Here is a 115,343-nt window from a genome sequence, read left to right on the forward strand (position 1 = left end):
CACGGCCGAGCAAACCTGCCCAGGAATCAAAGATTTGAACGATATCAGCGCCCGCGGCGACCTGACCACGCAAATAGGCGATCGTAGCGACGGTAATACGCTCCAGCAAAGCATGCGCAAACACGGGGTCGCGGTAAACCAAACCACGCGGCACTGTAAAACCTTTGGAGCCTCCCCCTTCGGTCATGTAGCAAAAAATCGTCCACGGCGCGCCTGCAAAACCAATCACGGGCACACGACCGGCCAATTCCGCTTTCAGCAGGCGAATCGCATCAAAAGTATGCTTCAAATTGCCGTCCATATCCGCCGCGTGGAGCTTTTTGAGCCCTTCCGTGCTGCGAATGGTTTCCGGGAAATGTGGACCTTCTCCTTTTGCCATCTCGTAATCCAATCCAATGGCTTCCGGAATCACAAGAATGTCACTGAAAATGATCGCCGCATCCACGCCAACCAAATCCACAGGCTGAATCGACACTTCAGCAGCAAATTCCGGATTGGCTATCATGGCTTTGAAGCTTCCGGCTTTTTCGCGGACAGCTCGGTATTCGGAGAGGAACCTTCCAGCCTGCCGCATCAACCAAACGGGTGGCCTTTCTACACTTTCGCCCCGCGCTACCCGCAGAAGCAGATCATTTTTCAGCATCATCCGGCAAAGTTAGCGGTTTTCAATCCAGCGCAAAAGCTGCATTTTTTGCTACTGAACATCGATCCATCGGAACGCCCGATTTCGGCGCATCCTAACCGCAATTCCCCTTTTAAAAAGTATAAATGATGTGTCAAACAACTAAAAACCTCCACCAATACTCGATTTGAACAGCCAAATCCGCATTTGTGGGAAATTCGACGCGAGATTCCCGATTGAGATCAAGATTCTTCCATTTTTTTACTACCTTAGAAACCGATTGTCTAATTCGCCAAATTGTCATCTATGTACGCCCCACGCCAACACCGTCAGGAGAAGAAAAAGCCGTATTCCAACTTTCTCGCCCTAGAGCAGGCCGAGCACGAAGGACCGATCATGGCGCCGCCTGTTTATTCGGCAACCGGCCAAAACGCCGAATCGGAAGAGAAAGAGGCCGAAAAAGATGAAAAGAAGGACGCCAAACCCGAAGCCAAAGAGGCGACGGAACAAAACGCGGTCCAAAACAATCGACAGCAGCAGGAGACGGAAGGTGCCGAATCCGAAGCCGATTCTTCCTCGGCAGAATCAAAGACAGTTCAGAAAAAACAGCTCGGAAGGTCAGAAAACCCTCCTCAGTTCAAACTGAAGGCAGGTGCTCCGTTCCAATTCAAGTTTGCGAATGCTCCGGTTCAGATGAAGGCGGGCAGCGGCGGTGGAGGCAGTGAAAGCTCAGGGCCAAGTGGGATTCCTGATGAGGTCATGGGCAAGATGGAATCGACTTTCAATACCGATTTCAGCAATGTCAATATCGTTCAAAACAGCAGCAAAGCTTCAGAAGCAGGAGCTTTGGCTTATGCCCAGGGAAATGATGTACACTTTGCTCCCGGCCAATTCAGCCCGGAAACTCCTGGTGGCCAGCAACTTCTAGGGCACGAACTTTCACACGTCGTCCAACAACGTCAAGGTAGAGTTCAGGCAAATTCAGCAGTCAACGGCATGGCGGTCAACAACGATCATGCCCTCGAAGCAGAAGCCGATGCCATGGGCGCCAAAGCTGCCCAGATGAAAGTCGACGCTTCGCCGGCTGCCAAAACACCCAGCACCGCAGCGGCTCCCGTATCAGCCCCCACGCAGCTCAAGGCAGATCCCAATGCAAAAACGGAGGGTAAATCAGCCAAGGAAAAGATGAAAAGGAAGATGGCCTTGGCCAGGTTGTCAACTATGATCCCACACTCGCCTTGGACGGATTTACCGACCATGAGGATAAAAACGAAGAGCAAGCAGGCGAAGAAAATGCCAAGAGCATCGGCGAAGTGCAGTCCGTCGATGAGGCCAATAAAGGCGGAGCCGAAGAAAACCAGCAAGAATCTTCCCAGTTGCCCGCAAATGTAACCGAGGCAACGCCGGTTGGGGACCAATCTGCGTCCGAGGACCTGCTTGAAGAGGAGTCGCCTGAAGCGGAAACAGAAGAAAAGCAATCCGAACCGGAGAGTGAAGAGGGCACAAAAGAGGGCGAGAATACGCCAACCGACGGTGTCGACGGCGCTACAAACGGCCAAGGTGCAAAAAAGGAAGGCGGAAAAGAAGGCGGAAAAGAGCAAAAGCAGTCGCTTGGCAAAGAAGGCGGAAACGATGCGGGCAAAGAACGTAATGCCAGCGGCGGAGCCAATGCGGAACCTGTGGCCCCGATCGAATCGGTGCCCGCGGTAATGGGCGACTTCGGTGCCTCCGAACCCAATCCACAATTGGCGGTGATGCCGATGGAATTGGCCAAAGGGCTTGGTGCAGACCAAATCGTGCAAGAAAATGGGGATGGCAGCGTCATCGTGAAGGGCGTCGATACCGAGGATGCGGAAACGGAAACAGAATCGATCGGCAGCGATACACCTATCCAAATGGCGCCCGATCCTGACCACCCGAAAAACAAGAAGAAGAAAAACGCGACCAAACCCGTTCAGAAGGTTCCGGAAGAGGTTACCAACCAGATTTTTGACAAAAAGCAAGCAGATGCACATGTGCTTGTGGATGCTTTTAAATCTGAAAACGAAGCGAAAGTCCAAACCCTCAAAAACCTTGCAGCGACCATTTCGCCTGCCATCGAGGCCAAGGCTACAGAATCAAAAGCCGTTGTAGAAGCCTCGGTCAACACCAATCGGCAAGCAATTGCCGATGACATCCTGGTCAAGCAGGAAGCTGCGCGCACGGAAGCAACAAGGATGGAAGGGGTCATCAAAGGCCAATACGATGCGACCCTCATCAAAATCAAGGCCTCAACGACCACCGAGAAGGGGCTACTCAAAGATGCCGCCGACAAGAGTGAGAAGGCGATTGCCAAGCTGGAAACCGATGCGATCAAGTCGGCAACCGATGCATTCAATGGCGCCGAGAAGGATGCCCGCGCAGCCGGAAAAACAGAATGCGATGCAGTGGACTCGAGAATTGCGGCACTGATCAGCGGCTATTCTGATCCCGAGGAGAAGGTCGTCACCGCTATGAAAAACGCGGCGACAGACGTCGGCAAAGCATTCAAAGAGAAGCTTGTCGAGGCAGCAAACGGAGTCGCAAATGAAATTCCAAAAGGCAAGGAAGCCTACCTCAAAGGCATTGCCGATAAGATCAAAGAGGCACGCGACAAGAATAAGGCCTTCTATGACGGTGGCATCCAACAGATTGAGGCCAGTGAAAAGGGTTCGATTGAGGCCGCAGATGCCAATCTGAAAGGCCAGAAGGATGCTGTCAAAGCGCTGCTCGAGGGGACCATCAAAAGCTTGGACGACTTGCAAACAAGTCAAGTCAAGGCGGTGGAAGACGCAGGCATTGCCTCGACCGACAACATTGACAAGATTGCCAAGGATTCGATCAAGGGCCTGACGGAGCAACTCAACAAGGCCGTCACGGACATCGAGAATCAGATCGCCGATACCGTCACCAAGGCTAGCGCCCAGAAAAATCCCGATGAGGCCGCCTTGAAGCAATTGCTCAAAGGTGTCAGTGCCAACATCACGAAGTCGATCGACGAGACCACCAAGAAAATCAATACGGGTGTCATCGATTCCGGCAAATCCATCAATGAGTCTGGCCTGGATACGGACGCTACGTTGATCGAAATGGCTGCCGATGCAGCGATCTTGTCGCAAGAACAGGTCGACGGCCAAGTAAAAACCCATGAAGAAGTCGAAAAAGGCTCGCAAAAAGCCTTTGACGACACCGCCAAACGCCATGATGAAGCAGCCAAAAAGGCTGTATCCGACATGGGCAAGGAAATGGACAAGGTCTGCAAAGAAACCGGAGACGGTTTCAAAAAGGCAGACGAGGGCTTGGCAGCCCAGTTCAAAACCAAAATTGCCGATCTCACAAAGGACTTGAAGGCGATCACCAAGGATCTTGATTCCGAGGTGAAGAAAAATGTAGACGAGGCAGCCGCAAAGGCGCGCGAACCTTGGTGGAAAACTGCCCTCAAGTGGATCGTGACCATTGTCGTGATGATTGTCGTCACGGCCTTGATCATTGCCTTCTGCCCGCTGACGCTCGGCGGATTGTTGTTGGCCTTTGCCATCGGATTCGCCGGGGCAGTCATCGCACTTTTCCTCAAAGATCTCATCGACGGCACCTTCCACTCCCTCTATGAATACTTCGTCGAGGGGGTAGCTGGCGGTATAGGGGGGATTTTCACACTTCTGGGTGGCAAACTCGGAGAAATGGCCGCCGGCGCAGCCGCCAAGTGGGTTACCAATGTCGCTGCAAAAGTCGTTGTCAAATTTGCTGCCGACGTCATTGTGGGAACGATCTGCGACACCATCGGCAGCGGTGTGCTTGAAATTGCCAAAAATCTTGCCCTCGGCAAAGAAGTCAGCTGGAACGTGTTCTTCACTGCGATGAAGGACAACCTCGTAAGCAACTTCCTCGGCAACTTCGGAGGCTCGTTGCTCGGTGCTTGGATCGGAAAAACCAAGATCGGCCAAACCATCGCCAAATGGATGGGCAAGGGTACGGGCGAAGTCGTCGAAAGTGCTGTTGAGGCCGAGGCAAAGGCACTCGCCGAGGCGGAAGCCAAGGCACTTGCGGAAGCGGAAGCCAAAACCCTAGCGGAGGCAGAAGCCAAAAAGATCGCCGAGGCAGAAGCGAAGCAGGTGGCGGAAGCAGAAGCCAAACGACTGGCCGAAGAAGAAGCCAAAAAAGTGGCTGAGGCCGAAGCCAAGCGCCTTGCTGAAGAGCAAGCCAAACAAGCGGCAGAGGCCGAATCCAAACGCATCGCAGAAGAAGAATCCAAGCGCATCGCTGAGGAACAGGCCAAGAAATTGGCGGAGAACGAAGCAAAACAGGCTGCGGAAGCGGAAGCCAAGCGCATCGCCGATGAGGAGGCCCGACGCCTCGCAGAAGAAGAAACCAGAAGGCTTGCCGAGCAGGAAGCCAAGGACCTTGCTGAACGTGAAGCCAAGGAAGCCGCTGAAAAAGCAGCCAAGAAAACCGGCGCTGAATTGGCCGAGGACCTCGGATACCCCAAAGCTCCAGACGGCTACCATTGGACGCGCAATGGCGATTCGCCAACCCCGGGACTCCAACGCAACCCCGGTGCAGCTGCGACCCTGCCGCCCGTCAAGTTTGACCCGACCACCAAGAAGTTCATCCCCGAAGTCGATCCTCCAACCGGATTCAACTGGCAGTGGAGAGATGGAAAACTCGTCTTGGCACGTAATCCGGGCATGAAAAATGCCCTGCCAAAACTCGAGTATGACCCCACAAGTCCAAGCGGATTCAAGAATTTGGACACGGGTAAGCCTTATATCAGCCACCTCGACGTGCGTGATGCCATCAAGGCCAAGATCGACGGTCACCCGTCCGCGAAGCTGACCTTGGATGACGATCAGATCAAGGCTTTGATCGACAAAGGGCAATCCCTCGGCTTTAGTAAGGCTGATATTGATGCCTTTATGGCACTCGCCGCACGCAAGCACTGGGTCACGCCCGCGACCTTGCATGAAGTCATGGATATGATCGCCGCAAAAGCAGCTGGCAATACAATTCCATTCAAACCCGGATGGGACTTTATGCAAGCCTGGAGGGTCGGTCAGGATCGCCTTTTGGCTGGCGGCAAGTTGGCACCGGAAGAATACCTTGATCCGACCTACATTGCCAACCACATGGCGCAGTTCAATGGCAAGGCCAGTTACGTGGTGACGGAACAGGTCTATCGGGACTGGATCGAAGGCAGGGCAATGGTCGGCAGGCCAGACGGCCATTTCCTCTCGACAGCTGCCGACATTGACGACGCCTTTGCAAGAGCAGGCGGCGACCCCAGAAAGCTTGAGCAGATTCTAGGTTTCTCCTCAGGGCATTTTGGATCTACAGGTGTTTGGAGAATTGATGTTCTCCATCCGGAGGCATTAAATATGCGTCTGCCATCTGGTGTGGAAGCAGGAGCCAACGAATTCTGGATTCCAGGGGGCAAAACTTCTGGCGGAGCCATGGAGGTCGTCAGTGACCAGATTCCGCAGGCAAACATTGACCCAAAGAAATTGATTCCATAAGTCTTCATCAAAGATGTCTAATCCAATGATTACCAATGCCCTTATCATGGGCGATCTTCACGAACTTTTGACAGGGCAAAACGGGTATGCCCTCGTGAACCCATACCGCGATACACCGACCGACCCGAGTCAAGTCGTGGAGTCGATCCTGAAGGCTTTTCCCAACAATGAACACACGATGCAGGAAACGCTTGACGGTATAATCGCGGTCACTCGGGATCCCATTTACAGTTGGTTTGCCATCTACTACGTGAACTTGGTGCTGAGGTATCGGGAAAATTTCGGAAAAAAAGCCGACTTGCAGGCATTCGTCAACACGGCGATTGCCAACATCAGGAAACAGGAGACTTCGCTCCGTGCCCTGAAGCAATGGGAAGGTGCAACCGAAGCGGAAGGCTGTTGGGGGGTTGTCACACATATGATTGGCCAAATGAAGAAGTATGAACAGAGGGACGGCATCGTTATTCCTTCACTGGATTGAAAAAATAGGTGGTGATTTCTGGCCAAGTGCCTACCTTGTGACGCTCACAACCCTTGTCAAGGACATCAAAAGGCCAAGGGTCAAGTTATCGCACATTATTCGAATGGAGCCAATTCACACATTCGTACCCCAAACATGAGAAGAGCAGTCTTTTTTGTCCCGGACGAGGACGTTTTTGTTCAAGAACGCATTCGTTTAAGCCAAGCCACGCAACCGGGGTCTTGGGAACACTTGCAGGCCACCCTCTTCGAATGGATTTCACAGTATTCACGTGGCGATGATCCGCAGGAGTTGCGCATTGGATTTTTTGAACGGGTCATTCCTGCCTTGCAGCATTTTCACGCTGCGTCTCATGCCGAGGTCAAAGCCCTCGACATCGTCGAAAACTATCAAACAGCGCTTGCGCTCCTGAGCAACGCGATCTTGTGGGATGCTGGCGAAAGTACGATCGCGGTCATTCGCGCAGTTTTTCAAGCGGATGGAAAGGATGCCCTGATTGACCGACTTTGCAAACCATTCGTGCCGCAGTTGGAAGTGACGCCAACCCTGCTCCATCCTATCCCCTACCGCGATCTTCTGCAGGCCTTGGACGAAACCCAGCCACTTCAGCAACGCAACGCCATCCTACGGTACCTCCGACGATATTACGAAGGCATTCGCAGCGTTTCTTGGTACGATACCCACCTTCAGCAAGATGGGGGATTCTTTGGCTATTGGGCCTTTGAACTCGCAGCCGCCGTCAAATTGTTTGGATGCGATGATCGCCCATTTGCTGACAATATGTTTTATCCCAGAGACCTTGTACATGAGCGAATGTACCGCACATGGCTCCACACGGGATACGGTGACAGTCAGCGCAATGCCGTCGCAAAATTGCAAAAAGCCTGGCAAAAAGAAGCGGATGCGCAATTGGGAAAGATCGAATCTGAACTCGAAAAAGCGCAAAACAGCATTCGAAGTTTTATCGAAGAAGCCCTCAAATTCTCCCAAAGCGATTCCTCAGCCAAATCATCCTCCAAAAATTTTCAACGCTCCGTCGAGAGCCTGAAATTTTTATCCGAGCTCAGCGGATTGGATACCAAAGAGTTGGACCAAAATCCGGAAATGGCCAAATCCTTGATCGTCGGCATGCTTCAATCCATGTCAGCTACAGCACGCAAAGCGAGCCAAGGAAATACCGAGGATTTTGAAGGTCTCAAGCATGTCTTGGGAGAGGCCACCGCAAAACTCACCGAGGCAGAAGGCGTGGACCTCCAAGCCTTGGAAGACGCGATGCCACCCGAATTGCGGCAAAGGCTCGCCGACCTCAACCAAGGAGATGGCAAGGTTGCCTACGAAGCCAAAATGAACAATTTCTCCAAAGCTGTCGATCAGCTCATGGAAGACGAAAAGGTCGAAGGCGAGGAACTCGTGATGGCTTTGGAAAAACTCGCGATCGAATATGGATTTGCACAGCCGGAGACTTCCATACAAGAGAAGGTCAAAGGCAAGCTCGATCAAAAATGGAACGATCTCCGCAAAGACAAGCAGATGATCGACTTCACATTTGAGGACCTCTTTCAGGGAAAAAAGCCCAAACAAAAATAAATGAAGAAGGCCGTTAGATATACGATTGTCGGACTCTTCATTGCAGCCATTCCGGCAGCGGTCATCGGATACAACATCTATGCGCTTGTGGAATTTCTCGGCATTCGAGATTTGGAACAGAATGGCATTGCCAAGGAGGCCAAGGTCGTCGCAAAGGAAGTCTCGGGAACAACCCGCAACAACACATTCCGGGTCACCCTGCGGTATCCCTCTGGCGTCGGAATAGACAGCATCACCACTGAAGAAGTAATTGACGATCAGCTCTATGGAATTCTTCACGTGGACGGCAGTGCCCCTATTCGCCAAGCGATTGACGACCCTAGCGATATCTATGTCGTTGGCAACAATGCCTACATCAAAACCTTGATCTTTGCGGGAGCAGGCGACCTACTTCTCATTTTCCTGTGCATCGGTGTTTACCGCATCTACCGCAAATCAAAACTGCCCCACGGACCTCCCCAACAGGCTCAGAATCCACAAAAAAGATAGTTTTCCACAATTTCAGCCACAGACTTACAGTCCATTGGCAGATTCACGCATTCGCCACGGTTTTCGTCTTCCAATTCTGCAGAATAATTCCTAGTTTGGGAACCGATTGTCTAATTCGCCAAATTGTCATCTATGTACGCCCCTCGCCAACACCGTCAGGAGAAGAAAAAGCCGTATTCCAACTTCTTGGCACTGGAAAATCCAGAACACGAAGGACCGATCATGGCCCCCCCCATGTATTCTGCCACAGGCATGAATGCGGAGTCGGAAGAAAAGGAAGAACAGAAAGACGACAAAAAGAAAGCGGCACCTGCCGTCAAAGAGGCGACAGAACAAACCGCCGTCCAAAACAACAAACAAAAACAGGAGGCTGAAGGCGGAGAATCCGAGTCGGAAACAGCTTCTGAATCCAAATCCGTCCAGAAAAAGCCGCTCGGCAGATCTGAAAATCCTCCGCAATTCAAACTGAAGGCCGGCGAACCTTTCCAGTTTAAGTTTGCGGATGCGCCGGTTCAGATGAAAACGGGCGATGGTCCCGGCAGCGGAGGAAGCAGTTCGGCATCCGGTGGTGGCTTGCCGGAAAATGTGCGGGCACAAATGGAAGGCTCCTTTGGCACGAGCTTCGACGATGTCAAAGTCACCGCCAACAGCAATACAGCAAAAAGTGCGGGCGCTTTGGCATTCGCCCAAGGCAACAACATCCACTTCGCGCCCGGCCAATACAACCCGGAATCCAAAGGCGGACAGGAACTCCTCGGCCACGAACTCGCCCACGTGGTGCAGCAGCGCCAAGGCCGTGTCCAAGCCAATGCCGAAGTCGGCGGAATGTCCGTCAACAACGATCATTCGCTTGAAGCTGAGGCCGATAGCATGGGTGCCAAGGCCGCACAGTTCAAGGCGGAATCCAGTGCACCGGTTCAGAAAATGTCGGCAGCCGGCAATGGTGGTGGCGCAGTCCAGATGAAAAAGGACCCCAATGCCGCACCCAACGCCGAAAAATCGCAGGAAGCCAAGGTCGCAGAAGAGGAATCCAAGGAGCAAGACAGCCAAGAGGCCGATCAAACCTACGGCGACCTCAACGACGACCTCGCACTCGGTGGATTTACCAAGGAAGCCGAAGAAGAGACCAAGGAAGGTGAAGGCGAGGAAGGCCATGAAGAAACCGTCGCAAAAGGCGACAAACCAGAAAACGGCGAAGTAGAATCCGCCGAGGACGAAAAAGACGCAGATTCCGAAGGTGCAGCGAATGCCCAAACCGAAGAATCTGAAACCGAGGAAAAAGAAGGCGAGGAAACCCAGGAAGGTCCAGAGGACGCTGCCAAGGATACCGCAGAAAATGAGGAGCCTGAAAGCGAAGAGGCAGAGGAGGCCAAGGAAGAAGCCCAAGGCAAGGAAGGCGAAAATCAAGAATCCAAATCTGAAGCCCCGAGCGAAGGCGATGCGGGCGCAGGCGCAGGTGGTGTTGAAGGTGCAGGCGGCGGAGCGGGCGCAGGTGCAGGCGGTGGCGGAGATGCCGGTTCAGGTGGCGGCGGCGGAGGCGAATCCGGTGGCGGTGCCGTTTCCGGCGGTGGCGGTGAGCCGATCACGGTTTTGCAACCCGAACGCGGCAACTTCGGCGAAGGCGAGGAGCCCGATCTCATGGTCGTCAACGAGGAAGCCGTCGGCGAATTCGATTCCAAACGCATCATCAAAGACAATGGCGATGGCACATATATAGTAGTGTCGGGCAATCCTCCCGTGAGCGACATGGGTTCCTCGGATTTGCCGGTACAAATGTTCGGTGACCCGACCAAAACCAAACCCATCAAGAAAAAACTCTCCAAGTCGCAAAGCAAGGAGATGTTTGGCAGCAACCGCGAGAAGACCAAAAGCTACCTCGCCGAATTTGAATCCGCTGCAAAATCCAAGATTGCCACCCTCGAAAGCGCCAAAAGCGGCATCGCAGGGCAGATCAATACCGGCGCCTCCGCAGCCAAAGCAGCCATCCTCGCCGCTGCCGCAGCCGAGAAATCCCGCGTCGAAGGTGCATTCGAAGCCCACAAGGCTGCCCTCCTCGCAGATGCCGAAAGGATCAAAGGCGAGGTCCGCACACAGATGCAGACTTCCGTCGGCTTGGTGCAAACCGCTGCCCAAACCGCAAAGGCCAATGTCGAGGCCGAATTCACCGCACAAGATGCGGCATTCGTAGCCCTCGAACCCGTCCAAAAGGAAAAATTCACCGCAGCTTTTGACAAGGGTCGTGAAGACATGATCAAAGCTGCCGAGGAATTGGGCAAAATCGCCATCGAAAAAGGCGAAGCCAAGGCCCAGGAATACGACGCCATTCCTACCCCGGAAATGAGCTGGGACGAGGAATTGCTCAACGGTGGCGACTACGAAAAAGACCGCCACAACGCCCGCGTCAAGGCGGCCCGCGAAGTCGGCAAGAGCTACTCCGACCAGTTTATGGAAAAAGCCAAGGCCGAGGGCGAAAAGCTCAAAGGCTCCGGCGAGGCCGAACTCCATAAATATGTGACCGACTCCGTCACGGCAAGCCGCGAAGGCATCGCACAGCGCAAACAAGCTGCATTCGACCAGATTACAGCCCAAGAAACGGGTGCCATCCAAACCCTGCAAGCCAATTGCGACGCCACCATCGCGGGCATTGACGCAGGTGCCACCGGAGGCGTTGCCGCCTTGGACCAGCAAAAAGCACAGGCATTGGGTCAAATCGAGACCACTGCCCAAGGCAAGATGCAGGCCGTCGATACGGTCGCCCAAGAAAAAGTCACCAACCTGGAAACCCAGGTCCAAAGTTCGATCGACGCGCTCACCAATCAGGTGAACATGACGATCACGGGCGTCTCTTCCCGCAAAAATCCGAATGCCAATGCCGTCAACAACCAGTTGAAAGGCGCTTTGCAGGGCATTGAAGGCGGTGTGCAGTCCTCCATGACCACCATTGACGGTGGCATCCTCGCCTCCATCGACGGTCTCAACAGCACGGCTACCGAAACCGCAACGGAAATGAATACGGCAGCGACCGCATTCATCGACGGCGGCGCGGAAATGAAGACCACCCTGGTCACCAATCTGGAAACGCAGCGCGACGGATTCACCACCGCCTCGACCACGATTGCCGAAGGCGCATCCACCAGCATGACCCAAAGCGCCGAATCGGCCGCCAAGGACATGCAGGATCAGTACAAAGCGGTCACGGCCGACTTTGACAAGGCGCAGGCTGGCTTGGACGCCAAGATGACGGAAAACTCATCCGCCTTCAAAGCCAATATCCAGGAGCAGCTCAACGGCATCGACGCCAAAATCAAGGAAGAAGCCGACAAAGCCTACGACGCGGTACAACCACGTTGGGTCAGCTGGCTCTTGACCGCGATCGACATTCTGGTGATGATCATCATCACCGCGGTGGTCCTCATCGCCGTCGCATCCGGTGTGGGTATCCTCGGATTGCTCCTGATCGGGGCCGTCGCAGGCGCCATCGGCGGGGCCATCAAATACGGGGCGCGGGTCGGACTTACCAGTGAAGAAGCAAGTTGGGCAGGACTCGGCACCGAGATGCTCAACGGTGCGGTCGACGGCTTGAACATCGCCGTGGGCATGATCCCGGGTCTTGGACCGGTCGCAAGCGCCCTTTCGCAAATCGGCATGGGCGCCCTTGGCGGGGCCATCAAATACGGCGGCGATTGCCTCATCAACGGCAAGGAATTCAGCTGGAGCGCATTGGGTGGCAAAGTCTTCCTCGGCGGATTGGAAGGTGCTATGGGCATGATCGGTGGCAAAGCGGGTGATGGTGTGAGCAACTACCTCACCAAGAAGATTGGCACCGAGGCCATGGAAAGACTGGGCAACAAGATCATCGTTGATGTTGCCAAAACCGGCACCGAAGCCATGTTTGATACCGTCAATGGCGGTCTCCAAAACATGTTTGAGAGCTACTTCGAAACCGGAACCCTCGACTTCGGCAAATTCACGGAGAAGATTACCATTGGCGAATTCCTCACGAATGCGGCGACCAGCAAGGTCACAGACGTAGGTGCTGGAAAAATCAGCGATGGTGCGATCAGCCACTTCAACATCACACCCAAAACCGACGGTGGCAGCAGCAATGACCCCACCAACGGTTCGCAATCTGAAACCGTCGGCGGAGACAATACCACGACGAATAAGTCAGAGAATGTCGGCGGTGACAATACCCCTGTCAACACCGATCAGACCAACAACGTCGGCGGTGACAATACCCCGCCAGTCAATGAAACGCCGATCACCAATGACCAGACCAACAACGTTGGCGACGGCAACAATTCGACACCGGAAACGCAAAACAATACGCTGAGTGGCGACGGCAAAAACAAGGATTCGAATACGGATCCGGCCAATCAAGGTGGAGATACGCCCGTCCTTGTGCCGCCTGTCAACCAAAACCCGACCACGGATACCAATCCGACGCCCGACCCGAGCAAGACCAATGGTCAGAAGCAGGCCGAGGCAAAAGGCTATCCGGAGGCTCCAAAAGGCTTCGAATGGGTCGCCAAATCGGATGGCACACCTTATTTGAAGCGGCAGTCAGGCCGCAAAGCCGACTTGCCCGAGGTGAAATTTGACGCCAATACCGGTCAATTCACCCCTGTAAAAACAGCTCCCGACGGCTATCACTGGAACTACGAAAACGGCACGTTCACCGTACGCCCCAACGGGAATTCGGGTGATTTGCCGGCCATGCAGTACGATCCGGTCACGCAGGGCTTCATGACCGCCGATGGCAAGCCCTACAACGGCGACATCACCACCTTGCCCGTGCGTGGGCAGGACTTCGACGGCTTCACCAAATCGGTTCGCGATCCCAAGTTTGATCCCGATACCGCCAAGCAGGCCTACGAACTCTACGCCAAAAAAGACTGGGCTGCCCTCGAGAAGCTCTTCAACGAGAAGGGCCTCAACGATGGATGGCCACCGAACCGCGGCTTCATCGACATGAAACCCGGCGTGCTGAAGGCGGGCGACAGCTTCGACCGTTTTGGCGGCAAGATCGGTGACGATGGTAAATTCGTCGATACGGGCCGCTTTGTGGCACCGTTTGGCGCTGACTTCGGCGGACGTGCATTGCCGCAGACCCACCTCGACGGCGACCCCGTCACCGGTGAAAAACCCGAATTCAAAGGCTACAAAATCCTCAAAGACATCCCGGTCACCGAAGGCGACGCCATTCCATGGTTTGGCCAACCCGGAGGCGGCAAACAATACGAACTCCCCAAAGGCGGCATCGAAAAGCTCATCGCCGACGGCTACATCGTGGAGATCACAGCTCCCAACTTGCACGGCAAGACGGAGGGTGGCGATGGGACGACGAATAACAGCAACAATGTGGATGGTGGGGGAATGAAGGGTAAGGATGTGTACACACCGGCTGTTAACGATGCCGATAGGATTTCCACTTTGACAAATGCTGAAATACAAACAAATATTCTTGATGCTGTAGGTGGAGCAGGAACCTTGCATGGTGGGGCAACAGTTCATTTTGATACGGAATCTGGGTCTTTTCAGATGAATGTGGGTGGAAATCAATTCACTGTTAATATCGATACCAACTTTAATGCCTCAACTGCAACAACTGCCCATGGAGGTGACCAAGGCGCAGCCATCAATAAAATAACCGTTGTCGATGGGCAAGTTGTGGTAACAATTGGGTTCAGTGGTGAGCATAGCAGGTCTGACATGGATAAAATGGCCATTCATGAATTTAATGAAGTGGCAGACATTGTTGGTCAAATCGAAAGCCTAAAATCCAAAGAGGGTAAAAATGTCTCAGATTCAGATATTGAGGCACTAATTTCTCAGCAGCAAGAAGCATCTGTTTTTAGACCGGATGCGGATCCTAGTAAAATGTCAGAGTCAAATATGACAGCTCATGATCGTGCTGCACTTCAGGAAATGAAGGCCCTTGCCAGTGAAATCGCAAACTTTGTGGATCCTTCTGGTCGTCAAAGGGATCCAAAGGCAGAAATGCAAAGATTATTGAGCTCTATGGGTATTTCAGATATATCTGATCCTCGAGTTAAGTTGATCTCTGACCTCACTGGAGTAAACATATCTGATTATGTCTCGAAGAGTGCAAGCAGCGCCGCTGAAGCTAGTCGCTTAAATGAGCACCTGAAAACAACTGAAGCAGCAAATTCATTGATAAATTCGCTTCGAACAACTGGCGGATTGCCATCTAATTTTGTCACCAAAGCGGAAGCAATTGCTGCCGGGTGGGAAGCAGGGAGAGTGTTAAATAATTTTATCCCTGGGGCACAAATTGGAGGCGATGTCTTTGCGAATTCCAATGATAGGCTACCAACTGCACCAGGTAGAGTTTGGTACGAAGCAGATATTGGAGGGGACAATACGAAAAAGCGGAAAAATTCTCCGGGCACGAGACTTCTATATTCAAGTGATGGCTTATTGTTTATTACTTCGGATCATTACGCTACCTTTGATCCGATTGGAAATTATTAATTTTCTGATGAAAGAGTATATCATACATGGTTCAAGAATTAAGACAATCAACGATTTTCTGAAATTGGCGGAAAATGTGTTTAGTTATACATTTCTTGAAGATAGCGATTTGGAGGATTTTGCGGTATTTGCAAAGGCAAACCTTGAAGTTCCAAGCATCATTATTTGGAAGGATTCTGGAAATTCCCATCGTGCGTTAGGGTATGATTACGGAAAAATTATTGACTCGTTTCCATTTCATATCGCAAAATCTCGGAGCGGGGAAATTATAGCCGAAAAAAGCATTTTTGTAAGCTTACGATAATTAACGTTGAGAAAAAACATAATTAGAAAATGACTCAATACATCATAGACGGCACAAAATTTTATTCTGTCTCTGGCTTTCATGAAGTAGTACGTGAAATTTTTGATTTTGGTCAGTATTATGGCGCTAATCCAGACGCCTTACGAGATTTCCTTTCGACAGAGCTTGAAAGGCCATTGGAAATTGTTTGGAAATACTGTGAACGATCAAGAGAAAGTCTGGGGGAGAGAGAATTTCAAAAGTTGGTCGGGATTTTTGAATATTTCGTAGAAAACGAAAAGGATCGTCCAAAGAAATTCTTTTTTCGGATGGAGGACTAAATATTATTTACACAATCCTGTGATTCAATTACCTTAATTTTAAAATGCAAAATAAATGATCTCAAAGGCAGAAGCAATTGAAGTATTGAAATCTAACTTGGCTCAAAGAGGGGAGAAATACAATTCAATGTTCTCTATAGAATGCGTTTCATTCAAGAAGAGATGGAAACTTGCAGACCCTGATACTCAAAAAAAAGCAACGGACATTTACCTTGCCTAGTACACGGTTTCGTGGTCATTTGAGGGTGAAATGATCAAATGATCACCGCTGATATTTCTAATGAAACTGGTGAGATATTTTTGCGAATTGGGCAACCAAGCTATACTGGGTAATCCCCCATCGGCAGGAATTGGGCAGCATGTTGGAGCTAGCTGGAGGTCGTTCTTTCCCAAAATCCTAACCCAGTTTCGCATTTTCCATTTCAATTGCTCCCTTTATAGTTCACCAAATTCCTAAATTCAAGCCATGTTGTTGCGATTCGTCTCCATTTGGCTTTGCATTGTTCCATTGATGCTAAGCAGTGGAAATGGTTTGCCATCACAGCAAATCACACCGAACCGCGGCTTCATCGACATGAAACCCGGCACGCTCAAGGCGGGCGACAGCTTCGACCGCTTTGGTGGCAAGATTGATCCGGTTACAGGTAAATTCGTCGATACGGGCCGCTTTGTGGCACCGTTTGGCGCTGACTTCGGCGGACGTGCATTGCCGCAGACCCACCTCGACGGCGACCCCGTCACCGGTGAAAAACCCGAATTCAAAGGCTACAAAATCCTCAAAGACATCCCGGTCACTGAAGGCGACGCCATTCCATGGTTTGGCCAACCCGGCGGTGGCAAACAATACGAACTCCCCAAAGGCGGCATCGAAAAGCTCATCGCCGACGGCTACATCGTCGAGATCACAGCTCCCAACTTGCACGGCAAGACGGAGGGTGGCGACGGCAATACGAACGACACCAACAATGTGGATGGTGGCGACGTAACCACGAATGACACCAACAATACGGATGGCGGAGGGATGAGGGGCCCCGAGGTCTATCCGACCGCGCCGGTAGGTGAGCGGGTGATGGATATGACGCCTGCGGAAATTGCCCAAGCCGTTCAGGATGCCGCAGGCCGCAAAGGAAGGCTGCCCGAGGGTGCAAAGGTCACGCCAACGACTACCCCTGGAACGTTCACGATGTCTTTCCCCGATCCGGCCAATCCGAAGAAAACCAAATCGATTGAACTCGTTGTCAACACCGACTTTGACCCCAAAAAGGCCAACACGGGACATGGTAAGGACCAAGGGGCTGCGATGAATACCATCACCGTCAAGGATGGCAAAATCACCGCCACCGTCGAACTCGGCAGCAACCACAGCAAGGCGGATGCGGACAAGATGATGGTGCATGAACTGGGCGAGATTGCCGACATCGTGGCGCAGATCGAAACCCGCAAAGCCGAGGACGCCAAAAATGGTACGACAACTTCCGATGCGGACCTGCAAAAGCTCATTTCGGAGCAACAGCAGGCCTCCGTTTTCAAGGATGGTGGCAGTGCCAATGAGGCCGATATGACTGCCCACGACCGCGCCGTGATCGCCGAGATCAATGCGCTTGCCGAAAATGCCAGGAATGCCACCGATGCAGCCGAGGCCAAAGCGGCTAACGACAAATTGCGCAAACTTTCGGAGTCCATGGGCATCCAAGGCCTCAATGATCCAAGGATTGCCCTGATCGAAAAAACCACAGGAAGGCTGAATGGCGAGCAGTTGGCGGCACTTGCAGGAATGCGGGAAACGCCTCCTGGATATCGCTGGGTCAGGAATTCGGACGGGACATTGACCGTGGAAAACTTGCCTGGGAATGATGGGGGAGTTATGGAGTACGATTCGATAAAAGGCGAATTCATACCCAAGCCCGGAACCAAGCCGATCACGCATCCGGCAAAGAAGACTGCGGATCCATTTGGCTTTGGTGATCAGAGCTCTAATATGAACACGCGTAAAGGCTATCAAGAGGCTTCTATCCCAAGGAGTCAGGTAGTGGATACGCCAGTGAAACTTGATCCTAAACGCCAAGCCGCCTTTGAACGGATCAAGAAGCGTCTAGCCGATGCGGAAATTCCTATCAATTTGAAAACGGATGAAGGGCCACACAAAGCTGGTGATGTACTTACACAATTGGAGGCAGCACGCAAACTGGCACAGGCTGAGAGGGATAAGCACGCGGAAGGTACTGATGAATACAAGAATGCGCAGCAAGCGGTAGTCGAAATAAGTGAGCAGATTGGAGAAGTATCTTCGATGGCTATAGTTGAGGGAAAAATTGAAGGCGCAGAGGAGCTTCATTCTTCGATCCCTGGCAACGGCAAATCAGGACAGTTTGACCTAGTCTACCGCGGTCCCGATGGCACGATTTATATTATTGAAGCTAAAGGTGGTGACGCAGGATTGGGCACCAAGACGGTGATTGACCCTGCCACTGGTGAAGAAATGGTTTTGCAGCAGGGTAGCCCCGAGTATAGGGATGCCATTCTTAAAATCATGGAAAAGCAAGCGGAAGCCACTGGAGATGAAAAGCTATTGGAGACTGTTGAAGCAATTCGTGCAGCGGCAAATAGTGACAAACTTCAATATTTGCTTGGATCCCAAAAAGTAGGTGACGACGGGCAAATTTCTTCAGATTTCACATTGAACAAGTTCAACAACAAAAGATGAGATGGTAATTGAGCGACATGAGGTAGGAAAGATTCATTTTATCGAACGTACAAGGCGCAAGTTTTGGGAAGGTATTGAGGCTGGCGTGCCTGTGATTGAGAAGAATCCTGAAGAATTGATGGGACTAGCTGACCAAGCAATACGCAATGCCTGCCGATCAGTTTTTCTTGGGCTTGACAAGGGGGAGGTGCGCAAAGACCTCGAAATTGCATTACACCTTGGGTTGACAAGATTTCAGGTCGCGGCTCAAAAATCGAGGGATTTTGCAATAGAGCTTGGGGGAAGAACGTATACCCTAAGCGATAACGGCTCCACCTCCTATTTGCGTAAAGTAGATTGGCTGCAATTGATATGTGTAGCTATCATTCTGAAAAAAACGGATGCCGCTAAACGTTTGATCCAATTTGCAAATTCAGTTTTCGGCGCGGAAGTCCACGATGACGGTACAAACATCGGTAGGATTGTGACAGGATTCATTTCGTTGGTTGAGGGCACGAACGTTGTTCTCCCAGAATTACCTATCCAAAGTCCTAGACCAGTCCAACTGCTTCAAGAACCGGTACTATCTTGTATGCACGAGATTGCACAAGCAGACGTTGTAGGCTTGCAACAGGTATTGATTGGAGCTTTGGAGAAGCACAAATTATTCTTCGATAATGACGAAAACCGCACGGAACCACTTGGATGGGTTTCCTTGATGCTAAGTGCTATCGCTTCCATATCGCAGGATCGTGGCTTTGATTTGAAAGTGAAAAGCGACTATCTGTTTGCGATCTGATTAAGTTCTGAGTGAACTATCGCAGTGTTTCTGGCCATTCTCCTAAGTCTCATTTGATTCTCATAGAAATTGATATTCAGAAAGAGCGCAAAAGGCTGGAAAAACAACGCAGAAAGCGCCTCGCAGCCCAGGAAACAAAAAAGCGTACCACAGACGACGACGTCAAGAGTCAGGCCCATGCTGACATGATCAAAGCGAGCTCCAATCTCGGCACGATGGCGACAGACATGGCGATTCGTCAAATCCTCCCCAATGCAGAGCAACTTCCAAGCGACATTCCCGGCAAAGGAAAGTCAGGACAATTTGACCGCGTGTACATCGACGGCGATCAGATTTATGTCGTCGAGTCCAAAGGCGGCAGCTCAGATTTGGGTTCGCGGAAGGATCTCGATGGCCAACAGTCCCAACAAGGGACTCCACAATATATCGCATCAGTGATCGCGAATATGGATCAAAAGGTCAAGGATGGTTATGAAGATCCCCGCTATGGAACGGATCCAGAATTCACAGCACAGATCGACAAGTTGAGCGACACGCTTGACATACTGATTCCAGCCCAGCGCGAGGGACGGATCACTTCTTTGCAGATTTCCCAAAGGGTGGATTCAAATGGAAATTTGGTTTCTTCGGTGGAAGTCAAGAAATTTGAAAATTATTCCAAAAAGGCACCCACGGCTCCTAACCAAGGAAGCGGAAATTGAACATGAAAAACGTCGAAAGGCATAAAATTTCGTCTGCCCCGATTATTGAAAAATACATTGGGAAAATTGCCTCAAGAATTCCCGGCACAGTGCAGTTATTGAAAAACAATCCTAGCTATACACTTGGGGTAATTCTAGCCGATGGCTTGGAGGCCGTCATCTATGCAGAGTGTGCAGGCCGGCCTCATGCAGAGACAATTCAAAGTTTCCGCGACTACAAAGCGATGGCACTTTCAAACTTTCGTTTTGGTGCTGGCAATGTACCATTTTCTGAAAAATTCTACGGCGAAGAAGTCGATTTCACGCCCCAACGAAAGACGGCCTTCATGTCCGTCGATTTTTGGGAGCAGGCATACGATGCTTGCATGCTTCTGCGCGACATGGATGGATTGAAATTCTTGGCCTCAGTACCAGAGGAGGTTTTTGTGCAATCGGATAGCGGCGCCTCGACTTCGGACCTGAGCTACTACCGTTTCCTCGCACACTTCTTCAACGGCGGAAAAGACACCGGCAAGCTGCTGATCAACGCCTTCGAAGAGGCCATGAAGCCCCAATCCAATCCCGTCCGCACGAAATTTGTTGAGCTTGTACGCATTCCCATCCTCGATCTGATGCAGGCAATTGTGGAGGGAGACAATGCCAAGTTCAACGACTACCTTGTCGAAGCGCTCGAAGGCCATAAAAAATACTACGGCACCAAAGAAAACGCGATGGCCACCCCCGGTTGGCTGTCCATGCGCATCCTCGCCACCTGCGTCATGGCCGTGGACGCCAAAGGCTTTGCCATCGAGGTTGAGAGCGACTACATCCCTCGGTGGTTGTACATGGGCGAAGGAATCAAGTGATGAAATAGCACTGCGATTCGCGGATGTGATTCAAAAATCCTAGCTTCACGATATGAGGCTAGGATTTTTCTTGTTTCTTGCTGTGTGCTGGATGGCCGTTCCGTTGAGGGCGAGCTGCGTGGACATGACCATAATCGCGAGCCTCAGCGAGCAAATCGGTGAAGTCGCCTCCATGGCGGCAGTTGAAGGATTGATTCCCAATGCAAATCAAATTCACGCTGCTATTCCCGGAAAAGGAAAAACCGGCCAATTTGACAAAGTATACGTCGATGGCGATACCGTTTACATCGTGGAATCGAAGGGTGCAAGTTCAGATTTGGGAACAAGGAAAGATTTGAATGGTGAACATTCGCAGCAAGGGACGCCGGAGTATATGGACTCTGTGATTTCCAATATGAAAGAAAAAATTCGTGATGGGAAAAAGGACCCGAGATATTCCACCGATACCAAATTCAAGGATCAAATTGATAGTCTGTCTAGGACATTAACTGCGATCAACAAAGCAAAGGCAACACCTGGAAAACTTGTCTATTTAAAAGCTAGTCAGCGCGTTGACGCTAATGGGAAACTCATGCCAGAGGTAGAGCTGGTCAAATTTGAAAACTCCTCAAGAAAGTCAAATCAGCCAAAATGAGAACTATCAAGCGTCACGAAATTTCCGATATTGAAGATATTCAGATAGAATTGGACGAAAATCTTGATTTGCTATCAACCTACATTGAATCGATTCAGAGTTCGCCTGGGGAAATGTTAGGAAAAGCAATATCTCCAAGATTCGAAGCATTCATCTTGGCGGTTGCCGCTGAGGTTGAAAGAAGCAAAATCATTGAACATTTGGATATTTTCAAGTCGGTAATCCTCTCCAATTTCCGATTCGGAGCTGGCGATGAACCCTTTTCAGCCAACTTTGACGATACCACGATCAATTTCACGCCGCAACCGAAAACGGACTTCATGTCGGTAGACTATTGGCAGCTGGCATATGATGCCTGCATGATCGCACGCGACAAGGAGGGAATGCGGTTCCTCTCCACGATCGATGAGCTGGTTTTTGTAAACTCCAACAACGGAGCAAGACCCTTTGACCTCGCCTATTATCGATTTCTAGCACATTTCTTTAGCGGAGGCAAAAACACGGGCGCGCTGCTGATTGCCGCCATGGAGGAAGCCCAGAAGCCGCAACCCAATGCTACCCGCACGAAATTCGTGGAGGAAGTGCGCTACCCGGAATTGCGCCTGCTGCAGGATTATGTCATGAACGATCCTGAGGCGTTCAACGAACATCTCTACGAAGCATTGGTCGACCATAAGAAATACTATGGAACCAAGGACAATGCGTTCGCGACTCCCGGATGGATCTCCCTCCCCCTCCTATCAGTCTGCGTCCTGGCCCACGACACCAAAAAATTCCCCATCGAAGTTGAGTCGGAGTACATCCCCCGCTGGCTGATTTTGGGTGAAGGGATCACTTCCTGACCCAAGAGCGTAACCCGATTTCCTACGAAATCCTTAGCTTCACGCAGTGAACCTGCGAGTGCTTTTGCTGTTGACCTTGCACTGGACTTTGGTTCAGAGGGTATCCCTTTCTAAAATCACCGCCACCGTCGAACTCGGCAGCAACCACAGCAAGGCGGATGCAGGCAAGATGATGGTGCTGGCATGGTCAAAGCCCTTTCAGGAATATACGAGACCTCGATCAAGGCAACTTTACCATCTGGCCCAGACCCCAATTTTCAATTTTCGTTTGTCACGCCGGGAGGTGTCGTTGTTGAGGGTTACGTCGACATCGACCCATTAAGGACTCCCACCCACATTTTAAGATCAATTTATGTTAATGCAGCCTCATTCTGAAAAGCCATTCTTCGAAGTCGATGGATATAGGCTAAAGAATCGTTCCAGCGATGGGGCTATCATTTTGGAGTTTCAAGGAGAATTTGCCGCGCAACTGCAAATTTTCATTTCAGAAATTCTTCGACCAGACGGCAAAGGAAATGAAAATCGAAATAAAATTACCGCGGGCATCGGAAAACCGGGCCCTGGAATAGCCTACGAGCGGTACGATTTTGGATCACCATTTCTGCAATCCATGGAATTTGATAGTTTTCAATTGTGGTGGGAACACACGAATCATTCTCCTTTAGAAGGGCCGATTTGGACTGCAATGGTAGAATGGAAACCAGGAATCGAGGCATTCATTCCCCATGGTACTTTGATGCAAATATTTGATTTGGTTTATGCTTTGAAGGGTAAATAGAAGTGTGGCTAGGAGCATGGATATTCATTTAAATTGATCTCAAGGACACAAGGAACGGTGCAAAACGCAAAAAAGATACTGCACTGGACAAAGATGCCGAATGCGCTGCCCACGGCGAATTGCTCGACGCAAGCGAAGCTCTGGGCGATGCGGCGACGGACATCGTGATGTCTAAATTGCTCCCCAACGCTGAGCAGCTTCCAAGCGACATTCCCGGTAAAGGAAAGTCCGGACAATTTGACCGCGTGTACATTGACGGCGACGTGATCTATGTCGTCGAGTCCAAAGGCGGCAGCTCGGATTTGGGTTCGAGGAAGGATCTAAACAATCAGCAATCACAACAAGGAACTCCTGAGTATATTGCTTCGGTGATACAGAATATGTCCGACAAAGTAGATGCAGGCCTTGTTGATCCACGCTACGGGGTCGATGAGGAATTCACGAATCAAATTGACGGATTGGAAACAACTGTTACGAAGCTTAGGATAGCACAGTCATCCACTCCACCTAAGATCACCTCACTACAGATCTCGCAACGTGTAGATTCAAACGGGGATCTCCCACCCTCAATTGAGGCGAAGAAGTTTGAAAACTTTTCCGTGAAAGCTGTTGGGGCAGCGAACACCAATCCCTAATTTTGGTAATCATGAAATCAGTAGAAAGGCATCCAATCTCGCCAACGATAGTCAATGAGAGAAGAATTAAGAGCTCGATAGAAGAGGTGATACCTACGATCAAGGCCTCGTTGCTGTTAGCGTCTGAACATGTCTTAGGTACCTCGCTCGATGTTCTGCGGGAGGTAGCAATTAGGGAGATTTGTTCAGGCTACCCCAATGATACGGTGATTAGAGACCTACGTTTCTATCAAACGATAGCGCTTTCCAACTTTCGTCATGGTGCAGGAATAGAGCAATTTTCGATTGCGCTTGAAGGAAAATCGATCAACTTCACCCCCCAACGCAAAACCGCCTTCATGTCGGTCGACCATTGGGAAGATGCCTACGACGCCTGCATGCTCATGCGCGACATGGCCGGCCTGAAGTTTTTGGCGACCGTTGACGAAAGTGTATTTGCGGAATCCAACAACGGGACGACGCCGCACGACCTCAGCTACTACCGCTTCCTCGCACATTTCTTCAACGGCGGCAAGGATACTGGCAAGCTTCTCATTGATGCATTCGAAGAAGCCATGAAGCCCCAATCCAATCCCGGCCGCACCAAATTTGTTGAATTGGTTCGCATCCCCATCCTCGACTTGATGCAGGCAATTGTGGAAGGAGACAATGCCAAGTTCAACGACTATCTGGTGGCAGCCCTCGAAGGCCACAAGAAATACTTCGGCACCAAAGACAATGCATTCGCCACGCCCGGTTGGCTGTCGATGCGCATCCTCGCCACATGCACGATGGCCGTGGACGCCAACGGCTTTGCCATCGAGGTTGAGAGTGAGTACATCCCTCGGTGGTTGTATATGGGCGAAGGGATCAAGTGATGGTCTGGACGCCAACGGAATCTTTTCAATCTCTCTGCTACTCCGCGCAATTGAAGCCCGGGGCGATGCGGCAACGTACATGGCCATGTCTAAATTGCTCCCCAACCAAGAGCAGCTCCCAAGCGATATGCCTTACGACGGAAAGTCAGAAAAACCTGACTTGGTTTAGCGTTGTCCACAATGGTATTACTGTGATGGGACAAATTCAATCACTATCACCTTTGAAGCCAAAGAGTATCTACGTCGATGGAACCACCAATTTCTGATCATTTTGACATGATGCTTGGTGTCTTGCCCATTAGGGTAGAATGCTCACGAAATCATTGGCGAATTGGGATCAAACCTAGTTCAGAATCGGCTGACGAGGAGGATGCCCTGCAAAATGCATGGTGTTTATTCGATGCATTCTATCTAAATAGCCATAAAGCCACATACCGGAAACTATTCTTTGAAAGACAACCGATCAATACGCAGGATTGGGCCATTATCCCAATGGAGGACAACCAGAATGACGTGAGAACACAATGTCGATGGAAGGTTGGTACTGGTTCTCATGAGTTCGTCCTTTTGGAAGATGAGAACATTCGAGCAGTCATCAAGTTGATCGAGGACTTCGAAGCAGATCCATCAGCACTTTTTACTAGGCTGTATAAATCAAACTAATTTAGTCTTACTCTCATCTCAAGTAGTATATTGACCCATCATTTTTTCTTATTGCAATGGAATTCAAGGTTTACGCTGACAGGAGAAACATCGCATGTGGAGTAAGCATCGAGTTACCGGAGCCGTTTTTGGTTCTGGAGTGTTTCCTTTTTGAGGCAAGACCCGCTCGTTACCTTGATTTTCTGAAATCGATTACAATTGGCAAAGGTTGCAACACTGAAAAATCTGGTGTTAGATTCCAATCAGAGCTTGATTGGGAAGATGAAGAGAATGGGATTTTTTTGAATGAGCATCAGGTTTACCTTTTCAATCACGAATTTGGAGACCTTGTAATGGAAATTTCTGATTTCAAAGAGATTGTGATTGCCTTTTTCCGGACATACCTAGAGGCTCAGAAGACCAATACCACCTTGGACCCTAACCATCTTGCCGCAATTGCGGATCAGTTGGCAAAGCTCGAATAAAATTCGAGTACACTTTCTGAGCGATTTCAAAGATTCTGTTGTAGTTTTCACGAAGGATTTACAGTTGTGAATACATGTGGAAATCGTGCAATATGCAATTCATCTAAACTGAAACCGCCTCAAGTGCATCAATGGCCACGAATCTTTAAACATTAGAATATCGTGTAGATGGATATTTACCGGCTAGAAGGACTCAAGATCAACAGCTTGGCCGATTTTCATGAGGAGGCAAGGCGGGTATTCGATTTTGGCGAATACTATGGTGCAAATATCTATGCACTTCGTGATTTCCTGTCCACCGAGCTTCCGCGCCCCCTTCAAGTTATCTGGAGCAATGCCCGACACTCAAAGGCTGTCTTAGGTGAAGACTATGACCGCCTAGTCAGCATTTTTCAAGATTTTGCACTGAAGGAATCGGGTAGACAAAAGGGGTTCTTCTTCACCATCATGCCTGATGGTTAATTCTTCAATATTTTCCATTCCATTAGCAAGATGGCACTGCGAATCTGGATTTGGACCTTGTGGGTGATGTTGCTGGGCTCAGGAATGGGCTTTTCGCAGCATCAGGGCTTCATGACCGCCGATGGCAAGCCCTACAACGGCGACATCACCACCTTGCCCGTGCGTGGGCAGGACTTCGACGGCTTCACCAAATCGGTCCGCGATCCCAAGTTTGATCCCGACACCGCCAAGCAGGCCTACGAACTTTACGCCAAGTTAGACTTGGCCGCCTTGCATTCCAATACCCTACTTCCGGTCAAACGTCGCCCCGATTTGTTGAAACAACTTCAGGTTCTCCGCAAAATGCCCCTTGGTTTTTGCCTCGAACAAATAGTAACCTTCCACTGAAAACAGCCACAATTGATAGACGTTTGCCGAGTCTCCCTGAATGCCGTCTACGCCTTCGATGATGACCGGGAAGGCTTGAAGACTGTCCACTTCGATGGCTGGCAAGGAAGTAATCTCCATGCCTTGGAATTCAATCGCTTGATTTTCATCCATCACAAAATCCTGTCGTTTTTTCATTGGAACCTGGAATCGGAATGCGGTGATTTCAAGGGTGCTGCTGTCTTGGACATCCTCTTCCGTGATCGCTTCTTCAACATAATGCAAGCTTCGGGGAAAGGTGCGCTGAAGGTAAAACGAAGTGTTGTCGAGCGTAATTTCAAAAGGCATGGCTTCCTCCATGTCCAAATCGCCTTGCGGGTCATACACCACCGTTTGGAGGGCAGTTTTCAAGGCTTCTGCCAAACTTTCCGAACAAGGAGGATCGCAGGTGGCGCTTAAGATGATGGTCGAATATTCGTCTCCAAAATAGAGGGCATACTGTACGGCTTTTCCTTCCCGGCTGTCCTCCACGGAAGATTCCGTCCAATACCCATCCAAGCCATTTACCGTGACTTTCTCCTTGCCAACGGGATCCAGGTACTTGTTGATATAGTTTTCGTCGATGCCGATGCTGTCCCAAAAAGCAAAGGGACCGTCCCAAAATTCAACCTTGATGGCCGATTTCGAGGTATCATGTGCGAAGCCCACAAACGAACGGGAAAGCCAGAATCCAACCGGCGGGATGATGCTAATGCGCGTACCCGGAATTTTCCGGTGCGACTCCGTCGGCACATTGTCAAACACAGTATGATCCTTGCAACCCAGAGAAACCAAGGCCCACAGGCAAATACAGCCGATAAGAAGGTGCTTCATGGGGGTTAACCCAAATCTGGTATTGTCGCTTTTCATATCTCCTGTTGATTTCTCATAACGCAAACTTAGGCAAGCTCTTGGCCAAATGCACGGTGCTTTATTGAACGTCATTCACCGGCAACAACAAATCCAAAATGGAGCGTTGAATCCTGACCGTGTCGGTGGCAGTGGTTGAGGGTTTTGGTTGCCGGCAACTAAAGTAACCGGTAATTGAGAATTTTGTGGTTGTAAGATCACGCTGGTTGTGAAATTGAGTCAGCTTAGTCGAAAAAGGTTGGACGTTTCGTTTTCTTTGCTCGCCCAGAATGGGCCGTCTATCGGTAGCCGGAGGTGTGAGCCTCCGGTCGCGGGGGTCCTCCCCGAATTTCCGCGCCTTGGCGCGGGGGCATGATTGGGCGGCTTGCCGCCACCACCCTACAACCGAAAATAATAATCCCGAATCTTTGCCGCCATGAGCTTGCGTCTTTGTTCCAAGAAGGCTTCGTAGTTTTCTACGGTGCCTTCCATTCCGATTGGGGGGAGGCAATTCATTTCCAGGTTGGTGAGCAGGTCGGCCGTCGTCAGGATGCCCCCGAAGTCGCGGGATTGTTGGTCGATTTGGCGGTGCAAGACTTCGAAGTAATCCTTGGGTGGCTTGTTGCCCAGCTTGATGTTGATCTCCTGCTGCATGATCACGTAGTTGGCGATCTGATTGTATTTGCCTTTTGTCAAACCAAATTTCATCAGGTAACCCTTGGGGAAGAAATGGTGGATGTCGCCGCGTTGCTGTATGAGGTCGCCCACCGTGATGTCCGCACTGAGGAAGCCCTTGTCCATGGCCTTGGCCTGCGCTGCAAGGTACACCTGAAAGTACGGACCCGCAAGCCCATTCGATTCCAGACTTTGCACCAGGGCCACATCCCAGAATGCATCCGACAAGACTGCCGATTCGGTCTCTGCGAGGAAGTCACCAAAGTCCTTTTCTGTCAATTGCTGAATGTCTGAATTGAACTGCGACTCAAAGGAACCCGAGGACCTACCCGTGAGCAACATCATCACAAACCAGCGCCGCACATACTTTTCAATCAATGCCGGATTTTCTCCTTTGCGCCGCAAGATCAGATAGAGCATGTAGGCAAAGTTCATGGCATTTTTGCTGCGCACCATCTTGCCATCTACAAATCCCGCCGAGCGAATGATCATCGTGAACCGCTTGAATTCGATTTCATTCATGAAGGTCATCACCCCTTGACGCAGGCTGGCAAATGAACGCTCGGCAATCTCGTCTTCAAACGTCCGGGTTTCAAAATTCCTTCCCGAGAGCAGGCTCACGAGGTCGGATAGCTTTGCACGGCCAAACTCCAGTCCAAAGGCCACCCGCAGCACGTCCACGTAGTCGGGGTCATAGAGGTCGTCGTTTTCGTTGCGCAGCCAAGTCATCTTCTTGAAATAGTCTGTCTTCGCAAACTCGGAGTCGTTGTCTTGCATCACTTGGAAAAACTCCGGGGCGACGGCCAAATGACAGAAGTAGTCGATGGCCTTGCGCAGGTCTTGGCCGCCGTATTCCTTGTTGGCTGCGATCTTGGACATGGCAAAATCCGCTTGGCTGAGCACGACCCCCTGCGAATTGATGCGAATAAAAATCTCCGTCACCGTCTCGATGTCGAGGTCTGCCGCCAACTCGATAAGGCCGATTTGTTTCTTGGCGAATGCAAAGAGGTTTTCCAAAGCCTTGACCACCCGCTCCTGATTGACCTCGGGATTGGCTGCGAGGTAGGCACTTGTGAAGGAAAATGCCGTCGCACGCCCAGCCAAAACCTCCGAAATGTCAGGGATCCACTCCTTGTTTTTCAGGATTGCCGGATTGGCCACCTCAAACTTCTCATGCACGGGGTTGAATGCAATCTTGATCTTGACCCGTTGATAGTCCTTGTTCACCACATATTCGCCGAGGATCGCCGCGCGCAGGGCCGTGACCCGCTGCTGCCCGTCGATCAGGATCTTTTTGCCTGCCGACGTGCTCCCATCCTTGAGCCGAATGTTCGGATTGCGCCAAGCAACAAGGTAACCCACCGGAAAACCTTGGTACAGCGAATCCATCAGGTCACGCACCTTGGTGGTGTTCCAAACAAAAGGCCGCTGAATCTCAGGGATGGCAATCTCACCGGATTGCACCCAGGCAAGCACGGTTTCGATCAGCTGTTGGTTGACGGAGTATTTTTGGAGTTCCATGGATCAGGGTATTAGCTTTTGGTAAAGATCAAATCTCAATTTCCCGAGAGAAAATTTTCCAATCTCGGATTCATTCGCTGGAATGCGATGTCGTCTTCTAATTTCAGACAAGTCATGGTCTGTAATGATCGAATTTTTGATGCCAGGTAGAATCGGGTCCTTTCGTGATCTGCTTTGGGCCATTTGCGCAAATTCTTCATGAACCTGCTCTGCTTCATGGATATAATATTGATAGAGCTCTTCGAGACGATATAGACGAATCGTTTTCTTTGTGCGTTCCAAGTGAGCCTCCGTAATACAGAGGAGGTCAATCCTTTCAACCTGCGGCAGAAATAACCTTGAATCTGGGACTGTGTCAAACTCTGCCAACTGGTGAAAACTATCGGCATAAGGATGCAGGTGCGTGGAATATCCAACATTTGCATTACCCTTGAGACGTTGGTTGCAGACGAGGCAACTTGGGACAAGGTTGAAAAACGACATCGAAAACCATGGATGGGTACTTTTTTTATAGAAGTGGTCAATCTCAAAGAGGATAAGCTTCGTTGTTGAGGATGTTTTATTGGATACCTCTGCAAAAAGGTTGATGTTGCAATATGGGCACGTTTTGAAGTCTAGTTCATCCAAGAACCACTTCCTCCCAATTATTTGGTTGAAAGATTTATAGCCGAAGATGGTCTCTAATGCTTTCTTCCACCTCTTGGAGGCATCACTCTTTCCATCAAGTTGTTGTACATTGAGGGAAGCGGCGATCATTAATATTTCCTGATGCTTTGAATCAAATTGGTCTGGCCGGAGGGTAATCAACTGATCAAGGTTCGCAAAGTCATTTTCCACGAAATAGGATAGAAAATTCTTTTCCTTGTCGCTGAGACCCGATGGCATGGCCAAAAGCTCTGGGATAAGGTTATAGGGTGTTTTCTTAGAGGATGAATTCCGTAGCTTCTGTTGGAATTCCTTGGCAATTTTGGAATAGGACTTGCCATCCTTTCCTTTATCGAACTTAATCATTCTACCTGCCGTTTTTCATCGATCAACTGTAAAAGCTTGTACCGGACCGCCTCATCACCTACCATCCTTGCAAACTTCCGCATTTTGTCTTCCTCTTCTGTGGAGAAGGCTCGTCCTTCAATGATTGGGGCAAAGAATTCCTCCATCTTCTCTCTGGCGAATCCACTGAAATAAGTGTCCTGGATCCCAAAGGCTTTGCGATAGAGGGTAAATGGATCGCCTCCAAAGGTGTTGAAATCTTGAGTTGGCGTCAATACTGAAATTTCATCTTCTGCGGAGATTTTAAGAATTTGGACATGCTCCATGGGTAGGTCTGCCACTGTAAGGGGACTATGTGTCGAGAAGATAATCTGGGACTTTGTCCCGCTGATGATTTGGGGAACGAGCTCTACCAAGTTTTTCACAAGATCCGCTGCCACTCGGGATGAAAATGCAAACACGGCTCATCCAACAGGATGATTGGAAAGGGTGGTGCTACCTTCTCTTCTGCACTCTCTTCTTCAAGATCATCATTGGATAGGATATTACCGTAAATGGCTTGCGGATATGCAGCAAAAATTCGGGAAAGGATATTTAAAAGGGCCCATTCTCCACCACTTAGGCCCCAAGTAATTTCAAACATTACGTTACCTTTGAGCGCCTCAATGTAATACGGAAGAAATTTCGAAAATACTTCCAAGGCGATTTGGCATTGAAATACATCTCTTGCGTTCAGGAAGTCAGATGCTAAATTTCGGTTACCTAGGCGCTCATACCAGCCGATGGCTTGGTTCTCTTCAACGGCATCAATCAATTCGATAAATTTTAAATACGGTAATTGATCATACTTGATGTATTCTTCACCGACCCTGATTTCGTCTCTCAACGACTTTATAGCCGTCCTATATGCATCAATCATTGACAAATTGGGATCAGGTGCTTTCCACCTTCCTCCAAGCGGGTGGACACCTATATGAATCAAATGTCGAAATACTCTAGCTGCCATAGCCTCTTTCCATTCGGTCATGTCACCTGAAATACGCCATTTAGTTTCCGTTTTGCCCTCGGAGATGCATCTTTCCATGCGTTTTGTACACCAAATCAATGGATTCTCCTTCCCATCTTCTTGATCGAATTCTTTTCTCGAAGCAAACGGATTGAAATGCAAGCCGATCATTGCCATAGCCTTGGGCTGAAATGGCAATCGAACGTTATTGGTACGGGCCCAATCAAGAAAATCTATCTGTCGACGCAGATCACCGTACTGATGAGCCTTTAATTGATCGATTAGTGGGCTTTTGGAATACAATCGATGATCTTGCCGCAAGAGGCTTCGGGTTGAGAAATCAAGTCGACCGTGGTTGCTTGATGCACGCAAATCACGTTGGTAGACTGTGTTTGATATGAAAGCAATTCGCCTCTGATCATTCCAAATCGCATGGAATGACTTGTCATTAGCCATATCTATACGGGAAAATCTTTCATTCGAGACGCCACTTAACCCGGACACCGATAAGTCACCATATCCGCGCTGTAGAATATGGTTGCCAGATACAAGGACCATGTTCTCGTTGACATTCCCTATCCACTCCAGAATGAAGTTAAGCAAGGTCGTCTTCCCGACTCGGTTATCTCCAATGATTGCATTGATATTTGCAATACCCTCCCCAAAGAGATTTTCAATGTCGTACCATTCTTGATCTTCAACCGTTAGTCGTGATTCTAGCCAATCAAATGTAAACCGTTTTCCTGGAAGGAAGTTGAGTTGCAGGTTCTTCAACCCGCGAAAGTCGTGTATGTATAAATAGTCAAGTGTCATACCTTAATGTTTATCTCCCCTTCACAACCAAAATCTCCTCCGCCGTCAAGCCAAACAACCCATACACCAACACGTCGATCTCGGATTCAAGAGCCCGCGGGTCGGCAGGAGAGACTGCGGCCTTCATGGCAATCTCATCGGATTGCACCCACGCAGGCAAGGGTTCAATGAGTTGTTGATTGGCGAAGTATTTTTGGAGTTCCATTTGGGTGAAAAGTTATTGAATGGGTTTTCTACCTTGGCGGACGACGTAAACCCGATGTTGACATTCCATTTGTAATTTACTCAAGTTTCGCACCACTTCCTGAATCACGATTTTGAGGTACAGCCCTTGAAATTTGGATTTGAGCGATGATTTCAAGGTTCCAGAAAAAATCGTCAGGCCACCTTATCGTATATTGTGTTTTCCCAGTTGTCGGGATGGTCGTCGCAGGTCAGTGCGGACAGGATGGTTGTCAGCCTGCTGTTGAACCGGTCGTCGCTGAGTAGCCTTTCCATGGTTTCGTCGAGGTCGATGCTGAAGACCTGCTCGATTTCCTGCAGAAGCTGCCTCATGAGCCCCAGGATGCGTTGGTTCAGTAGCGCCTTGGTGGCCCGTTGTGCGCACTCCCTGAAGAGTCCTCCGATGGTATGATAGCTCCCGATGCGTTTTTGGTGGGCCAGGGTCAGGTACTGCATCATGCAGATGGTCACAGCGGCGATTTGCGCGTCGAAGTCCCTGGACTGGCAGTTCCCCAAGCCCAGAAGCTGCTTTGACTCCTTGAAGTAAACTTCTATCGTCCATCTGATTGCATAGATATCGAAGGCCTTGGTGAAGGACAGGCTTTGGTCCGTGGTCAGCAGCAGGCGCTCGCTCGTGTTGCCGTGGCGGCGGGTGAAGAAGAGCCTCAACGGGGTGCCCTTGTAGGCCACGTCCACTTGGATGTACTGCATCTTGAGTGTGCGGCACCGTGTCCATTTGGCCCCAAGGAGCTTCTTCAACGCTGCTCCCGAGTATTCCAGTCCCTTGTACAAGTACTTGCGCTTGTCGTTCTTGCACTGCCCCACAAGGTGCCCGACCATTTTGGACTGCGCCACGAACTTGACCAGCTCATCGCACACGAACCAGCTGTCGACTAGCAGGTAATCCGCAACGATACCGTGTTTGCCCGCCCGCTTGATCATCTTTATTGTTGCGGAGATCTTGTCAGTGTCCAGTTCTGCGATGCGGGACTTGCCAGGGGACCAGTCGGGCCGGGTCTTGGCAAACTGCCTCCTGAAGTCCTTCAAGCGCAGCCCGAACGGCCTTTTCTTGTCCTTGCCACGTTCCCTGTGCACCGAGAAGTCAACGGGAATGAAACTCGTTCCGTCCCAAAACCCCACCACAAGGTACTTGAAGCCGAGCACGTAACGGTGGATCACATGGTCAAATAGCATGCCCACACCCTCGATCCGGCGACCAGTCTTCTCTCCGATCGTGTCATCCACCACCCAACATCTAGGACTAGAAGGCGAAGCAGATCCTAATGCCTGCGAACCGGAGAGGAAATGCTTGACGAAGCCGAAGTAGAGCTTGCGCCAATCGACCAGCGGGTTGTTGAGCAGGCGGTAAAACGTGTCCTTCTTGGCCAGACTCAGAGAGGCGAATGAGGACTCAAGGAAGGAATGGATATTGAAGATCCCGAGCAAAGGCATCAAAATCAGCAACTTGAGTACGCCGGCTGCCTCGAATCCCTGAGATTTGAGCGCACTGAGGGGCTTCAAGGTAGATTTGACCCTTTTGCCATCCATGAATCCGATGATGCCCGCCACAGGCGCCTGTGCATCCTTGGTCAGGGATTTGATTTCTGAGATGTTGAGTGTATCTTTGATAAGTGGTGTTTTTGGACTGATTTGGACTTTAAGTTGTAAGAGCCTCAAAGTTAATCAATTAGCCTATAAAACACCACTTTTTTATTATGCACAATCAGTCCTCAAATGGCATAATTTGAGGGTGCGAAACTTGAGTAATTTAGATTTACCTTACCAAATTTTCTGCACTTTCTTTGAGGTCAATGGGCAATTGATTGACAGGGGGCTCATAGTGCATTCACAAATTTATCACCATTCCAAAGAAATTTACGCTCCATTTCTGCTTCGCCCTGTGCAAAGAAAATAAATTTACCGTCAACAATTTCAGCAGGAGCGTACCCTTCCAACTTATTGATGACTTCCCAGTTCTCAGCCCTTTTCCAGCCATCTATCATGGCCGGCGGATGGTATTGAATTACCAATAGTTTGATCCAATTTCGCTCTTCAAATTTGGTCCTGAAGGCCAGTACAATTTGTTCCGCCCTCCCCTGCTTCAAAGGCGAACTGACCAATTTGAACAAAAGACTTGTCTTGTTTGTATTTTCAGGCTGCACCCAGACAGGGAATTTCTTTCACGATCGGCATTTCAATCAGCCCATTTTTGAAAATAAGCATGAATTGAATGCGGTCTTGTTCTTCGTTAAAACGAACGGAAATACCAGTAGGACAGATTAATTTGAGGTTCCCCAAACTAGCTCGGTAGTTGATGGACTGCCGGGGCGAGGAAAATTAAGCAAAGTACTTTGATGAAGACCTTTAACAAAAGTCCCTTTACGCTCAATACCTGTTGGTATTTCATGTGTCTCCCCCTCCTTTGCGGCTGCGGGTGCTCCGTCTACTTTTTTCCTGAAAGCTCTAATAGTTCCTTCACTCTGGTTAAAAACTGGTCCTTTTTTTTGTTCCAACGACCAACATGTACATTTTCCTCTATATTCAAGGCTTTGCAAGCGTCCACCCGCAATTGGTCAAGATTTCCAGCATGATCGATTCGCATTGACTGATTTGGATTCAATAGTACTGTGCTTTTGCCAGGTTCTAACGGTGGAATGATCACAGGGAGTACGGTGATATCTGGCAATGCCCATGCGGCACCAAGCTCAACAAGGCACATTTCACTGGCTAAATAGTTTGGGCTGATCAACGCAAAAACTACTTTGCAGCCCTTTAGCGCATCAAGAATACTGTGCCTCCACTCGTCACCAGTGATGATTTTCATCCCTTCCAGTGTACTGCAAAAAATGTCTTTGTGCGTCACCTCTAAACCTAAGCAAAGAAATGAATCTACAAAATGGTCAACGATGGCCTCATCCTTAGATGCGTGGCTAATGAAAATTGGTTTCGTGCTCATAGCTTTTAAATCATTTGACTCTTGGGTTGCTGCTCTCTGGGCATCTGCCTCGAGTTGAAGCTTTTTGATTTCGGAAAAGGTGTTGTGGTGTAAAACGGGCTTTAGGTGATAGAATGGCCCAGGTAAACTATTTGTAGGTGACGCTTCATTGCAGAAGTAGGGTAAGACCTCCGCAGCTAAACTATCCAAATAGCCATGTAATTCTGAAGGGATTTCTTCTTGTGTCATTGGCAAGGCAAAGAACATGGATGCGGGTCCTGCAAATCGCAACATTTTAATCCGCAACTTATCGAGCAGCTCCAACTGCCAATCATCGTATCCAGTAAGGTCAATTGCTTCAGTTACCATGTGCAAATTATTTAAGAAAGATACCTATCAAGATGGTCATGCAAAACAGCATCACCAGGATTGTTCAAATAGTCATTAAGAAGTAGTACAGGACTTATCTCCTTGGGTATTTGACTAAGGTCAACATTTTTAATGAGTTGGTATTTGGTAATGTAGCCCTTTGTCCACCAATCTTTACCAGCAGTGCCAAGACTGTTGTAGTAAAACATCCGCTGCTCCTCGTCAGTTAGTTGAGCTCTAAAAATCTTGGCAAATCGTTTTTTTTCCTCATCGCCAAACGCTGGAGAAATGAATGAATCCAACTCTCCGATCATTTGATAGGCGTGTCTAAAGTATTTACTGAGCTGACTAGAATACCCGCCAAGTACTCGCGGAATGTTGTAGGCACCTGGTATTTTGTTATAAATCTCTTCAAACTCTTTTAGAAATTTATTTCCGACACTTGGCTGGAATTGTCGATTCACAATATCCAGTAAACAGTCATTGTAATTGTATTCTTCCTTCGGATTCATCAGACCCTCAATTGGAGAGGAAAGTGCCTCCTTTGCCTGTCGTATTTCGAGCGCAGCTCCCATAAAGACCTTGTCAGAAGCTTCTCCAGCAATTTCAAATGGTAGGTCAATTAGAATAATTTTCTTGTCAGATAAAAGTTGGTGAAGTTTGAAGATTAGCTCAAATTCGGTGGTGTACAACTTGACGATTTCGTTCTGGGTAAACTCTTTCTCAACCCCCCAATTTGGAATATGTTGGTTTGATGAATATTCAAATGGCTTTGCTTTCGTTTTCAAGGTGCCAGCATTCTCCCTATGAATTCTAAGCATGTCCCAAAAACGCTGCTCAAATCGGTCTATTCGCTGCCGTTCCTTTTGCTCCTCAAGGTCCTTTTCCTGCTTATCCAGCCGAGCATTTTGGGAGACATTGGTTTGGTACTGGATATAAAAACGCAGCAAACGTCAGAAAAGCCCCAATCAAGCCGATAAACGGTGCCATGATGCCCCCAAAATAATCGCCTACAGGTCCAAAGTTGCCGAAACCCGTTCCCTCGCCGGATTCAGACTCGCCTATGATGATCAAGCCAAATAGCCATCCAACTGCTACGAAGCACAGGCCAATTGCAAGAATGCGGAGGACAACACCAAACCATCGTTTTGGCTTCCATTCTCCCATGTCATCTAGGAATGCAAGCCAGTCGCCGCCATCGCAAAGAACCCCAGATAGATAATTGTATAACTTTCTCATTGCTGGCCTCCCCCCTCCACAACCAAAATCTCCTCCGCAGTCAAGCCATACAACTCCAACACCAACGACTCCCTCAGTGAGTCGAGGTCCTCCGAGAAGGAAATCTCGTTGAGAGTATGCCGGATGATACGTTTCTTCATGTGCTTGAAATAAAGAATTTACAGAATCACACTACATGGTGAATTCCTGCTAAGTTATAGCAGATTTCTTGGAATTCGTGCGGGAAATTTTGCGGCGTCGTCGGCGCTACCCAGCATGCGGTGTGAGCGCCGACGACGCTAATGGTCGGTCGCGGTTGAAGGTTTTTGGGGGCCGGCAGCTCCGCTGCTCCCTCCCGTGCTCACGAAAATCCAAACTTCAAGCGCCGCCATCCAATCGTCAAAGCCCCCAAAACTTCGCTCCAAAAAGCTTCAAAAACAGCGTTTCCGGCGATTGGAGACCATTTTCGCCTACTTTGCATCACGCAAGAGGTTCCTTCCTTGGATTTTACATGTTGCCGAACATGAATTCTCATGTTGTCGACCATGGATTCTCATGTTGTCGACCATCGACGCCCAGGTTGTCAAACGTGGACGCACTGGTTGTCGACCATGGACGCTCAGGTTGTCAAACGTGGACGCCCTGGTTGTCAAACGTGGACGCACTGGTTGTCGAACGTGGACGCACTGGTTGTCAAACGTGGACGCACTGGTTGTCGAACGTGGACGCACTGGTTGTCAAACGTGGACGCACTGGTTGTCAAACGTGGACGCATTGGTTGTCAAACGTGGACGCACTGATTGTCAAACGTGGACGCACTGGTTGTCAAACGTGGACGCACTGGTTGTCGAACGTGGACGTTCGGGTTGTTGCGTTTCGGCGGGGAACTTCACACGCATTTGCGGGGATCTGTTGTGCATCAGCATGGTAGTTTGCGGGTCGAATTCGGGTTTTCAGGATATTTGTGGGTGGATGGAGGATTCCGAAGGGTGCAGATGAAGCGTTTTTTTGCGCGCAGGTGGGGAAAAATGCCTGTCGGTAAGATTAGCAGTAACCGATCAATTGATTCCCGTCCCGGAATAGCGCATTTTCTGGTGGCCGACATACGATCGTGTTGCCCAAAGGTCCCGATAAGCATATTTTGTTTTGCGGGATTCGGGAGCGGAAGTAGGCTCCTCCATTGCTGCTTGGGACTGGACGGTGATTGGTTCGGTTCAATGAATGCGTTTCCGTCGCTTTCGGTGGAAAGCTGAATTGGTCCCCATCAACGCTGCGAGCGGCAGGAAACCTGAATGCTCCAATGCTCGCCTTCGCGCGAAAAAGCCTTTCATCCACCACAAAACCTTAACTTCCCGCAAAATTGCATTTCAATCGAAGAGGGAATAAGACGCAACACGATGGAGGCGAATCAAATCGAAATTTCAGGGTGGAAGTTTGCCAAAACGGCCATCGGCGAGCGATTTGGAATGTGGGTGGATGCTGCAGATTGCTGCGCCTTGCAAGTGTACCTGGATTGCAGATTCCGCAACCTCACTGAAGCATGGGTGCATCAGAAGCTTGCCTCACTTGCGATCGGTGTCAATACGCAGGCCCTCAATTATTCTGTAATGGCGTATTCAGAAGCCCACTTGACGCCCACCGAAGACGATCCAAGCATCGCAGCCTATCTTTCCCGACCGCAGCAACCGTATCGCGGGCCATTTTATGTATTTTCTTTTCTGACCTGCGAAGAATTGACCATTGTGCCCCATCCCGTCTGGAAAGCAATTACCGAGATCGCTGTCAAACACCACCTTGAATCTCAGGATCCTCCGCTTTCGGCAGTCGAAACAAGCCTGACTCCCGAAGAATTGCGTCAATGTTTTCGCGAATTGGGCCTTCCCCTGCAATTCCGGCAATTTCAAGATATCCGATGCGGGATCATTGAAAGCGGCGTCGTGCGCTATACGCGGATCATCGACCCCGCTTTGGAAGCCCTGAATTGGCTGTACTTGTACATGGAACAAATGATTCCGCCCTACAACCTGACGATGGAATGCATTCGAAAAGGACAAGGATTCGGAGGAAAAGGGATTGAATGTCAGCCCAATGCCCATGAACCAAGCGAAGATGCAGCCGACACAAGATCTTGGACAATCTCGGTGGATTGGGTAAAGGAACCCGTCGTCATGACGCAGGCTAAATTGCTGCAACTCCTGGACTTTCTGATGTTTGTAGATTAGGTCGGGGAAGCGTGATCCTACGCGCAACACATCATTGATCACGAAAAAGCTTCGATGTAAACCGTTTAGCCCTATCTTCACCTCTCCATGTACCTCCAAGAAAACACAGATGCCGCCAAGGCGATGCGCAGAAACATTGCCCGATTGTTACGCTCAGACAGCGGTGCCAATCGAGACCTGGCATTTGAGATGATCAAGGCCGGCGGTATGCCGCTTGAGGTCTTGATAGATGTTTACCACCTTTACCTTCAAACTTGGGGTCAATCGAGCTCGCTTTCCAACGAACGCGCAGGGAGTTTGCCGACAACTTGCTCAGCCAAGCACTCCCTGACCGCATCTTCCAAACCATCAAACGGTATTTGGCGGGACTTGATTTACCCTATGGACGAAGGCATTTTATCTTTCGTGGAAATGACTTTTTTGACATGCTGATCGCCGACGGAATTGCGGACCTGAATCGCCTCGTCGAATGTTGGCAGGCATCCGATACTTGGTTGGAGTTTACCGACTTGACGCTGTTTCTGCTGCAACATGTGGACGCCATCGACAAAAACATTTTCATCGATTCAAGGCTTCCAAAGCATCAATTGCACCATCGCGCGATGCGGGTTTTGCTGGAATCCGAAGACGTTGGATTCAACAAAAAGGCATTTGTAGCGCAATATATCAAAGACAATATCCTCGATTTGTCCCATACCGGTTTGGAGGAATTGCCGCCGATTTGCTTGGATTTTCCGGAAGTGGATACCCTTGTGTTGGATGGAACGAACATTCGGCAGTTGCCGGAGACGCTGTTGATTCGACTCAAGGAAATACGCTGCAGCCACAAAAGGCGACGTGGCTTTGAACGGCAAATTGCAGCCATGCCCTCACAGGATTTTTTCAATGCGACCCAGCTGACGCTCAAAAAGGCCGAATTGGATTTCGCTGGCAAAAATTATGCAGGGACCATTCAGAAACTCCAATCCATCGAAGACCGCGTCCAACTGCCGTTGTTCTCCGTTGAAATCATCTCTAAATTTTGGGAAACCTATTTTAATGCGGCACTCGATTCAGGGAGGAAAGAATTGGCAAAGGAGATCTTGAAAAAAGGTTTTGAGCGAATTCCCGATAAGTTCGGACCCTTGCGTTGGAAAAATTGGGCTGACCGTATGCTACAATTTGTATTGGAAGGCAGCATTGAGGAATGGAAATCGGTTATGGCGCCTTATCAGCTGACAACGCATCCATTTCCGCAGTTTCTCAACCTGGAAAACCACCACTTTTGGGTCCATGCCTTCCGCACCACCGTCTCTCAAAAAAGATTCGACGATGCACGTCGGCTTTTGCCATTGGCCATTGCTCACGCAGGCGACGGCTTCCTGCACCGCTTTCCTTGGTACCTGTATTTGAAGCACTTGCATGAAATTGGCGATACCGACGAGATATTGGCAACGTTGGCGCAATATCCCAAACAATTTTGACAAATGCACAAATTTTGGAGTCAATCAGAATCCCGAATTGGTGAAATCAATACCATATTGATCACAGCGTTTTTGAAAAAGGGAAACCTTGCGGAGGCAGAAATATTATGTTCATCGATGATTACCCACTTCCATCAAATTCCAGCGGCACAAAGGGACAGGCTGATGTACCATTTCAATTGTGCACAGCGCAATGCAGTGGCTGCCTATCGTTTTCTTGCAGAAATTTACGCAGAAGATCGCCCAGAATGCGCGCAATATTTCCAGGAAATGGCGGCAAAATATCACCGCCCAAGGCCAAGGTACCTGCCGCTGCTCGAACAGGTGTTGGCAGACGTGAATCACGAATACGCTCCCGAGGTTTGGGCGGAGTGTGGAGCGGCCCAAAGTATTTGGAAAACTGAAGGCGCTCATTCCGCAGGATTGGAAAAAATTGGAAGTGCGATGGGCTGATTTGGAGGTCTTTGGAAAGCGGCACCTCGCAGATTTACTCCGAAGCTTGAAGCATGTCCACAGCAAAAAGCTGCTCGTCCAAATGCTTACCGACGCGGATGCATCCGTCGGAGCCGCCGCCGCGATCGCGATGCTCGAATTGGATTTCCGATGGAATCCCAAGAAGGCGATTGTGGCCGAAATACAGCGCCACCATGCCAACAATTCCGGCTTCGAGCAGGAACAAATTGGAAGGTTGTTGTCTAAACTCAAGCAATAACAGGCAGCCCTTCCGTTTTCTTTGGATGTTGTCCATTCCTTCCATTAAAATTCCCAATTTGCACCTACGGTTTGTCCGATATGTTGGCAATCACCGCATGAAACGATGAAAAGAGCGATTCCACAGTTTTTCCTCCTTTGCCTTCTCCTGCTCCTCGCCCCCGCATGTGGCCGCGAACTCACTGACGCTGAGCTGCTCGCACGCGACCGCGCCGAACTCGTGGACCACCTCAACAGCCACAAGGTGCTCTCCTACAAGTTTTGCAAGTTGATTTTGCGTTCGGCGAGTATGCCGGGTTCCGAGGATCCCAAGACCCGCGAATTTTTGGCGGTGGCTTCGCCTTTGTATGCGCGCCTGCTCAAGGCCGACCGCGTGGGCTATGCCGAACTTGGCGTATCCGACTACATTGGGCTCTACACCGACTACCTGAATTTCAGGGACTTCGTATTCGAAACTGACGAAGATGTTTTCCCGACGGTGACCGAAGCCTTGATTCTCAGCTACCATGCAGGCCCGGAGGAAGCAGCCTTTCGGCTGAACAAAGACGAAAAATTGCTCTACCAAAATGTCGAACATGCAGCTTTAAGCGGCTTGGTGATGCTGAGCAAGGACTTGGGCCGTTCGATTGCCCTCTACGAATGCGCGGAGACCGAACCGCAATTCCTGCCCGACGGCGAAGCCAAAACCCTGCTGCAATTTTACCGTGGTTTCATCTTTTTCCAGGCCGGTTTTTATTACATTTCGCAGGAGGCACTTTCGACGAATATTGAATGGCTGACTGCTCATGCAAAATTGCCGCTGCCATTTATGCAGGAGACCTTCGACCTCGACAAACTCTCGACCGTCAAGGCCCATATTGCGTTCCGCGGATTCAATTATCTGATGCGGGGTTTTGACCGCACGATGATGGAACGCGAGATCGACGAGGAACGTGCCTTGGACGATTTCGAGCATTTTATTGCGGATGCCAAGGAGGTGGGACTCGACAACGAATTGGTTTGGGTGGTCGAAGCCTATCTCTACATGAAACGCGAAGAACATGAGAAGGCCATCGTCGCGCTGAAAAAGCTCAGGGCCAGCCCCTTGCTCTCCGAAGACGAACGCGAATCCATCACCGAAACCATCAGCTACCTTGACGACCGCGAAGCCGGAAAGGCCCTCAACAAGGTCTATGACAACGTGTTTATGGGCAAGATTGTGGTCACCTATATGTTGGCAAAACTCAAGGACGTCGATTGGCAAGCGCTGATGAAGGAGCACAATGTCCCGCATACGGATGAAATATTCAGCACCGTCGACAATTTGAAAACCACGATCCAAAACATTGACCGCTACACCGACAGCGACACCCTCACCAAAGTCGGTTTGGAAGTCGGCACAGAAGTCGTAGAAGGCGTCGAAGAAGAAAGCAAAAGCCTCTGGCAAAAGGCCAAAGATTGGTGGAATGATTAGGGAGGAAATTCAATTCAAAACCTAACGCGATATGGAAAATGCAACGACACATTTCTGGGCAGGAACATTTGACAACAAGGAATTGTTTGACGCATTCTACGCCGAAAAATACCGGGCATCCACGACGCAACCCGTGTCAAAATTCGCTGCGAGTCAATCGCTGACTTGGCTCAACCACGACTTGGTAGAGGCAGGATTCGAAGCCGAAGGCGCGACCATTCGAGAAAAATTCGAGCGCTAGTCCTGGGCCAAACTCTGGATGGATGAATTCGAAAAGCGAATCCAGGCCCAAGGCATCACGGAGGTCAATACACTGATCATGGCATTTATGGACAAGGAATATGACCCGATCCGCACCCCCAAAGCGATCCAACAGCCCGGGATCAACATGGCCTACCTCGGGAAAATAATCTTTTGATGCGTTCCTTCGAAGGGGTTCCAAGGAACCGAAATCGATGCACAATTCCACCTTGGCCCGGAGGGCAACACAAAACGAATCCCCCCGCCGCTGCGGGGGTGAAGTATGGTAGAAACGTCAGGGATGAGCGTTCGCCAGCGGCCCGGGCCGAGCTGACGGACGAATGAAATGGTTACATTTCGCTGATCTACCATACTTTCTCAGCTGGCCCATCTGAAAACATTGATTATCAATTAGCTTCATTGTTCATTTGTCAATTCTCATTTCTCATTTCTCATTTCTCATTTCTCATTTCTAATTCCTCATTTCCCAATTGACTTCAACATCGCCAAACTATTCGCCTCCAAAACAGCCCCATTTTGCAAACGAATTTCCACCTTTCCCATACGCTCCGGAAAATGTTTTCCGATCATCGCGACGACGCTACTCACTGCCCAATCGTAATCAATGGCACTGCCGCCGACGATTTCAAGGACATCAATTTCTGCGCGAATTGCGGTTTTGTTTTTGTCGTCCCAGATGTTGAAGGCATATTCTCCCGCTTCCGTCCTTGCCTGTGTGGAGCCGCCAATTTGCCCGACTGCACGTTGCACCTCGCCAAAAAGGGTCGATGCCTCCCCGCAAACTTTGCAGGTCAGCCACCACCAACCGCTTTGGGCCTGTGCAAGCGGGCGGCTTTTGCAGCGGGGGCAATAGACGGCCGGGAACATCCGTTTGTGCGGCATTTGGGGGAGCAAAAGCAAGTCGATTTGTTCTTCCAAGCTAGCCAAAGTCTTGCCGTCCATCATGTGTTTGTCGTGCGCCTTGGAATAAACAGGACGTTGGAATTGGCGATAGGTCGTCAACAATTGCGGCAGTCCTTTCAGATTATTCCCGAATTTCCGCGAATGCATGGCCTCACATTCTTCGAGCGCACCTTGGACAGCCTTCCGAACGGCTTCATTTTCACTTTCTGCGAGCCGATGTAGCTCGGCAACAGCGGATTCGGATCCGATTCGCCCCAAATATTTTGCTGCAATCACCTGGAATTCGACATTGTCTTCTGCGGCAAAGGCAGCCAATGCAGAAACGGCGGCTTCGTGATCGACCATGCGACTGATGCGCGCCGCGGCGATCCTTGCGAGTTCGATGGCAAGCGGTTCGAAATAGTTTTCGGATTCAATACGGAAAAACAAGATGATCAGCCCTATCCCCAGGATCAGACTGGGTACGGCAAAAAATGTCCATCCCGCATTGGCAAACGTCAAAATGATAATTGCAGGCAACAAAATCAAGCCGATCCCAACCTCGAGGCGCCATCTCAACATGGGCAGAAAAAATTGCAAACCAAAGGGCACACGGTCCCATCTGCGGACCCCTGCCCTGCCCAAAATGCGATAGCTCGCGCTCTGCGCATCCCTGAACAGCCATTCGAACAAGAACATCTGCAGCATCATGCTCAAGCCAAATCCCATGATGATGGGCACGACAATGCTGGTTGGGTCTTCCATTTCCGAGTTTTCAAAGGCCAATTTACATGCAAACCACGACTTCCGAATGCCCAAGCAACAGATTCCAAGGCTTGTCCTTCCTGACTTTGCAGTTGAGTTCACCGCGGTGTTCTTTTGGTCGCTACTCCCACAGTATTTGCCTACTGATCCGTGGTAAATTGCTGATAGATTGCTGATGTTTCCCATCCCCATCCGTTCCAAAACCCCTCTAATTCCCCAAATAATCCCCTCTTGACCTAAACTCTTGGGAACGGATCAAGCGGTTAACAGAACCACCCTGCCCCAGCGGGGCGACACCGAAACGCAAAAATGATTCCCCAGCACCCAAGTTAGATTCCTTCCTCACCCGCCCAGACCAAAAATCCCTACCTTCGCAACATTGTTTTTCCATTTTCCATTAGCTTCGCTGAACCCTTCGGGTTTCTCCATTCTCAATTCAATGTCGTTAAGTTAAGGCATTAGTTGAAAAATCTGGGGATAAGCCGACAAAATTGGCGTCTGGGATCTCGCTATTTTTAAGGGGTATATAGGGGCTGTCGTTGGGCGGACTCTGTCTCAAGAAAAGCGAGTAGATTCATTTGACAAAATAAAAGGAAAACTTGATGAAAAAGCGTTTAAAGCCCGTTACAAAGACGGTTTTTCGGGGGTTGCCTCCCGAGATAGATTGCTGACATTCAAGAATTTAGTTCTATTCATCATTATGGCGACCAAACGGGCCATCCAACGTGAGCTGGACGAGTTCTATCGAGCAATCTCCAGCGGCGACTTCTCCATCCGGGCAGTGAGTAAGTCGGCGTTCTCCCAGGCGAGGAAGAGCCTCGACCCTGAGGTTTTCACAGAGCTGAGCCAGACGCTGCACGACTCGTTTTATGGCGAGCAGGCTTATCTCACCTTCGACAACATGCGCATGCTGGCCATCGACGGCTCACGATTGAACTTGCCTCGGCATAAAAGCACGTTGGAAGCTTTCGGCGAAGTGGGCTACGGGCCAAATGCAGACGCACAACGCATCCAGGCGCAATGCTCTTTCCTATATGACGTGCTCAACCTTACTGTGCTTGACGCGCAGATCGAACCGCTGAGTGTCGGAGAGAAGACATTGGCTTACAAGCACCTGGAGAACGTGAAGCAGGGAGACTTTCTCCTGATGGACAGGGGCTACCCAAGCATAAGGCTGTTTTTCGAACTCGTGTCTAAGGGCGTGCAATTCTGCGTACGCATGAATGAGCACTGGTGGCGCACGGTCAAGGAATTCGAAGCCACTGGCCAGCAGGAGGGCATCGTTCGTTACAAGCTGGGCGGCAAAGCGCGGCAGGCATTGAGGCACCTCGGCGAAATCGTGGACAAGGAGCTGGTTTTCAGAATCGTGTGCGTGACTTTGGACAACGGGCAAAAGGAGTACCTATGTACAACGCTGGCCGATGCCCAACGATACCCACACGAGATGTTCGCCGAACTCTATCACTGCAGGTGGGGTGTAGAGGAGGCTTTCAAGTTGCTCAAGGAAAGAATCGGGATCGAAGCGTTCACAGGTAAGACTGCGATCGCGGTGCGACAGGACTTTCACGCCAAGGTCTTCGCAATGAACATGTTTGCAGTCGTGGCATTCCCCATCGAAGAGCAACTGCGCAACGAAGAGGAAAAGGAGCGCAAGCATCCACGCAAGCTCAACAGGAGCTCCAATATGGGCTCATTCCTCACTTCGGTGACAGCGATTTTCATAAAAGGGCTCGTAAAGGAAGCAATTGAAGCCTTTGACCGGATCGCCTTGAAGACCACAGAGATCGTAAGAAAGGGTAGAAAAAACCCAAGAAAACACAAAATAAAGCAGCCTCCGGCTCAAGCTTACAAGGTAATGTAGCTTAACTTAACGACATTGATTCTCAATTCTCAATTCTCCATTCTCAATTCTCCATTCCCCTCCTCTTGACTCGAAAACAAAACATCATCGCCACGATCCAAGCACTGCTCCAGCAAAATCTGGCGGAGGCGCAGCTTGCCCTCAGCACGACGCAGGCATCCTTGGGCAATGAAACCAAAAGCACCGCGGGCGACAAGTACGAAACCGGCCGCGCGATGGTGCAAATCGAACTCCAGAAGATGGCCGATCAGCGCGACAAGATCGACCTGCAATTGCAGACCTTGGCCCGCGTCGATCTGCATCACACGGCAGATGCCGTCGAATTTGGTAGCCTTGTCACAACGGACAAAGAATCCTATTTCGTCGCCATCGGCCTGGGCAAGGTTCCCTTCGAAGGGCAAATTTGTTATGCCATTTCCCTCGATTCGCCCATCGGCAAAGCCCTCAAAGGCAAAAAATCCGGCGACAAACTCCAATTCCAGGGCCGCGAAATCGTCATTCGCACCAACGAATGAAACGCTATACTCGAAGCATGCAAAAACATCTCTCCCATCAAATTGGTGCCCCTCCCCCAAAATTTTGCCACGAAGGCACGAAGACACCAAGCCAAGCTCATTCTTCTTTGTGCCTTTGTGCCTTCGTGGCCTGAATTCAAAATGGAAGTAGATGGCGGCGTGTAGTTTAGCAGTTAGAAAGTAGCACATAGCAGTTTTGAACAGTTAGCAGTTTTGAACAGTTAGCAGTTAGAAAGTAGCAGTTAGCAGTTTTGAACAGTTAGCAGTTAGAAAGTAGCAGTTAGCAGTTTTGGGCTTGCTAAGGCGACGTCGTGAATGGTTGCAAAACCCAAACCTCCGCGCCCGCTGACCTTAGCGCCCTTTGCGTTGAATTCGGCCAATCTAAATGCAAGGGCGCAAGGATTCGCAAAAGATGCAATGCACCAACTCACTCAACCACAAACTTCCCAACTCAAACTGCTAACTGCTAACTGCTCATTGCTAACTTCCCCCCCTTCCCCTGATGAATTTTCATTAACTTGCTCCTTGTTTAAAGGCATCAAGAAAGTGACTTCACCCGATTCCCTCAAATACCTCGACGGCCGCGCCGCTTCCATGTTGGCCTTGCTCAAAAAGCAAGACATTGAGTCGCTTGCCACGAGTTCGGCCAAACGCCGTTTCTTCCGCATCGAATTGGAAACCAGTGGCATCGATCCTGATCGTGTGACGACCGCGCATGTCGAGGCGGCCAAGGCTGCCGGCTGCACGTCCCTCGCCACATGGCTCGACAGCCTGCGCAAGCTCTGCGAATATGCGGGTTCCGAGGCCCGTCGCAAATGGAATCCTGCCGCAACCGCATCCGACCGCGCCTCCCAGGTTCCTATTGCCAGCGATTGGTTCCTGCAATCCACCTACCTCCCCGAATGGGATGAAATGGACTTTCTGAGCCGCTGCGAATCGATTTGGACCGGAAATGGCTTCACCGGCGAAGGCATGATGTTCACCCGCATCTTCAACTACCGCGTGAAAATGCTCACCGGCTACGAAGACGGGCTGCGCCTTGTTTTGCTTCTCACCGAGGTCGGCACGTATGTACCCCCACTCGATTTACTCAACCGTGAACCCGCCAAAGTGGAACCCATCGACCTTGTTCGCCGCAGCAATGCCTTCGACGGAAGGGAACCCAACGACTATTCCATGCTCATCCAAGTGCCGATGGGCAAACCCGAATGGGCATTTTCGTTCTCGGAGATCATTCCGCAGCCGTTTGAGAAGCTGATCGGCATTCTTGGGAAGGAAGCTTTTCATCAGATCATGGAAAAGATGGGTTATGCCTATCCGGTAACCGAATTTGACACCTATGTCGGCGACGATGATTTGATGCTCTATTTCTATTGGCGTAAGGACGAAGTCCCCGGCGCGCGCAAATTGATTTTGGTCGGCATGGGCGAATTTCAGCCGGGACGCTACATTGCGAACATTGAAGGCTTCTGGCGCGTGTTTGGCGCTGACAATTAATTCATTATCAAGAAAAGAATCTATGAGTACGACAACAGAAACCAAAACCTGGAGCAAAGGCAAACGAATGCTCGTCCTGGGTGGCATCGGCCTCGCGGCTGTGCTGCTGCTCGTTTACTGGAACTACACCACGTTTTTTGGCGGATTGATGAGCGCCGATCCCAAAAGTCTGGATTGCGTCCCAACGATGGGCATTGTGACCGACATCCACGCAGCAGGTGGCGGATCCAAAAAGTCGCGTGAGACCTACCACATGACCTACGAATACAAGGTTGGTGACAATACCTTCAAGGAAAAGAGGAAGTCACGTATTCGATTTACAGCCGGTCGCGCCTCGGCGCCGAGGTGGAAATCTGTTATATGAAAGACAAGCCAAGCCGTTCGGCCGTGATCGGCAACGACGTGCGCGGGCAAAGTTATTTCATCGTGGTTTTGGCGGATCTTGCCATTCTGATTGCGCTTGTTTTGGTCATTCGGGCCGGCATCAAACGCAGAAAAAAGGCCGCCACGGCAGCGGTTTAAGCGGAAAGGGGCAGCAATTCGCTAATTTTGTCTCGTCCAATCGGGAAGGAAAATGGTCAAAAGAGAAGTCTTTTTTGTGGAATCAGGGGATGCCGCAGTGGCATTCCGGGAGGCTAGGATTGCCAATTTGGGTGCTGCTTCAGCAATCGCAAAGTACCAAGCGCAGCTTTTCCTGGCCATCGCGGGCTACGGGCGCGGGGATGCACTCGCGGATGTGCGTGCTGCAGTGCGCAAGGCGGTATTACATCTGGAATCTGATTCGGCGACGACAACAGTACCCTTTGACTTCCAAGATCATGCCAATTTTATGCGGCGATGTGGGGACTGTCCCTGAGTATGCTGTTTGGCGATCCTTCGAATGCGTTTTTGGAGCGCGGTGCGGGGCAGGACGCGGTTTTTGATATGCTCCTCAAGTTCACCGGGGCAGACATTGTCCCAACGGAAAAGTTGATTCGGCCCCTCCCCTATGCCCATTGGCTGAAGGCGGCGGCGGATCCCAAAAATGCAGCGGCGGAAATTCAGGAGTACTTGCGTTTGTGGTATGCGGGGATGTCCCAAACACCTTGGCACGATACGCATATTCACCAGGATCCTGCGTTTTTCGGGTATTGGGCCTTCGAATTGGCAGCCTTGGTCAAGGCCGCAGACATCAGCGACAGCGGATTTTCCGACAATATTTTCTACCCCCGCGACTTGGTGCATCAGCGGCTGTTTCGCACGTGGCTCGACGGTGCCGAAGGGGAGCAGGAACGCCAAATCCACGGATTTGCGGCAGCGCAGGAAAAACTCGAGGCAGCAAAAGCGACCTTGTTGGCATTTTTTGACGGCACCTTGCCGCAAGACAACAAATCCGCCAAGGCCATGGGCAACAGCCTCAAAATGATGTCGCAATTGCTCGGCCTCTCGGCCGAATCACTCAAGGAAAAACCTGAATTGCTGCGCGTCGGCATGACGCAACTTCTGCGCACGATGCTTTCGATTTCCAAGGATGCCTTGGACACGGTTGATGCCAAAAGCGAAGATGCAAAACGACGCTTCGCAGCGACCTTCAAAGAAATCCAGGAAAAACTCGGCGGCGAAGGCAGCGATCTTGCCGAAGCCTCCAAAATTCTCGCCGAACATGCCGACATTTCCGGCGAGGGCGTAGACCCCAAACAGCAAGTCGAAGCCGCAAAAACGCGATTGGAGACCGTCAACGAGGCCTTTTCGGGCATTCTCAAAGATCAATCCCTCGACCTGCAGCAGTTTTTCGAGGGAATCGACCGCCTGTTTCAAACCCATGCCAAGCAGTTGGGCATTACGCCGCCGCAGCCTTACAACGTCTACGAAAACACGAGCAAAGACGTGAGCAAGGCCCTCGACGAAGCCAATAAAAAGAACATGATTCAATCCGATTTTGACTGGAGTTCGCTCTGGAAAAAGGACTGAACGGGATCGAATTGATTCACCATGGCACGTACACCGAGTCCCGGCATGCTCCTGAAAGAACGGGTGCACCAGCTCCTGGTCGCCAAATTGGAAGGGAAAATCGAAAACCGTAAGGCCTACTTGGCCGCTTCCGATGCGTTTCGATTGGCTGAAATCAAACAGCGCTGCCAATTGAAAGCCGATCCGAGTGAAGAATTCATTGAAATGGAAATCAAAAAAGCCGGCTGGCAAATGGCCTACAACCAACAATTATTGGATCAACTCCGAGCCGTCAACCCCCGTCAGCGTTGTAAAATCGTCGAATTTGGCAGTTTGGTCATCATCCCGTACGGGCTCTTTTTCCTTGGCATTCCAGCAGGACCCGTCGATGTCGATGACCTTGAAGTGAATGCCGTCGATGTGGGTTCCCCCATCGGAGAAAATCATTCTTGGTCATCGCGTGGGCACCACTTTGCAATGGGATGGCAAGAATTTCCGGATTCTTGAAATCTTTTGAAGGCCGGCGCTAGTCTTGATTTGTTCCGGAAAATCCGGCCGATCTTATTGCATCGCAAGCCTCAAACTTCCCAATTGGATCATCCACGTTGACGCACCCGATCAAGAATGCGGAGTGAATTGGGTTGCAGATTCACCTCGGGATCAATACTGACTGGCATTAGTCCAAGGCCTCTTTGTTCCAGCCATTGCGGCCTCCAACTGCCCAGTCATAATCAAATTTGCCGCCTGAAGTGATTTCCAAACCTTCAAAATCGGCAGGAATGATGTTTTTGCTGCGAAAGTCCCAAATTTCGAATCGGTATTCGCCGTCTATGATGCTATCGTCGACAACAGGTCCAATGACCCCAATGGCCTTGACGACACCACTTTCCAAATCCGCATAACCTTTGCAAGTCTTGCATTCCAACCACCACCATCCCGCTTCAGAAATGACCTCTGCCCGTGAATGGCAATCCATGCAAAAGACGTGTGCAGGGGCCTGTTTGAGCACCGACTGCTTGCGCAGGAGTTGATCAATTTCATCCTCCATCTCTTCCATCCACTGATCAAAATCTGCTGCTCTTGCAGATGCTGCAACATTTCGCGGGCGCAAATTGCTTTTGTAAACCGCCAATTTCTGACGGAGCGCCCTCGCCGAAAAACTCGGCAGTGATTCGGGGTCAAGTGTCGCAGACTTGATTGCCTCCTGACAGGCCGCTTGGACTGCTTCTGACTCAGATTGTATCCGCTCCAGCGTTGCCAAGGCCGAAGGCGTTCCCACAAGTCCCAAGTATTTGATAGCGATCAACTTGTATTTCAGATCATCCTCTGCCCGGAGTTTTCCAAGCACCTTTTCGGCCGTCGAGGCATTCGACATTCTCGCATAACGGCTTGCAGTGATGCGCGCCATCGTGGTGATCATGGCGACAAAAACGCTGTCGGTCCGCATCCATCTGGCCAAAAACAAGTTCGCGACAGCCAAGATGAAACCGGGGGCACTCCAAATCCATCCGTATTCGCCGCTGAGCAAAAAGATCGCGGCTGACAACAATAAAACCGGCAGAGATAAACTGGCAAATTTTGGTGGTTGTATTGGCAAAAACCAATCCAAAAGGAAGGGAAATTGCCTGAAGGGAAGTTTCCAAGGCCATCCCAACAAACGATGCGCTGCAACGAAGGGGTTCGCTCTAACCCATTTTCTGACATAATCCGCAAACAAAAACCCCAAAAAGATGTATCCGGCTGCAATGAAGAGCGTGAATTCCAATGCATACATCGATTGAAGGCCTTCGGGCGGAATCATGCTTCACTGTGGGTTACACTTGCCATTGGATTTGTCTAAGCTTCGCCGATCAAATCTCGTCCCAATCCCAAAGTGCTGCCGAGACTTCGCGGGGAAGCGGCTTGCCGCTCAGCCGCAAGGCGAGCACGATTTGGCCACGGTGATGCGCCTCATGGGCGATCATCATGGACAACAATGTCGCAGGGGAGCGCTCAAAATGACGAACCTTCTCCTCTTTGGCGACCTGTTCCAGCATCGCCACCACCGCATCGGTAGATTCGGTCAGCGCAGCCATCAAGGCGGGAATGGTATGCGGTTCGCGTGTTTTCAGACGAGCCACTTCCGGCGGCCGCTTCATCATGGCACCTACCCAATTCAGGCGCGCATTGTGCATGTGCACGTAGATGCGGCGCACATTACGCGCCCGGGGGTCGTAGCTGACCGTCAACCCCTCCTCACCTACCGCCTCCAAGAGCCGAAGGTTCACCCGGTGATTCACCAGCCAGGATTCCTTGAATTGTTCGCGCTTTTTCACTGGAGACTTCTGTTTTGAAAATCCTTATTCGGCCGCAAAATAAGCCGAAACCCGCCAATCACCTACAAGCATTCGCCAAAATCGAATTGGAACAGCCCGCATTCAGGAAAAATCAGCCAACGATCCAAATGGAGATTCGGAAAAATTTCTAATTTGGATGCATTGGGAAATTCCCAAGAAAAGGCGCGCCACGTACAGGGCCGCCAAAAGCGGTAATTTGGGTATCATGGAATCGAAGGTAGGTAGTTTTGAACTCGTAGAGGATGCTGCGGCGTTGGAAAGGTGATCGATCACCTCAAAGGTTTTCTTTGTTGGCGGTGGATTTTGAAGGCGAATGGAACCTCCATCGCTACGGGCTTCACCTTTGTTTGATTCAAGTTTCCGACGGCGAAAACATCTTTTTGATCGATCCCGTGAAGGTGGGCGATCTCGATGCCTTCCTGAAAATCATGGAAGATCCCGCCATCGAAATCATCTCTCATGGGCCGCAGAGCGATATCGTGCTGATGGACTACCTCTACGGCCGGCAGCCGCGTAACGTATTCGACACAGAAAAGGCTGCCCAATTGCTGGGTTATGAAAATACCTCGCTCAGCTTCTTGCTCGAACGCCATTTCGGGATCATCAAAAACACCAAAGTGCGCGTGAGCGACTGGAATCAGCGCCCCCTCACGGAGACAATGCTCAATTATGCGAGCAAGGACGTCGAATATCTGCACCGCCTGAAGGATATCTTGACAGCGGAATTGCAGGAAAAAGGTCGCAGGGAATGGCTTTCGGAAGAATGCAAAGAACTCGAAGACATCCGCTACAAGAAAAAAGACAACCCGCATCTGGAGATCCAAGGCGCGAGCAAACTCAATGAGCGCCAAGCATTTGTCCTCAAATTCATCTACGAACTTCGGGACCAGATCGCCAAGGATCTTGACAAGCCGGCTTATTACATCATCCCGAATTCAAAGCTGATCGATTTGGCCTTGGATCCACCACCGACGGAAGCTGATTGGTGTGAAATCAAAGGCGTGAATCCAAGGATCAAAAAATATGCGCACGATTTTTTCCATGGTGTTGCGCAGGCCCAAGCGGCCGAATTGCACAGGGATAGCAACAATTACAACGACCGTAATTTCAAAGGCCTGAGTAAAACGGCCTATTTCAAGTTGGTGGATGAAAAAACGGCACTGCTGGAGCAGATTCGCGATCAGATCAAGGTCGAATACGATATTTACCCGATGATCTTGAGCATGCGCAACCTCAAGCGGGTCGCTTATGGCGAGGCCACGCTCAACGACTTGAAGGAATGGCAAAAGGAAATTTTATTGGACAAGGCGCATCAGATGGAGCTGGATGTGAGCATCTTAATGAGCTGAGCCCAGCTTCCGAACAAAGATTCAGGCATTGATCGGAATACATTTTCGCGTACTTCCCGCACGTTGTCGATCAATTTGGTTGCGATATCGTCCACGGGCAAGGCAGTCACATTCCTGGAAAAGGGAGCCCCATAGAGATTTGCAAGGCGATTGATCGTTAAAAAGGCCGTTCCGATCAAAGCCATAATGGGCACCGACAAGTACTCCATTCCACTGTTCTCCCCTAAAATATCGATGTCACCGATCAACAACGGCGTCAGCAAAACGTAGCCAAAAACGATGATTCTTGTAAATGCACTGTAAATCATCAGAAAAGGCGTGTATTTGATGCGCTCGGCCTTGCCTTGAATGTCATAGAACCGTGTAATATGCGCCATCAAATCACTTTTTTCTAAGTCGCTCCCTTGTTGCATGACAGCATCGACTTTGACCGACAATGCGAGCAAGATTTCATTGGTGAGCTTGTTGGTGGGCACGATTTCCTCCAATTCGACAAAGGCAGGCGACTCGGCTTGCTGCGCCTTGGTGCCACCCCGCAATTCGGTAGAAAACTGAAGTACAAAGGCTTGCGTCAAATCCAACATTTCATCGGCGATGGGTAGGCCATTCCCGACAAAGTCTGGCTTTAAGTGCTCTCCACGGCCAATGTAGGTGTACACCTTGTTGGTAAAACTGCGCGTGTTGTTGATCAATTCGCCAATGATCTTGCGTCCTTCCCACCACCTGTCATACGCCGAATTCATTCGAAAGCCGAGAAAAAAGGCCAAGGCCAACCCGAAAACTGAGCCAACCTGCCCAGAAATCATGTAAATGTGGTCGCCAAAGTTTTCTTCGACCAATAAAAACAAGCCCGCATAACAAAGTGAAATCAGCAAATAGGGAAAAGCCACCCTCAACAAAGCAAGGTGCCCTTCCAATTCGGATTTGATCATCATTTTACCATTTGAGATTTACCCAGCCACCGATACGCCTATCAGCTTTCCAATCCCGAAGGTAATCGCTGCCGCGGCCAAACCAAAAAATACTTGTCTGAATCCAGAAAACCAAACGTTTCGGCCTGTAAACAGGGTGATGGCGGCCCCGATCAGGAACAATCCCGCGGCGCTGCCTGCTACGCTGATGATGACTGCCTGCATGCCGGATGTGAACATGAACGGCAATACCGGAATCACGGCGCCGACGGCAAACAAGACAAAGGAGGAAACTGCGGCTTCCATGGCCGAGCCTTTGAGCTCTTCGGTATTGATTCCCAACTCCTCGCGCACGAGCACCTCATGGGCGTGGCCCTTGTTTTTCATGATCTCAGTGGCCATTTCCGTGGCTTGCTCACTCGGGATTCCCTTCGCGATGTAAATCAAGGTCAGCTCCTTCAATTCCCCTTCAGGATTGGTTTCAAGCTCCTCCATTTCGAGCTGCATCTGATTTTCGTAGAGTTCCTGCGAACTTTTAACGGAAATCCATTCGCCCAAGGCCATCGACAAAGCGCCGGCAAGCAACCCCGCCAAGCCCGCGAGCAATACGCCTGCCTGACCTTCGGTGGCCCCTGCGATGCCCATGACCAAGCTGAAATTGGAGACGAGGCCATCATTGCCGCCCAACACCGCAGCGCGGATTGCGTTTCCACCGACGGAGCGATGCCGCTTTTCCATCCGCGACATTTGCGCCCCGCTCACGCGGGTTTGATTCTCCAGAATGGACCGCAAAATCTTGACGTGGCTTGTTTCGGAACCCGTAATGGTCTGATTGTTTTTGGCCTTGGTGGCGACGATCGCCTGGGAAATTCCCTTTTCGGTATCGAGCAAAACGCCAAGCACGTAGTCATAACCAAAGATCTTGCCGATGCGATTGATCGTTTTGGCACGCCACGACGGCTTGTCGAGTTCCGACAAGGCAATTCCTTTGCTTTTGGCAAATGCGACAGCATGACTGCGCTCGATTTCACTCATCTGCTTGAACACATCCGCCAAGACGGGATCCTGTTCGTGCGCAGCCAATTGATTATAGAGGAACCAAGCATCGATTTCGGTCTGAAGATTGTTATTTTTCATACTATGTGGAATTGCAACAAAAACAAGGGCCGACAACCGCGGCAGCCTCAAACAATTGCAACATACGCCAACTGTCGTTAGAATCTCAACAAGTAGACGCTGCCCTGAGATTTCTCATGCAAGCGGAAGGGCAAACAGGTGATCCAATACCGTCTTGCCCAAAAAACTGACAGAAATCAGCATTTGGCTCGATGCTCAGACCGCTTTGGAAAGGAGGGCCCAAAACTTGTTAAAAAACGCTGTACGCTCATCGAGGCCCAAGGCAGCCTTGTTCACCTTCAAAGTGACCGCCTTGATGGTTGCGGCTGTGCTGCCCTTGTCACAGGTCGTCCAAATCTTGTTGCCATTAAAATAGTGTGCAGCCGAGGCCAGCGGATATTTGGTCGCCACCCAATCTGCATTTGCGACGCAATCCTCGCCGATGAAGTCGGAGAATGCCTGATAATTGGACTTGCCGGTGAGTTGAATGTAGCCGCGACCACGGTAGCGGTAGCCGTCGCCGCTCGCTTCGTTGCCGTTGCCGATGATATTGGCATAAACGCGGTTGCCGATCTTTTCAGGGTTGCCGCCATAAGCTTTTGCCTGCTCGGCGGTGAATTTCTTGGGGAATACAGCGAGCAGCCTTGCGGCCGAATATTTCAGATTTTCCTCGACCTTTTTGAAAGTACCGCTTTCCACTGCGCATTGGGCGAGAAAATGGGCCAAGCGAAGGTTGGTCGTAATGTTGAATTTGGTCGCGATCGCCGCAATTTGAGCGATGACATTGTCTGGAATCGCGCCTTTGAGGGCCGTGAGATTGAGGGCAGGCGCAGCTGCTGCATTGATCACAGGATTGACAACCGGCTGCGAAGCCTTGACCAAGCCCATTTTGATCAGGGTTGGTTGATCTGCAATTCCATTGGCGGGTACGATTCCATTGGCGGTTTGCCATGCGATCAGGGCCTTTTCCGTGTCCTTCCCGAATCCGCCGTCTGCCTTTAAACCCAGTTTAGCTTGCAACAATTTGACATCGTCGCCTTTTGAACCTCGCTTGAGTGTGTCCATTTTATTTCCTGATCAAATTGGTTTCATGCTGCTTTTCCCTGTTTGACCGGGAATAGAGGTGGCACTTATCCAAATCTAGCCACCCAGCAGCAGATCTCCAAATTGTTTGCATTGGTTTGGAAATGGCTCTATCGGAGCATTCGGAAGGGAAAAACGGTCAAAATCAGCGGGGACGGATTAACCTTATCGATTCAATTCCACCAAGCGTAGGACCAAATCTTGAAGACCGGGTACATGCTCAGCGAAAAGAACAGGAACACGGCGATCATCATCCACGGCAAGATTTCAAAAAGTGCTTCGTTGATTTGCCTGGCCTTCATATCGAGAAATGCTTTGTCGGCTGAGGTCGAGAACCTCCGGTACTTTGGCGAATATCCCAGAAAAACATCCTTGAAATTCGCCTCTCGAATCATCAAGTTGTCACTCGAGAGGGTTAGAATTTTAAAAGAAAGGAAGCTTCCTCCAAAAGTAATGAAAAACGTCACAAGCAGACACTTGACCAATCTCATAATCAGCGAACTAATACCAAATCAACCTGCACCTACAACAAATATGAAGCAAAGTTAGCAGAATTGCCCCTTATTTTCAAGTTTCAACACCTAAAATGGAATTCTGGCGATAGGCATCATTAGCAATTTGGCAACAAAACCTTTAACTTCGCGGCCATTTGTAAAATTCGTTCAGAAGGCAAAAAACGAAGCATTCATGAAAATAAAGCACTATGTTATGGTTTGTCGCGCTGACCGTCCTCTTTGTTTGGGGATGCGGCAACGGCACCAACAACCAACAAAACACTGGCAATGATTCCACCGCAGTGGACTCCAATGCCACCGTCGAAAACGACTCCAATTTTAAGTGGGTCGCCGATGAATTTGCAGACATCCGTGTTCTGCGTTACAAGGTTCCTGGCTTCTCCGAGTTGCCTTTGGAGCAGAAGAAGTTGCTCTATTACCTGTCGGAAGCGGCAACCTCTGGTCGCGATATCATCTATGATCAAAATTACCGCAACAACCTCCTCGTGCGCCGCACGCTGGAAAACATCTACAAAACCTACAACGGCGACAAATCCGGCGAAAACTGGACGGCTTTCCATACCTATTTGAAGCAGATTTGGTATTCCAATGGCATTCACCATCACTATTCCTACGAAAAACACGAGCCCGGATTTGACTATGCCTACTTCGAAACGCTGGTCAAAGGATCTGACCAAGGTAAATTCCCCTTGGAGCGTGGCCAAACCGTCGACATCTTGCTGGCCAAGTTGAAGCCGATCATTTTTGACCCCAAAGTGGACTTCAAACGCGTAAACAAAGACGACGGGGTCGATCCTGTCGCCGGCAGCGCCAACAACAACTACGAAGGTGTGACAGCCAAGGAGGTGGATAAGTTCTACAAAGCCATGGTCGTCCCTGGCGATACTACCCCGCCAAGCTACGGTCTCAACTCCAAGCTCGTCAAATCCGGCAATACGCTCGTCGAAAAGACCTGGAAAGTTGGCGGCATGTACGGCCAAGCCATCGAGCAAATCGTCAATTGGCTCAAAAAAGGCACCGAGGTCATGACCAATGCCAAGCAGAAAAAAGCCACGGAATTGCTGATCCAATACTACGAAACTGGCGATTTGCGCAAGTTTGACGAATACAGCTTGGCCTGGATCGATGACAAAGACGGCGAAGTTGACTTTATCAATGGCTTTATTGAAGTCTATGGTGATGCCATCGGCCGCCGTGGTGCCTACGAATCCGTCGTGCAACTCACCGACCCTGTTGCTAGCAAGCGCATTTCGGCCATTGCCAAAGAAGCACAGTGGTTTGAAGACAACAGCCCGATCATGGATGCCCACAAGAAGAAGGAAGTGACAGGCATCTCCGCAAAGGTGATCAACGTGGTGATGGAAGCCGGCGACGCCTCGCCTTCCACCCCGATCGGCATCAACCTGCCCAACGCGGATTGGATCCGTAAAAGAGGTTCCAAGTCCGTGAACCTCGCCAACATTGTCGAAGCCTATGACCAAGCTGGCAAACGTACCGGAATTCTGGAAGAATTTGCCTGGGACGAAGCCGAGGTAGCCTTGAGCCGTAAATTCAGCGGATTGCCTTCGAACCTGCATACCGATATGCACGAAGTGATCGGGCATGCATCCGGCCAAGTCAATCCAGGCATCGGTGCGCCCCACGAGACTTTGGGCAAGTATGCATCGACCCTCGAAGAAGGCCGTGCCGACCTCGTCGCACTCTACTACCTGCTTGATCCTAAACTCGTCGAAATGGGTGTCATGCCATCGGTCGAAGTTGGCAAGGCACAGTACAGCGACTACATTCGCAATGGCATGATGTTGCAGCTTCGCCGCCTCAAAATCGGCAAAAACATCGAAGAAGACCACATGCGCAACCGTCAGTTGATCTGCAAATGGGTCCTCGAAAAAGGCAAAAAGGACAATGTTGTCGAGCAACGCGTGCGTGAAGGCAAAACCTACTTCGTGGTCAACAACTACGAAAAACTCCGCGATCTTTTTGGCCAATTGCTCCGCGAAATCCAGCGCATCAAGTCAGAAGGTGACATGAAGGCAGCAACTGCACTTGTCGAAGGCTACGGCGTGAAGGTCGATCAGAAATTGCACCAAGAAGTCCTTGACCGTGTCGCTACGTTGAAAATCCCACCTTACAGCGGATTTATCAATCCTGTTTTGAAGCCTGTCATGGATGGAAAAGGCAATATCATCGACGTCAAAATCGAGTATCCTGAAGACTTCACCGAGCAGCATCTCTACTACAGCGAGAAGTACTCCTTCCTCCCGACGATCAATTGATCCATGGGATAAAGATAAAGCGCCCCGAAGCTAGCTTCGGGGCGCTTTGTTTTTATTCAAGAACATCATTTTCCTACCGAATGCCTTTTTGCGTCTCGCACCAAAGGACTACGATCATTCCGATGATTATTCCTCCCGTGCAGCTTTCAAGCCATCCAAAATATTGGCTTCCTCTGCGCGGCCTTTGAAGGCCCTTTTCAAGTCCCAATCTCCGCCGTAAAACAACAAGGTCGGCGTTTGCGCAGCGCCAAACGTTTCCAGAAAAACCTTCGGTTCGCAAAGTCCGACCAAGACACCCGGGCGTTTCAACATATCCTTTTCAATGAGATAGGTCACCACGCGCGACCGGTCTGCCGAACTGATCATCACCAAGGTATTGTCTCCAAATTGATCAAATTGGGCGACAATGGAGTTCATTGTTTCCTGGCAATGTTCGCAATCGGGATCAAAATAGAAAATCGCAACAGGCTTGTCTTCGGGAAGGTTGTCACGTTTCAGCAAGCCGCCGTCCCAACCATCAAACTCAAAATTTGGCAGGGACTGCCGTTTTCTTTGCTCCTCGGTGCCGCGACTGCAACCCGTGGCAACCAAGACACAACTTGCAAGGAAAACAGCCAAGTAAGAAAACCGCCTGATGCTAGACATTTCGACCATCAATCTTTTCATGGGCCAAAAGTATTGCAAAATCACGATCAAATCCGCAAAAATGCGAAACAGCCTTGGGGTAAAGCCTTGCGTGAGTGAAAGCTTTTGCATCTTTGCAACAATATCAAATTGGCAAAAAATGCAAGAAATAGAAGCTAAAGTCCTCGAAATCGATCCGGAAACCATCATTGCGAAGCTCCAAAACTTGGGGGCGGCATTCGACTTTGAAGACGAATTTTTTGCCATCTATTTTGACGATGCAACCGGAAGACTCGGTGGTCAACAGCAAGTTCTTCGCATTCGGAAGGAAGGGAAAGATGTACGGCTCACTTTCAAAGCTCCGCATGCAGACACGCAGGCGGGCATCCGGAGTCGCGAAGAGTTGGAACTACCGATCGGTGATTTTGAGATGATGCGCCTCATTTTGCAGCGACTGGGTTATGTCGAATACCTGAAAATGCGCAAAATCAGGACGCAGTATTCGCTGGATGGGGTTCACATCGTGATCGATAACCATATCGACGATTTGGCCTTCATTCCGCCCTACCTGGAAATCGAGGCCCCGAGCCATGAAGCCCTGTTTGAAATGGCGGATCGCCTTGGAATACCACGCGATCAGTTGATCGACTGGAACGCGGCAAAGGTGATGGACTATTACCGCGAGCGGGGTTGACATGTAAACCACTAACGATTGGACGGAGGTTCACCCCCAATCTACGAGCTTAAATTCGGTCAAATTCTCCAGAACCTGATCCGCAATGCCCCATCGGGGGTCATGGAGGCCACCGACGGAGGGGACCAACAAACATTTCATTCTGGCCGCCTTGGCGGCGAGCAGGCCGTTGAAGCTGTCCTCGACGGCTAGGCATTCGACCGTCGGAATCCCCAAATCGCCCGCTGTACGGATATAAACTGCAGGATGCGGCTTGCCATGGCTGTCGTCCGCACCCGAACGCAAGATTTCAAACGCGTCTCGTATTCCGAAATGGGTGACCAAAGCCTCGATCATCCGCATGGGCGATGCAGATGCAAGTGCAATTCGCAAACCTGACGCACGCACCTGGGCAAGCGCGTCCACCACGCCCGGGAGCAGGCTGCCGCGCTCCTGTACAAGCCCGATCACACGGTCCACAATCTCATCATGAATCTGCTCCTGCGACTTGCCCGTCCATGGAAATTGAGTAAACCAATAGGCAATCACTTCGTCAATCCGCAATCCGATGGTGCTGTGCATCATTTCTGTGGTCAAGGTCACCCCAACCGTCGAAAAAACTTCAAATTCGGCGATTTGCCACAGTGGTTCACTGTCAAACAAAGTACCGTCCATGTCAAAAATGACGGCCTTGACCGCGGGTCCTGCATTCATGCCCCGAAATTAATGCTTTTTTGGGCAAGCGAATGCGATAATGGCTGCCTTTGCAGCGTGCCTATACACGTGAAACATCACCTGAGCATGTACCCAATACCATCCGAGATTCAATTCCATTGGTGGATATCTCTCATAGTTTCTAAAACCAAATACCTATCATTGCGGTTCTTGACACTTTGGATCAGCGTATGAAAATGAGATTCTGGATAGGTACCTTGGCCTGCATGGCGACGTTTGTAATGCAATGTGTTCAGGCACAAACACCTGACAACCGCATTCGCGTAGGACTTTCCATCGGACCGGAGGCCACCACCTTTATCAACAATCCATTTAACAACCTCATTTCTGAGATTCGCATTCCTGGCATCACCGGGGAAATGAATGCCCGCATTCGCTTTGGAAAACACTTTAGCCTGCAATTATCGCCGGGTTATACCTATCGGCCCTATCGTTCCCACCGCACATTTGTCGGCGACAGTCTGGACGCCGAAGGTAACCCCGCCCCTTTCCGCGGGAAGACGGTGGATCGTAAATTGCGCGGAGACCTCCATGAAGGCCGGATTGGGATGCGGTTTTTCTACCATTTCACCGATACACGGCAAGGCTGGCACATCGGCTTCGGTCCTGAATTGCAGTTGATTCGCCTCCGGGATTTCGCCATCAACCTGACCTCCGACAGCATGACCGTGATCGATGCCTCAACGGAATTGCTCGAATTGCCGTTGCTGGTCGGAGTCGAAGTTACCGGTGGATATTCCATGGTCCTTGATGGGCGACGGGTACTTTTTTTTGATCCCTACTTCAAATACAGTCCGATTTTTACCGAAGAAGCCAAAATTCTCTCTTGGGGAAGTGCCGGGCTGCGAATCGGAATCTGGCTTTAGCCCAAGCGAAGATTGGGTCTCCAAAATTGCGAATTCGAGCGCAAAGCCTGCGACACAGACAATTTTGCTTAAATTCAGCCATTGAATTGAAACGAGATTCGCATGAGCAAGAAATTTTGCGTCTTGGCCCTCGGGCTTTTTGTTTGCAGTGGTTTGTCATTCGCCCAAAAGAAAGACGAATGGAAGGTCGATGATCCGCATGGACCCAGCAAAACCATTGAATTTGAGACGGATGAAGGCACGTGGATGAATATCGACGTCAGTCCCGACGGTCGCGAAATCGCCTTTGACTTGCTTGGCGACATCTACACCATGCCGATTTCAGGCGGCAAAGCCTTGCGAATCGCCGAGGGCATGCCTTGGGAAGTGCAGCCGCGTTTCAGCCCTGACGGGCAGACCATCCTCTTCACGAGCGACCGCAGCGGCGGCGACAATATCTGGCAGATGAAGCGTGATGGCAGCGACAAAAAGCAGCTGACGAAGGAAGATTTCCGCCTGCTCAATAACGGCTTCTGGCATCCCGGTGGCGAATATTTCGTTGCACGCAAGCACTTTACGGGCACCCGCTCCCTCGGCGCCGGCGAAATGTGGCTCTACCACAAAACCGGCGGAGCCGGCATGCAGCTCACCAAACGCAAAAACGATCAACAAGACGCTGGCGAACCCGTGTTCTCGCCTGACGGAAAATATGTCTATTTCAGCGAAGACATGGATGGCGCGGGGTATTTCACCTACAACAAAAATCCGCATGACCAGATTTACGTGATTCGCCGCTACGACACGCAAAAGGGTGAAATTGAAGAGGTTGTCTCCGGACCCGGCGGGGCTGTGCGTCCACAGGTGTCGCCCGACGGGAAATTGCTGGCATTCATTCGCAGGGTGCGCACCAAAAGCGTTTTGTATGTGCACGACTTGAAAACGGGAGAAGAATGGCCTGTTTTTGACCGCTTGAACAAGGATCAACAGGAAACTTGGGCGACCTTCGGGGTGTATCCCAATTACCAGTTTCTGCCTACTTCGAAGGAGGTGGTGATTTGGGCCGAAGGACATCTTTGGCGCGTGAATGTCGAGACGACCGAAGCCAAGCAGATTCCTTTCACCGCGAATGTCAAGCAGGTGGTGAGCGAGGCGCTGCATTTCCCGCAGGAGGTCAGCCCCAAGAATTTCGAAGCCAAGATGATTCGTCAAGCCGTCACAAGCCCCGATGGAAAGCAGCTCGTCTTCCATGCAGCCGGCGACCTCTATGTCAAGGACTTGCCCAAGGGCAATCCACGCAAGCTCGGCAAAGGCATTGACCATGAATATTATCCTTGCTTCTCCCCTGACGGCAAAAGCATCCTTTTGGTCTCTTGGAACGATGCCAACATGGCCACCGTCAAAGTCCGCGACCTCGCCACAGGTACCGACCGCAACATCACTACTGAAAAAGGATTCTACCACAATCCGCGGTGGAGCCATGATGGCAAGATGATCGTCTTTGAAAAAGGCAGCGGCACCGGGGAATTGGGCTTTGCATTCGGCAACGAAACGGGGCTCTACCTTTGCAATGCAGACGGCAGCAACCTGCATTTCCTTTGCAAAGACGGCTCCGAACCCTATTTCGATGAGACCGACAAAAGGATTTATTATTCTTCCGGCGGCGGGATGAGCAAGTCGTTCAAGAGTATTGGCATTGACGGCAAGGATGTTACCACGCACTTCACGGCCAAATACGCCAAGGATTTTGTTCCTAGCCCCGACGGAAAGTGGATCGCCTTCACGGAATTGTACAATGCTTATGTGGCTGCATTTCCGAAAACCGGGCAAGCCCTCGATTTGAGTGGCGGCGGTGGTGGCTACCCTGTGTTCAAGGTCACCCGCGACGCGGGCACGAGCCTGCATTGGAGCCACGACAGCAAAAACCTGCATTGGTTGCTCGGCCCCGAATACTTCAGCCGCAGCCTCGAAAAATGCTTCACCTTCCTGCCGAGCAGCCCCGACAGTCTTCCTCCGGTGGATTCGACAGGCATCAACATCGGCTTGAAACTCGATACCTACGTGCCGACGGGCGTGGTTGCTGTGACGGGTGCCCGTATCATCAGCATGAAGGGTGACGAAGTGATCGAGCGCGGCGACATTGTCGTCGAAGGCAACCGCATCGTGGCCATCGGCAAATCGGGCGAAGTCAAGATTCCGAAGGATGCGAAAATCATTTCGGCAGAAGGCAAGACCATTATGCCGGGCATCGTGGACGTGCACGCGCACATGGGCAACAGTTACAATGGTATCTCGCCACAACAGCAATGGTCTTACTATGCAGGCCTTGCTTATGGAACGACGACGACGCACGACCCGAGCAGCAACACGGAAATGGTCTTTTCCCAAAGCGAAATGGTCAAATCCGGCAGGATGATCGGGCCGCGCATCTACTCGACGGGCACCATTCTCTACGGCGCGGACGGCGATTTCAAGGCCGTCGTGAACAGTCTTGACGATGCCCGCTCGCACCTGCGCCGCATGAAAGCCGTGGGCGCATTCTCCGTCAAAAGCTACAATCAACCGCGCCGCAACCAACGCCAACAGGTGATCCAAGCTGCCCGCGAATTGAAAATGGAGGTCGTGCCGGAAGGTGGATCCTTCTTCTACCACAACCTTACACAAGTGCTCGACGGCCACACCGGCATCGAACACAGCATCCCCGTTTCGCCGGTATATAAGGATGTGCTGCAACTCTGGGGAGGCACGCAGACGGCCTATACCCCTACCCTGATCGTGGGCTACGGCGGTATTTGGGGCGAAAACTATTGGTATCAGAAGACGGAGGTCTGGAAGAATGAGCGCCTGCTGAAATACTATCCGCGCGGCATTTTGGATTCACGTTCGATGCGGCGCACAATGGCGCCCGACGATGATTTCGGGCATATCGGCAATGCGAAGGCGGCTTATGCCTTGATGAAAGCCGGCACCAAGGTGCAGCTCGGCGCGCATGGGCAGCTGCATGGACTTGGCGCGCATTGGGAGATGTGGATGTTTGTCCAAGGCGGATTTTCGCCGTTGGAGGCGATTCGTGCATCGACCTTGTGGGGCGCGGATTACATCGGCATGACCAAGGACATCGGCTCCTTGGAGGTTGGCAAATTGGCGGACTTCATCATGATGGACAAAAATCCGCTGGAAGACATCCGCAATTCGGAGGCGATCGCAATGGTGGTCGCCAATGGGCGCGTCTTTGATGCCAATACGATGGACGAAGTCGGCAATCAGCAGCGCAAGCGCGAGCAATTTTTCTGGGAGCGTGCGAAGGGCAGCGATGCATTCCCCTGGCACGAGGAAACGCAGAGCTTTATGGGCGGTCAATGCGGCTGTTTCCACCATGCCCACAACTAGGCCGGCAGATGCGCCGCCACCTGTTTGCAGAGCCTACGATCACAAGGGCCGCGAACAGCCCCCTTGCAAGCATTTGAAGCATTTCCTGGTGCAAGGCGATGCCGCATGCACGAGCGACTACCATTACTGCTTTGACTGTCAAAGGGTTTGGGCTTTCACAGATTGTACGCTTGACCCGGGGCCAAGTTGGGACGCCATCGCTTTCGAGGTTCTGAAAAACCGATCCTTCTGGAATCATGGGCTCACCGAAAACTACTTCCCGGCAGCGGCTTTTACAGAATTGCCTGCAAGCTTCGAACGCTGGGTCATCCGCCTGAAGGAACCGGAATACGCTGTAGGACCAGTATAACCATCTGCCATGCAAGAATCACCACGACCTGGAAAAACCACGGACTGTGCGACGGATCCCACCGACCAATTTATGGAGCCCAGGTGCAAACGTCTCCTGCTTTTCCTCGAAGGCACCGACACCTACATGGACTACCGCTATTACTTCTGCAAAGATTGCCGGCGCATCTGGGAAAGTTCGATGTTTTACCAGGATTGGGAACCGCATTGGACGATTCTCCCTTGGGCCGAATTTGAAGGGAAGACCGAGAAATGGATTGATATTTCCGGGAAGGATTTTAAGCCCAAGCTTGCCTTTGAAAATGGTGTGGACAGTTTCGAGCAATGGATTTTGGGGCCGGACCCGGGCATGAGTCTAAGGTATTAGACTGCCTCTCAAGCGGCGTGGAAGTTTCTCTAGCAGAAAATGTTTTCGCTTTGCTGATGTGGAACAACTCGAAGGAGCAAAAGTCCTTGGGCTTGAGTGCTCAGGCTGGAAAATAGAACTCCTTGAACTTCTTCATATTGGAAGGTCGTCCCAAAGACAGCACTTTAATAGCCCCTCCTGCATTGTGAATGATCCGTGCTTGGGACAAAATCCACATCAAATGCACCTTGAAACTTTTGAGTTGCGAAATCTCGATCACGCGATCATGGTTGTCTGCCCCCAAAAATTCTTTGAAGTCGCTTTCCAATTGTTCGACCGTCAATTGGGGATTCTTGAGCATGTTCTCGAGTCCTTGCTCCACCGAAACGCCCTGACCAAAACTGAAGGTTTTGATTTTGAGGAAGCGACCAAAATGGAGTCATTTCCTTCTTGGGCACGATGAAAATATACCGTTTGGTTCCCGACACTCACTTCGGCATTGGTCATGCCGGTGACTTTCCCGCCGGTGTAATTGCTTTGGGATAGGAAGAAATAGTTGGTATCGCGTTGGAGTGGGGTCGACATGGGGATTTCTGGGTTTAGGCACGCAAGTTAATGAATGACAGGCGGTTTCACTAAGTTTGGAATGGCCACCGGCAGTGATGTACAATTGCGACTTTCGCGGGCAAATCCGCCATCCACTGACCGTCACGAACCGCACCTAGTCAAATGCAGAATCAACGCTGCAGTTGCACCAACGATAGTGCCTGATGACGAATACTTCGGAAAATTACCCAAGCACCCACCTGAGAATGATCTTCAAAACACACGCGGATCGGTTTGCGTGAGTCAAGTTCTGAATTTCTGGAACAGGATTGACAACAGGACTTCAGCGACCACACCTACCCCAAGCATGTGCGGGATCGGGATCCTTAATATTTAATCGTAAAGCCTGCTCAGGCAGGTTCAGGCTAAAAATCCAGCCGTTGGAAGATGGAATTCCTTTGTGGTAAATTCTGGGAAGATGACGCCACCTGTTTGGAGGGAATAGCAGGAATTGAGATCGAAATTGCGCTTCTCTGTACCTGCGATCTGCGTGCCTGCAAGTTTTTTGATGTCTGCGAGGTCCTGCAAATACAAAAAACCTGCATTACCACCACCGGCAACCATTCCTTCCCGGTTTTCTCGGGTCGCGTACAGCATGTAGTTTTTTCCGCCATTGGAAAAGCAGTAAACGCCCCCATCATCTATGAACTCGTTGCCCAAACGTCTTGGCACTGTGCTGTATTGCGTTACTGCTCCATCCTTGACCTCAATGGCCAAGAAATCGAGCCAAGCTGCCGTTTCTGCCCCCATGGATGCGGCTGTATGCACAATGTACTGGGTACCTCCCGGCATTGTAAATACATTGATCCTCACAGGTGTTTTTAGTGCCCATCCGATAGGGTTTTGGAAGTTTGGATCCAATGATGAAACCCATAGATCTGAGGCATCGATTGATGCTGCAGATACCAGCTTTCCACTCTGAAGTTTGAAAAATTCCAGTTTTTGTTGATTCTTAGTCTTAGGTATATCCCCCCATGCCAGGACATTCAGCCCATCCCCTTCCACTACCGCTGCTTTGAAAAAATGTACGGCATCTGAACCCAAGGAAAAGAGTTGGCCTTTTCCACCTTTCGGGAAATAATGGACATATAGATTCTTGTCGTCATTTTTGAAATTCCTGAAAAACACAGTAACATCGCCTGCATCGTTGATCTGGGCTCCTTGTTGGCTGAAATCCACCTTTGCAGCATCTGCCAAAGGCGCCTGCTCTTGTGATGAAATAATGTTGAGGTTGGCGTCTAGGACGAATATTTTGTGCTGCGGCACCTTGCCAAATATGGCCGAAACTAAAATCTTCTGGTGGTCGGGAGAGGCGGCCCATAAAACAGTACTGCCACTGCTAAGTCCGTATTCTGCTACGTTGTAAAGGTTTCCACTTACTAGGTCCCAAGAATTCACATCCCCCAGAAGTTTCTCTTTGATTTCTCCCTTAGTTGTAATGCGAACCACGCCATAAGAGACCTTCCGAGACCGAACGGGTATCGACACACGGTCAACGTTTTTGCTGTATGCGAGAATGAAGGCTCCTGCCCCATTGTCTACCATCCAAACTGCGGACATGGGGGCGGTGGTGAAGTTCAGTTTGGTTTTAACCGGTGCGGTACCTCCACGTCCGAATTTCCAAAGCCATACCGATTCGCCTTGCTTCTCCTCAAAGTAGGAAGTGGAAATTCGAAGAGATTTCCTTCCGCATCTTCTGTGAATCCAAGAAAATGCTCCCGTTTCTCACGCGCACCGACTCCAGCCTGAAGGATTTTCTGGGCTGAGATGGAAAGAGTGGCAGCCATGAGTACTATCAAAAACCAAAGTTTTTTCATGTAAACTGAGTATGTTATGCCGAATTCAACGTTTAAGTGTGACAGTATCGTAAAAATACTTCACGCGGAGTAATAAATCCTATTTTTTTTCTTGTCAATTTGGTGAATTGCTACGACGGTAATGGCGCATCTCGGAGTTGATCGCTTGCGCAACACTAGGCACCCTTCTTCTCGACAGGATTGCCGGGTGGTTGATGTTGCTAATTCGTTGATTATGCCCTTAAACCAACGCAAACTGCGACTTTCGCAGACAAGCCTCCCGATCTCTGACAAATTTTCAGAAATGTTTACAAAAACCGTAAATTTTGAGCATGGTTTCCGGTCGATTCAAGAATTCGAAGGCAAAATACATCATCTTGGTGACGCTTCCCCTCCTGTTGTTGGGGATCGTCGGGATGTATTATTTCCCTTGGTTTCCGGGAAACAAACTCCTGCATTCCCTTCCGCGTGGCGCCAAGGCGCTTGCAGCTGAGGAGATTTTCTTCAAAGGGCAAGGCTTTGACATTCTACAAATCGACCCCAAAAAGCAGGAATTGCGGCTGTATTGGAAAGACAATGCAGGGCATCCGTACGGAAGTTTCGAAGCACTTCGTGACAGCCTTTCCAAAGAGGGAAAAACCTTGCGTTTTGCGACCAATGCGGGCATATTCAGTGAAAATCAGACACCTGGCGGACTCCATATTGAAGACGGAAAACAGCTTCGCAGCTTGAATCTCAACGAAGGCGAAGGCAATTTCCACATGAAGCCCAATGGCGTGTTCATGCTGGGCGCGGAAGGTCCGGGCGTCGTCGAATCCCAGGAATTTTCCCAATCCGAAGCCGCACCGACGATCGCCACGCAAAGCGGTCCGCTACTGGTGATCGATGGCGAATTGCATCCTGCATTCCGGGAAGGCTCTGAAAACAAGCACATTCGCAATGGTGTCGGTGTGGACAAAGCCGGAAAAATCTGGTTTGCCCTTTCGCATGAGCGGGTCAATTTCTTTGATTTTGCCTCGCTTTTCAAGGATCATCTCCATTGTCCGGACGCGCTGTATTTGGACGGCTCCATTTCCGGCTTCTACCTGCCTGAACTGAACCGCAACGACTTCCACCATGATTTTTGCGGAATTTTGGCCGTGGTGGATTGACAATTCCCATTCGAATTCCGTAATTTTCTTCCATGGCAAAGGCAATGCAGATTGACTTTCATAACGTGATGGCCCGCAGGACCAAGGAGCAACTGCTCGCGGTCGTGCGCGAAGGCCATGATTATGTGCCCGATGCCATTGAAGCTGCCTATTCGGAATTGAAACGCCGGGGAGTAAATGCATTCGACATCGCTGCTGCTGAAGACCTTGCGATTGAAAACAAGATTCGGCAAGACCAGCTGGCGAGCCTTTCGATGACCTTGAGGGAGGCCCTTCTTTGGCTCCTTCTCCCCTTTTGGGCATTAACTCCTTGGGGCGTGCGCCGATTTGAACGTTATACCCAAGACGGATTCCGCAAAAAATCCATTCAAATTCTCGAGTTTGCCTTCATCGGATTCAGCGTTTATACTTTGATCGCCATCGTGGTCATGCAGTTTCTCCGATGAGGTAGATTTTGGCGAAATGCGCGTTTTGGAGCTTGTTTCGGCAGGAGAAGGCCATAACTTCGCCCAAAAACTGAGGCATTGAAGAATTCCCGCATACAAAATCCCTGGATTTTTGCCCTTTTGAGTACGCTGGCCATGGGATTGCTGATGGCCTTGCTCGACCGTGCCTTTCCGCAAGGGGGAAGCTTGTGGCGGGATTGGGTGACGGAGCAAAGTACGTTGGTCTATTTCTGCGAACCGGCTACGATTGAGGCGCTTTTCAGGCAAAAAGTCGATACCTATTCCAATTTGGGTTTCTTTTTCATTGCCATGGTGATGTTTGCGTATGCGCGGGCGGACAGGCGGGAATCGCGGGATGGATTTGCAAGTGTGCATCCGATTTGGTCGACTTGGTACGGTGTCGCATCCTTAGCTACTTTTTTGGGAAGCACCTTGTTCCATGCCTCGCTCACGCGCAGCGGCGAAGCGATGGATCTTGCAGGCGTGTACGCTGCCGTTTTGCTCCCCGGATTTTTCAATCTGCACCGTATTGGCACGCTCTGGAAACGCCAACGTATTGCAGCTTGGCCATTTCTGCTGGTTTGGAGCATTGTCTGGATCACTTCGTCCGTGCTCATTTTTACGGTAAGTTCGAGGGTGATTGTGCTGGCAGGCTTGCTTTTGATCGGCATTTCCGGATTTGTCTTGTGGTTGCGTGTGCGTCCGCGAAAAGGATGGTGGTTTGCCGGCAGCAGTATCTTGGTGACCGCCATGGCGGCTACCTTTTTTGTATTTGACATCCGCAAGGTCGGTTGCGATCCTGAGAGTTGGTACCAAGCCCATGCGCTTTGGCATCTGCTGTCTGGCGCGGCGGCCTTTACCTATTATGGATTTATGCGGCGGATTGAATGATGCGATTTGCAGGAATTGCATCCGCCCATTGAAACAAATTCACGCGACCATGCAACCGAATTGCCCCATCGCGCGTCATAGGAACATCGACAAAAATAGCGGCCGCCGGCCGTTCAGGAATTGTCGTATCTTGGCTCTGTGGAATCAGTACTCAGTATTCAAAATCTCAGGAAGCAATACGGCAGGATCACTGCTGTCGAAGGCTTGAACCTCGAGATCCCCAAAGGAACCATTTTTGGCATCCTCGGCCCCAACGGAAGTGGTAAAACCACGACTTTGGGCATGGTGCTCGATGTCATCAACCGCACAAGCGGCGAATATTTGTGGTTCGGGCAGCCCGGCGACAAAGAATCGCGCAAGCGCATCGGTGCCATTTTGGAGGCTCCTCTCTTCTACCCTTACCTCAGCGGCTACAACAACATGCGTGTTGTGGCGCAGATCAAGGGCGCGCCGCTGACTGAAATCGAACCGCTGCTGGACATGGTCGGTCTCCTCGAACGGAAGGATGGGCCATTCAAGACCTATTCACTAGGTATGAAGCAACGGCTTGCCATTGCGGCGGCCATGTTGCGGAAGCCGGAGGTGCTCATTCTCGACGAACCCACCAATGGCCTCGATCCGCAGGGAATCGTGGAAATTCGTGATTTGATTCGTCGAATCGGCAGCGAAGGCGTGACGATTTTGCTGGCAAGCCATTTGCTGGACGAGGTCGAAAAGGTCTGTTCACATGTCGCGGTGCTTCAGAAGGGAAAATTGCTGTATTCGGGATTGGTTTCGGAGATGAAACCCGGGCAATCCTTCATGGTGATGCAGGCCGAAGACATGAAAAGGCTGCTCGGCGCATTGCAAACCCTTCCCGGGTTCATCAACGCCGATCCGCAGGATGGGAAGTTCTACGTCAGTTTCAGTCAAGTGCCTGAGCCTGCGTCCCTCAACCGGTTGTTGCACGAGCAAGGGATTGTCCTTTCTCACTTGGCACTCCGCAAATCGACATTGGAAGAACAATTTTTGGAACTTACCCGCGTACAGTCATGATTCGTCTCCTGAGCATAGAACTCAACAAATTGCGCAGCTACCGCGCATTCTGGATCCTTTCCGCCTTGTATTTTGCTGGATTGGCCGGATGCCTGCTCACCGTGGAGGGAATCATGAATTCGCTCAGCAACGTCAAAATCTTCAGCTTCACGAGCTTTCCAGGTGTATGGCACTACTTTGCCTACATCGGTGGATTTTTCCACTACATTTTGGCGGTCATTGTGATCATCCTGATATGCAGCGAATTCAACTTCAAGACTGTACGTCAAAATGTGATCAGCGGCATGAGCCGCGGTGAATGGCTTGCGGGGAAAATCCTGCTGATGATGTTTTTTGCGCTCGCCTCCACCATTGTGGTATTCCTGTGCAGCATCATCATGGGCTTGACGCATTCCAGCAGCTTTGAGATGGAGATGATGATGGATCAGGCGCATTTTATTTTGGCCTATTTCATCCAAACGGTTGGCTATCTGGTGTTTTCAATCCTCGTCGGTATGTTGATCCGCAATACGGGCATTGCCATCGGCATTTTCTCGATCTACACGTGGATCATTGAAAAGGTCATCGTTTTCTACCTTCCCGACGAAGTCGGAAACTTCCTGCCATTTGAAGCATTTGCCAATACCATCAAATTGCCGTTTCTCGATGCGCTTCCGTTGGGAATGACCGCCCAAACCGGCCCGGACTATCTGGCGCTGGGGGTTTCGGTATTTTACATCGGGCTATTCACTGGACTTTGCTATCTGTTTCTGTCGAAACGGGATTTGTAGGCGGAGTGAAATTTCCGCGCTCATAGACTTAAAAGTTGATATTTTTGAATAATAATTACACAAACTCAACTTTATAGTTGGAATTTCAAGAATCGTGCTTATATTTGCTGCATGAAAAATAAGCGGCGATGGGTGATAGTGCGGCAGTCGGAAAATTTCTCAGGAACTTCAAGGAAAAGCTAAAGGTCTTCGACATCCTGTTTTTGGATGACCGTGGAAAGAATGCGCAGACGCTAGCCACTTTGGAGATTACACCAATTGCTAGAAGGAAAGTCCTCGAATCCTTGGAAATCAATGATTATTCGGAGGGTCCGCTAGCCGAGGCAATGTATGGGGGCAAGGCAGAAATGTGGGTGTTTGGCCGAATTGTCAAAGGGCGGGAAGTTTACATCAAAATTACCCTAGGTTTCGCTGGCGGCGCAGTGATTTGCATTTCCTTTCACATTGCAGAATATCCGATGAGATACCCATTTATACCGAATTCGACCAAATCAACGGGTGAGGAATCGCTTCCAAAATAAAAAAGCACCATGAAAAGTCCCTACACTGGCAAGGAAATGATCTGCATGAAGGAGAATCGCGAAATTGTGTTTCGCAAGGAATCGTTCGATGTGGTGTTTCACTTTTGGAAATGTACCGACTCCGGGGAACAGTTTACCGATGCAGCCCTCGACGAAATCAACCTAGGTCAAGCCTACAATCAGTTTCGGAGCAAGCACAAGTTGCCGTTTCCGGAAGAAATACAGGCGATTAGAGAGCAATACAAACTCTCAGCGTCCAGAATGTCAGAGATTTTAGGTTTTGGGGTCAATGTATACCGTCAGTACGAATCAGGAGAGATTCCAAGCGAATCCAATGCGCGCTTGATTCAGATGGCGCGTGATCCCCGCAAATTCCAGAGTTTGTTGGACCTTTGCAGCACCATCGACGAAAAGTCAAGGGAAAAAGTCCTTCAGCGAATCACATTTCTGCTCCAAACACCCGAGCCCACGCTCACATCGACTGCACTTGAACAGGAAATGTTTGGCCACCTACAACCCGACGAATTTACGGGCTTCAGACGGCCCAATCTCCTTAAAATCAACGCCATGGTATTGGAATTTGCAAAGGCGATGAATCCTTGGAAAACCAAACTCAACAAGCTGCTTTTTTATGCTGATTTTGTGCATTTCAGCAAAACTTGCCGTTCCATCAGTGGCCTGAGGTACGATGCGATTCAATTTGGGCCCGTACCTCACAATTACAACGGCATCTACCAACTCCTCGCAAGCCAAAACACCGTCAGCATTGAATATATCGAATACCCCAATGGAAGCATTGGGGAGCGGTTTCACGCCAAAAAGTCGGAGGTTGAAGATGTGCTTGATCCGACAGAGCATGCTACCGTGCTTGAAGTCGTATCCCGCTTTCAAAAGTCATCGAATCAATCGATTGTCTTTGAAAGTCATCTTGAGGCCGCTTGGAAACAAAATGTGGATCAACCCCAACCTGCCATCAGTTACCTGAAATACGCTTTCGACCTTGTCCACGCCTGACAATGCCCAAACTCATGCTTTCAAGTAACGCATGTTACAGCCTTGGCATGACAATTCGGCTACCTTTGCCACATCAATTTGCGCATGGGAGTTGATCAAGCATTTTCAGGTATGGAAAAGTACATCAAGACATTTACAGAGGCAACCAAAGCATTTGCAAGCTACCTTTGGCAGGACATTACCCATCCCAGCCTGACCAGCTTTTTCTGGTGGACGATTGCCCTGTCAGTCGTCTTTTGGGGCTTCGAATTGTTGAAGCCGTGGCGCACGAAACAAAGTGCCTTCCGCAAAGACTTTTGGCTGGATTTGTTTTACGTCTTTTTCAACTTCTTCCTGTTTTCCTTGATCGTATGGCAGGGCGGGCAGCAAGTGTTGACGCAGCTCTTCGGCGACTTTATCGGGCTTTTTGGGCTGAAAAACGTCGTTGCGATACAGGTCCATCAATTACCTGTTTGGGCTTATTACCTGATTCTGTTTTTGGTTGGTGACTTTGTGAGTTGGAATGTCCACCGCATTTTGCACCGAGTCTCATGGATGTGGGAGTTTCACAAGGTGCACCACTCTGTGGAACAAATGGGATTTGCCGCCCACGTGCGCTACCATTGGATGGAAAACCTGATTTATTGGACCTTCCGGTTCCTGCCTTTTGCTGTCTTGGGAGCAGACATGGGCCAAATCTTCGGAATTCACGTGCTGAATCTTGCTTGGGGACACTTCAACCATACCAATATCACGGTCAACCCGCGCGTCACGGGCTCGATTTTTGGAGCATTGGTGGGTGCCGGACTAGCCTATCTCTATGCGGATGCCGTTTGGATGTGGCCGGTTTGGATTTTAGGCGGCGTGATTGTCTTCGGAGTTTTCCTCGGAAAATACATGCGCCACATCTTCAACAGTCCGGAAATGCATCTTTGGCACCATGCTTGGGATATTCCGGCAAGCCACCCCTATGGCATGAATTTCGGGATCACATTGGCGATTTGGGACTATATCTTCGGAACAGCTGTAGTCCCTAAGATAGACGGGAGTGTGAAATTGGGATTCGATCATCTGGAAGAATTTCCGAAGGGCTTTTTGGGACAATCCATCTACGGATTTGGAAAGCCAAAGCATGCTGCGTTGGCAGCTGAGAAGGCTGTGAAGGCTGTGAAGGCTGTGAAGAAATAGCTGAAATCGGCTCGACTGCCCATTCTTACCACCTTCCTGTGTGGTTGATTTCGCTGAAATTCATCATCAGCCATTCATCTAAAGGGCGGTAGAGGCTTCTTGTACTTCCTACAGACTGATGAATGTCCCATACCGAAATACAAGCAGATCACGCAAGGTATTTTACTTTCGTCACATGAATCGCAACCTCATCCATCAAGCGTGCGGCATCAATCAAATAGTGAAACTCCCGCAAATCCCTGTGAATGCCGGAATCCCAACGAATTTTCCCGTTGTGATACAATTGCAGGTCAAACGTATCGCCGACAAGGCTGGCGCTCGAGATTTCAATTGAAAATGTGCCGTCTTCCTTGGTCCAACCGCCATCGATGAGTTTTCCCGCTTGGTACACGCTGATGCGCGCCTGCATGACAGCCTCCCGCGTGTACACATCCTCGACCTTGCCCGCAAGGCGAATCACCGCGGCAGAATCCCGAACAACCGCCGTCAAGACGCCCGAAGTTTGCAACTTTTCAATTTCTGGTTGCACGGTTTGCGCTTCCAACTCAGAGATTCCCCAGACTTCGACCCCGAAAACAAGGACAAAAGCCAAGACGAACACACGCAAGCGTTCCAAAGGATATTTTGCCCATACCTGCTCTTTGAGGGGTTCTGTCGACACGGCCGAACGGTCCAGCATTCCGCAGATGTTGCCCGTGGCCTGCCGAAGCTCAGCAAAAATGGCATCGGGTTTCATCCCCACAAAGTCGCGCACAACTTTGTCACACACGGCACAATGCCGTCCGCGTTCTGCGGGCGTCATCTTTGCCCAGTCTTCGTGACAGGGCTTTGGAATTCGGAGTTGAGGAATCATCGGCGTCTTCAGTGTTTCCTTGAAGATTGCCGATCGCTTGCAAAAAGCAATGCACAGATTTAGTCCCGTATTACACGGTTAGAACGATTACCTGCCGCCAGGGAAGTCATTCTTTTTGTCGACGACCAACTTGGTGGGGCGATTCGCGACATCCCAAGCTGTGCCAAAAACCAGCTGCGCCACACGCGCAGCACGCGGAAACAGGATTTTCTCGATGTCGTCAGTGGACTTGTGATAGTCTTCATGGACGCCACTGAAATAGAAAATCACCGGCACATTGTGCTTGGCAAAGTTGTAATGGTCGCTGCGGTAGTAAAAGCGATTGGGATCATCAGGCGAATTGAAGGTATAATCCAATTCCAAATTGCCGACGATTTTGTTGGCGTTTTCGTTGCATGCATGCAATTCGGAGCTCAATTTGTCGCTGCCAATGACATAAATGTACTGCGGCTCCCCTTTGTGGGCTTCGTCCACGCGGCCGATCATGTCGATGTTCAAGTTGCAAGAGGTGCGATTGAGCGGAAAAACCGGGTGATCGGAGTAGTATTCGGAGCCCAGCAGCCCCTTTTCTTCACCGGAAACGGGCATGAACAAAATCGTGCGACGGGGCTTGTAGCCATCCTTGACGGCAGCCATAAATGCCTCGGCCACTTCCAAAATCGTCACCGTTCCCGTGCCATCGTCGTCTGCACCGTTGAAAATCTCACCGTCGCGCACGCCCAAGTGGTCGTAATGCGCGGTGATGATGACGAATTCATCCTTTTTGTCGGTGCCTTCAATCATTCCCAAGACGTTTTCTGCAACGATTTCTTCCTTGACGGCATCACTTTTCAAGCTGAATTTCGCTTTGGAAAGGTCCACGTTGCCGATTTCAGCCTTTACGGAAAGTACCTTCTTTTGGGCTTCCACGCTGGTCTTGGCCTTTTTCAGAAGTCCATTGACGGTCGATTCGGAAACATAAAAGGTCGGTATCGGCGCTTCTTTTTCGGCTTTGTAGGCCAATGTCAGCGATTTTCCGCCTGCCGAATGTTTAACCCAAGGATTGCTTGCCAATTTCTTGAAGCCATCGTCAGTCAAGGCTACCAAAACAGCCTTAACACCCTTTTTGCCCAGTGCGTCCATCTTCAGGTCCATGTCCTCGCCCCATTCGCTGGGTTGATCGGTACCTGAAATCACGTATTTGCCGCCGACTTGAGGTTCGCCCGAGAATACAACCGCAACTTTGCCCTTCAGGTCCAAGCCCTTCAGGTTGTCATATTCCTTGGTATCAATGCCATAACCGGCAAAAACATAATCCGCATCAAAGCTCTCCGCCATGCCCATCTTGCTCATGCAGATGAAATCTGTTCCGGATGCGAGTTGTTCCTTGCCTGTCAAGGAAATCACAGCGGACTTGACTTCCAAGCGAATGAGGCCGTATTCTTGGTACCAACTGCCCTTGTTTCCCGGCTTGAGACCTATTTTCTGGAACTGCGAGGCCAAATAGCGTGCAGCAACCTTTTGTCCGCGGGTTCCGGTTTCCCGTCCTTCCAATTCGTCGGATGCGATGAAGGTCAAGAGTGCCTCAAGATCCTCAGCTGTGATCGTGCTTGCGTATTTTTTGACCAATTCAGCCTGATCCGGCGACATTTCGTCGATTTTCGCCGAACTCATCGGCGGGGTCGCGGTCGAAAAAGTCCCCGTTCCCGTCGATGGATTCGGATTCGTTTTGCTCATTCCGCTACTGGAAGGGGCAGACGACGAAGATCCGCTTGAAGTGTTGTTTTGAATCACGCGCGGATCATGCGGTTTGGGAACCTGCGCCCATACAAGGCTCACAGGCAACAACATGGCGCTAGCAAGGATGAACTTGGAGAAAAACTTCATAGGTGAAAGTTCGGGAAAAGCTGAGATATGCGGGGGTAATCTTTTGCGAAAGCCTTGAGAACCAACAAATAATTAGTCGTGAATCGCGATTTTATCAACGCGATTCTGATGTCTTCCGCCTTCAAAGTCAGTGTCGAGGAAGGTGCGCACGATTTCCTCGGCGACCTCAAGGGTGATGAACCTTGCGGGAAGGCAGATCACGTTGGCATCGTTGTGACGACGCGCCAAACTGGCCAATTCGGGTTCCCAAGCGATGGCAGCGCGAACGCCGGCATACTTGTTGGCCGTGATGCAAACACCATTCGCGGAACCGCAAATCAAGATTCCCTTGGCGAATTCACCCGCTTCCACGGCCTTCGCAAGCGGATGGACGTAGTCGGGATAGTCGCAAGAGGCCTCGGAATCCGTGCCGTAATCGGTGACTTTGTAACCCAATTGCTCCAAAAAGCCTTTCATGGCGGCCTTGTACTGGAATCCGGCGTGGTCGCCAGCGATTGCGATCGTTTTTGTATTACTCATCTTCTTCTTCAACTTCCGCAACGGCGGGTTTAACATCATTTTCTCTTTCGGCGGCTGCTTCTCTGGCTTTGCGTTTGAAGACGCGCGCACTGATCAAAATGCTGATCTCGTACAAAATCATCAACGGCGTAAACACCAACAACTGACTGAACGGATCCGGCGAAGGCGTGATCAAGGCTGCAATGATCAACAAGACCACGATCGAATGCCTTCTGTATTTCCGCAAAAATGCCGGAGTGACCAAGCCGATCAAGGAAAGGTAATAGATCACCAACGGCAGTTGGAACACCAATCCGGTTCCAAACAGCACGGTCAATTCGAAACTGATCACATCGCCGATTCGCCAGATGTTTTGCGCTTCCTCAAACAGCACGAACTGCGCGAGAAAAAGCACGGAGGTCGGCAGAATCACGAAGTACCCAAAGGCGACACCGATGAAAAACAGCACGCTGGTGGTGACCACATTCCATCGAATCCGGCCGGCCTCCTTACGCGACAAAGCAGGTCGGATAAAGCGCCACAATTCCCAGCTAATGAATGGAAATGCAGCGATCAAACCCGCAAAGAAGGCGTAGATCAACGCCTTCATGAACTGCTCATAAGGCGAGGTCGCCTGAATCGCCACCATTTCGCCTTGTTTGGTTTTCAGCTGAAAACCACCCATTTGGCCGGATTCGATGAATTTGCGGGCATCGATGCGCAGGTGAATGGGTACCGTCTTGGCTGAATTGTCCTTGCTTTGCGGAATGGATGACAATTCTGCGGAATCTCCAATTTCAGGCGGGGCGTTCGGGATGGAGGCGTTGGGATCTGCCAGCAAATTTCCTTGAAGGGTCATCATGGCTTCCAGATCGATGCTATCGGCCTTCATCGTAAAAAATGCCCCGTTTTTCTCCTCTGGTGGACAAAAATCGTCGGTGATGTGCTCACAAATGAGGCGATAGGTCACAAAATCATACCGGAAAGGCGCCATAAATACGCCTCCAATTACCTCCACACGGTAGATGAACAACACGACTGCAAAAATGGAAATGGCAATGACCATCCGGACCAAGTGCCAACGCAGCTCCTCCAAGTGGTCGAAAAACGACATCTCCTCCGGATCTTGGTCCAGACCACGCTTTACTTTTTTTCGCCAGGAAAATATGCCCACTCAGCCGCTATTTTTCGATGAAAGCCCGATTCTCAGTCAAAAGAAACTTCGATGAGCTTGAATTCATTTCGCTCGACATTGCCAACCCCGAGGAGCATCATTTTGTTTGGCCCCACCATCGTGCTCCGTCTTGGGAAGAAGAGATTGTTCTCACGTTCGTTGCGTGCCAAGTCCTTGTGGGTGACTTCGCCCGTTTTCAGGTCAAAACTCGAACAAACGATTTTTCCCTGCGCGCCACGTTCGTTGAGGTAGACAAAGTGGATTTGACCTTCTGCGATGCCGCAAACATAGCCCAACAATTCGCCGCGGTAGTAGTCGCGCTGCTTCTTTTCAAAGGAATTGGCCCATTTGATCGCGCCGCTTTTGAGGTCGATTGCCACCGTTGCGATATCGTAGTAGCGGTGCTGCGGCTTGTCGTTGTGCTCGATGATGTAAAATTCCTCCATCACCCAGTAAAGTTGCCCTTTGTCTTCCCGCAATTCTGATTTGGTGAAATCGGCACCGCGCTCCTTGTAGCGTGTCACCAAGGCGTCGGGCAAATCCATGATAAACTCCTGGGACTTGACGAGTTCGCGTTTGATGTCAAAGAGCTGATAGACAATCTTATTCCATTTGAGGGGAGTCGAATACTTATTCGCGCCGTTGAGAAAGCCCTTTTCGCTGCCGTCCGAGAGAATTCCCACAAAGGCCAAATCACCGGAATCCGTAATCTTGATCATCCCTTCGGGAACGGATACGCCCGGCAAATCCAAGGCGTAGGTGTAGAATTTGCTTTCCTTGTGAACATAACGCACGATCATCGGCTGATGCACGGTGTCCTTAACGGTGTTGGTAGCGGTTTCATACACCATGTAGAAGTAGGCATTGCCGCGATTGTCGATCGTCGCTTGCTTGACGAGGTATTTTTGCAAAGTTGGCTCCAACAACAAGCGTTTGCCCCAGATTTTCGTGCCGCTATCATCGGTCACAGAGCAAAAGAAATCGCGTTTTTTGTAGCTCGCCCCGGGATTATGGCCCATCCAAAACAGACTTTTTTTGTCCGGTGAATAGGCGATCACTTCTTCATAGCCCTTTTTCGCCTTTTTGGTATAGGTCGAAATCGTCTGCAGACCTCCGCGATCGTGTCCATCTAAATCCCAGAGCTGCAATTTTGTAGCCTGACGTTTGATGGCGGGCGAAAATTGGGTGCCAATCACACCGACAGCGCCATCCAAGCGAATCAAATCCGTCACCGCTGTCAGGCGAGGGTCGCCATCCTTCGTGACCGGCTTGAACCAGACTTCTTCAAACTTGTCGCTGTAGGTCTGTACGTAATAGTTGGCAAATTTCCGCTCAAGGTCATTGTTCCAGTACTCGATCACGCTGAACCGGTCGTCTTTGTTGGCGACAATTCCGGTCGGATACCCCATGGTGCTCACTGGATAGTTGAGTCCAAAGGTTTTTTCGGCGGTGATGCGTTGTGCCGAGACGCTGCCGGTCAAGATCAACACCAAAACGGGCAACAAAATCAATACTTTCTTCATACGCGATCGAAATGGATCAAAAACTCGAATCAGGAATGCTCCAAATTGGGAACGGCCTCATACTGAAGGGGAAATGCCATCATTTTTTCGTGGATTTCGCCTTTGACACGGTTGATGACAGCTTCATTTTCCGGCGCTTCCAACACTTGGTCGATTTTCTCGGCAATGAACAGCATGTCATCTTCCAGCAAACCCCTTGAGGTGACAGCCGCAGTTCCGATGCGGATACCGCTTGTCACAAACGGGCTTTCCGTATCGAAGGGCACCATGTTTTTGTTGACAGTGATGTCAGCAGCGACAAGGGCATTTTCGGCGATTTTCCCATTGAGACCTTTGCTACGCAAATCGACCAACATCAAGTGGTTGTCGGTACCATCGCTGATAATCTTATAGCCACGGGCGATCATGGCATCGGCCATGACCTTTGCGTTGCGAATCACCTGCTGCCCGTAAGCCTTGAACGAAGGCTGCAATGCCTCGCCAAAAGCCACAGCCTTGGAGGCGATCACGTGCATCAGCGGGCCACCTTGGGAGCCGGGAAACACGGCGCCATCGAGCAATGCGCTCATTTTGATGGGCGTGCCATTTTTCATGGTCTTGCCAAATGGATTGTCGAAATCATTGCCCATCATGATCAGTCCACCACGTGGACCGCGAAGGGTCTTGTGCGTGGTCGTCGTGACGATATGGCAATGCTCCATGGGGTTGTTGAGCAAGCCTGCGGCGATCAAACCTGCAGGGTGGGCGATATCGGCCATGAGCAGCGCCCCGACTTCGTCGGCGATGGCGCGCATGGTCGCATAGTCCCAGTCGCGGGCATAGGCGCTTGCGCCGGCGATGATCATCTTCGGACGCTCACGCAAGGCCACTTCGCGAATCTTGTTGAAATCGATTCGACCCGTCTCCTTCTCCACCCCATAGAATACTGGATGATAGAGCTTTCCGCTGAAATTAACCGGGCTGCCGTGGGTCAAGTGACCGCCATGGCTCAGGTCAAATCCAAGGATTTTATCGCCAGGTTGCAAGCAAGCCAGCATCACAGCAAAGTTTGCCTGTGAACCGGAATGCGGTTGCACGTTGCACCATTCGGCACCAAAAAGCTGCTTGGCACGGTCGCGGGCGATGTTTTCCGCCTCATCGACAAAGTGACAACCGCCGTAGTAGCGTTTGCCGGGCAAGCCCTCGGCATATTTGTTGGTCAGGCAGGAGCCCATGGCCTCCAAAACCGCCTGTGAAACAAAATTCTCCGAGGCAATCAGTTCGAGGCCTTCCTTTTGCCTGTGAAATTCCTTGTCAATGATGTCAAAAATGGGATCACGCATGCTTTTGCATTTGAATTTGAGCGCGAAGTTACTGCAAATTCAGGTACCGAGAAGGCTGTTTCTGAGGATGTGGAAAACCGCAGGACCGATGGGGAAATTTCCCGTTCGCTGGAGATTCGGAGAAATGATGAGCCGCGCATCCCTATCGAATTCATCAAAACAAGCTATCTTCGGAGGGATGCATGCATTTCACCGGCTTCGTTTCTGCATTGTCTTGACAGTTTTGGTCATGTGCTTTGCGCATGTGCCAGCCCAGGTGACAGGTTGGATTGTCGACGGCGAAGACGGGGATTCATTGCCATTTGCCTACCTGATCAACCTGAATTCTCAAAAGGGCTGCTTTTCAGGGCTTGACGGCCACTTCGAATTGGAGGTCCGGCCTGAAGGGGATTCTGTCAAAATCAGTTTGCTTGGCTATTTGCCACGGACACTTTTCCTTGGTCCCAAAGCAGAAATGCAAATCCAGCTCCTGCCGGGGGGCGTCAATATTCAGTCCGTCTTGATTACCCCAACGGAAAATCCGGCATTGAGGATTGTACGCAACGTGGTCGAGAACCGGGACAGCAACAATCCGCAAAACCTCAACGACTACAGCAGCAAAAGCTACAACAAACTCAGTGCGCGCCAGGACTACCCCAGCCAAACACCTGACAGTCTGCGCATTCCACATCACATTTTCCTTTCAGAAACCGTCACGGAACGGCTTCAAATCCGGCAGGGAAAGGTGCAGGAAAGAATCCTGTCGGCAAGATTGGCGGGATATCCGGGAAAGGTGATCCCCTTCACGGCCGGGGATTTGCAGGATTTGAGCTTTTACACCAACTACATCGCAGTTTTTGGCCAGCCGTTCCTCAATCCTGCCTCCAATCCCGGGCTTCAAAACTACCAATTCACCTTGATCGACACCATGCTTTCAGGGCCGGATTCCATCTTTACCCTTCATTTCGAACCGGGAAAAACGACATTTGATGGCTTTTCTGGCGAGCTCAGGGTGCAAAGTGGTAGCTGGGCCTTGCTCACCGTGGATGCCGATCTCGTTATCAGCGAGGCAAGTCTTTTGCTCAAAAGCGGACATATCCGGCAGATTTACACCCAACTGCCTGACGGACATTGGGTTCCTTCGCAGCTCAACACAGAAATCAAGACCAAATCCCTGAGCAAAAATGAGCCTGTCCGGTTTCAATTCAACGGATTTTCCAGCTTCTCTGCGCATGTCATCGGCGATTCAGCCATTCAAAGATTCCGGTCAGAAGATGTTTTGGTGGTCGCCGAAAGTGCAGGCAAAGAAGACAGCTTGCTGAAATCCGCCCGGTCTATTCCCTTGGATACGCTGGACAGGATGAGCTATCGACGCTTGGACAGCCTGGGTCGCGCCTTTGGCTTAAACCGCGTGTTTGACCAGACTTGGAAAATCAGCGACGGGAAATTGATGTTGGGTCCGGTGGACCTTTTGCTGGAGCGCATTGTGACCAACAATCAGGTGGAAAAACTGCGGATTGGATTTGGGATTGAGACCAACAGCAAACTGAGCAAACGGTTCGATATCGGCATTTTTGCTGGCTGGGGAATTGCAGATCGCCAAGCCAAATGGGGTGCAAATATTCAAGTGACACCTTTGGGAGACGATCGATTGTATTTCGGGGTTTCGCGCAGTTATGACCTCGTCGAAAGCGGTTTCAGGCGACTGGGAATCAGACCCGAACGTGGGCTCCACCAAAATATCTACCGGGAATTCGGGATCCGGAACTGGTATTTGAAAGACATGGATTATGTCGATACCCGGGAAATCTGGATCGGTACACGGCTTCCCTCGGATTTGGGCATACGCATCGGGCGAAGGTTGGAAACCAGCCTGAACGGCTATGGAGCGCGGTTTGACGGAGACTCAAGCCACCAATTTGACGAGGCTGAAATCCTGCTGCGTTGGGCGCCCGGTGCGCAGTATGCGACAAGTGCCGGACGACGGCTGCTACTCAGCAACAAAGCGCCTGTCTTCATGGCGAGGTTCACCAGAGGACTCGCAACCGACCGCGGAGACTTTGAATACAATGCCTTGGCATTTGCGATGAAACATAGTTTTAATGCCTTCCGAGGAGGAAAAGCCACGATCCAGATTTTTGCCGGTGGCAACGATCGCACGCTTCCACGCGCCCGCATGCGTGTCTATCGCAGCAACTTTGCCAAAGGCAATTTCACCGAACTTCCGGGAGCTTTCAATACCATGCGCTACGACGAATTTGCATCTGACGTGTACGCAGAAGGCTTTATTTACTTAAGTCCGCGGTTGCGGTGGCTGCATCTCGGCAAGCGGATACAGCCGCGATTGCACCTGTCGATGGCCGCAGCTTGGGGAAGTCTCTACCCAACGAGCAATGACCGCGCTGCCCCGATGGTGCATCGTGCTCCCTCCAACGTTTATCTCGAACCCGGACTTACCCTGACGCACTTCCTCCCCGCGCCTAAAATCGACAACTTCGTTGTTTCCTTTATTCGGAGCATCGGGGTGGGTGTCTATTATCGGGTTGGGGCTTATTCCTTGCCTACTGTGAGGCAAAATCTTGCATTCCGACTGTCAATCGGGAGGATTTAGGAAGTTTTTCATTCCATTTTCACCTCTAAAACCGAAGTGGTGATCCAAATTTCGTCTTCGTTGTACACTCTGAAGGTGTAAATTCCAGCTCCGGAAAATTGGTAGGGAAACTGCGAATAAGTCCAATTCGGGTCCAAGGTAAACTCCATGGTTTCTACGTAAGTGCCTGCACCTTTTCCTGATCCCACCCAGACATCGACAAAAATGTGATGGGTTTTAAATGGTCGGATGTGGCGCAGCAATACGGCGAGTGTAGAGGTATTTCCCGGCGGAATGGTTACCGCTTTCAGGGCAGAATCTGGCATGCCTTTGGTGGCCGATTTGCAGAAAATCAGTCTTGCGCCCTCAAAGTACTCCGGACTGTTTTCCTCCTCCTTGACGATCACCTCGACCTCGCCCCTGCAGATTTCCTTTTTTGCGGCATCCATGACGAGTACCCGGTACCGCCCCGTTTGCTGAAAACGATAGGAAATCAGCAACCAGTTTTTGTTGTGATCGACGGCGCTCGTCTTGGTATCAAACTCAGCATACTGCCCATCGCGCTGATAATCAATGAAAAAATAGAGCTTTTCCGTACGAATGGGTTCTGGATTCCGAAATAAGATTTCGATGTTTTGCCCAAATCGCTCCAATTCAAACTGTTTGCCAGACCCTAAAGGAAGGCCGCTTTCTGTATGGTCAAGGCAAAAGGTGATGTCTTGCGCGTTGCCGGGCAAGGCACACATCATCCATGCAAAACCAACGAAGAAAAGCTTCAGTCTCATCACGTGGCTAAATTTAGCACAGGATTGCCAAACTTTGGAGACGATCCCGGTCAAAACAAAACTGATGCAAAACGCATTCCAAGACTGATCCAAACAGATGGGAAAAATCGTAAGTTGCAGAAACGAAATGTTGCAACCGATGAAAAAAGTTTCCACTTACTTGATTTTGATGCTTGTAGGCATCTTCCTTTCACAGAATGCCATTGCCCAGAAAGGCGATATCGCTTCGGTCGTCACCCACAAATGGCGGGTGATTTGGTATTCCGACGATGGCGTTGAGAAAAACATGCTGGAAAAGAAACAACAATTGGTCCTGAGGGCTGATGGCACTGGCGAAATGTTCATGCTCGGCGAAAAGGTCGGTCCGGTGACTTGGTCTGTTGCCGAAGGAAAAGACAAAATCACCTTCCAGGACGATCCCATCGCGCCGGCCTATATCGTAAAGGTGACCAAATACAAAAACGGCAAAAACATGCTTTTCACAGGCGAATTGCCCACGGGTACGATTCGCAAGGTGTACTTCGAGATGTTGAGTGGAAAATGAGATTCCATTAGGGATCTCGCCCCGATCAACTTCCTAAGTTTGACCGAAGGCTTCCAAAGCAAATGCCCGCTCCAATGAAAGAGCGGGCATTTGTATTGAGTTTGAATCCGACTTATCTCACCAAGGTGATGTTGCCGTTGAATTCTCTGTCGCCAATGCGAAGTGTGTAGAAAAATACACCATCGGGAACTGGACCTCTTTCATTTTCACCGTTCCAGCCACCGGTTTTGTTGGTGGTGCTCCATTGTTTCACACCCCAGCGGTCAAACACGGCGCAAGTAAACGGCTGATCGCCTGTGTACTGAATCACAAATTCGTCATTGAGTCCATCCGCATTCGGGCTGAATACGTTGGGAATGAAAAGATCAGGCACCTTCACAATGTAAGGGCCGTGGCTCACGGTTCCAACGCAACCCCATTCGTTCCGCACGGTCAGCGTCACAAAATACGTGCCCGGAGCGGAGAAAGTATAGGTCGGATTCTGCTCGGGGCTTTGGAAGCCCGTTCCGAAATCCCACATCCAAGCACTGCTGCCTTGTGTGTCGTCGATGAAGTTGACAGCTGAACCCGGAATCGTCAATTCCACGGGATAGTTGGGATCCGAATGAAATCCTGCCACAACGGTATCATGCACCACGACCGTCATCGCGATATCGGAGCTGTCTGCGCATCCTCCTGTGTTGGTGCCATACAGCATTACAGGGTAGGAACCAGGCTCAGAGAAGGTATGCGTGATCGGCGAACCGTTTTCGCGTGGACTACCGTCGCCGAAATCCCAAGTGAGCAAGATGCCGTCTGCTGTGAGCGAGGTGAAGTTCACTTCGACAGGTGCGCAGCCATCGTTAAATGAGCTTGCAAACTCGACTTTGGGGGTTTCTATGACTTGAATGGTGATCGAATCGGTACCAAAACAACCTGACTCCGAAAGTGTGACGTAATAGGTCGTCGTCGCATTGGGGGTAGCAATCGGATCGGCGGAGGCCGCATCGTCCAATGAACTGCTTGGGCTCCAAGAAATGTTGCTTCCACCCAATCCGCCAGTCACGTGCAGACCGACAGACTGACCTTGGCAAACGATGCTTGTATCAGCCGTTACCACTGGAACGATCTCATTCACAACCGTGACCAGCAATGAATCCGTCATGACAGGTATTGTAGGTGACCGTGAAGTAGAAATACATCGTCTGATCGGGGTTGATCTGCACGTCTTCAATGTTGTTGGCGCCAACCACATACTGCGAGGGCTGCCATTCAATGATGATATTTTGCAAATCACCGGGCGAGAGTCCATTCACCCAACCAATCGTACCGTTAAGGTTCCATGGACCTGATCCCGCGCAGACCGTCATGTTAGGACCTGCATCGAGCAATGGTGACGGGTTGATGGTCACCAACACGGAATCGACGTTGGTACATCCCTGTGCGGTTGAGACCGTCAGGTAATACAAACTCGTTTGCGCAGGCGAAGCCATGACGTCAGGAACATTGGTGGCACCCAGCCCAGCGGCGGGAGACCAAGTATAGCTGACGATTGAATCTGGAATCACTTGATTGGAAACGGAGGCATTGCCATCCAAGAAAGCAGAATCCCCGGCACAGATGTCGCGGTTTTGACCGGCATCGACGGTTGGAATCTCTGTCACATACACCACGACGGTGTCGGCGTTGCTTGGGCAACCATTGCTCCATACGACCAACGAATAATTGGTGGTCAATGATGGGAAAGCCCAAGGGCTCGCTTGCTGATAATTGCTCAATCCGGTGATTGGGCTCCATTGAAACTCATACTGTGGGCCGGCATTGCTGGCAATTCCCTGAAGCTGAGTGGTGTCGCCGGCACAGATAATGCGGTTAGGACCTGCATCTGCTATCGGGAGCGGATTCACCACGACTTCTACGGTCGAAAGCGTATCTGTGGTCGTGAAATCGGAAGTACAACCTGTACTCAGGTCGGTTACAACCAAAGCATAGATGGTAGAAGTATCCGGTCTTGCGCAAGGATTGGCAATCGTTGCATTGTTCAAGCCAGTGCCCGGAATCCACTGATAGGTGTAGGGACCATAGCCGTTGCTGATCGAAGGTGTGAGAACCACGCAAGGTGCGGGGGTTGCACAAATCGCGGTATCAGGTCCGGCATCGACGATGGGTTTGGGCAATACATTGACAATCATCGAGTCCAGTGGTGAAGTACAACCATTCTGGTCGGTCACCATCAGGTAATAGACAGTTGTATCTGTCGGATTTGCCACCGGATTGGGGCAGTTGACGCAGCTGAGTCCGCATGGCGGATTGTTGCAGCTCCAAGTGTAATAGTAAGGTGCTCCACCTCCGCCAGAGGCGGATCCTTGCAAAGCCACACCACCTGAACCTTCGCAGAAGCTCATGTCAGGACCGGCATTTGCTACGGGATTGGGGTTGGCATTGACAGTAGTTGCTCCTGTAGATACACAACCTTGGGCGTCTGTGACGGTAACCGAATAGGTTCCGGAGCAAAGACCGACGATGCCTGTGGCAGTCGAACCGGTTGACCAAAGAATGTTGTAGGGAGCCGTGCCGCCCGCAGGTACCGCAGTAGCGGTACCATTGCATTGTCCAGCGCATGATTCTGGGGTAGCATAGGCAACCACGGACGTTGGGCTTGGTTCCAGCACTGTGACGTTTCGAGTTATGACGCAGCCATTGGCATCGGTGATACTGCAGGTATAGGCACCCGCACTCAGGTTTGAAGCGGTAGCCCCACTGCCACCCCAAGGCGACCAAGCATAATGAAGCGGAGTTCCGCCTGATACGATGACTGTTGCAGAACCATTGTATCCTCCATTGCACGATACATTCATGCTTGTTAAAGGCGGACATCTGCGATGGCTGCGTGACTTGAATGGAGGTAATTGCTGTACAGCCGTTTGAAATCTGTAACCGTAACAGTAGCTGCCAGCAGGCAAACCAGTAGCAGTGGGAGTCGCTTGGCCATTGGACCATGTATGTTGTATCCGGGGACGCCACCACTAGCACTTTGCGTTTCAGTTCCAGATGACGTGCCAAAACACCAAGCCGGCGACATTGTTGAAGCTGGAATAATTTGTGTCGGCCCACGGTGACGGTATCTCGGATGAGGTGCATCCATTGGCATCTGTCACGGCACGATGTATTGGCCAGCCGTCAAGCGGCGCAGTTTGTGCAGTCTGCCCCGTTGGTGTCCAAGAATAGGTATATCCGGGGGTGCCGCCAACTGCTGCCGTCGATGCCGCTCCGTTGTTTCCGCCAAAACAAAGTTAATTGGTAGCTGAGGCGTATTTGAAGTCGTTGGCTGGAGAATCGTATAAGACTCAATCAACTGACATCCAACACGTCTGTAACGGTCACCGTTACAGGTACCCGCAGGCACGTTGTTAAATCGAACTTGTGGTTGAGCCAATTGCCCACAAATAAGACGAAAGGCGGGAAACCTCCCGATGGATTCCACGCTTGCAGATCCCGTTGCAGCACCTGGGCAGTTGACGTCGTTGACAGTTGGGTTTAGGCTGAAACCAGGAGTAAAGCCAACGTTGACAGTATCGCGAACCTGAACCGTGCTACCGTCGCAGTTGGTATAGGTAATCTCAGCATAGTAGGATGTGTTTGAAGTAGGACAGGCAGTAACTGCCAACGATGTGCCGATTGCGACAGGGTTGCCGACTTGGTACCAGGCAACTTCGTATGGTTTGATGCACCTGCGGGAGTCCAACGCCAACCTTCGTTGGTTGCACTCCATTGCGTCGGAAATTGCGCCCAGGAACCGCGACTGCGGCATGTTCCAGTGGCATTGTGCAAACCCAAAATTGAAGCGCCACCGTTCCAAGTCGAGCAAAGTGGCTTTTCTTGAATATAGACTTCAATGATATTGGTCGTTTCGTAGATTGCAATTTGCTGAGTTGTGAACGAACCAGTGCATGAAAACATTGCATTCTGCTACCAAGAAACCACGTAAACACGGCAGGGAGCAGTTCCATACAACTGGGCATACACTGCCCCACCGAATGCAGGGTTGATGTCATGCCATGGTCCCATGATACAGTTAAGAGGTGCTCCTGGATCTGGAATTGGCGCGTTGATTGGCCAAGGGCAATTTGAACCAACCGCATTCAAAGCAAACGAAACCATTCCGTTGGACCCTGGCTGCGCTTGGGTGTAGTTGGTTCCATAAAAACAATAATCAAAAGGGAGCGTCGTGATTGGCCCCCATACATCGTCTTGGTTGATAATGATCGGTGCCCCGGTGCTGAAGGAATAGGGGTTGTAAGGAATGGTCTGCACGTTGTAGGTCGTCGGCGCAAAGCCGGAGACCGGTACGGCAGTCAAGTTCACGCAACCACCGCAACCAAGAGTGGTATCATTCCCGGCATCCACGCCAGGGCATGAGATGGTCGGTTGGGCATACGCAGTTGAAAAGGCAACAAGAATTGAGCAGAAAACAACTAAAACGACTTTTTTCATAGACTACAGGCGTAGATCATTGAAATCTCCAAAAACCGGGGCAAACACTGTTTTGGGGAGCCCCACCCACGATGCAACCCGAAAGGGCCACATCAATCCCAAAATTTAACCAGAAAACGAAGTCTCACCAAAATTCATGGCTGATTGGGCAGAAACAGTGCTTGAACTGTACTTCGTTACCCAACACAAAACCCTTGATTCCAAGTGCACGATCGATTTCCTAATGCAAAACAAACGATCCGACGCGGAATTACAAAGATTGATTATCCACGAACCTTGATTCGTCCGCCCTACGAACGTCCATTTGGCTATCATTGGCTAGGGCCGCTCCAGAAAACCTTTTGCGGCCTTTTCCATCAACCAAGCTTCTTCAACCAACGGCTGCGTCGCCGCGATCTGCGCTTGAAGCCTGCCTGTATCCGCCAATTTCAAACTCGCCCGGTAAATGGCATGCAGTAAATTCACAAAATTGGTGTAGGCAGCGCGGTTGCCTTCGGAAATGAGTTGATTGCGCCGCAAAAACGAGCGGAATGAGGTGATCAAAGAAAGCATCGGTTCGGTGTCACCCTGTTCAAAATAGATCATCAGCATCATTTTGCGGGTATCCAAGGAATAAAACACGTCTGTAAACTCGACACGCAAAAGGTTGCGCAGCGCCTTGTCATATTCGCCCCGGTGGTAATGCAAATCCGCAAGGTTGTAGGAATAGGCGTTTTCGCGGAAGTCCACGGGCAGGTTTTGCTTGTACTTGTTGATGAATTCCTCCACCCAATCAAATTCGGAGAGCCGCAACCCCACACTTGCGATATTTTTGTACTTCCAAGCAGAGAGAATGCCGTTTTCAAGGATATTTCCCGTCTCCAACGCCGAACGGTACAGCTTGTGCAGGGCTTCAAGGTAGGCCGCCTCCCCTGCCCTCACCTGCCGGATGCAATAATTTTGCGCATAGGAAAAGAGCTCCCGCCATGCCTCGTCGCCAAAGGCAGTCGCATTGTGAATCAGCAACTGCGAAAGCCGTTCAAAGCTGTCAGCACCGGCCTCGCCAATGAGCAGCCGCAACACCATATAATAGGCAGCCATCGTCGGCACCTTTTCATGGTCATAATTGTGGAGGTAGGTCAGCAAGCCTCCCGTGAGGCGCGTGTCGTATTTGCCTGAGAGAATCGACTGCCGGTTGATGACTTCACAGGTGAGCCGCAAACGGGAAATCAAGTAAAAATCATCGAGATAATCGACCATTTCCTGCAAATTGGCATCGTACGTTCGTACCTGACGGTTCAACATCTCACGCACTTCGATGCCCGCGGCTTGGTACCGGCGCCAAAAATGATCCTCTGTCTGCGTGGTTTCCTTGTCCAATTTCTGATGGATGCGCTTGAGCTGCAGGCGGAAGTTCTTTTCCAAGGGACGTCGTTCAAATGCCTCGAGCACATGCAATTCACGCAGGGATTCGTGGTTTTGGTATTGCTCGAATCCCAAAAATGCCTCAGCCTGTCGCAAAAGGGCATTCATTTCGGTGGCGATATCCTGCTCTGTAGCCGGCTTGCCGGGATGCGCAAGGTCCCAAACCTCGTAGCGGTCCAGTTTTTCGGCAGAAAAATCAGGCGCAGTTTTCTTCAATACCCGGAAAAGCTCCAAAAGCCCTTCGCTGCGATTGAAGTAGGGCGATTCCAAAAAATCTTCAAACCGCCGAAGCTCCGAAACGCGAAAAGTCCGCAACAACGCCACCAATTTGCTAGCATGCATTCCCAAAAGACGCAATTTTTCGCATCAAAAAGTAGCCCAAAGAAAACTTTCTTTCAAAAAATAGTTCCACAATTTTAACTATCTAAAAATGCTCAAAAAACATACTCAACTGATTTACAAATCAATTTTTAAATTCAACTCCAAACATTGATTCTGATAATTCTGCAAATTCTGCTCAAGAAAGAGAAGAAAATGTATTTCGCCACGCAAATTCTCCCCCTTAAGTTTGACATTAGATAAAAAGGCGTATTTCAAAATGCCAGTTATGAGGAAGTTATCAGCTCTATTTTGCCTTGTCTTGATTGGAATGCTGCAGGCGAACGCACAGTTCCTCTCCGTGTTTCCCGGGGATGCCAATGCCAACGGTGGCTGCACCCACGTCGACTTGCTGCAAATCGGGCAATCCTATCTTTTCACGGGTCCGCCGCGGAATGCGCAGGACATCATTTGGAGCGCCCACCCTGCCCAAAGCTGGGTTGGTCAACCGGTTGGGGTCAATGCTGCGCACGCCGATTGCAACGGAGATGGTTTGGTAGACCGGTTTGATGCCTTGGCCATCGAAGCCAACTTTGGACAGCCATTTGGCGCAACGATCACCGATGTCAATTCGATTGGAACGGGAAATAATCCCACAGTCGGCATCAATCTCGTTCAGGATTCCATTTTTGTACAAGGGACGACGGTGTTGACACTCAGCATCGAGCTTGGTTCTCAGGCGAATCCGGTAGACAGCATCTATGGTTTGGCCTTGACGATCAGCTACGACCCGCAGATCGTCGACAATATCAACCTCAACTGGACGGGTGGATTTTTGGCGGATTCGATGGGCAATTCGATTCTTTTTGCTCGGGCCGATACGATTCTAGGAAAGATCTACTTGGCGGTAACCGCCACAGACCACAGCAATCGAATGGGATATGGCACCTTGGGAACGATCGGCATCGTGATGGACGACAACATCCGCGTCAATGGACGCTGGGATTTGCTGCTCGAACCCACCTATGTTTTGGGTATGACGGCTTCGGCTGCAATGGTGGGTCTTCATCCACTTGGGGATACCCTTACCGTCATTACGGCGCGCACGGATCCTTTTTCCAATGCAGTCGAAGTATATCCCAATCCGGCGAGCAATCGGTTCATCGTCCACAGCGACCTACGCATGGCGAAGGTGCTGCTCTGGGACAGTCGCGGCCGATTGGTTTTGGAACGCAAAAACTTGAATCATCAACTTGAAACATTTGATACAGCGCAACTTGCTGCAGGCTGCTACTTTCTGGAAGTGCACTCAGAAACTGGCATTCAACGCAAAAAGTTGATTCTAAACTCGAAATAAGGACTTCTACAATTAGGGTAAACACAATGAAAAAATTAGGCGTATTCACATTCTTGCTTGCAATTTGTCTCTCTTGGGCACAGGCTCAAGTCTACTACATCACGGTTTCCGGAACGGTTACAGACATCAATGGAGGTGCCCCCGTGGCCAACCACTTGGTAGATGTCGCAATTGACTCCAGCAACTTTTTTGGCTACAGCTACTTTACAACAGTGACGACCGACGCACTTGGCCAATACTCCGCAGTGGTTCCTGTGGTGATCGGTTTGAACCAAGGTACAGGTTATACTGGAACGCGTGATTGCACACCCGGCGGCTACAGTGTGGTGAATTATACATTCACCAACAATACCACCACGATTCCCAACTTGAACCATCAGATTTGCACCACAGTGCAAAACAACTGCAATTCGGCGTTCTCGGCCACATGGATTCAGGGCTCAACCAACGTGCAGTTTGCGGATCAGTCTACTGCCAGTACAGGCAATATCACGGCTTGGTCTTGGAACTTTGGCGACGGAGGGACGAGCAGCTTGCAAAACCCCAGCCACAGCTACAATGCTATGGGATCCTACGTCGTCTGTTTGGACATCACAACGTCGACGGGCTGCACCGATACGTATTGCGACTCCGTTTACGTGGGCAACAACACCGGTATTTTCTGCAATGCAACGTTGACCCCCAACGTCAATCCAGGTGGTAGCGTAACGTATTCTGTGACTGCATCCGGTTCCGGCACGATCGTCGGATATTCCTATGACTTTGGCGATGGCAGCCCGATTTTGGGCAGCGCAAATGCATCGGAAACGCATACCTACGCCGTCAGCGGCACCTATATTGCCTGTGTGGATGTCATTTTCAGCGATTCATGCATTGCGCGCAGCTGTGCAACGGTCACGACGACCGGCGCATTGGGCTGCCAAGCCGGCTTCTTCTGGTATCCTGATTCCAGCGGCAACTACAGCATCATCGTGGTCAACACTTCCGCCGGCAACAACCTGAGCTATCAGTGGACCTTTGGTGACGGTAGCTCGAGTACCCAAGCTTATCCGCAACATACCTACAGCGGCCCAGGCACATTTGTGGTTTGCGTCACGGTCACGAGCAACAATCCACAGTGTACCGACACCTATTGTGATTCCTTGGTGGTGGTCAATAAAGTCGCTACCCCATTCACCATCAACGTGATTGCCAATGGCGCAACCTCTGTGAATCCGAATCAAAATGCCGCGGCCAACGTGAGCATCTACCCCAATCCGGCGCGTGACTTCTTGCAAGTCGATGTAACATTGACTGACAACAGCAATGTTGGAATCGCGTTGATGGATGTCAGCGGAAGGGTTGTTGCCACGGAAAATGTCGGCGAATTGAACAGCGGCAAACATGGCATCCGCTTGCAGACGCAAGACTTGCCAGCCGGCCTCTACCTCGCCCGTGTGACCACCAACAACGGTCAAAGCACCCACAAGGTGATGATTGCACACTGATTTTTCCAGGAAAATCGTTTGATCCTCTGTTACAGCCTCCTCGAATTCGGGGAGGCTGTAGTTTTTAAATGAAGCGCCTCGAAACCACGTAGAAAGCCCGGTTTTGATTAGGAATTTGGCGATGCTATTCCGACATTCGCAGAAGATTGGGGAATTGGAAATCAATCGTTTGAACATGAAAAAGCATCTTATTTGGACGTTTTGGATGATCGTCTGCGGCCTTACCACAATGCAGGCACAACAGGTTAATGTTTCGGGAACGATCACCGACACCGGAACCGGCTTTGGAACGGCAAATTATCCCGTGGAAATCGTCGTGTACGATTCGATGAGCTCCAATTTGGTCCTTCAATCCACGGTCTATACGGATTCCGTCGGGGCCTACCAATTCAGCTTCCCCACGATCAATGGCCCCTTGCTCGGAAATGGTGAGGTGAATGTGCAGGATTGCAACGGAATGATACAGTCATTGCATTTTGCCTTCAACAATGGCAGCGCCAACCTCACCAACTTTGATTTCGGGATTTGTGTGCCTACTGCAGGTTGCACTGCTTCCTTCATGGCCATACCTCAAATCGGCGGAACAAACGTAGTTTTCCATGACTATTCAACGACCAACTTGGGTGCTATCGTCAACTGGGAATGGCAGTTCGGAGATGGCGACTCTGCTTTTGGTTTGAATATGCTTCACAATTACCCATCGTTTGGAACCTACCTCGCTTGCCTTACCATTACGACCAACAACGGTTGCACCGCGACCTTCTGTGATTCAGTTACCGTCGGGTCGATCAACGCCAATTGCCAAGTCACGTTGAACTACGGCGTTTTCCCTAGCGGGGCTTACGGGTTTTCTGCTGCTGCAACAGGGACCGGCATTCCGGTGAACTATTTTTATGACTTCGGGGATGGAAACACCCTGAGCAATGGCAGCGACAGCGTCCTTTACAGCTATCCCAACAATGGAAACTATTCGGCTTGTGTGACGGTAATGTTTTCCGACTCCTGCATCGCAACGGGTTGCGTCGGTGTCGTGACGCCCAATGTGGCTTGCAACGCCTCCTTTTCCGCCATTCCAGATACATCCGGTCAATATTCGTTGTTGCTGGTCAACAATTCTTGGGGTCTGGGGCTCAGCTATCAATGGGATTTCGGAGACGGTGGCACATCCAACGCGGCGTATCCATCACATACTTATGCGGGTCCCGGCACATACATGATCTGCCTTTCTGTCTGGGATTCGACCAATACCTGCACCTCAACTTTTTGTGACTCGATCACTGTCATCAACAAACTCGGCGCAGCCTTCACCATTCAGGTAGTGCCCGGCGTCTTGACTGCGGCAGCAAGTCCGGCAGAATCCTTCACCGAATGGAGCATTTTCCCCAATCCAGCGACGGACCGGATACAGGTGAAGGTGATGATGGAGCGTGCAGGAGCTTTAAGATGCAAGATTCTAGATCTGTCGGGCCGAATCATGGCATCCGAAGATGCAGGAATTCAATCACGCGGGGCACATCACTTCAATTTGGATGTAGCCGGATTCGCTCCGGGAATCTACTTGTTGCAGGTGCAGACTGGAATGGGCTCAAGTACCCAAAAGCTTGTAGTAGCCCATTGACGAAGAACGGATTCGCAGAAAAAACGATTGAAAACGCCTGAAAAAGCGGAGTAGCCACGCCTTTTGCATAGCTTTGCAGGGATTGTTGTTGGTAAAAATTCCGTTTGGTTATGAAAGCCGTCTCCTTAGTATTGGATCGTCTCATTGCAAATCCTTCGATTGAGCAGGTAAGGGGCAAGCTCACGCTCGTGACCGAAGACCGGAGCAAAATCATTTTGGAGCTCAAATCCAAGCAAATCAAAACGGTCTTTGGGCCATTTGGTGACACCGATTTGAACGCCTTGGTCAAAAGGGAAGTCATCGTGTTTGTGCGCCCGGGTGAGGAAGCCTATGTCTTTGACGTGAAATACATGCCACGCGAAAAGAATGCTGCACCAAAGTCACCCTCCACACGTGCTTCAGGCACGCGCGAGCCCAAGCAAGACCTGACCAAAAAAGGTCCGCTGGTAAAATGGAAAAAATTCGCTGAGGCCCGCATGATCGGTGAACCAGTGAAACTGACCAGCATGGTGAAGGGCTTCGACATCGAAATGCCTTTCCTCGAAGCGATGCTCAAACATATCGAAGTTGTCTCTGGTCAAAATACCAAAGTGATTTCCTACCTCGACTTCCGCAAAGTCTTTCACTTCATGAGCAGTCCGGCTTACAGGGTCTTTGAGGGAGAATATGACAGCGGAAAGCATAGGAGTTGAGTTTGAATCCAACCAAAATTTCTATTAAATTTGCGGAGAATTGGGATCGTAACGGTCTCACTTTTCGCGGTTGAGGGTTGTTGGGAAGCTAAATGACGGCTACAAACCTTTCCTTGTTCATTTTTCAGTTCGGTAGTACAGAGGATTTGCCATGAAAGCAGTGAAGCAGTTTTTTTGCCTTGTAGTCCTGGTTTTGGGATTTGGATTCACCGGTGGCGTGATTGCCAACAATCTTCAGGTCTCCAATGTTGCGCTCAGCGGAACCTTGTTGTCTTTTAACGTGAGCTGGGACAACAGTTGGCGCACCATGAGCACTGCGCCGTACAATTATGACGCTGTTTGGCTGTTTGTCAAATACCGTGACTGCGGCAGCTTGCAATGGAACCACGCCCATGTCGACAGTGCAGGAGCCGCTTCGCCGCTGTTTGCAGATACCACAGCCGAGCAGACCGGTGTCATGATCTACCGTGCAGGAGACGGCGTAGGCAACATCAGCAATGTGAATGTGACCCTTCGCTTGATCGGAATTCCGCCTGGCAACTACGATTTTAATGTTTTCGGCATCGAAATGGTCTATGTACCACAAGACAGTTTCTATCTTGGCGACGGCAGCAGCACCTACACTTGGCGCGAGGGCACCAATGTCGCACAGCCTTATTACATCAATTCTGAGAGTGCGATCACAGTTGCTAACAGCGGCACGAACCTTTACGCTGCCGCACAGATTGTGGCCGGCACCATTCCTGCGCCCTACCCCAAGGGATACCGCGCATTTTATTGCATGAAATACGAGATTTCACAGGAGCAATACGTCGACTACCTCAACACGCTGACCTCCACCCAAGATGCTGCCCGGTATCAAGTAAGCGTTGCAAACCGTTATACAGTCGGTGGCACCTGGCCAATTCATACCGCAACCGCAGGCAACCGCGCGATGAATTGGATGAGCTGGGACGATTTACTCACCTACCTCGATTGGGCGGCCTTGCGTCCCATGACGGAGCTCGAATTTGAAAAAGCCTGCCGTGGGAAATCCATCTACGTTCCTGACGAATATGTCTGGGGCACGACATTTATTGTAGATGCCAATACACCGACCAATGACGGCACACCCACTGAATCGGTGAGCAACCCCATCCCGCCCGGCAATGGTATTGCCAATTACGGCAACAATACCCTTCTTGGACCGCTGCGCACAGGATTTGCAGGCTCAGGGACCACCAATCGCCTCCAACTTGGTGCTACCTATTATGGTATTTGCGAAATGAGCGGAAACATTTGGGAATACGTCATCACCGCGGGCAACGTAACAGGGCGTGCCTTTCTACCGACCAACGGTGACGGCAGCATCACACCGGTCGGCCTCTGGAACGTACCGGGCTGGGTCACAGCCGCAAGTGCGGGCATTCGCGGAGGCGGATGGTCGGCAGCTGTGGCTGACTTGCGCATCTCTGACCGCTCATTGGCGATTTACACGACCACCATTCGTGCCAACAACCAAGGTGGCAGAGGCTGCCGCTTCTAAAATAAATGCAACATCTATTGCGATATCTCCTCTTGACCATGGCGTTGCTCGCCGTGCATGGTGGGGCGTGGTCGCAATTCACCGGTGGCGCAGGCGACGGACATGTCAGCGTGATACTTGCTTCCGGCATTAACTGCGCATCTTTTTTTGGCAATCAGGCGGATGGACATGCATTTGCGGCTTTGCCCAATCCCGATCCTTGCAACAACTTTGATGGCGGCCTCGCAGATGGATCTGCGCGCGCATTGTTGGTTTCACCCGATTCCTGTGGCATGTTTGAAGGCGGACAACGCGACGGATATGGCAGCAGCATCTTCTTGAGTCCGGTCCCATGCACTGCATTTTTTGCAAGTCAGCGCGATGGACACGCCCTCGCCACCCTGCCCTGTGCTCCCTTGGCGGTGGTCACCTCCGAATTGCTCGGAGAAGTGGAAGGCAACGATGCCTATCTCTGGTGGTTTACCCATTCTGAAACGCATAACCTCGGCTTCATTGTGGAACGTAGCCGGGAGCAATTGCAATGGACCGAAATTGGCTTCCTTCCCGGACAGGCAAGCAGCAGCACCACCCGCAAATACGAACTTTGGGATCGTGACATGCACGAAGGTGTGAACTTCTACCGCTGGCGCCAAGTAGATTTGAACGGAGGATTTGCAGTTTCCAACACCGTTGCCTTGGTCAAACCGACGAAGACCGGTACAAGCCTTGTCCTCTATCCGAATCCACTTGGTCAAGGCAACAATTTGCAGCTTCATTATGAAAGTGCAGCGGCTTTGCCGTTGGACATTGCGATTGTAGATGCTTTGGGACATATCGTTCAAGCGTTTCAAATTCCCGCAACGTCTTCAACTGTCCACCATGAAATCAGCACGGATGGGATGACTGCCGGCGTATATTTCCTGACCTTGCACAATGGCCGCGAACGGTTGCACAGGCGGTTTGTGGTACAGTAATCGGTGCTCAAAAGAATATCCTTCATCGATTTTTGACGCGAACTCTACGCAGGCAAATCTCGTTTGGAGCGCATTGCTCCTGTTTGATTACCGCAGGATGCTTTGTGTTGAGCCACGAATTTTGCCCTTCGACAGCATCTACCGAATGGCAAAATTCACACGATAAAGACTGGCCAAAGGGAAATCAGATAGCAAGGGTACTCCCGCTCATCGAGGACTGAAGCCGTTCAGCGGCGACTTTGAACAGCCGCGCTGCTTTTGAGAAAGAAGGATGTCAATCCTGTTTAACTTCGGCGGATGATCAAAAAATGGCTTATTCTTTGTTTCGCGCTTGTATCGGGATCGATTTCCATCATCGCCCAAAACTTGGTTCCCAATCCCAGTTTTGAGCAGTACACATCCTGCCCCAACAGTCAAAATCAGCTGTACAAGGCAGTGCCTTGGATGAATCCATCCACAGGACTTCCCGGTACACAAACCGGAACACCCGACTACTTCAACGAATGTTCCTACATGTATGTCCCGGTTCCGCGCAACCTCTGTGGTTTTCAATGGGCACGCACGGGAAGCGGATACGCCGGAATCCACTTATGGGCCTCCAATCCCGACAGCGTCCGCGAATACATCGAGGTACCCTTGACCGCGCCGCTGACCGCAGGAGAATGCTACCACTTCGAAATGTATTTCAACCACGCCAACTATTACCAATACACCTGTGCCAATCTTGGGGTGTACTTCTCCGATACCGCTGTGACCGGGGTCAACAACTTCTTCCCCCTACCCTTCCAACCGCAGATCGTGAACCCATCAACCAACGTGGCAGATACCCTCAACTGGACCTTGATGAGCGGCGATTACATGGCTGAGGGAGGCGAAAGCTATATTATCATCGGCAATTTCGATGACGAGGCGCACACCGATACCCTTCATACCAATCCATCTGTGCCGGTCGGGGCCGCCTATATCTATATCGACGATGTTTCCCTTGTTCCCACCACGCCCTGTAATGTCACAGCGGTTCCTGCAACGGTCGAGACACAAGTGTTGTTATTCCCAAATCCAGCGCGCTCCGAGGTTCATATTGTTACTCCATCTGCCGGCAATGCACAATTCATGCTCCTTGACATTGCTGGGCGAAGCGTATTGCAAACAACATTTCAAGGCGAAGTTTCGCTGAATCTTTCAGAATTGCCCATCGGTATCTATTTCTATCGCGTGCTTTGTACAGATGGCTCGATCAAAAGTGGACGGCTGATCAAGGAATAATTTAGAAATACGCGATCGGTACCGGCAATCTTCCGGATGCGCATTTCGCAAAATGCTCAACGCAACGTCGAGAGCCACCCAGATACTACAGCCTACACCATCATCAATAATTTCATGGCGCGGTTGCTAAAGCTGGTGTAAACGTTGGAGCCTTCTTGAAATCCGGGCTCGATTGCGAGGAGGATAGCTATCGGTTTGCCTCGTCGCATAAACGCTGGGATTTCCAGGATGTGATCGTGGTCGAGGCGTTTTTTCGCATCGAGCCATTCACTGGTCCAGGTAGCTTCTGTGCTGAGGTCGGTGTTGTGGTCAAAGCTGCGCGCATTGGTTGCATCACCGATCGGCACTAAAACAAGATGCATGCGAAAATGGGAATTATTGCTTGCATGGTTAAAAATCGGACCGTATTGATTGGAAAATTGGAAATGAATGCGTTCGCCTGTGTTAGATACTGTTGGGCAGCATTCTAAATTGACGATGTTTTCAAACTTGTGGAACTGGTCAAATGAAAATGTTTGCAGGCTTGGTACCAATGCATGCCAATTGAAAACACCATCGGCATAATAATCAGGATGATGGTGAAGTTGTGCTGCAATTTGTTGCGTCAGTCGGTTGTGCAGGGAGCCGTCAGAAAACGCTTTATCAAAAGGTGAAATCGCAAGCCTGAACTGTTTTGATGCGGTTGAAGCTCTCCCGAAAATACTACCTGAAGCTCTGGCTCCGGCGAAAGCCATGTCCTTCATAAACTTGTCACGGGTGAGGCTGGACTTTCGCCTTACACAAGGGTTTCCCTTGTATGTGTAATAGGTCAGGTCGTTGATTGTGCCTTGGATGAGCAATGGATTTTTGGATTTTGCCATGTTGAAATTCGGATTAAGTTATAGGATATTGCGGTTGGAAAATTTCAATTATGTCAATAGCGTTTTGATTGGATGTAGGTGCCTGGGAGTTAAATTTCTATGAAGTTTGGCATTTAAGATTTAGCTAAAGATAGTTGGGTGGTTTAGAATTGTCAATAGTGAATCTATTGTTGTATGAAGAAAAATGCCCAAAATGTTGAAAAATTTTTAAAAAATATGATACGTCCAAGGTGGTTTTTGGGGTAGCTCTGTTGATGCTGCGCGACTAATGGTTTGGTTAAAAATGTGGTCTAATGTTAAATTTTTGCATGAATTCACAATAAATTCAATACTTCTGGGGGGAGCTATGTTAGGCCTTTAGATTACGTACCCAAACTATTTCTGTATTGCCTGACGGTAGGGTTAGGAATGCCCAATGGCAAACGGGGCAATCCCGAAGTACACCCGTAGTACACCCGAAGTATACCCGAAGTATACCCGAAGTATATACGGAGTAATTACGGAGTAAACACGGAGTATATGCGGAGTATGTACGGAGTAATTGGTTGTTTTGCGGTTCGTTAAAGGGTGAATTGGGTTGAACCCTAGGCACAGCGGCTGGACATTGCAAGAATGGCCAATTTGGTTGGGATAAGCAAGTGAGGATTGAATTTAATGCTTATCGGAATGATTGCCAGTGTGTACAATACCATGTTTTCAATTTGTTCCTGGCCCGGAGGGCCTGAATTGTGATAGCCCCGTACGGCGCGGCGCACGAGGTAGGGTACATCCCTGATTTTCCGCCGCCTGCCCCGCCCGCGGCGGGGCAGGCGGCGGAAAATAGGTGTTCGGCAATCAACCATGGGCTTCGCCCACGGCTATTGTTGTTTAGGCCCTTCGGGCCATCCAAAGCACAAATCAGATAGCTACTGGCAACGTTTCGGACAAGCATATTAAATTTCTATAAGTTCCTGCATTATGCTTGTCTTCTTGGCCCATAGCTGCGTTGCTCTGAACCAAGAATCCTGCACATAATCTTGGAACTTATAGAAAAATCATTCCTTAGGCCCTTCGGGCCATCGAAAGAGCAGAACAGATTGATATCGGCAAAGGTCCGCACAAGCATATTATCTTATCACAGATAGAACAAATACCACAAAATGAAAGGGTTAAATGGTGCATTTAAGCCGCGTATAGCCCGTATTTACTCCGTGTTTACTCCGCATCGAAATCGGGAAAATGGTCAATGTGCCCGTTCGTACAGTCAAACTACCCGTTCGTCCTGCCAGGGCGCCACTTCGTCCTTTGCCGATTTTTTTGTTGTTGACTTTGTCGAATGTTGAACCATGCGTTCCGAGGACGTGCGTTCTTTTCAAATGGTTTTTTCACGTTTTATCAAATCAAATTTGTAATTGCTATGGCAAAGTACAAAAGCCTTTTTAAGGTATCCGGTGACATTGGCGATGTGAACATGTTTCAGCGCGATGGCCAAAAATTTGTGCGGGAAACAACGAGCCTGGACAAAAAACGGATTATGACCGACCCTAAGTTCAGACGCATGCGTGAGAACATGATGGAGTTTGGTGGAGCCGGAAAGGTGTCCAAAGCTCTGCGTTTTGGTCTTGCTGAGGTAGCTAAGCGGTTTGGCGACTCGCAACTTTCCTCTCGTTTGACGGGCAAGTTCAGGAAGATGGTACGTATGGCAAACGGCATCCGTGGTCAGCGGCCTGTCGAACCACTGAACAATGCCGCTCTACTTCAGGGATTCCCGCTTCACCGTGGCATCAGTTTGGAATCCGTGCTGACCTTCAGGCTGGATCCTCAGGTGAATGTTGCTCGCAATGGGGTGAGCTTGACGCTGACCAACTTTAATCCAGATGCACATTTGACGGTGCCTGCAGGTGCTAGTCATTACGTGGTTTTGCTGGTGGTGGTGGGCTTAACTGACCATATCTATGATGGGTCGATCGATGGTTACTGGCCTGTGAATGAGTTGGTGAGTGGAAAAAGCATGGTGGCACGCTCTGTGGAGTACTCGGTGAATGCCTTGGCACCGACGACCATTGTGTTGAATGCTGACTTGCCTGGATTGCCGACCATGACGGCAAACGATGCATTGGTGACGCTTGTTGGTGTAGAGTTTTACACTGAAGTGAGCAGCGTCATGTACGTTCTTGAAAGCGGGAATGCCATGAATGTTGTGGGCATCTATTGAGGTGTTGGCATTTGCTGAATTTGGTGTTTGAGAAGTGTGTATGCAACCCAGAGAATTGGCGGTATGCAGGGCTAGGATGTTTGTTGCTCTGGGTTGTTACACACTTTTTGTTGACAGTTAAACCATTATCCATTATGAAACCAAGAAAAAAAATTGATCGCTATTTTCGGGATTGCTCAGGGGTGGGAAATTATCGACATGCTGATCACAGCAAGTTGCGTGAGGCTCCATTTGGAAATGAAGATCGGAGGGAAATTGATCCACGGTTTGGGCACATGTCGGCAAAAATGTCAGAATTTGAACGCGTGCGGAAGAATGTGGCCTCATTCAACAAGGGTTTGGGAGCAATGGGTGATCAATTTGCCGATAAACAGCTCAATCAGCGTTTGATGCAGTTGTTTCTCAAGATGGGGAGGGAGGCCGATGGTTTGGTGCCTGCTTGTCGCGCTGTATCCGTGAAAGACCATGTGCCGCTGCTCGGATTTGACTTCAATGCAGCTTGGCCATTGGATCGTGATTTAGTGTCGGCATCGAGCATTGTCGTAAATAGAGCGCAAAATGTTGTGGTATTGAAGGTTAGTTGTCATGCGCCTTGGGTACCCACTTGTGGACCTAAAAGCTATCGCAGTTATGCTTTGGTGCTTGGGTTGGTACGATTGGTAGCAACAGATAATGGCAGAGCGAGCCTAGTGCCGGCTGCACTGTATCAGGCAGAGGATGGGTATGGGGGCTATGTGCAATCACAAGAGTTTAGTCTGGACTTGGAAGGCAACCGGGACCTGTTGCTTGGCTCATATGGAAGCAAAGATTTGGTGTTGAACCTGTCGTTGCCGGTATCTTGGCCAAAAACCACTGGGGATGCATTGATCGTTTTGCTTGGAATTCGATTTTTCTCAGGCGTGGAAGCGGCAGGACATCAAACCTGCCATGATCACTGCAATAAAATGGCTGTGGTGGGCGTTTTTTGAGATTGTAGTCTCCGGTACCGATCAACGACTGGACTGGTTTTGCCAAAATTGAGGGAGGATGCCCCAGAAATAAGTTTTCAATAACAACCAAACATCTGCTTGTCTTTTTGGCCCATGGCTGCGTTGCTTGAAACGGTCGTCCCGAGGTCGGGACGACCGTTTCGAGCGCCATGGGATGATCTAAAAATCCGGCGCATCATCATCGATTTTTTAAAAATATATTCGTTGGCCTAGGCACCCCCAACATGGACATTTCCAACAACCTGCCCTACAACCTGTCGGCCTACGATTTTATCATCACCGATTCGGTAAGCCGTGGCAACCTCGACCTGTCGCGGATGCAGCAGCTCAAAGCCGATTGGCCAGACAAGAACTTCATTTTCCTTTTCCATACCACCAAGGACGGCCTTCCCCGTGGCACCAACCAATTCCTGCACGAAGTCGATGTGCTGGTGAACGTCAAGGACGGCGTGGCCACCGCAGACGGGCGGTTCGGCCCTGGTACCATGGACGTTCGCTTCAATTGAGTACCACACATCTATAATAGTGTAACAACATGGACAGCAAGATCATCCGAATCGTTCAAGGCGACCCTGCCGACCCGAAATCAACCCGCGACCTCTCCCATGTCACAGCAGAAGAGCTTGACCACATCCGCATGAGCTGCGAAGCCGGGCGGCTTGAGGCCGAAACCTACCTTGCAATGGACAATGCCGAACTCAAGGCCACATTGGAGCGGAATATCGAGATCATCAGCGAGGCGGGCCTTGGAGTGCCAAGTGCCGTTCCTGTGGTGGACAAGGTCGTTCGGCAATACCTTCGGACGCGCTACCGTGTCAGTGGTTCGCTGCTTTGCAAGATCGGCAAGGCCCGTGATGGCTCGATCAAGGGTATCACCCCCTTGGAGTACGAACATTTGGTCACGTCCCTCCAAGCCGGTTACCGCGAGGCCGAGGTATGCTGCGCCTTTTCCAAGGAGCAGCTTTTTGAAGCATTTGGCAATGTCAGGCAGATCAGGGATCGGCTGGGGTTGGGGTTTGAGAATCCCTATTCTGAGCATTTTGGGGACTATTTTGAGTTTTTTCAGGAACGGGCTGAGGTGCTTTGGGATTTGTTGTGGCGGGTGAATTTGCCTCAATTTCGCTTTTGGCGGCTTGGAGGTGAAACTCATAACAAAAGCCCCTTGTCGGGGCTTTTGAAGAGTTGCCAATTCTGGAATAAAATTATTTTGCATCTCTCAAAACAGGCGAAAAAAAGGTTTTAGAATGAGGGACTGGAATCTAAACTGCTAACTAACGGACTAAATCTCCTTCACCGCTCAATCATTCACCCTAGGGATCGAAACCTTCAGAGTTGGTTAATCCTTGAAATCAGTTTTGTCGTTGGGGAGACTGATACCACAGCCTGCACCAGTCAGGGGTCCAGCAGTGCCACTACAAGTCCAATTGTTGTTTTGATTTTGTGACCAAACTCCTGAACATTCCCTGTAACAACAATTGCTGAAATACAACCTCATACCTGCAAGAATTGGGTAATCCGATGGAACGAGGATTCCTGAACCTTGGAACAAAATCGTTTGCTGCTGACCACCTTTCTCGGTTTCTTCCGTAGTAGTCGTCGCAGCAATAACCGCTTTCCCCTGTGGGTGAGACAGCTGTGCTGAAACTGCATTTTGCCCAATCACAAGGAACAAAGCAAAGCCAACCAAAAATGAGAATTTCTTAATTTTTGACATAGCAGTAAAAATTAGACTAACTTGCTTACTCTATTCAGGGGTTTTTCGGCATCCACCCTTGTCAGCTCTGAGAAGTTGCGTTCTCTCTAGGTGACAATTCGAATTTGAGAGGATTTTTTCCTGAGTGCCTCTAACAAATTTTCTGTTGAAAATACCGTGAACCAATCGCGTTTTATAAATGTACGAGGGAAAGGCACTTTACAGATCGTCGTATTCAACGATTCGCCTCGAACAAAAACGAACAAAAATGGAATATCGGCAGGACCGTTTGGGCAAATGTGTTTGAAAAAATTCTAACGAAGAGGCAGTATCTGTTCTTGAATCAGAGGACTATAACCCCAAAAAGGTTACCTTCGAAAGAGTGAATCGAAACTTGCTAACGAAAGTTCCGATTCAGCATTTGTCGCCACCCTATACCTAGAAGTGCTATGCGAGGTACCAATTTATATAAAGGAATGCGCGCACTGGACGTTAACGAAACCCAGGGCTTTCTCGATTTGGTTAAGCTTTGGGCACCGTTTGGGGCCGATTGGCGACTGTTCCTCGAATACTTTGTAAAAACTGTAGTCAAGAATGACGCTGGAACCCATGAGTCTTTTCTTAAGGCTTGGAACGGATACTGCGTGACCAATAAAGCAGATTTTCATAACCAGTACGAATTCCTTCCACGTCCGAAGGCTACCCAAGATCGATGTGACGACAAATGGCTGCGAGGAATCCTTTCACAGTTGGAATCGTGGCTACTTCAATTTCGGGTGATCCTGCGACTGCGAGCATCAGGGCTCTATAAGGAATTCAAAGGGAAAAGGAGGCCCATGATCGTGGACTTTCAAGAGTATCTTTTTCAGAATGCTGGAATAGGGCATCCGACAAGTCTTTTCGTCACATCGTTTGCAATAGAGGGATTCGAGAAACCTCCACGTCGGGATGCTGAATTTTTCAAACAGTGGGGTGGATGGGACGCGATTGCCGCCGAAGCGTTAGAAGCAATCCTCCGTGATTCGGAAGCGAAAATGAGAGAGTTTCTTTCAGTGGCGAAGGTTGGTGGCCAGGAATTGGTTCGGATGTTGAACAAAATGACAGACATCGAACGGAAAGAATTCCTTTGGTTCCTTGCGAGGCCAAATCAGAACTCGGATATCCTAGGTCTTGTGAATACTTTGTTGTCTGAAGCGGTAGACGGCAAGGCCATAGGAGAAATCGAACTCATTCGTCGATGGCGTTCCAAGAAGGAACCAAATTCAAAGCACGTCACGCACCTCCACGAAACCTTCGATGATGCGACATCGAAATTGCGCGAATACATAGCATTCGTGGAGTCCCAAAGGAACCAAGCAAGTGTAGCAGTCAATACAATCATGGCCATCAATCAACGTGGGTGGTATGAGTTTTTCGAATTGCAGCTTGAAAGAACTGGTAGTGTTCTCGAAAATCTTGCCAAGGATGATCGCTATTGGCTTTACAAACTACAGGTTGAGGAAACATATTTGACATACGCACTTTCTGCGCAGCGTAGATATGATCGCACGGCAATCCAAGAAGCCATCACGTTTGCGGACAATTACTATTTCATTCTAAGACTTCAATTAGCATGTGCAGCGAAAACCAAAACCAGATCGTTGGAGATGAATCCAGGAGGATTTACTCAACACCGTTATCCCCGTAATTCGGAAAAACCCAAACAACCTTCCAAAATTGGCGAAGGTCTACGAACTGGCATATGACATGCTCGTGAACAACGGAGATCGAAATCGATTCATGATGCTACTTCGTGAAGTGGAGAAAGAATCTGTTCAAATCCCCCAAGACATCAAGCGGGATTTCTATACCTACCTTATCAACGTCGGCCTTCGGCAACTCAACCCAGGAAATCTTGAGTATTTGGTTGAAATTGAACAAATCTACCGTTCCACGATGAAGAGCGGAGATTTGCTCAGGAATAGGAAAATCCAAGGAGACCACCTCAAAAATCATCATCACTGTTTACTCGCTATGGTCAAGTCACTTGCGAAAGAGCTTTGATTCTTATAAGGATAAGATTGATTCTAGCCAGAATTCCTTTGTTTACGAATACTTAGTTTATATGTGACTACTTCAGCGGGATTCATCGAAATGGCGAAAATGAGTTCCACCAACTTAGAAATGGCTTCCAAGCAATCATCGACAATTCCGAGGATGTTTTGAACGTGATTGATGCATCGATTTTTCAATGGCGAATAAGTTATGAAGTCGGAGATTGGGAATTTATAAAAGGTGATAAGAGTCGATTCAGCATGCATTTGAAACGATTGACTTCTTTGCCAAAAGCATATCTAGAGAACGGTATCACAATTTCAGGCGGTATTTGGTTTCTTTGGCCTTTACAAGAGAAAGAAAATCGAGGCAATCCAAAGTAGCCGCACCTAAAAGATCAGCGAGTGAAATTCATCAACCTTATTGCCGATGCCGGCTCTCAACAAAAAGAACTCCAATCGGGGGAAAATACCGTTAGTTACAGCTGGCTAGAGGAAGAAATGCAAAACTTAATCGACCAAGCTAAAGCCTTTAACCAAACAACAGTTTGGAAATAGCATCAGAGCTTTACCAATCGAATTGCGCGCGCCGAATGAAGAACGTCTTGCACCATGTAGACCCCAGGGGTGAAACTGGAAATATCCAATTCAAACTGAGAAAGTGCAGGTATGGAAAACTCACGCACAACCGCTCCGGACAAACTCAGAATCCGAAATTGGCCGTTTGAGCAAGGTTGTTGTGAATTTACGCATAGTTCGGTAGCCGGGTTGGGCCCAAGTGTGAATTTCGGCATTTGCGTCGAATGATCACCATTACGACTCCAGGAAACTGCTTGCTTGTTGCCATAAGTTGCCAATAACTGATCTTGAATCAATAATGACGACAATTGCGAGGCCTCCACCATCGCCTCCATCATCGCTAATCGATCCTCAAGGTGAGGAGTGATATGCAAATCCACGTCTGCGACATTGTTACAGGGTGATAAGGGTAGCGGGACAACAATTTTTGCATTCGGAAGTTGGGCATCCTCTTTTGTGGTCAGATATGAATGTCTGCCTTGGCTTGTTCCAAACGTGATTCTGACATCCGGCAAAACGGTTTGTCTAGCTGAACAATGCCAAGATATTCTTCATCAAAGGGCTTCCGAGGACAACTCAAAACGAATTCTGATGATACGATCTTTGCCATCCAATGAATCGAAAATGATTTGATACCTATGACCTTCAACCACATTTGAGGTAAATGGATTGCTATCAGGTGAAGGGAATCCTGTACCGGTCGAATTCTGAGCAATGGCAACATTCTGAATCAAGGAAAGCATGAGAATGAGGGCCATCCCAAATGAAGTGGAGAGTGCCTTCTTCTTAAACAGAAGGATCAAAATGTGCTTTGATTGTACTTTGGGTATGAAGCGAGAATTTACGGATAGCATTCACTTAGCAGGACAATTTGAATCTTGAAACTTCATTGCATGTCGAGTAAGATAATGGGAAAAATGAACATTCGCAAGCAATTTTATTTTTTTTCGCTCTGGAATGGCCCAACCTCGATTTTGGTGTGTCTTTTATCAAAAAAGCCCTCTCGCTAACGATTTGTTGGGAATCATCGTGTTTCCATCAAGTTCCTGATGAAAACCATCTCGTTTCATACGGAACTGTTGGGATTCGTCGAAGTAAAACAAATTCGCTTCATCTTGGGGAAGGAATGTTTGCCGCATTGCTCGCCGTCGAATTCGATTCCATCATCCCGAGATGTATTTGGCTTCGTGCCAATAAAATTTAGCTGATGCAATGGGGTATGTACCAGAAATTTTCGATTGTGGTACATTTGCATCCAAGCTCCAATTCTAACAAAATTGATCGGTCAAGATTCTAGTCGCAACCCTTCGCTTTTCGAGCGTGCAGTAGCGGATCATTATTCACAATGTCAATCAATGCTTGCTTCGAAGGCAAATTGGGGTACATATCAAAACCGATTTTTTGTTTGGTGTCTATCAGTGAAAGGTTCCCATTTTCCCAAATCAAGCAATGATGCAATGCCAGCCCCGCCATTTAAAAAGTGTCGAGGCAATCCAGTTGCAGCACCAACAAATCCAAAATGGATGTTGGACCAAACCTCCCTATCGATGGCATTATCACCTAATTGAAATAAGGATTGTTCAGTAAGTCCATCCCTTATAAATTTTGTTTCACCTATTGTTTTCTTGAGGTCCCACTCCCCGTGGAACTTTTTAAAAAGTAATGCAAGGTCTAATTGAAGTGGCTGAGAAACTATACCAGCAGTAGCTAAGGCAAGTAGAAATTGGTATCTAAAGCGAGTTACAAGGGGATCATTCATGTTTTGTTTCATTTGCTGGATTACCCATTCAAAAATGGGTTCGGCCTCTTTTGGATTATCAAAGCATGGTAGTATTTCAGACTCCTGTGATTCGACGGAAGTCTTTTTCTCATCAATTTTGTCAATCAACTCATAGCTTACATAACCTTCGATGGATTTTCCGTTCAATTCGGTTCGAATCTTGATCCAGTAGTTGCCCCCGAGCACGTCAACTAATTGTCCAAAAGGTAGATCAGCAATAATTTCATTGGGGTTCTTTTCGGGTTTCTTCCGCATCGCAGTCCCCCAAGTGTTCACTTTTGCCTTGAATGAATTGCCAGCTTGCTTGGCCTCCACCCTTTGAATTGGCAGGTTTGAATTCGAAGAAGAATCTCCCGCCGTCAAAGAAAAATTAGGGGGGCTCAAGAAGGACCCCATCCCACCCGAAGAGTCGCTCTCCTTGTTCTTGAATTGACCTACACTTCGCTTTTCCTGATTGTATTCCATAATCATCAACAAATGAGTCTATTTTTGAGTAAGTTACACAAAGTTTGCTATCGAAAAAACTTTTTGACTCCAACAACGAAGGGGTGGGGTTCAACGGTCATTCTTTAACATTGTGCTACCCAAAAGCCTTGCATCCAAACAGACACAAGGCGGGATCAGAACGCAACGAAACATCAAACCTCTACCTTCTCACTTGCTCTTGGAGGCATCGTGGTTGGGGTTTTGCTGATTTGACTTGTTGTCGTTGGCTTTCTGATGCTGCGGGTTGTTGGGGTTCTTCACGTCAACTTTTTGATCGTTCCCCGTTTTTTTGGAATCTGACATACTGTAAATGCTTTATTTGAGTTAAAAGGCCCATTTTCGAGAATTCGAGTGGGCAAAAAGGTACATGGCGAACCTCCATCCTGGACGGTGGTTCACGGCGTTCATGACTTTCCGATTTTACTTTTGATTACAATCCAAAGTTACGGGGGGTGGGTAGGCCCGTACAATGCCGATCTAAATTTCTTTTCCGCAAAATGTTGACAGCTATGAAAATGGCGATTTTGAGCTTTTTAGGCTGATTTGCAAGTCAACCACAGTTTGTTGCGTGAATTTCATGCATTTTCCTGTTTGCTTTTCGGTAAAAAAAGTGCAAGTTTTATTCTAATTGACTGAAATACAAGATGAATAAGACTGGCACAGGGCATTCCATTCTCTTCAATGTGATGGAGATTATCGAGAAACTCGACGAATCGGAGGTGGCCGCCTTTTCAAGTTTTGCAACATCCAAGCGAAACAAGGCAAAGTACCACACCCTATTTCGGCATTTGATTGACAAGTCGACAAAGGGGATCACCAAGGATGAGATCGAAGAAAGTGAAGTCAAGGCTTGGGCAAAGGGCAAAGGAGCCTACGCCGACCTCATTGAAAACCTCTATGACAAGCTTCTCGAATTTTTGGGGAAGCAATACGTTGCTACAACCGAGGCTACTTGGTACAAAAAAGTGAATCAACTGATGGATCAATCGGAAGCATTGTACGCGAAAGGCTTACGAGATCAAGGAAAGGTTGCCTTAGACCGTGCTGCCGCCGTTTGGGAAAGCAAGGAAGACAAGGATCACTACACCTGGAAAGCAGCCACCGGAAGGCTGGCTTTTTTGAGGCATCGGTATGCGCGTGCGGAACGCAGTGAGAAGATTGTTTGGATGGACGAGATGCTTTCTGTGGTTGATAGCCTTACTGAATGGGAACGCAATCGAATTCGGAAAGTTTCCGATGTCCCTCCTTCGGAGCAAGAGCAAAACGAAGCTTGGCGTGCCGAGACCATCTTTGTAAGGCTGAGGCAATTGTACGCCGAGCATTTCGGGGACAAGGATGGAGAACTTTCTGAAATTTTTAGTAGCCTTCATCGTCCATCGGGGGCATCGCTATTAATCATGGCCAAAAAGCTTGGACAGACGATTACAAAAGAGCAAATGGAATCAGCGCAGGAAAAGGCCCTGAACCGCATAGAATCAATTTTTATGAGAATTTACGGATTCAAAAGGGCAGTTGAGTTAGGAGAACCCGTAGCTGCGAAGCAGTTTTTGAACCTCAATGAAAATGAACACTACTCTGGTAGGGACTTCTATCCTGCTGCTTCGATGTGGGTATTGTATCAGTTCCGGTCCCTACGTTTGGCTCACAATTTCAGGTTCGGCAAAGCCGCCGAAGGTGCAACGGACAAACCGAACCCTGGCCAATTGCAAGCTGAAATGGAGAAGGAATTCTCAGACCTCCCGCTGCGCTTGGAACTTTACCAAATCCTGATCCAGTTCGGCAATTGCCAATTCGAGAAGGTCATACAAAT

106 protein-coding genes and 4 pseudogenes (2 of these 110 cut by a window edge) are annotated in these 115,343 nt (G+C 50.0%); 68 read left to right on the forward strand and 42 right to left on the reverse strand.

Going from position 1 to position 115,343, the window contains the following annotated elements:
- Positions 1 to 646 carry the 5' portion of a uroporphyrinogen decarboxylase gene (gene hemE, locus IPN95_16975; GenBank protein ID MBK9451063.1) on the reverse strand. The gene continues 395 nt to the left of window position 1, outside the view, so the window shows 646 of its 1,041 coding nt (coding positions 1–646); it begins with the start codon at positions 644 to 646; the stop codon falls past the left edge of the window.
- A 669-nt stretch (positions 647 to 1,315) separates the two neighbouring features.
- Between hemE and IPN95_16980 the strand changes: the two genes are divergently transcribed.
- The 21 genes and pseudogenes from IPN95_16980 (at position 1,316) to IPN95_17080 (ending at position 26,576) form a co-directional block, all read left to right on the forward strand.
- Positions 1,316 to 2,014: a DUF4157 domain-containing protein gene (locus IPN95_16980; GenBank protein ID MBK9451064.1), complete on the forward strand. Its 699-nt coding sequence runs from the start codon at positions 1,316 to 1,318 to the stop codon at positions 2,012 to 2,014.
- A 4,149-nt stretch (positions 2,015 to 6,163) separates the two neighbouring features.
- Positions 6,164 to 6,631 (forward strand): hypothetical protein, encoded by a 468-nt coding sequence (locus IPN95_16985; protein MBK9451065.1) that lies wholly within the window; start codon positions 6,164 to 6,166, stop codon positions 6,629 to 6,631.
- A gap of 135 nt (positions 6,632 to 6,766) precedes the next feature.
- Positions 6,767 to 8,218, forward strand: coding sequence for a DUF1911 domain-containing protein (locus tag IPN95_16990; GenBank protein ID MBK9451066.1), 1,452 nt, complete (start codon positions 6,767 to 6,769; stop codon positions 8,216 to 8,218).
- On the forward strand, positions 8,219 to 8,707 hold the full coding sequence (locus IPN95_16995) for a hypothetical protein (GenBank protein ID MBK9451067.1): 489 nt from the start codon (positions 8,219 to 8,221) through the stop codon (positions 8,705 to 8,707).
- Positions 8,708 to 9,223: 516 nt separating this feature from the next.
- Positions 9,224 to 9,595, forward strand: a pseudogene (locus IPN95_17000) (DUF4157 domain-containing protein).
- A gap of 750 nt (positions 9,596 to 10,345) precedes the next feature.
- Positions 10,346 to 14,005: pseudogene (locus IPN95_17005) on the forward strand (glycohydrolase toxin TNT-related protein).
- A gap of 723 nt (positions 14,006 to 14,728) precedes the next feature.
- The gene (locus tag IPN95_17010; GenBank protein MBK9451068.1) at positions 14,729 to 15,202 is read left to right on the forward strand and encodes a ribonuclease; all 474 of its coding nucleotides are present in this window, start codon (positions 14,729 to 14,731) and stop codon (positions 15,200 to 15,202) included.
- A 7-nt stretch (positions 15,203 to 15,209) separates the two neighbouring features.
- The gene (locus IPN95_17015; GenBank protein MBK9451069.1) at positions 15,210 to 15,506 is read left to right on the forward strand and encodes a hypothetical protein; all 297 of its coding nucleotides are present in this window, start codon (positions 15,210 to 15,212) and stop codon (positions 15,504 to 15,506) included.
- Positions 15,507 to 15,535: 29 nt separating this feature from the next.
- Entirely contained in the window at positions 15,536 to 15,826 is a 291-nt protein-coding gene (locus IPN95_17020) for a barstar family protein (protein ID MBK9451070.1), read from the forward strand.
- Positions 15,827 to 16,292: 466 nt separating this feature from the next.
- Positions 16,293 to 18,530, forward strand: coding sequence for a TNT domain-containing protein (locus tag IPN95_17025; protein ID MBK9451071.1), 2,238 nt, complete (start codon positions 16,293 to 16,295; stop codon positions 18,528 to 18,530).
- Between the two features lies 1 nt (position 18,531).
- A complete protein-coding gene (locus IPN95_17030) occupies positions 18,532 to 19,308 on the forward strand; it encodes an immunity 49 family protein (GenBank protein MBK9451072.1) in 777 nt (258 codons plus the stop codon).
- A gap of 53 nt (positions 19,309 to 19,361) precedes the next feature.
- The gene (locus IPN95_17035; GenBank protein ID MBK9451073.1) at positions 19,362 to 20,009 is read left to right on the forward strand and encodes a hypothetical protein; all 648 of its coding nucleotides are present in this window, start codon (positions 19,362 to 19,364) and stop codon (positions 20,007 to 20,009) included.
- A gap of 2 nt (positions 20,010 to 20,011) precedes the next feature.
- Positions 20,012 to 20,854 (forward strand): immunity 49 family protein, encoded by an 843-nt coding sequence (locus IPN95_17040; protein MBK9451074.1) that lies wholly within the window; start codon positions 20,012 to 20,014, stop codon positions 20,852 to 20,854.
- Between the two features lie 52 nt (positions 20,855 to 20,906).
- Positions 20,907 to 21,488 carry a hypothetical protein gene (locus IPN95_17045; GenBank protein ID MBK9451075.1) on the forward strand — a complete coding sequence of 194 codons (582 nt, stop codon included), beginning with the start codon at positions 20,907 to 20,909 and terminating at the stop codon, positions 21,486 to 21,488.
- The gene (locus IPN95_17050; protein ID MBK9451076.1) at positions 21,485 to 22,330 is read left to right on the forward strand and encodes an immunity 49 family protein; all 846 of its coding nucleotides are present in this window, start codon (positions 21,485 to 21,487) and stop codon (positions 22,328 to 22,330) included. Before IPN95_17045 ends, IPN95_17050 begins: the two co-directional genes overlap by 4 nt.
- 352 nt (positions 22,331 to 22,682) lie before the next feature.
- A complete protein-coding gene (locus IPN95_17055) occupies positions 22,683 to 23,108 on the forward strand; it encodes a hypothetical protein (GenBank protein MBK9451077.1) in 426 nt (141 codons plus the stop codon).
- Positions 23,109 to 23,227: 119 nt separating this feature from the next.
- Entirely contained in the window at positions 23,228 to 23,743 is a 516-nt protein-coding gene (locus IPN95_17060) for a hypothetical protein (GenBank protein MBK9451078.1), read from the forward strand.
- A 206-nt stretch (positions 23,744 to 23,949) separates the two neighbouring features.
- Entirely contained in the window at positions 23,950 to 24,600 is a 651-nt protein-coding gene (locus tag IPN95_17065) for an immunity 49 family protein (GenBank protein MBK9451079.1), read from the forward strand.
- Between the two features lie 719 nt (positions 24,601 to 25,319).
- Positions 25,320 to 25,727, forward strand: coding sequence for a hypothetical protein (locus tag IPN95_17070; protein ID MBK9451080.1), 408 nt, complete (start codon positions 25,320 to 25,322; stop codon positions 25,725 to 25,727).
- 168 nt (positions 25,728 to 25,895) lie between these two features.
- Positions 25,896 to 26,189 (forward strand): barstar family protein, encoded by a 294-nt coding sequence (locus IPN95_17075; GenBank protein MBK9451081.1) that lies wholly within the window; start codon positions 25,896 to 25,898, stop codon positions 26,187 to 26,189.
- A 30-nt stretch (positions 26,190 to 26,219) separates the two neighbouring features.
- Positions 26,220 to 26,576 carry a hypothetical protein gene (locus tag IPN95_17080; protein ID MBK9451082.1) on the forward strand — a complete coding sequence of 119 codons (357 nt, stop codon included), beginning with the start codon at positions 26,220 to 26,222 and terminating at the stop codon, positions 26,574 to 26,576.
- Here IPN95_17080 and IPN95_17085 read toward each other — a convergent pair.
- The 12 genes from IPN95_17085 to IPN95_17140 all read right to left on the reverse strand — a co-directional run bounded on the left by IPN95_17085 (position 26,475) and on the right by IPN95_17140 (position 37,353).
- Entirely contained in the window at positions 26,475 to 27,428 is a 954-nt protein-coding gene (locus IPN95_17085; protein MBK9451083.1) for a hypothetical protein, read from the reverse strand. The two genes, IPN95_17080 and IPN95_17085, sit on opposite strands and share 102 nt — an antisense overlap.
- A gap of 414 nt (positions 27,429 to 27,842) precedes the next feature.
- Positions 27,843 to 29,639: a DUF262 domain-containing protein gene (locus IPN95_17090; GenBank protein MBK9451084.1), complete on the reverse strand. Its 1,797-nt coding sequence runs from the start codon at positions 29,637 to 29,639 to the stop codon at positions 27,843 to 27,845.
- A 3-nt stretch (positions 29,640 to 29,642) separates the two neighbouring features.
- Complete coding sequence (locus tag IPN95_17095) at positions 29,643 to 30,650, reverse strand: hypothetical protein (GenBank protein MBK9451085.1); 1,008 nt, start codon at positions 30,648 to 30,650, stop codon at positions 29,643 to 29,645.
- Entirely contained in the window at positions 30,647 to 31,069 is a 423-nt protein-coding gene (locus IPN95_17100) for a hypothetical protein (GenBank protein MBK9451086.1), read from the reverse strand. The genes IPN95_17095 and IPN95_17100 overlap by 4 nt, the downstream gene beginning before the upstream one ends.
- Positions 31,051 to 32,448 (reverse strand): hypothetical protein, encoded by a 1,398-nt coding sequence (locus IPN95_17105; protein ID MBK9451087.1) that lies wholly within the window; start codon positions 32,446 to 32,448, stop codon positions 31,051 to 31,053. The genes IPN95_17100 and IPN95_17105 overlap by 19 nt, the downstream gene beginning before the upstream one ends.
- A 10-nt stretch (positions 32,449 to 32,458) precedes the next feature.
- Positions 32,459 to 32,653 carry a hypothetical protein gene (locus IPN95_17110; GenBank protein ID MBK9451088.1) on the reverse strand — a complete coding sequence of 65 codons (195 nt, stop codon included), beginning with the start codon at positions 32,651 to 32,653 and terminating at the stop codon, positions 32,459 to 32,461.
- A gap of 173 nt (positions 32,654 to 32,826) precedes the next feature.
- On the reverse strand, positions 32,827 to 34,347 hold the full coding sequence (locus IPN95_17115) for a transposase (protein MBK9451089.1): 1,521 nt from the start codon (positions 34,345 to 34,347) through the stop codon (positions 32,827 to 32,829).
- Positions 34,348 to 34,505: 158 nt separating this feature from the next.
- Positions 34,506 to 34,832, reverse strand: a complete 327-nt coding sequence (locus IPN95_17120) for a hypothetical protein (GenBank protein ID MBK9451090.1) — start codon at positions 34,830 to 34,832, stop codon at positions 34,506 to 34,508.
- A gap of 281 nt (positions 34,833 to 35,113) precedes the next feature.
- On the reverse strand, positions 35,114 to 35,974 hold the full coding sequence (locus tag IPN95_17125; GenBank protein MBK9451091.1) for a toll/interleukin-1 receptor domain-containing protein: 861 nt from the start codon (positions 35,972 to 35,974) through the stop codon (positions 35,114 to 35,116).
- Positions 35,975 to 35,985: 11 nt separating this feature from the next.
- Entirely contained in the window at positions 35,986 to 36,924 is a 939-nt protein-coding gene (locus tag IPN95_17130) for a hypothetical protein (protein MBK9451092.1), read from the reverse strand.
- Complete coding sequence (locus tag IPN95_17135; GenBank protein ID MBK9451093.1) at positions 36,866 to 37,213, reverse strand: hypothetical protein; 348 nt, start codon at positions 37,211 to 37,213, stop codon at positions 36,866 to 36,868. The genes IPN95_17130 and IPN95_17135 overlap by 59 nt, the downstream gene beginning before the upstream one ends.
- Positions 37,210 to 37,353 carry a hypothetical protein gene (locus IPN95_17140; protein MBK9451094.1) on the reverse strand — a complete coding sequence of 48 codons (144 nt, stop codon included), beginning with the start codon at positions 37,351 to 37,353 and terminating at the stop codon, positions 37,210 to 37,212. Before IPN95_17140 ends, IPN95_17135 begins: the two co-directional genes overlap by 4 nt.
- Before the next feature lie 1,236 nt (positions 37,354 to 38,589).
- On the opposite strand from IPN95_17140, the gene IPN95_17145 reads away from it, so the two are divergent.
- The 7 genes from IPN95_17145 to IPN95_17175 all read left to right on the forward strand — a co-directional run bounded on the left by IPN95_17145 (position 38,590) and on the right by IPN95_17175 (position 43,459).
- A complete protein-coding gene (locus IPN95_17145; protein MBK9451095.1) occupies positions 38,590 to 39,414 on the forward strand; it encodes a hypothetical protein in 825 nt (274 codons plus the stop codon).
- 87 nt (positions 39,415 to 39,501) lie between these two features.
- Entirely contained in the window at positions 39,502 to 39,846 is a 345-nt protein-coding gene (locus tag IPN95_17150; GenBank protein MBK9451096.1) for a hypothetical protein, read from the forward strand.
- A complete protein-coding gene (locus IPN95_17155; protein MBK9451097.1) occupies positions 39,840 to 40,877 on the forward strand; it encodes a hypothetical protein in 1,038 nt (345 codons plus the stop codon). The genes IPN95_17150 and IPN95_17155 overlap by 7 nt, the downstream gene beginning before the upstream one ends.
- Positions 40,878 to 41,250: 373 nt before the next feature.
- A complete protein-coding gene (locus IPN95_17160; protein MBK9451098.1) occupies positions 41,251 to 41,589 on the forward strand; it encodes a hypothetical protein in 339 nt (112 codons plus the stop codon).
- Between the two features lie 105 nt (positions 41,590 to 41,694).
- Complete coding sequence (locus IPN95_17165) at positions 41,695 to 43,041, forward strand: short-chain dehydrogenase (protein MBK9451099.1); 1,347 nt, start codon at positions 41,695 to 41,697, stop codon at positions 43,039 to 43,041.
- A 31-nt stretch (positions 43,042 to 43,072) separates the two neighbouring features.
- Positions 43,073 to 43,282 (forward strand): immunity 22 family protein, encoded by a 210-nt coding sequence (locus tag IPN95_17170; GenBank protein ID MBK9451100.1) that lies wholly within the window; start codon positions 43,073 to 43,075, stop codon positions 43,280 to 43,282.
- 18 nt (positions 43,283 to 43,300) lie between these two features.
- Complete coding sequence (locus IPN95_17175) at positions 43,301 to 43,459, forward strand: hypothetical protein (GenBank protein MBK9451101.1); 159 nt, start codon at positions 43,301 to 43,303, stop codon at positions 43,457 to 43,459.
- 302 nt (positions 43,460 to 43,761) lie between these two features.
- On the opposite strand, the gene IPN95_17180 is transcribed toward IPN95_17175, so the two are convergent.
- Positions 43,762 to 44,949, reverse strand: coding sequence for a HEAT repeat domain-containing protein (locus tag IPN95_17180; GenBank protein MBK9451102.1), 1,188 nt, complete (start codon positions 44,947 to 44,949; stop codon positions 43,762 to 43,764).
- A 664-nt stretch (positions 44,950 to 45,613) separates the two neighbouring features.
- Here IPN95_17180 and IPN95_17185 point away from each other — a divergent pair.
- The 8 genes from IPN95_17185 to IPN95_17220 all read left to right on the forward strand — a co-directional run bounded on the left by IPN95_17185 (position 45,614) and on the right by IPN95_17220 (position 51,258).
- The gene (locus IPN95_17185; protein MBK9451103.1) at positions 45,614 to 46,810 is read left to right on the forward strand and encodes an IS4 family transposase; all 1,197 of its coding nucleotides are present in this window, start codon (positions 45,614 to 45,616) and stop codon (positions 46,808 to 46,810) included.
- A 65-nt stretch (positions 46,811 to 46,875) separates the two neighbouring features.
- Positions 46,876 to 47,325 (forward strand): GreA/GreB family elongation factor, encoded by a 450-nt coding sequence (locus IPN95_17190; GenBank protein ID MBK9451104.1) that lies wholly within the window; start codon positions 46,876 to 46,878, stop codon positions 47,323 to 47,325.
- Positions 47,326 to 47,850: 525 nt separating this feature from the next.
- Positions 47,851 to 48,822: a hypothetical protein gene (locus IPN95_17195; GenBank protein ID MBK9451105.1), complete on the forward strand. Its 972-nt coding sequence runs from the start codon at positions 47,851 to 47,853 to the stop codon at positions 48,820 to 48,822.
- Between the two features lie 22 nt (positions 48,823 to 48,844).
- Positions 48,845 to 49,186 (forward strand): hypothetical protein, encoded by a 342-nt coding sequence (locus tag IPN95_17200; protein ID MBK9451106.1) that lies wholly within the window; start codon positions 48,845 to 48,847, stop codon positions 49,184 to 49,186.
- Positions 49,183 to 49,344 (forward strand): hypothetical protein, encoded by a 162-nt coding sequence (locus IPN95_17205; protein ID MBK9451107.1) that lies wholly within the window; start codon positions 49,183 to 49,185, stop codon positions 49,342 to 49,344. The genes IPN95_17200 and IPN95_17205 overlap by 4 nt, the downstream gene beginning before the upstream one ends.
- A gap of 52 nt (positions 49,345 to 49,396) precedes the next feature.
- Positions 49,397 to 49,678 (forward strand): hypothetical protein, encoded by a 282-nt coding sequence (locus tag IPN95_17210; protein ID MBK9451108.1) that lies wholly within the window; start codon positions 49,397 to 49,399, stop codon positions 49,676 to 49,678.
- Positions 49,660 to 50,772 (forward strand): DUF1911 domain-containing protein, encoded by a 1,113-nt coding sequence (locus IPN95_17215; GenBank protein ID MBK9451109.1) that lies wholly within the window; start codon positions 49,660 to 49,662, stop codon positions 50,770 to 50,772. The genes IPN95_17210 and IPN95_17215 overlap by 19 nt, the downstream gene beginning before the upstream one ends.
- A gap of 21 nt (positions 50,773 to 50,793) precedes the next feature.
- Complete coding sequence (locus IPN95_17220) at positions 50,794 to 51,258, forward strand: hypothetical protein (GenBank protein ID MBK9451110.1); 465 nt, start codon at positions 50,794 to 50,796, stop codon at positions 51,256 to 51,258.
- Positions 51,259 to 51,427: 169 nt separating this feature from the next.
- On the opposite strand, the gene IPN95_17225 is transcribed toward IPN95_17220, so the two are convergent.
- Complete coding sequence (locus IPN95_17225) at positions 51,428 to 52,297, reverse strand: hypothetical protein (protein MBK9451111.1); 870 nt, start codon at positions 52,295 to 52,297, stop codon at positions 51,428 to 51,430.
- Positions 52,298 to 52,601: 304 nt separating this feature from the next.
- The gene (locus tag IPN95_17230; protein ID MBK9451112.1) at positions 52,602 to 53,030 is read right to left on the reverse strand and encodes a DinB family protein; all 429 of its coding nucleotides are present in this window, start codon (positions 53,028 to 53,030) and stop codon (positions 52,602 to 52,604) included.
- Positions 53,031 to 53,329: 299 nt separating this feature from the next.
- On the opposite strand from IPN95_17230, the gene IPN95_17235 reads away from it, so the two are divergent.
- Complete coding sequence (locus tag IPN95_17235) at positions 53,330 to 54,436, forward strand: HRDC domain-containing protein (GenBank protein MBK9451113.1); 1,107 nt, start codon at positions 53,330 to 53,332, stop codon at positions 54,434 to 54,436.
- Here IPN95_17235 and IPN95_17240 read toward each other — a convergent pair.
- The 4 genes from IPN95_17240 to IPN95_17255 all read right to left on the reverse strand — a co-directional run bounded on the left by IPN95_17240 (position 54,400) and on the right by IPN95_17255 (position 58,037).
- Positions 54,400 to 55,368, reverse strand: coding sequence for a hypothetical protein (locus tag IPN95_17240; GenBank protein MBK9451114.1), 969 nt, complete (start codon positions 55,366 to 55,368; stop codon positions 54,400 to 54,402). The genes IPN95_17235 and IPN95_17240 overlap by 37 nt on opposite strands.
- 18 nt (positions 55,369 to 55,386) lie before the next feature.
- Positions 55,387 to 56,484: a VIT1/CCC1 transporter family protein gene (locus IPN95_17245; GenBank protein MBK9451115.1), complete on the reverse strand. Its 1,098-nt coding sequence runs from the start codon at positions 56,482 to 56,484 to the stop codon at positions 55,387 to 55,389.
- A 195-nt stretch (positions 56,485 to 56,679) separates the two neighbouring features.
- Positions 56,680 to 57,528, reverse strand: coding sequence for a peptidoglycan-binding protein (locus IPN95_17250; GenBank protein MBK9451116.1), 849 nt, complete (start codon positions 57,526 to 57,528; stop codon positions 56,680 to 56,682).
- Positions 57,529 to 57,719: 191 nt separating this feature from the next.
- Positions 57,720 to 58,037 (reverse strand): hypothetical protein, encoded by a 318-nt coding sequence (locus IPN95_17255; protein ID MBK9451117.1) that lies wholly within the window; start codon positions 58,035 to 58,037, stop codon positions 57,720 to 57,722.
- 212 nt (positions 58,038 to 58,249) lie between these two features.
- Between IPN95_17255 and IPN95_17260 the strand changes: the two genes are divergently transcribed.
- Complete coding sequence (locus IPN95_17260) at positions 58,250 to 60,337, forward strand: dihydrofolate reductase (protein MBK9451118.1); 2,088 nt, start codon at positions 58,250 to 58,252, stop codon at positions 60,335 to 60,337.
- A 126-nt stretch (positions 60,338 to 60,463) separates the two neighbouring features.
- Here the strand turns inward: IPN95_17260 and IPN95_17265 are convergent, their stop codons facing one another.
- Positions 60,464 to 61,093 (reverse strand): redoxin domain-containing protein, encoded by a 630-nt coding sequence (locus IPN95_17265; protein ID MBK9451119.1) that lies wholly within the window; start codon positions 61,091 to 61,093, stop codon positions 60,464 to 60,466.
- Positions 61,094 to 61,121: 28 nt separating this feature from the next.
- Here IPN95_17265 and cyaB point away from each other — a divergent pair, with 28 nt between their 5' ends.
- Positions 61,122 to 61,655, forward strand: a complete 534-nt coding sequence (cyaB, locus tag IPN95_17270) for a class IV adenylate cyclase (protein MBK9451120.1) — start codon at positions 61,122 to 61,124, stop codon at positions 61,653 to 61,655.
- Positions 61,656 to 61,685: 30 nt separating this feature from the next.
- Here cyaB and hxpB read toward each other — a convergent pair whose 3' ends face one another.
- The gene (gene hxpB / locus IPN95_17275) at positions 61,686 to 62,348 is read right to left on the reverse strand and encodes a hexitol phosphatase HxpB (protein MBK9451121.1); all 663 of its coding nucleotides are present in this window, start codon (positions 62,346 to 62,348) and stop codon (positions 61,686 to 61,688) included.
- A gap of 197 nt (positions 62,349 to 62,545) precedes the next feature.
- Between hxpB and IPN95_17280 the strand changes: the two genes are divergently transcribed.
- The 4 genes from IPN95_17280 (at position 62,546) to IPN95_17295 (ending at position 67,316) form a co-directional block, all read left to right on the forward strand.
- Positions 62,546 to 63,235: a hypothetical protein gene (locus tag IPN95_17280; protein ID MBK9451122.1), complete on the forward strand. Its 690-nt coding sequence runs from the start codon at positions 62,546 to 62,548 to the stop codon at positions 63,233 to 63,235.
- A gap of 102 nt (positions 63,236 to 63,337) precedes the next feature.
- Positions 63,338 to 66,601, forward strand: a complete 3,264-nt coding sequence (locus IPN95_17285; protein MBK9451123.1) for a PD40 domain-containing protein — start codon at positions 63,338 to 63,340, stop codon at positions 66,599 to 66,601.
- Positions 66,588 to 66,950 carry a hypothetical protein gene (locus IPN95_17290; protein MBK9451124.1) on the forward strand — a complete coding sequence of 121 codons (363 nt, stop codon included), beginning with the start codon at positions 66,588 to 66,590 and terminating at the stop codon, positions 66,948 to 66,950. Before IPN95_17285 ends, IPN95_17290 begins: the two co-directional genes overlap by 14 nt.
- A gap of 9 nt (positions 66,951 to 66,959) precedes the next feature.
- Entirely contained in the window at positions 66,960 to 67,316 is a 357-nt protein-coding gene (locus IPN95_17295) for a hypothetical protein (protein ID MBK9451125.1), read from the forward strand.
- 100 nt (positions 67,317 to 67,416) lie between these two features.
- Here the strand turns inward: IPN95_17295 and IPN95_17300 are convergent, their stop codons facing one another.
- From IPN95_17300 to IPN95_17315, 4 genes are all read right to left on the reverse strand, one after another.
- On the reverse strand, positions 67,417 to 67,656 hold the full coding sequence (locus IPN95_17300) for a hypothetical protein (GenBank protein ID MBK9451126.1): 240 nt from the start codon (positions 67,654 to 67,656) through the stop codon (positions 67,417 to 67,419).
- Positions 67,635 to 67,880, reverse strand: coding sequence for a hypothetical protein (locus IPN95_17305; protein MBK9451127.1), 246 nt, complete (start codon positions 67,878 to 67,880; stop codon positions 67,635 to 67,637). Before IPN95_17305 ends, IPN95_17300 begins: the two co-directional genes overlap by 22 nt.
- 381 nt (positions 67,881 to 68,261) lie before the next feature.
- Positions 68,262 to 69,461, reverse strand: coding sequence for a hypothetical protein (locus IPN95_17310; protein ID MBK9451128.1), 1,200 nt, complete (start codon positions 69,459 to 69,461; stop codon positions 68,262 to 68,264).
- 17 nt (positions 69,462 to 69,478) lie between these two features.
- Positions 69,479 to 69,718, reverse strand: a complete 240-nt coding sequence (locus IPN95_17315; protein MBK9451129.1) for a hypothetical protein — start codon at positions 69,716 to 69,718, stop codon at positions 69,479 to 69,481.
- 311 nt (positions 69,719 to 70,029) lie between these two features.
- On the opposite strand from IPN95_17315, the gene IPN95_17320 reads away from it, so the two are divergent.
- From IPN95_17320 to IPN95_17355, 8 genes are all read left to right on the forward strand, one after another.
- Positions 70,030 to 70,848, forward strand: coding sequence for a phosphodiester glycosidase family protein (locus tag IPN95_17320; GenBank protein MBK9451130.1), 819 nt, complete (start codon positions 70,030 to 70,032; stop codon positions 70,846 to 70,848).
- 32 nt (positions 70,849 to 70,880) lie between these two features.
- The gene (locus IPN95_17325) at positions 70,881 to 71,294 is read left to right on the forward strand and encodes a hypothetical protein (GenBank protein MBK9451131.1); all 414 of its coding nucleotides are present in this window, start codon (positions 70,881 to 70,883) and stop codon (positions 71,292 to 71,294) included.
- Positions 71,295 to 71,414: 120 nt separating this feature from the next.
- Positions 71,415 to 72,185: a hypothetical protein gene (locus tag IPN95_17330; GenBank protein ID MBK9451132.1), complete on the forward strand. Its 771-nt coding sequence runs from the start codon at positions 71,415 to 71,417 to the stop codon at positions 72,183 to 72,185.
- 138 nt (positions 72,186 to 72,323) lie between these two features.
- Positions 72,324 to 73,220 carry an ABC transporter ATP-binding protein gene (locus IPN95_17335; GenBank protein ID MBK9451133.1) on the forward strand — a complete coding sequence of 299 codons (897 nt, stop codon included), beginning with the start codon at positions 72,324 to 72,326 and terminating at the stop codon, positions 73,218 to 73,220.
- A complete protein-coding gene (locus IPN95_17340) occupies positions 73,217 to 73,990 on the forward strand; it encodes an ABC transporter permease (GenBank protein MBK9451134.1) in 774 nt (257 codons plus the stop codon). Before IPN95_17335 ends, IPN95_17340 begins: the two co-directional genes overlap by 4 nt.
- A gap of 128 nt (positions 73,991 to 74,118) precedes the next feature.
- A complete protein-coding gene (locus IPN95_17345) occupies positions 74,119 to 74,511 on the forward strand; it encodes a toxin (GenBank protein MBK9451135.1) in 393 nt (130 codons plus the stop codon).
- A 9-nt stretch (positions 74,512 to 74,520) separates the two neighbouring features.
- Positions 74,521 to 75,525 (forward strand): DUF4065 domain-containing protein, encoded by a 1,005-nt coding sequence (locus tag IPN95_17350; protein ID MBK9451136.1) that lies wholly within the window; start codon positions 74,521 to 74,523, stop codon positions 75,523 to 75,525.
- A gap of 111 nt (positions 75,526 to 75,636) precedes the next feature.
- Positions 75,637 to 76,692 carry a sterol desaturase family protein gene (locus tag IPN95_17355; protein ID MBK9451137.1) on the forward strand — a complete coding sequence of 352 codons (1,056 nt, stop codon included), beginning with the start codon at positions 75,637 to 75,639 and terminating at the stop codon, positions 76,690 to 76,692.
- Between the two features lie 742 nt (positions 76,693 to 77,434).
- Here the strand turns inward: IPN95_17355 and IPN95_17360 are convergent.
- The 6 genes and pseudogenes from IPN95_17360 to IPN95_17385 form a co-directional block, all read right to left on the reverse strand.
- Positions 77,435 to 77,545 (reverse strand): annotated as a pseudogene (locus IPN95_17360) (carboxypeptidase-like regulatory domain-containing protein).
- A gap of 87 nt (positions 77,546 to 77,632) precedes the next feature.
- Positions 77,633 to 79,411: a M28 family peptidase gene (locus IPN95_17365; protein MBK9451138.1), complete on the reverse strand. Its 1,779-nt coding sequence runs from the start codon at positions 79,409 to 79,411 to the stop codon at positions 77,633 to 77,635.
- Positions 79,412 to 79,483: 72 nt separating this feature from the next.
- Positions 79,484 to 79,930: a ribose 5-phosphate isomerase B gene (gene rpiB, locus IPN95_17370; GenBank protein MBK9451139.1), complete on the reverse strand. Its 447-nt coding sequence runs from the start codon at positions 79,928 to 79,930 to the stop codon at positions 79,484 to 79,486.
- Positions 79,923 to 81,023 carry a twin-arginine translocase subunit TatC gene (tatC, locus tag IPN95_17375; GenBank protein ID MBK9451140.1) on the reverse strand — a complete coding sequence of 367 codons (1,101 nt, stop codon included), beginning with the start codon at positions 81,021 to 81,023 and terminating at the stop codon, positions 79,923 to 79,925. The genes rpiB and tatC overlap by 8 nt, the downstream gene beginning before the upstream one ends.
- A gap of 92 nt (positions 81,024 to 81,115) precedes the next feature.
- Positions 81,116 to 82,606 carry a hypothetical protein gene (locus IPN95_17380; protein ID MBK9451141.1) on the reverse strand — a complete coding sequence of 497 codons (1,491 nt, stop codon included), beginning with the start codon at positions 82,604 to 82,606 and terminating at the stop codon, positions 81,116 to 81,118.
- A gap of 29 nt (positions 82,607 to 82,635) precedes the next feature.
- A complete protein-coding gene (locus tag IPN95_17385) occupies positions 82,636 to 83,928 on the reverse strand; it encodes a serine hydroxymethyltransferase (GenBank protein MBK9451142.1) in 1,293 nt (430 codons plus the stop codon).
- 178 nt (positions 83,929 to 84,106) lie between these two features.
- Between IPN95_17385 and IPN95_17390 the strand changes: the two genes are divergently transcribed.
- The gene (locus IPN95_17390) at positions 84,107 to 86,518 is read left to right on the forward strand and encodes a hypothetical protein (protein MBK9451143.1); all 2,412 of its coding nucleotides are present in this window, start codon (positions 84,107 to 84,109) and stop codon (positions 86,516 to 86,518) included.
- 8 nt (positions 86,519 to 86,526) lie between these two features.
- On the opposite strand, the gene IPN95_17395 is transcribed toward IPN95_17390, so the two are convergent.
- Positions 86,527 to 87,282, reverse strand: coding sequence for a hypothetical protein (locus IPN95_17395; protein ID MBK9451144.1), 756 nt, complete (start codon positions 87,280 to 87,282; stop codon positions 86,527 to 86,529).
- A gap of 139 nt (positions 87,283 to 87,421) precedes the next feature.
- Between IPN95_17395 and IPN95_17400 the strand changes: the two genes are divergently transcribed.
- Complete coding sequence (locus tag IPN95_17400; protein MBK9451145.1) at positions 87,422 to 87,826, forward strand: hypothetical protein; 405 nt, start codon at positions 87,422 to 87,424, stop codon at positions 87,824 to 87,826.
- Positions 87,827 to 87,938: 112 nt separating this feature from the next.
- Here the strand turns inward: IPN95_17400 and IPN95_17405 are convergent, their stop codons facing one another.
- The 5 genes and pseudogenes from IPN95_17405 to IPN95_17425 form a co-directional block, all read right to left on the reverse strand.
- Complete coding sequence (locus IPN95_17405; protein ID MBK9451146.1) at positions 87,939 to 88,970, reverse strand: PKD domain-containing protein; 1,032 nt, start codon at positions 88,968 to 88,970, stop codon at positions 87,939 to 87,941.
- On the reverse strand, positions 88,936 to 90,663 hold the full coding sequence (locus IPN95_17410) for a SprB repeat-containing protein (protein ID MBK9451147.1): 1,728 nt from the start codon (positions 90,661 to 90,663) through the stop codon (positions 88,936 to 88,938). Before IPN95_17410 ends, IPN95_17405 begins: the two co-directional genes overlap by 35 nt.
- Positions 90,664 to 90,846: 183 nt before the next feature.
- Positions 90,847 to 91,095: pseudogene (locus IPN95_17415) on the reverse strand (SprB repeat-containing protein).
- A gap of 679 nt (positions 91,096 to 91,774) precedes the next feature.
- Positions 91,775 to 92,299 carry a hypothetical protein gene (locus IPN95_17420; GenBank protein MBK9451148.1) on the reverse strand — a complete coding sequence of 175 codons (525 nt, stop codon included), beginning with the start codon at positions 92,297 to 92,299 and terminating at the stop codon, positions 91,775 to 91,777.
- Between the two features lie 318 nt (positions 92,300 to 92,617).
- Positions 92,618 to 94,045: a hypothetical protein gene (locus IPN95_17425; GenBank protein ID MBK9451149.1), complete on the reverse strand. Its 1,428-nt coding sequence runs from the start codon at positions 94,043 to 94,045 to the stop codon at positions 92,618 to 92,620.
- Between the two features lie 307 nt (positions 94,046 to 94,352).
- On the opposite strand from IPN95_17425, the gene IPN95_17430 reads away from it, so the two are divergent.
- The 7 genes from IPN95_17430 to IPN95_17460 all read left to right on the forward strand — a co-directional run bounded on the left by IPN95_17430 (position 94,353) and on the right by IPN95_17460 (position 102,919).
- Positions 94,353 to 95,378, forward strand: coding sequence for a T9SS type A sorting domain-containing protein (locus IPN95_17430; protein MBK9451150.1), 1,026 nt, complete (start codon positions 94,353 to 94,355; stop codon positions 95,376 to 95,378).
- 26 nt (positions 95,379 to 95,404) lie between these two features.
- Positions 95,405 to 96,865, forward strand: coding sequence for a PKD domain-containing protein (locus IPN95_17435; protein MBK9451151.1), 1,461 nt, complete (start codon positions 95,405 to 95,407; stop codon positions 96,863 to 96,865).
- A gap of 175 nt (positions 96,866 to 97,040) precedes the next feature.
- Complete coding sequence (locus tag IPN95_17440) at positions 97,041 to 98,483, forward strand: PKD domain-containing protein (protein ID MBK9451152.1); 1,443 nt, start codon at positions 97,041 to 97,043, stop codon at positions 98,481 to 98,483.
- Between the two features lie 110 nt (positions 98,484 to 98,593).
- On the forward strand, positions 98,594 to 99,175 hold the full coding sequence (locus tag IPN95_17445) for a hypothetical protein (protein ID MBK9451153.1): 582 nt from the start codon (positions 98,594 to 98,596) through the stop codon (positions 99,173 to 99,175).
- A gap of 151 nt (positions 99,176 to 99,326) precedes the next feature.
- The gene (locus IPN95_17450) at positions 99,327 to 100,700 is read left to right on the forward strand and encodes an SUMF1/EgtB/PvdO family nonheme iron enzyme (protein ID MBK9451154.1); all 1,374 of its coding nucleotides are present in this window, start codon (positions 99,327 to 99,329) and stop codon (positions 100,698 to 100,700) included.
- Between the two features lie 5 nt (positions 100,701 to 100,705).
- Entirely contained in the window at positions 100,706 to 101,653 is a 948-nt protein-coding gene (locus tag IPN95_17455; GenBank protein ID MBK9451155.1) for a T9SS type A sorting domain-containing protein, read from the forward strand.
- A 297-nt stretch (positions 101,654 to 101,950) separates the two neighbouring features.
- A complete protein-coding gene (locus IPN95_17460) occupies positions 101,951 to 102,919 on the forward strand; it encodes a T9SS type A sorting domain-containing protein (protein ID MBK9451156.1) in 969 nt (322 codons plus the stop codon).
- Positions 102,920 to 103,011: 92 nt separating this feature from the next.
- Here the strand turns inward: IPN95_17460 and IPN95_17465 are convergent, their stop codons facing one another.
- Positions 103,012 to 103,779 (reverse strand): hypothetical protein, encoded by a 768-nt coding sequence (locus IPN95_17465; GenBank protein ID MBK9451157.1) that lies wholly within the window; start codon positions 103,777 to 103,779, stop codon positions 103,012 to 103,014.
- 1,396 nt (positions 103,780 to 105,175) lie between these two features.
- Here IPN95_17465 and IPN95_17470 point away from each other — a divergent pair.
- The 4 genes from IPN95_17470 (at position 105,176) to IPN95_17485 (ending at position 108,205) form a co-directional block, all read left to right on the forward strand.
- Positions 105,176 to 105,973, forward strand: a complete 798-nt coding sequence (locus tag IPN95_17470; protein MBK9451158.1) for a hypothetical protein — start codon at positions 105,176 to 105,178, stop codon at positions 105,971 to 105,973.
- 134 nt (positions 105,974 to 106,107) lie between these two features.
- On the forward strand, positions 106,108 to 106,941 hold the full coding sequence (locus IPN95_17475; GenBank protein ID MBK9451159.1) for a hypothetical protein: 834 nt from the start codon (positions 106,108 to 106,110) through the stop codon (positions 106,939 to 106,941).
- 245 nt (positions 106,942 to 107,186) lie between these two features.
- Positions 107,187 to 107,468, forward strand: a complete 282-nt coding sequence (locus IPN95_17480) for a hypothetical protein (protein MBK9451160.1) — start codon at positions 107,187 to 107,189, stop codon at positions 107,466 to 107,468.
- A 29-nt stretch (positions 107,469 to 107,497) separates the two neighbouring features.
- Positions 107,498 to 108,205, forward strand: coding sequence for a hypothetical protein (locus tag IPN95_17485; protein ID MBK9451161.1), 708 nt, complete (start codon positions 107,498 to 107,500; stop codon positions 108,203 to 108,205).
- Positions 108,206 to 108,298: 93 nt separating this feature from the next.
- Here the strand turns inward: IPN95_17485 and IPN95_17490 are convergent, their stop codons facing one another.
- The gene (locus IPN95_17490; protein MBK9451162.1) at positions 108,299 to 108,676 is read right to left on the reverse strand and encodes a hypothetical protein; all 378 of its coding nucleotides are present in this window, start codon (positions 108,674 to 108,676) and stop codon (positions 108,299 to 108,301) included.
- Positions 108,677 to 109,131: 455 nt separating this feature from the next.
- On the opposite strand from IPN95_17490, the gene IPN95_17495 reads away from it, so the two are divergent.
- The 3 genes from IPN95_17495 to IPN95_17505 all read left to right on the forward strand — a co-directional run bounded on the left by IPN95_17495 (position 109,132) and on the right by IPN95_17505 (position 111,246).
- Positions 109,132 to 110,400: a hypothetical protein gene (locus IPN95_17495; GenBank protein ID MBK9451163.1), complete on the forward strand. Its 1,269-nt coding sequence runs from the start codon at positions 109,132 to 109,134 to the stop codon at positions 110,398 to 110,400.
- Between the two features lie 34 nt (positions 110,401 to 110,434).
- Positions 110,435 to 110,698 (forward strand): hypothetical protein, encoded by a 264-nt coding sequence (locus tag IPN95_17500; GenBank protein MBK9451164.1) that lies wholly within the window; start codon positions 110,435 to 110,437, stop codon positions 110,696 to 110,698.
- A gap of 395 nt (positions 110,699 to 111,093) precedes the next feature.
- Positions 111,094 to 111,246, forward strand: a complete 153-nt coding sequence (locus tag IPN95_17505) for a hypothetical protein (GenBank protein MBK9451165.1) — start codon at positions 111,094 to 111,096, stop codon at positions 111,244 to 111,246.
- A gap of 2 nt (positions 111,247 to 111,248) precedes the next feature.
- On the opposite strand, the gene IPN95_17510 is transcribed toward IPN95_17505, so the two are convergent.
- Together IPN95_17510 and IPN95_17515 are read right to left on the reverse strand one after the other, a co-directional pair.
- Positions 111,249 to 111,647 carry a T9SS type A sorting domain-containing protein gene (locus IPN95_17510; protein MBK9451166.1) on the reverse strand — a complete coding sequence of 133 codons (399 nt, stop codon included), beginning with the start codon at positions 111,645 to 111,647 and terminating at the stop codon, positions 111,249 to 111,251.
- A 1,007-nt stretch (positions 111,648 to 112,654) separates the two neighbouring features.
- On the reverse strand, positions 112,655 to 113,512 hold the full coding sequence (locus IPN95_17515; GenBank protein MBK9451167.1) for a hypothetical protein: 858 nt from the start codon (positions 113,510 to 113,512) through the stop codon (positions 112,655 to 112,657).
- 986 nt (positions 113,513 to 114,498) lie between these two features.
- On the opposite strand from IPN95_17515, the gene IPN95_17520 reads away from it, so the two are divergent.
- Positions 114,499 to 115,343 carry the 5' portion of a hypothetical protein gene (locus IPN95_17520; GenBank protein MBK9451168.1) on the forward strand. It continues 391 nt past the right edge of the window, so only the first 845 of its 1,236 coding nucleotides appear in the window; the start codon lies at positions 114,499 to 114,501; the stop codon falls past the right edge of the window.

It is taken from the genome of Bacteroidota bacterium (assembly GCA_016718825.1).
In the GTDB taxonomy this organism is placed as follows: Bacteria; Bacteroidota; Bacteroidia; order J057; family JADKCL01; genus JADKCL01.

Bases quoted from the DNA above. Each gene is read 5' to 3' on its own strand.
- IPN95_16980 (MBK9451064.1), top strand. From the start codon at position 1,316: ATGAAGGCGGGCAGCGGCGGTGGAGGCAGTGAAAGCTCAGGGCCAAGT.
- IPN95_16985 (MBK9451065.1), top strand. From the start codon at position 6,164: ATGTCTAATCCAATGATTACCAATGCCCTTATCATGGGCGATCTTCAC.
- IPN95_16990 (MBK9451066.1), top strand. From the start codon at position 6,767: ATGAGAAGAGCAGTCTTTTTTGTCCCGGACGAGGACGTTTTTGTTCAA.
- IPN95_16995 (MBK9451067.1), top strand. From the start codon at position 8,219: ATGAAGAAGGCCGTTAGATATACGATTGTCGGACTCTTCATTGCAGCC.
- IPN95_17010 (MBK9451068.1), top strand. From the start codon at position 14,729: ATGGGTATTTCAGATATATCTGATCCTCGAGTTAAGTTGATCTCTGAC.
- IPN95_17015 (MBK9451069.1), top strand. From the start codon at position 15,210: ATGAAAGAGTATATCATACATGGTTCAAGAATTAAGACAATCAACGAT.
- IPN95_17020 (MBK9451070.1), top strand. From the start codon at position 15,536: ATGACTCAATACATCATAGACGGCACAAAATTTTATTCTGTCTCTGGC.
- IPN95_17025 (MBK9451071.1), top strand. From the start codon at position 16,293: ATGTTGTTGCGATTCGTCTCCATTTGGCTTTGCATTGTTCCATTGATG.
- IPN95_17030 (MBK9451072.1), top strand. From the start codon at position 18,532: ATGGTAATTGAGCGACATGAGGTAGGAAAGATTCATTTTATCGAACGT.
- IPN95_17040 (MBK9451074.1), top strand. From the start codon at position 20,012: ATGAAAAACGTCGAAAGGCATAAAATTTCGTCTGCCCCGATTATTGAA.
- IPN95_17045 (MBK9451075.1), top strand. From the start codon at position 20,907: ATGAGGCTAGGATTTTTCTTGTTTCTTGCTGTGTGCTGGATGGCCGTT.
- IPN95_17050 (MBK9451076.1), top strand. From the start codon at position 21,485: ATGAGAACTATCAAGCGTCACGAAATTTCCGATATTGAAGATATTCAG.
- IPN95_17055 (MBK9451077.1), top strand. From the start codon at position 22,683: ATGTTAATGCAGCCTCATTCTGAAAAGCCATTCTTCGAAGTCGATGGA.
- IPN95_17070 (MBK9451080.1), top strand. From the start codon at position 25,320: ATGGAATTCAAGGTTTACGCTGACAGGAGAAACATCGCATGTGGAGTA.
- IPN95_17075 (MBK9451081.1), top strand. From the start codon at position 25,896: ATGGATATTTACCGGCTAGAAGGACTCAAGATCAACAGCTTGGCCGAT.
- IPN95_17080 (MBK9451082.1), top strand. From the start codon at position 26,220: ATGGCACTGCGAATCTGGATTTGGACCTTGTGGGTGATGTTGCTGGGC.
- IPN95_17085 (MBK9451083.1), bottom strand. From the start codon at position 27,428: ATGAAGCACCTTCTTATCGGCTGTATTTGCCTGTGGGCCTTGGTTTCT.
- IPN95_17090 (MBK9451084.1), bottom strand. From the start codon at position 29,639: ATGGAACTCCAAAAATACTCCGTCAACCAACAGCTGATCGAAACCGTG.
- IPN95_17095 (MBK9451085.1), bottom strand. From the start codon at position 30,650: ATGATTAAGTTCGATAAAGGAAAGGATGGCAAGTCCTATTCCAAAATT.
- IPN95_17105 (MBK9451087.1), bottom strand. From the start codon at position 32,448: ATGACACTTGACTATTTATACATACACGACTTTCGCGGGTTGAAGAAC.
- IPN95_17110 (MBK9451088.1), bottom strand. From the start codon at position 32,653: ATGGAACTCCAAAAATACTTCGCCAATCAACAACTCATTGAACCCTTG.
- IPN95_17125 (MBK9451091.1), bottom strand. From the start codon at position 35,974: ATGGTAACTGAAGCAATTGACCTTACTGGATACGATGATTGGCAGTTG.
- IPN95_17135 (MBK9451093.1), bottom strand. From the start codon at position 37,213: ATGAGAAAGTTATACAATTATCTATCTGGGGTTCTTTGCGATGGCGGC.
- IPN95_17140 (MBK9451094.1), bottom strand. From the start codon at position 37,353: ATGAAGAAACGTATCATCCGGCATACTCTCAACGAGATTTCCTTCTCG.
- IPN95_17145 (MBK9451095.1), top strand. From the start codon at position 38,590: ATGGAGGCGAATCAAATCGAAATTTCAGGGTGGAAGTTTGCCAAAACG.
- IPN95_17150 (MBK9451096.1), top strand. From the start codon at position 39,502: ATGTACCTCCAAGAAAACACAGATGCCGCCAAGGCGATGCGCAGAAAC.
- IPN95_17155 (MBK9451097.1), top strand. From the start codon at position 39,840: ATGCTGATCGCCGACGGAATTGCGGACCTGAATCGCCTCGTCGAATGT.
- IPN95_17165 (MBK9451099.1), top strand. From the start codon at position 41,695: ATGAAAAGAGCGATTCCACAGTTTTTCCTCCTTTGCCTTCTCCTGCTC.
- IPN95_17170 (MBK9451100.1), top strand. From the start codon at position 43,073: ATGGAAAATGCAACGACACATTTCTGGGCAGGAACATTTGACAACAAG.
- IPN95_17175 (MBK9451101.1), top strand. From the start codon at position 43,301: ATGGATGAATTCGAAAAGCGAATCCAGGCCCAAGGCATCACGGAGGTC.
- IPN95_17180 (MBK9451102.1), bottom strand. From the start codon at position 44,949: ATGGAAGACCCAACCAGCATTGTCGTGCCCATCATCATGGGATTTGGC.
- IPN95_17200 (MBK9451106.1), top strand. From the start codon at position 48,845: ATGAGTACGACAACAGAAACCAAAACCTGGAGCAAAGGCAAACGAATG.
- IPN95_17205 (MBK9451107.1), top strand. From the start codon at position 49,183: ATGAAAGACAAGCCAAGCCGTTCGGCCGTGATCGGCAACGACGTGCGC.
- IPN95_17210 (MBK9451108.1), top strand. From the start codon at position 49,397: ATGGTCAAAAGAGAAGTCTTTTTTGTGGAATCAGGGGATGCCGCAGTG.
- IPN95_17215 (MBK9451109.1), top strand. From the start codon at position 49,660: ATGTGGGGACTGTCCCTGAGTATGCTGTTTGGCGATCCTTCGAATGCG.
- IPN95_17220 (MBK9451110.1), top strand. From the start codon at position 50,794: ATGGCACGTACACCGAGTCCCGGCATGCTCCTGAAAGAACGGGTGCAC.
- IPN95_17235 (MBK9451113.1), top strand. From the start codon at position 53,330: ATGCTGCGGCGTTGGAAAGGTGATCGATCACCTCAAAGGTTTTCTTTG.
- IPN95_17240 (MBK9451114.1), bottom strand. From the start codon at position 55,368: ATGATCAAATCCGAATTGGAAGGGCACCTTGCTTTGTTGAGGGTGGCT.
- IPN95_17245 (MBK9451115.1), bottom strand. From the start codon at position 56,484: ATGAAAAATAACAATCTTCAGACCGAAATCGATGCTTGGTTCCTCTAT.
- IPN95_17250 (MBK9451116.1), bottom strand. From the start codon at position 57,528: ATGGACACACTCAAGCGAGGTTCAAAAGGCGACGATGTCAAATTGTTG.
- IPN95_17255 (MBK9451117.1), bottom strand. From the start codon at position 58,037: ATGAGATTGGTCAAGTGTCTGCTTGTGACGTTTTTCATTACTTTTGGA.
- IPN95_17260 (MBK9451118.1), top strand. From the start codon at position 58,250: ATGTTATGGTTTGTCGCGCTGACCGTCCTCTTTGTTTGGGGATGCGGC.
- IPN95_17265 (MBK9451119.1), bottom strand. From the start codon at position 61,093: ATGCAAAAGCTTTCACTCACGCAAGGCTTTACCCCAAGGCTGTTTCGC.
- cyaB (MBK9451120.1), top strand. From the start codon at position 61,122: ATGCAAGAAATAGAAGCTAAAGTCCTCGAAATCGATCCGGAAACCATC.
- hxpB (MBK9451121.1), bottom strand. From the start codon at position 62,348: ATGAATGCAGGACCCGCGGTCAAGGCCGTCATTTTTGACATGGACGGT.
- IPN95_17280 (MBK9451122.1), top strand. From the start codon at position 62,546: ATGAGATTCTGGATAGGTACCTTGGCCTGCATGGCGACGTTTGTAATG.
- IPN95_17285 (MBK9451123.1), top strand. From the start codon at position 63,338: ATGAGCAAGAAATTTTGCGTCTTGGCCCTCGGGCTTTTTGTTTGCAGT.
- IPN95_17290 (MBK9451124.1), top strand. From the start codon at position 66,588: ATGCCCACAACTAGGCCGGCAGATGCGCCGCCACCTGTTTGCAGAGCC.
- IPN95_17295 (MBK9451125.1), top strand. From the start codon at position 66,960: ATGCAAGAATCACCACGACCTGGAAAAACCACGGACTGTGCGACGGAT.
- IPN95_17300 (MBK9451126.1), bottom strand. From the start codon at position 67,656: ATGCTCAAGAATCCCCAATTGACGGTCGAACAATTGGAAAGCGACTTC.
- IPN95_17305 (MBK9451127.1), bottom strand. From the start codon at position 67,880: ATGTCGACCCCACTCCAACGCGATACCAACTATTTCTTCCTATCCCAA.
- IPN95_17310 (MBK9451128.1), bottom strand. From the start codon at position 69,461: ATGTCCGCAGTTTGGATGGTAGACAATGGGGCAGGAGCCTTCATTCTC.
- IPN95_17315 (MBK9451129.1), bottom strand. From the start codon at position 69,718: ATGAAAAAACTTTGGTTTTTGATAGTACTCATGGCTGCCACTCTTTCC.
- IPN95_17320 (MBK9451130.1), top strand. From the start codon at position 70,030: ATGGTTTCCGGTCGATTCAAGAATTCGAAGGCAAAATACATCATCTTG.
- IPN95_17325 (MBK9451131.1), top strand. From the start codon at position 70,881: ATGGCAAAGGCAATGCAGATTGACTTTCATAACGTGATGGCCCGCAGG.
- IPN95_17340 (MBK9451134.1), top strand. From the start codon at position 73,217: ATGATTCGTCTCCTGAGCATAGAACTCAACAAATTGCGCAGCTACCGC.
- IPN95_17345 (MBK9451135.1), top strand. From the start codon at position 74,119: ATGGGTGATAGTGCGGCAGTCGGAAAATTTCTCAGGAACTTCAAGGAA.
- IPN95_17350 (MBK9451136.1), top strand. From the start codon at position 74,521: ATGAAAAGTCCCTACACTGGCAAGGAAATGATCTGCATGAAGGAGAAT.
- IPN95_17355 (MBK9451137.1), top strand. From the start codon at position 75,637: ATGGAAAAGTACATCAAGACATTTACAGAGGCAACCAAAGCATTTGCA.
- IPN95_17365 (MBK9451138.1), bottom strand. From the start codon at position 79,411: ATGAAGTTTTTCTCCAAGTTCATCCTTGCTAGCGCCATGTTGTTGCCT.
- rpiB (MBK9451139.1), bottom strand. From the start codon at position 79,930: ATGAGTAATACAAAAACGATCGCAATCGCTGGCGACCACGCCGGATTC.
- tatC (MBK9451140.1), bottom strand. From the start codon at position 81,023: ATGTCGTTTTTCGACCACTTGGAGGAGCTGCGTTGGCACTTGGTCCGG.
- IPN95_17380 (MBK9451141.1), bottom strand. From the start codon at position 82,606: ATGAAGAAAGTATTGATTTTGTTGCCCGTTTTGGTGTTGATCTTGACC.
- IPN95_17385 (MBK9451142.1), bottom strand. From the start codon at position 83,928: ATGCGTGATCCCATTTTTGACATCATTGACAAGGAATTTCACAGGCAA.
- IPN95_17390 (MBK9451143.1), top strand. From the start codon at position 84,107: ATGCATGCATTTCACCGGCTTCGTTTCTGCATTGTCTTGACAGTTTTG.
- IPN95_17395 (MBK9451144.1), bottom strand. From the start codon at position 87,282: ATGAGACTGAAGCTTTTCTTCGTTGGTTTTGCATGGATGATGTGTGCC.
- IPN95_17400 (MBK9451145.1), top strand. From the start codon at position 87,422: ATGAAAAAAGTTTCCACTTACTTGATTTTGATGCTTGTAGGCATCTTC.
- IPN95_17405 (MBK9451146.1), bottom strand. From the start codon at position 88,970: ATGACGGATTCATTGCTGGTCACGGTTGTGAATGAGATCGTTCCAGTG.
- IPN95_17410 (MBK9451147.1), bottom strand. From the start codon at position 90,663: ATGAATGTATCGTGCAATGGAGGATACAATGGTTCTGCAACAGTCATC.
- IPN95_17420 (MBK9451148.1), bottom strand. From the start codon at position 92,299: ATGAAAAAAGTCGTTTTAGTTGTTTTCTGCTCAATTCTTGTTGCCTTT.
- IPN95_17425 (MBK9451149.1), bottom strand. From the start codon at position 94,045: ATGCATGCTAGCAAATTGGTGGCGTTGTTGCGGACTTTTCGCGTTTCG.
- IPN95_17430 (MBK9451150.1), top strand. From the start codon at position 94,353: ATGCTGCAGGCGAACGCACAGTTCCTCTCCGTGTTTCCCGGGGATGCC.
- IPN95_17435 (MBK9451151.1), top strand. From the start codon at position 95,405: ATGAAAAAATTAGGCGTATTCACATTCTTGCTTGCAATTTGTCTCTCT.
- IPN95_17440 (MBK9451152.1), top strand. From the start codon at position 97,041: ATGAAAAAGCATCTTATTTGGACGTTTTGGATGATCGTCTGCGGCCTT.
- IPN95_17445 (MBK9451153.1), top strand. From the start codon at position 98,594: ATGAAAGCCGTCTCCTTAGTATTGGATCGTCTCATTGCAAATCCTTCG.
- IPN95_17450 (MBK9451154.1), top strand. From the start codon at position 99,327: ATGAAAGCAGTGAAGCAGTTTTTTTGCCTTGTAGTCCTGGTTTTGGGA.
- IPN95_17455 (MBK9451155.1), top strand. From the start codon at position 100,706: ATGCAACATCTATTGCGATATCTCCTCTTGACCATGGCGTTGCTCGCC.
- IPN95_17460 (MBK9451156.1), top strand. From the start codon at position 101,951: ATGATCAAAAAATGGCTTATTCTTTGTTTCGCGCTTGTATCGGGATCG.
- IPN95_17465 (MBK9451157.1), bottom strand. From the start codon at position 103,779: ATGGCAAAATCCAAAAATCCATTGCTCATCCAAGGCACAATCAACGAC.
- IPN95_17470 (MBK9451158.1), top strand. From the start codon at position 105,176: ATGGCAAAGTACAAAAGCCTTTTTAAGGTATCCGGTGACATTGGCGAT.
- IPN95_17475 (MBK9451159.1), top strand. From the start codon at position 106,108: ATGAAACCAAGAAAAAAAATTGATCGCTATTTTCGGGATTGCTCAGGG.
- IPN95_17480 (MBK9451160.1), top strand. From the start codon at position 107,187: ATGGACATTTCCAACAACCTGCCCTACAACCTGTCGGCCTACGATTTT.
- IPN95_17485 (MBK9451161.1), top strand. From the start codon at position 107,498: ATGGACAGCAAGATCATCCGAATCGTTCAAGGCGACCCTGCCGACCCG.
- IPN95_17490 (MBK9451162.1), bottom strand. From the start codon at position 108,676: ATGTCAAAAATTAAGAAATTCTCATTTTTGGTTGGCTTTGCTTTGTTC.
- IPN95_17495 (MBK9451163.1), top strand. From the start codon at position 109,132: ATGCGCGCACTGGACGTTAACGAAACCCAGGGCTTTCTCGATTTGGTT.
- IPN95_17500 (MBK9451164.1), top strand. From the start codon at position 110,435: ATGATGCTACTTCGTGAAGTGGAGAAAGAATCTGTTCAAATCCCCCAA.
- IPN95_17515 (MBK9451167.1), bottom strand. From the start codon at position 113,512: ATGGAATACAATCAGGAAAAGCGAAGTGTAGGTCAATTCAAGAACAAG.